General features: G+C 71.3%; 99 protein-coding genes (2 of these 99 running past the window's edge). 49 read left to right on the top strand and 50 right to left on the bottom strand.

What is annotated here, in order from left to right:
* The 8 genes from OG736_RS32835 to OG736_RS32870 all read left to right on the top strand — a co-directional run.
* On the top strand, positions 1-419 hold the 3' portion of the coding sequence (locus tag OG736_RS32835) for a carbohydrate ABC transporter permease (RefSeq protein ID WP_054243397.1). It extends 508 nt beyond the left edge of the window; the window shows 419 of its 927 coding nt (coding positions 509-927); the start codon falls outside the window, past its left edge; its stop codon occupies positions 417-419.
* A gap of 2 nt (positions 420-421) precedes the next feature.
* The gene (locus OG736_RS32840; RefSeq protein WP_327185581.1) at positions 422-1,354 is read left to right on the top strand and encodes a carbohydrate ABC transporter permease; all 933 of its coding nucleotides are present in this window, start codon (positions 422-424) and stop codon (positions 1,352-1,354) included.
* 832 nt (positions 1,355-2,186) lie between these two features.
* Entirely contained in the window at positions 2,187-3,386 is a 1,200-nt protein-coding gene (locus OG736_RS32845; protein WP_327185582.1) for an ROK family transcriptional regulator, read from the top strand.
* A gap of 134 nt (positions 3,387-3,520) precedes the next feature.
* Positions 3,521-4,612, top strand: a complete 1,092-nt coding sequence (locus tag OG736_RS32850) for a sugar ABC transporter substrate-binding protein (RefSeq protein WP_327185583.1) — start codon at positions 3,521-3,523, stop codon at positions 4,610-4,612.
* A 295-nt stretch (positions 4,613-4,907) separates the two neighbouring features.
* Positions 4,908-5,699 carry an ATP-binding cassette domain-containing protein gene (locus OG736_RS32855; RefSeq protein WP_327185584.1) on the top strand — a complete coding sequence of 264 codons (792 nt, stop codon included), beginning with the start codon at positions 4,908-4,910 and terminating at the stop codon, positions 5,697-5,699.
* The gene (locus tag OG736_RS32860; RefSeq protein WP_442817103.1) at positions 5,696-7,051 is read left to right on the top strand and encodes a sugar ABC transporter permease; all 1,356 of its coding nucleotides are present in this window, start codon (positions 5,696-5,698) and stop codon (positions 7,049-7,051) included. The genes OG736_RS32855 and OG736_RS32860 overlap by 4 nt, the downstream gene beginning before the upstream one ends.
* Before the next feature lie 193 nt (positions 7,052-7,244).
* Positions 7,245-9,170, top strand: a complete 1,926-nt coding sequence (gene dxs / locus OG736_RS32865) for a 1-deoxy-D-xylulose-5-phosphate synthase (RefSeq protein WP_327187768.1) — start codon at positions 7,245-7,247, stop codon at positions 9,168-9,170.
* 167 nt (positions 9,171-9,337) lie between these two features.
* Positions 9,338-10,861, top strand: coding sequence for an amino acid permease (locus tag OG736_RS32870; protein WP_327185585.1), 1,524 nt, complete (start codon positions 9,338-9,340; stop codon positions 10,859-10,861).
* Positions 10,862-10,917: 56 nt separating this feature from the next.
* On the opposite strand, the gene OG736_RS32875 is transcribed toward OG736_RS32870, so the two are convergent.
* Positions 10,918-11,289 (bottom strand): PIN domain-containing protein, encoded by a 372-nt coding sequence (locus OG736_RS32875; RefSeq protein ID WP_327185586.1) that lies wholly within the window; start codon positions 11,287-11,289, stop codon positions 10,918-10,920.
* A gap of 79 nt (positions 11,290-11,368) precedes the next feature.
* On the opposite strand from OG736_RS32875, the gene OG736_RS32880 reads away from it, so the two are divergent.
* On the top strand, positions 11,369-12,385 hold the full coding sequence (locus tag OG736_RS32880; protein ID WP_327185587.1) for a PLL family lectin: 1,017 nt from the start codon (positions 11,369-11,371) through the stop codon (positions 12,383-12,385).
* Between the two features lie 275 nt (positions 12,386-12,660).
* On the opposite strand, the gene OG736_RS32885 is transcribed toward OG736_RS32880, so the two are convergent.
* The 4 genes from OG736_RS32885 to OG736_RS32900 form a co-directional block, all read right to left on the bottom strand.
* The gene (locus OG736_RS32885; protein WP_327185588.1) at positions 12,661-14,787 is read right to left on the bottom strand and encodes a 3-hydroxyacyl-CoA dehydrogenase NAD-binding domain-containing protein; all 2,127 of its coding nucleotides are present in this window, start codon (positions 14,785-14,787) and stop codon (positions 12,661-12,663) included.
* Positions 14,784-16,010: a thiolase family protein gene (locus OG736_RS32890; protein ID WP_327185589.1), complete on the bottom strand. Its 1,227-nt coding sequence runs from the start codon at positions 16,008-16,010 to the stop codon at positions 14,784-14,786. The genes OG736_RS32885 and OG736_RS32890 overlap by 4 nt, the downstream gene beginning before the upstream one ends.
* A gap of 158 nt (positions 16,011-16,168) precedes the next feature.
* Complete coding sequence (locus OG736_RS32895) at positions 16,169-17,206, bottom strand: LacI family DNA-binding transcriptional regulator (protein WP_327185590.1); 1,038 nt, start codon at positions 17,204-17,206, stop codon at positions 16,169-16,171.
* Entirely contained in the window at positions 17,203-19,611 is a 2,409-nt protein-coding gene (locus OG736_RS32900) for a glycoside hydrolase family 2 protein (protein ID WP_327185591.1), read from the bottom strand. The genes OG736_RS32895 and OG736_RS32900 overlap by 4 nt, the downstream gene beginning before the upstream one ends.
* Positions 19,612-19,812: 201 nt before the next feature.
* On the opposite strand from OG736_RS32900, the gene OG736_RS32905 reads away from it, so the two are divergent.
* The 3 genes from OG736_RS32905 to OG736_RS32915 are packed head-to-tail and all read left to right on the top strand — an operon-like array spanning position 19,813 to position 22,933.
* Entirely contained in the window at positions 19,813-21,132 is a 1,320-nt protein-coding gene (locus tag OG736_RS32905) for an extracellular solute-binding protein (protein ID WP_327185592.1), read from the top strand.
* Positions 21,132-22,106, top strand: a complete 975-nt coding sequence (locus OG736_RS32910) for a carbohydrate ABC transporter permease (protein ID WP_327185593.1) — start codon at positions 21,132-21,134, stop codon at positions 22,104-22,106. Before OG736_RS32905 ends, OG736_RS32910 begins: the two co-directional genes overlap by 1 nt.
* A complete protein-coding gene (locus OG736_RS32915; RefSeq protein ID WP_327185594.1) occupies positions 22,103-22,933 on the top strand; it encodes a carbohydrate ABC transporter permease in 831 nt (276 codons plus the stop codon). Before OG736_RS32910 ends, OG736_RS32915 begins: the two co-directional genes overlap by 4 nt.
* 90 nt (positions 22,934-23,023) lie before the next feature.
* Here OG736_RS32915 and OG736_RS32920 read toward each other — a convergent pair whose 3' ends face one another.
* The 3 genes from OG736_RS32920 to OG736_RS32930 all read right to left on the bottom strand — a co-directional run bounded on the left by OG736_RS32920 (position 23,024) and on the right by OG736_RS32930 (position 26,073).
* Complete coding sequence (locus OG736_RS32920; protein ID WP_327185595.1) at positions 23,024-24,310, bottom strand: HRDC domain-containing protein; 1,287 nt, start codon at positions 24,308-24,310, stop codon at positions 23,024-23,026.
* A gap of 192 nt (positions 24,311-24,502) precedes the next feature.
* A complete protein-coding gene (locus OG736_RS32925; RefSeq protein WP_020125228.1) occupies positions 24,503-25,162 on the bottom strand; it encodes a helix-turn-helix transcriptional regulator in 660 nt (219 codons plus the stop codon).
* 242 nt (positions 25,163-25,404) lie between these two features.
* A complete protein-coding gene (locus OG736_RS32930) occupies positions 25,405-26,073 on the bottom strand; it encodes a DUF3000 domain-containing protein (protein WP_327185596.1) in 669 nt (222 codons plus the stop codon).
* A gap of 197 nt (positions 26,074-26,270) precedes the next feature.
* Between OG736_RS32930 and hemE the strand changes: the two genes are divergently transcribed.
* Positions 26,271-27,338, top strand: a complete 1,068-nt coding sequence (hemE, locus tag OG736_RS32935) for a uroporphyrinogen decarboxylase (RefSeq protein WP_327185597.1) — start codon at positions 26,271-26,273, stop codon at positions 27,336-27,338.
* Positions 27,339-27,344: 6 nt separating this feature from the next.
* On the opposite strand, the gene OG736_RS32940 is transcribed toward hemE, so the two are convergent.
* Positions 27,345-28,157 carry a rhomboid family intramembrane serine protease gene (locus OG736_RS32940; protein ID WP_142266634.1) on the bottom strand — a complete coding sequence of 271 codons (813 nt, stop codon included), beginning with the start codon at positions 28,155-28,157 and terminating at the stop codon, positions 27,345-27,347.
* A 125-nt stretch (positions 28,158-28,282) separates the two neighbouring features.
* Here OG736_RS32940 and OG736_RS32945 point away from each other — a divergent pair, with 125 nt between their 5' ends.
* Positions 28,283-28,552 (top strand): hypothetical protein, encoded by a 270-nt coding sequence (locus tag OG736_RS32945; protein ID WP_028806059.1) that lies wholly within the window; start codon positions 28,283-28,285, stop codon positions 28,550-28,552.
* Positions 28,553-28,674: 122 nt separating this feature from the next.
* On the opposite strand, the gene OG736_RS32950 is transcribed toward OG736_RS32945, so the two are convergent.
* Together OG736_RS32950 and OG736_RS32955 are read right to left on the bottom strand one after the other, a co-directional pair.
* Positions 28,675-30,057: an FAD-dependent oxidoreductase gene (locus tag OG736_RS32950; protein WP_327185598.1), complete on the bottom strand. Its 1,383-nt coding sequence runs from the start codon at positions 30,055-30,057 to the stop codon at positions 28,675-28,677.
* Positions 30,058-30,084: 27 nt separating this feature from the next.
* Positions 30,085-31,119, bottom strand: a complete 1,035-nt coding sequence (locus OG736_RS32955; protein ID WP_327185599.1) for a DUF4349 domain-containing protein — start codon at positions 31,117-31,119, stop codon at positions 30,085-30,087.
* Between the two features lie 159 nt (positions 31,120-31,278).
* Here OG736_RS32955 and hemG point away from each other — a divergent pair, with 159 nt between their 5' ends.
* Complete coding sequence (hemG, locus tag OG736_RS32960) at positions 31,279-32,742, top strand: protoporphyrinogen oxidase (RefSeq protein ID WP_327185600.1); 1,464 nt, start codon at positions 31,279-31,281, stop codon at positions 32,740-32,742.
* Between the two features lie 5 nt (positions 32,743-32,747).
* Positions 32,748-33,479 (top strand): hydrogen peroxide-dependent heme synthase, encoded by a 732-nt coding sequence (hemQ, locus tag OG736_RS32965; RefSeq protein ID WP_327185601.1) that lies wholly within the window; start codon positions 32,748-32,750, stop codon positions 33,477-33,479.
* Here hemQ and OG736_RS32970 read toward each other — a convergent pair whose 3' ends face one another.
* From OG736_RS32970 to OG736_RS32990, 5 genes are all read right to left on the bottom strand, one after another.
* Complete coding sequence (locus OG736_RS32970) at positions 33,480-35,090, bottom strand: alpha/beta hydrolase (RefSeq protein ID WP_327185602.1); 1,611 nt, start codon at positions 35,088-35,090, stop codon at positions 33,480-33,482. It abuts the gene before it with no gap.
* Positions 35,091-35,221: 131 nt separating this feature from the next.
* Positions 35,222-35,998, bottom strand: coding sequence for a TIGR04222 domain-containing membrane protein (locus OG736_RS32975; protein WP_327185603.1), 777 nt, complete (start codon positions 35,996-35,998; stop codon positions 35,222-35,224).
* Between the two features lie 164 nt (positions 35,999-36,162).
* Positions 36,163-36,939, bottom strand: a complete 777-nt coding sequence (locus OG736_RS32980) for a DUF4142 domain-containing protein (RefSeq protein ID WP_327185604.1) — start codon at positions 36,937-36,939, stop codon at positions 36,163-36,165.
* Positions 36,940-37,210: 271 nt separating this feature from the next.
* Complete coding sequence (locus OG736_RS32985) at positions 37,211-38,656, bottom strand: MbnB/TglH/ChrH family RiPP precursor modification enzyme (RefSeq protein WP_327185605.1); 1,446 nt, start codon at positions 38,654-38,656, stop codon at positions 37,211-37,213.
* A 197-nt stretch (positions 38,657-38,853) separates the two neighbouring features.
* Positions 38,854-39,576 carry a peptidyl-tRNA hydrolase gene (locus OG736_RS32990; protein WP_327185606.1) on the bottom strand — a complete coding sequence of 241 codons (723 nt, stop codon included), beginning with the start codon at positions 39,574-39,576 and terminating at the stop codon, positions 38,854-38,856.
* 57 nt (positions 39,577-39,633) lie between these two features.
* On the opposite strand from OG736_RS32990, the gene OG736_RS32995 reads away from it, so the two are divergent.
* Complete coding sequence (locus OG736_RS32995; protein WP_327185607.1) at positions 39,634-40,494, top strand: ABC transporter ATP-binding protein; 861 nt, start codon at positions 39,634-39,636, stop codon at positions 40,492-40,494.
* Positions 40,491-41,162, top strand: a complete 672-nt coding sequence (locus tag OG736_RS33000; protein ID WP_327185608.1) for an ABC transporter — start codon at positions 40,491-40,493, stop codon at positions 41,160-41,162. The genes OG736_RS32995 and OG736_RS33000 overlap by 4 nt, the downstream gene beginning before the upstream one ends.
* 245 nt (positions 41,163-41,407) lie before the next feature.
* On the opposite strand, the gene OG736_RS33005 is transcribed toward OG736_RS33000, so the two are convergent.
* The 8 genes from OG736_RS33005 to zapE all read right to left on the bottom strand — a co-directional run bounded on the left by OG736_RS33005 (position 41,408) and on the right by zapE (position 49,127).
* Positions 41,408-41,596: a hypothetical protein gene (locus OG736_RS33005; RefSeq protein WP_327185609.1), complete on the bottom strand. Its 189-nt coding sequence runs from the start codon at positions 41,594-41,596 to the stop codon at positions 41,408-41,410.
* A gap of 113 nt (positions 41,597-41,709) precedes the next feature.
* Positions 41,710-42,564, bottom strand: coding sequence for a polysaccharide deacetylase family protein (locus OG736_RS33010; protein WP_327185610.1), 855 nt, complete (start codon positions 42,562-42,564; stop codon positions 41,710-41,712).
* 260 nt (positions 42,565-42,824) lie between these two features.
* Positions 42,825-44,198 carry an alkaline phosphatase PhoX gene (locus tag OG736_RS33015; RefSeq protein ID WP_327185611.1) on the bottom strand — a complete coding sequence of 458 codons (1,374 nt, stop codon included), beginning with the start codon at positions 44,196-44,198 and terminating at the stop codon, positions 42,825-42,827.
* Positions 44,199-44,288: 90 nt separating this feature from the next.
* Positions 44,289-45,125 carry a slipin family protein gene (locus tag OG736_RS33020; protein WP_327185612.1) on the bottom strand — a complete coding sequence of 279 codons (837 nt, stop codon included), beginning with the start codon at positions 45,123-45,125 and terminating at the stop codon, positions 44,289-44,291.
* 127 nt (positions 45,126-45,252) lie between these two features.
* The gene (locus tag OG736_RS33025) at positions 45,253-46,743 is read right to left on the bottom strand and encodes a SulP family inorganic anion transporter (protein WP_327185613.1); all 1,491 of its coding nucleotides are present in this window, start codon (positions 46,741-46,743) and stop codon (positions 45,253-45,255) included.
* 8 nt (positions 46,744-46,751) lie between these two features.
* Positions 46,752-47,333: a carbonic anhydrase gene (locus OG736_RS33030; protein WP_171400094.1), complete on the bottom strand. Its 582-nt coding sequence runs from the start codon at positions 47,331-47,333 to the stop codon at positions 46,752-46,754.
* 90 nt (positions 47,334-47,423) lie between these two features.
* A complete protein-coding gene (locus OG736_RS33035; RefSeq protein WP_327185614.1) occupies positions 47,424-47,837 on the bottom strand; it encodes a hypothetical protein in 414 nt (137 codons plus the stop codon).
* Between the two features lie 183 nt (positions 47,838-48,020).
* Positions 48,021-49,127 carry a cell division protein ZapE gene (gene zapE, locus OG736_RS33040; RefSeq protein ID WP_327185615.1) on the bottom strand — a complete coding sequence of 369 codons (1,107 nt, stop codon included), beginning with the start codon at positions 49,125-49,127 and terminating at the stop codon, positions 48,021-48,023.
* A 37-nt stretch (positions 49,128-49,164) separates the two neighbouring features.
* Here zapE and OG736_RS33045 point away from each other — a divergent pair, with 37 nt between their 5' ends.
* The 4 genes from OG736_RS33045 to msrB all read left to right on the top strand — a co-directional run bounded on the left by OG736_RS33045 (position 49,165) and on the right by msrB (position 52,671).
* The gene (locus OG736_RS33045; protein ID WP_327185616.1) at positions 49,165-50,004 is read left to right on the top strand and encodes a pyrimidine reductase family protein; all 840 of its coding nucleotides are present in this window, start codon (positions 49,165-49,167) and stop codon (positions 50,002-50,004) included.
* A 190-nt stretch (positions 50,005-50,194) separates the two neighbouring features.
* Entirely contained in the window at positions 50,195-50,668 is a 474-nt protein-coding gene (locus OG736_RS33050; protein ID WP_327185617.1) for an indole-3-glycerol phosphate synthase, read from the top strand.
* A 193-nt stretch (positions 50,669-50,861) separates the two neighbouring features.
* Positions 50,862-52,247 carry a UDP-N-acetylmuramate--L-alanine ligase gene (gene murC / locus OG736_RS33055; protein WP_327185618.1) on the top strand — a complete coding sequence of 462 codons (1,386 nt, stop codon included), beginning with the start codon at positions 50,862-50,864 and terminating at the stop codon, positions 52,245-52,247.
* Positions 52,248-52,260: 13 nt separating this feature from the next.
* The gene (gene msrB / locus OG736_RS33060; protein ID WP_327185619.1) at positions 52,261-52,671 is read left to right on the top strand and encodes a peptide-methionine (R)-S-oxide reductase MsrB; all 411 of its coding nucleotides are present in this window, start codon (positions 52,261-52,263) and stop codon (positions 52,669-52,671) included.
* Positions 52,672-52,726: 55 nt separating this feature from the next.
* On the opposite strand, the gene OG736_RS33065 is transcribed toward msrB, so the two are convergent.
* The 3 genes from OG736_RS33065 to OG736_RS33075 all read right to left on the bottom strand — a co-directional run bounded on the left by OG736_RS33065 (position 52,727) and on the right by OG736_RS33075 (position 56,456).
* A complete protein-coding gene (locus OG736_RS33065) occupies positions 52,727-53,740 on the bottom strand; it encodes a lysylphosphatidylglycerol synthase transmembrane domain-containing protein (RefSeq protein ID WP_327185620.1) in 1,014 nt (337 codons plus the stop codon).
* 575 nt (positions 53,741-54,315) lie between these two features.
* Positions 54,316-55,767 carry a sensor histidine kinase gene (locus tag OG736_RS33070; RefSeq protein WP_327185621.1) on the bottom strand — a complete coding sequence of 484 codons (1,452 nt, stop codon included), beginning with the start codon at positions 55,765-55,767 and terminating at the stop codon, positions 54,316-54,318.
* Positions 55,764-56,456, bottom strand: a complete 693-nt coding sequence (locus OG736_RS33075; RefSeq protein ID WP_327185623.1) for a response regulator transcription factor — start codon at positions 56,454-56,456, stop codon at positions 55,764-55,766. Before OG736_RS33075 ends, OG736_RS33070 begins: the two co-directional genes overlap by 4 nt.
* Before the next feature lie 152 nt (positions 56,457-56,608).
* On the opposite strand from OG736_RS33075, the gene OG736_RS33080 reads away from it, so the two are divergent.
* From OG736_RS33080 to OG736_RS33090, 3 genes are read left to right on the top strand one after another with little or no spacing between them, the layout of a single operon-like run.
* Entirely contained in the window at positions 56,609-57,946 is a 1,338-nt protein-coding gene (locus OG736_RS33080) for a ferredoxin reductase family protein (RefSeq protein WP_327185624.1), read from the top strand.
* Between the two features lie 18 nt (positions 57,947-57,964).
* Positions 57,965-58,681 (top strand): FMN-binding protein, encoded by a 717-nt coding sequence (locus tag OG736_RS33085; RefSeq protein WP_327185625.1) that lies wholly within the window; start codon positions 57,965-57,967, stop codon positions 58,679-58,681.
* 22 nt (positions 58,682-58,703) lie between these two features.
* Positions 58,704-59,417: an FAD:protein FMN transferase gene (locus tag OG736_RS33090; protein WP_327187769.1), complete on the top strand. Its 714-nt coding sequence runs from the start codon at positions 58,704-58,706 to the stop codon at positions 59,415-59,417.
* Positions 59,418-59,703: 286 nt separating this feature from the next.
* On the opposite strand, the gene OG736_RS33095 is transcribed toward OG736_RS33090, so the two are convergent.
* Together OG736_RS33095 and OG736_RS33100 are read right to left on the bottom strand one after the other, a co-directional pair.
* Positions 59,704-61,869 (bottom strand): ArnT family glycosyltransferase, encoded by a 2,166-nt coding sequence (locus OG736_RS33095; protein WP_327185626.1) that lies wholly within the window; start codon positions 61,867-61,869, stop codon positions 59,704-59,706.
* A complete protein-coding gene (locus tag OG736_RS33100; protein ID WP_327185627.1) occupies positions 61,866-62,726 on the bottom strand; it encodes a dolichyl-phosphate beta-glucosyltransferase in 861 nt (286 codons plus the stop codon). Before OG736_RS33100 ends, OG736_RS33095 begins: the two co-directional genes overlap by 4 nt.
* A gap of 136 nt (positions 62,727-62,862) precedes the next feature.
* Here OG736_RS33100 and OG736_RS33105 point away from each other — a divergent pair, with 136 nt between their 5' ends.
* From OG736_RS33105 to OG736_RS33120, 4 genes are all read left to right on the top strand, one after another.
* Positions 62,863-63,252 carry a hypothetical protein gene (locus OG736_RS33105; protein WP_327185628.1) on the top strand — a complete coding sequence of 130 codons (390 nt, stop codon included), beginning with the start codon at positions 62,863-62,865 and terminating at the stop codon, positions 63,250-63,252.
* Positions 63,253-63,342: 90 nt separating this feature from the next.
* Complete coding sequence (locus OG736_RS33110; protein ID WP_327185629.1) at positions 63,343-64,497, top strand: ABC transporter ATP-binding protein; 1,155 nt, start codon at positions 63,343-63,345, stop codon at positions 64,495-64,497.
* Positions 64,494-65,210, top strand: coding sequence for an ABC transporter permease (locus OG736_RS33115; protein WP_327185630.1), 717 nt, complete (start codon positions 64,494-64,496; stop codon positions 65,208-65,210). Before OG736_RS33110 ends, OG736_RS33115 begins: the two co-directional genes overlap by 4 nt.
* Complete coding sequence (locus OG736_RS33120) at positions 65,207-65,875, top strand: ABC transporter permease (protein ID WP_327185631.1); 669 nt, start codon at positions 65,207-65,209, stop codon at positions 65,873-65,875. Before OG736_RS33115 ends, OG736_RS33120 begins: the two co-directional genes overlap by 4 nt.
* Here the strand turns inward: OG736_RS33120 and OG736_RS33125 are convergent.
* From OG736_RS33125 to OG736_RS33145, 5 genes are all read right to left on the bottom strand, one after another.
* Positions 65,872-66,315, bottom strand: a complete 444-nt coding sequence (locus tag OG736_RS33125) for a RidA family protein (protein ID WP_327185632.1) — start codon at positions 66,313-66,315, stop codon at positions 65,872-65,874. The genes OG736_RS33120 and OG736_RS33125 overlap by 4 nt on opposite strands.
* A 185-nt stretch (positions 66,316-66,500) precedes the next feature.
* Entirely contained in the window at positions 66,501-67,100 is a 600-nt protein-coding gene (locus OG736_RS33130; protein ID WP_020125271.1) for a GTP-binding protein, read from the bottom strand.
* Positions 67,087-67,530, bottom strand: a complete 444-nt coding sequence (locus OG736_RS33135) for a DUF742 domain-containing protein (RefSeq protein ID WP_020125272.1) — start codon at positions 67,528-67,530, stop codon at positions 67,087-67,089. The genes OG736_RS33130 and OG736_RS33135 overlap by 14 nt, the downstream gene beginning before the upstream one ends.
* A gap of 31 nt (positions 67,531-67,561) precedes the next feature.
* Complete coding sequence (locus OG736_RS33140; RefSeq protein ID WP_020125273.1) at positions 67,562-68,038, bottom strand: roadblock/LC7 domain-containing protein; 477 nt, start codon at positions 68,036-68,038, stop codon at positions 67,562-67,564.
* Complete coding sequence (locus tag OG736_RS33145) at positions 68,035-71,340, bottom strand: ATP-binding protein (RefSeq protein ID WP_327185633.1); 3,306 nt, start codon at positions 71,338-71,340, stop codon at positions 68,035-68,037. The genes OG736_RS33140 and OG736_RS33145 overlap by 4 nt, the downstream gene beginning before the upstream one ends.
* 402 nt (positions 71,341-71,742) lie before the next feature.
* Here OG736_RS33145 and OG736_RS33150 point away from each other — a divergent pair, with 402 nt between their 5' ends.
* Together OG736_RS33150 and OG736_RS33155 are read left to right on the top strand one after the other, a co-directional pair.
* Positions 71,743-72,699: an ABC transporter substrate-binding protein gene (locus OG736_RS33150; protein WP_327185634.1), complete on the top strand. Its 957-nt coding sequence runs from the start codon at positions 71,743-71,745 to the stop codon at positions 72,697-72,699.
* Positions 72,700-72,723: 24 nt separating this feature from the next.
* The gene (locus OG736_RS33155) at positions 72,724-74,469 is read left to right on the top strand and encodes an aromatic amino acid lyase (RefSeq protein WP_327185635.1); all 1,746 of its coding nucleotides are present in this window, start codon (positions 72,724-72,726) and stop codon (positions 74,467-74,469) included.
* Between the two features lie 43 nt (positions 74,470-74,512).
* Here the strand turns inward: OG736_RS33155 and OG736_RS33160 are convergent, their stop codons facing one another.
* Positions 74,513-75,883, bottom strand: a complete 1,371-nt coding sequence (locus tag OG736_RS33160) for a glycoside hydrolase family 43 protein (RefSeq protein WP_327185636.1) — start codon at positions 75,881-75,883, stop codon at positions 74,513-74,515.
* 206 nt (positions 75,884-76,089) lie between these two features.
* Between OG736_RS33160 and OG736_RS33165 the strand changes: the two genes are divergently transcribed.
* Positions 76,090-76,506 carry an ankyrin repeat domain-containing protein gene (locus OG736_RS33165; RefSeq protein WP_327185637.1) on the top strand — a complete coding sequence of 139 codons (417 nt, stop codon included), beginning with the start codon at positions 76,090-76,092 and terminating at the stop codon, positions 76,504-76,506.
* 118 nt (positions 76,507-76,624) lie between these two features.
* Here OG736_RS33165 and OG736_RS33170 read toward each other — a convergent pair whose 3' ends face one another.
* The 5 genes from OG736_RS33170 to OG736_RS33190 all read right to left on the bottom strand — a co-directional run bounded on the left by OG736_RS33170 (position 76,625) and on the right by OG736_RS33190 (position 81,812).
* On the bottom strand, positions 76,625-77,242 hold the full coding sequence (locus OG736_RS33170; protein WP_327185638.1) for a GTP-binding protein: 618 nt from the start codon (positions 77,240-77,242) through the stop codon (positions 76,625-76,627).
* On the bottom strand, positions 77,229-77,621 hold the full coding sequence (locus OG736_RS33175) for a DUF742 domain-containing protein (protein WP_442817104.1): 393 nt from the start codon (positions 77,619-77,621) through the stop codon (positions 77,229-77,231). The genes OG736_RS33170 and OG736_RS33175 overlap by 14 nt, the downstream gene beginning before the upstream one ends.
* Complete coding sequence (locus tag OG736_RS33180; protein WP_142266670.1) at positions 77,587-78,021, bottom strand: roadblock/LC7 domain-containing protein; 435 nt, start codon at positions 78,019-78,021, stop codon at positions 77,587-77,589. Before OG736_RS33180 ends, OG736_RS33175 begins: the two co-directional genes overlap by 35 nt.
* 11 nt (positions 78,022-78,032) lie before the next feature.
* A complete protein-coding gene (locus OG736_RS33185) occupies positions 78,033-80,726 on the bottom strand; it encodes a sensor histidine kinase (protein WP_327185640.1) in 2,694 nt (897 codons plus the stop codon).
* A gap of 69 nt (positions 80,727-80,795) precedes the next feature.
* A complete protein-coding gene (locus OG736_RS33190) occupies positions 80,796-81,812 on the bottom strand; it encodes a substrate-binding domain-containing protein (RefSeq protein WP_327185641.1) in 1,017 nt (338 codons plus the stop codon).
* Between the two features lie 534 nt (positions 81,813-82,346).
* On the opposite strand from OG736_RS33190, the gene OG736_RS33195 reads away from it, so the two are divergent.
* Both OG736_RS33195 and OG736_RS33200 read left to right on the top strand, forming a co-directional pair.
* A protein-coding gene (locus OG736_RS33195) for an IS5 family transposase (protein ID WP_327185642.1) occupies positions 82,347-83,206 on the top strand; the annotation gives its coding sequence in 2 pieces (ribosomal slippage) (positions 82,347-82,698 and positions 82,698-83,206; 861 coding nt in all).
* A 61-nt stretch (positions 83,207-83,267) separates the two neighbouring features.
* Positions 83,268-83,753: a hypothetical protein gene (locus OG736_RS33200; RefSeq protein WP_327185643.1), complete on the top strand. Its 486-nt coding sequence runs from the start codon at positions 83,268-83,270 to the stop codon at positions 83,751-83,753.
* Here OG736_RS33200 and OG736_RS33205 read toward each other — a convergent pair.
* The 3 genes from OG736_RS33205 to OG736_RS33215 all read right to left on the bottom strand — a co-directional run bounded on the left by OG736_RS33205 (position 83,750) and on the right by OG736_RS33215 (position 86,130).
* Positions 83,750-84,748, bottom strand: coding sequence for a sporulation protein (locus tag OG736_RS33205; RefSeq protein WP_327185644.1), 999 nt, complete (start codon positions 84,746-84,748; stop codon positions 83,750-83,752). The genes OG736_RS33200 and OG736_RS33205 overlap by 4 nt on opposite strands.
* Before the next feature lie 255 nt (positions 84,749-85,003).
* Positions 85,004-85,465 carry a DUF6114 domain-containing protein gene (locus tag OG736_RS33210; RefSeq protein WP_327185645.1) on the bottom strand — a complete coding sequence of 154 codons (462 nt, stop codon included), beginning with the start codon at positions 85,463-85,465 and terminating at the stop codon, positions 85,004-85,006.
* A complete protein-coding gene (locus OG736_RS33215) occupies positions 85,465-86,130 on the bottom strand; it encodes a DUF6230 family protein (RefSeq protein WP_327185646.1) in 666 nt (221 codons plus the stop codon). Before OG736_RS33215 ends, OG736_RS33210 begins: the two co-directional genes overlap by 1 nt.
* A 685-nt stretch (positions 86,131-86,815) precedes the next feature.
* Here OG736_RS33215 and OG736_RS33220 point away from each other — a divergent pair.
* Entirely contained in the window at positions 86,816-87,451 is a 636-nt protein-coding gene (locus OG736_RS33220) for a Tat pathway signal sequence domain protein (protein ID WP_327187770.1), read from the top strand.
* Between the two features lie 76 nt (positions 87,452-87,527).
* Here OG736_RS33220 and OG736_RS33225 read toward each other — a convergent pair whose 3' ends face one another.
* Positions 87,528-88,463, bottom strand: coding sequence for a lytic polysaccharide monooxygenase (locus OG736_RS33225; protein WP_327185647.1), 936 nt, complete (start codon positions 88,461-88,463; stop codon positions 87,528-87,530).
* Between the two features lie 366 nt (positions 88,464-88,829).
* On the opposite strand from OG736_RS33225, the gene OG736_RS33230 reads away from it, so the two are divergent.
* From OG736_RS33230 to cyc2, 4 genes are all read left to right on the top strand, one after another.
* Positions 88,830-90,638: a S8 family peptidase gene (locus OG736_RS33230; protein WP_327185648.1), complete on the top strand. Its 1,809-nt coding sequence runs from the start codon at positions 88,830-88,832 to the stop codon at positions 90,636-90,638.
* 574 nt (positions 90,639-91,212) lie between these two features.
* Positions 91,213-91,863, top strand: coding sequence for a ScbR family autoregulator-binding transcription factor (locus OG736_RS33235; protein WP_327185649.1), 651 nt, complete (start codon positions 91,213-91,215; stop codon positions 91,861-91,863).
* Between the two features lie 74 nt (positions 91,864-91,937).
* Positions 91,938-93,236 (top strand): damage-control phosphatase ARMT1 family protein, encoded by a 1,299-nt coding sequence (locus tag OG736_RS33240; RefSeq protein WP_327185650.1) that lies wholly within the window; start codon positions 91,938-91,940, stop codon positions 93,234-93,236.
* Positions 93,237-93,520: 284 nt separating this feature from the next.
* Entirely contained in the window at positions 93,521-95,707 is a 2,187-nt protein-coding gene (gene cyc2 / locus OG736_RS33245) for a germacradienol/geosmin synthase Cyc2 (protein WP_327185651.1), read from the top strand.
* Here cyc2 and OG736_RS33250 read toward each other — a convergent pair.
* A complete protein-coding gene (locus OG736_RS33250; protein ID WP_327185652.1) occupies positions 95,698-96,429 on the bottom strand; it encodes a CTP synthase C-terminal region-related (seleno)protein in 732 nt (243 codons plus the stop codon). The two genes, cyc2 and OG736_RS33250, sit on opposite strands and share 10 nt — an antisense overlap.
* 94 nt (positions 96,430-96,523) lie before the next feature.
* Between OG736_RS33250 and OG736_RS33255 the strand changes: the two genes are divergently transcribed.
* The 5 genes from OG736_RS33255 (at position 96,524) to OG736_RS33275 (ending at position 101,136) form a co-directional block, all read left to right on the top strand.
* A complete protein-coding gene (locus OG736_RS33255; RefSeq protein WP_327185653.1) occupies positions 96,524-97,390 on the top strand; it encodes a LysR family transcriptional regulator in 867 nt (288 codons plus the stop codon).
* Positions 97,391-97,497: 107 nt separating this feature from the next.
* Positions 97,498-98,106: a PDZ domain-containing protein gene (locus OG736_RS33260; protein WP_327185654.1), complete on the top strand. Its 609-nt coding sequence runs from the start codon at positions 97,498-97,500 to the stop codon at positions 98,104-98,106.
* Between the two features lie 109 nt (positions 98,107-98,215).
* The gene (locus OG736_RS33265; RefSeq protein ID WP_327185655.1) at positions 98,216-98,845 is read left to right on the top strand and encodes a LysE family translocator; all 630 of its coding nucleotides are present in this window, start codon (positions 98,216-98,218) and stop codon (positions 98,843-98,845) included.
* A 142-nt stretch (positions 98,846-98,987) separates the two neighbouring features.
* Entirely contained in the window at positions 98,988-100,115 is a 1,128-nt protein-coding gene (locus OG736_RS33270) for a M24 family metallopeptidase (protein WP_327185656.1), read from the top strand.
* A 49-nt stretch (positions 100,116-100,164) separates the two neighbouring features.
* The gene (locus OG736_RS33275) at positions 100,165-101,136 is read left to right on the top strand and encodes an aminoglycoside phosphotransferase family protein (RefSeq protein ID WP_327185657.1); all 972 of its coding nucleotides are present in this window, start codon (positions 100,165-100,167) and stop codon (positions 101,134-101,136) included.
* Between the two features lie 77 nt (positions 101,137-101,213).
* On the opposite strand, the gene treZ is transcribed toward OG736_RS33275, so the two are convergent.
* Complete coding sequence (treZ, locus tag OG736_RS33280; protein ID WP_327185658.1) at positions 101,214-102,959, bottom strand: malto-oligosyltrehalose trehalohydrolase; 1,746 nt, start codon at positions 102,957-102,959, stop codon at positions 101,214-101,216.
* A 165-nt stretch (positions 102,960-103,124) separates the two neighbouring features.
* Between treZ and OG736_RS33285 the strand changes: the two genes are divergently transcribed.
* The 3 genes from OG736_RS33285 (at position 103,125) to OG736_RS33295 (ending at position 105,882) form a co-directional block, all read left to right on the top strand.
* Positions 103,125-103,676 (top strand): FHA domain-containing protein, encoded by a 552-nt coding sequence (locus tag OG736_RS33285; RefSeq protein ID WP_327185659.1) that lies wholly within the window; start codon positions 103,125-103,127, stop codon positions 103,674-103,676.
* 425 nt (positions 103,677-104,101) lie between these two features.
* Positions 104,102-105,430: a M14 family zinc carboxypeptidase gene (locus tag OG736_RS33290; protein WP_327185660.1), complete on the top strand. Its 1,329-nt coding sequence runs from the start codon at positions 104,102-104,104 to the stop codon at positions 105,428-105,430.
* The gene (locus OG736_RS33295) at positions 105,427-105,882 is read left to right on the top strand and encodes a subtilase-type protease inhibitor (RefSeq protein WP_327185661.1); all 456 of its coding nucleotides are present in this window, start codon (positions 105,427-105,429) and stop codon (positions 105,880-105,882) included. The genes OG736_RS33290 and OG736_RS33295 overlap by 4 nt, the downstream gene beginning before the upstream one ends.
* 127 nt (positions 105,883-106,009) lie before the next feature.
* Here OG736_RS33295 and OG736_RS33300 read toward each other — a convergent pair whose 3' ends face one another.
* The 4 genes from OG736_RS33300 to glgX all read right to left on the bottom strand — a co-directional run bounded on the left by OG736_RS33300 (position 106,010) and on the right by glgX (position 113,275).
* A complete protein-coding gene (locus OG736_RS33300; RefSeq protein ID WP_327185662.1) occupies positions 106,010-107,260 on the bottom strand; it encodes a M14 family zinc carboxypeptidase in 1,251 nt (416 codons plus the stop codon).
* Between the two features lie 132 nt (positions 107,261-107,392).
* Complete coding sequence (locus OG736_RS33305) at positions 107,393-108,343, bottom strand: nitroreductase/quinone reductase family protein (RefSeq protein WP_327185663.1); 951 nt, start codon at positions 108,341-108,343, stop codon at positions 107,393-107,395.
* Positions 108,344-108,735: 392 nt separating this feature from the next.
* Entirely contained in the window at positions 108,736-111,087 is a 2,352-nt protein-coding gene (gene treY / locus OG736_RS33310) for a malto-oligosyltrehalose synthase (protein WP_327185664.1), read from the bottom strand.
* A 79-nt stretch (positions 111,088-111,166) separates the two neighbouring features.
* Complete coding sequence (gene glgX, locus OG736_RS33315; RefSeq protein ID WP_327185665.1) at positions 111,167-113,275, bottom strand: glycogen debranching protein GlgX; 2,109 nt, start codon at positions 113,273-113,275, stop codon at positions 111,167-111,169.
* Between the two features lie 197 nt (positions 113,276-113,472).
* Here glgX and OG736_RS33320 point away from each other — a divergent pair, with 197 nt between their 5' ends.
* Together OG736_RS33320 and OG736_RS33325 are read left to right on the top strand one after the other, a co-directional pair.
* On the top strand, positions 113,473-114,294 hold the full coding sequence (locus OG736_RS33320) for a Tat pathway signal sequence domain protein (protein ID WP_327185666.1): 822 nt from the start codon (positions 113,473-113,475) through the stop codon (positions 114,292-114,294).
* Between the two features lie 87 nt (positions 114,295-114,381).
* Positions 114,382-115,343: the 5' portion of a copper amine oxidase gene (locus OG736_RS33325; protein ID WP_327185667.1), read on the top strand. Its footprint extends 385 nt past the window's final position; only the first 962 of its 1,347 coding nucleotides appear in the window; its start codon is at positions 114,382-114,384; its stop codon lies beyond the right edge, outside the window.

A 115,343-nucleotide genomic window follows, 5' to 3' on the forward strand; every position in this document is an offset into this window, starting at 1 on the left:
GCGTGATGGCGGTGCTGGTCTGGTCCACGGTCGGCTTCTTCGTGGTCCTGTTCTCGGCGGGCATGGCCTCCATCCCGGCGGACCTGTACGAGGCCGCGCTGCTCGACGGCGCGGGCCGGGCCGCGACGTTCTTCCGCATCACCCTGCCGCTGCTCTGGGACACCGTGCAGTCGGGCTGGGTCTACATGGGGATCCTCGCGCTCGGCGCCGAGTCGTTCGCGGTCGTGCAGATCATGACGACCGGGCCCGGCGGCCCCGACTACTCGACCACCGTCATGGTCCTGTACGTGTACCAGAAGGCCTTCCGTGACGGTCAGGCCGCCTACGCCACCACCATCGGCGTCGCCCTGCTCATCGTGACGCTGGCGTTTGCCGCCGTCGTGATGCGGCTGGGACGGCGCGAGCGGCTGGAGTACTGACGATGAAGACGACCGAAACCCCCGCGCCTCCGCCGGCCGAGTCCGGCTCGGCTGTCCCCGTCATGAAGGTCGACCTGGCCACCAAGAAACGGCCCACGGGGAAGAAATCGGAAGGAAACGTTCTCAACGCCTTCTCCCACGGCATCCTGGTGATCTGGGCGATCATGGTCGTGCTGCCGTTGCTGTGGGCGGTGATGACCTCCTTCAAGGACGACAGCTCCATCTTCGGTTCACCCTGGTCGCTGCCGGACAAGCTGCACTTCGACAACTGGTCACGGGCCTGGACCGAGGCCAACATGAGCGACTACTTCCTCAACACCATCCTGGTGGTGGGCGGTTCACTCATCGGCACGCTGGTCCTCGGCTCCATGGCGGCCTACGTCCTCGCGCGTTTCGACTTCCCGGGCAACCGTTTCATCTACTACCTCTTCATCGGCGGCATGAGCTTCCCGATCATGCTGGCGCTGGTCCCGCTGTTCTACGTCGTGAACAACATGGGCCTGCTGAACTCCATCCACGGCCTGATCCTCGTCTACATCGCCTACTCGCTGCCGTTCACGGTGTTCTTCCTGACGGCCTTCTTCCGCACGCTGCCGACCTCGGTGGCGGAGGCGGCCTTCGTGGACGGCGCCTCGCACAGCCGTACGTTCTTCCAGATCATGGTGCCGATGGCCAAGCCGGGCCTGATCAGCGTCGGTATCTTCAACTTCCTGGGCCAGTGGAACCAGTACATGCTGCCCACGGTCCTCAACACCGATCCGGACAAACGCGTCCTCACCCAGGGCCTGGTCCAACTGGCCGTCAGCCAGGGCTACAAGGGTGACTGGTCGGGGCTCTTCGCGGGCCTCGTGATGGCGATGCTGCCGGTACTCGCCGCGTACATCGTCTTCCAGCGGCAGGTGGTGCAGGGGCTGACCGCGGGGGCGCTCAAGTAGGAGCGCTGAAGCAGGAGCGCGTCCGAGGCACGGCCGGCGCCCGCGTCGAGACACGCTTCAGGTCTGCGCGGGCGCCGGCTTCACGGAACCGCCCGCGCAGACCCGGCCAGGAGTTGGCCGCTACGGTTTGCTGTTGCTGTTGCTGTTGCTGTTGCTGTTGCCGACGCCCGCCGTTGGCGGCATGTATGCCCTCACGAGGCACGCCTTCGCTGCCGCTCACGCTCTCCGCCGGCCTTCCGACGCGGGCCTTCCGTCACCGGTCCTCCGCGGCCGGTCGCGCCTCCGTCGGCTTCCCTCGCCTTCCCGCCTTCGTCGGTGTCCCGCAGGTGTCCCGCCGCGATGTCGACGCAAGCCCGCGCCACCCTCACTCTTTGCTGGACGTCGACTTCCGCTCCGACTCCGGGTTCCGGCTCGGCGCGCGAGCCGATCTCGGCCGTGGCTGTGGGCCGCGCCGTCCGGGCCGGCAGCAAAAGATGAGACGAAACCGACTTCGCCTTCATTACCTGGCCCCTGACGCCCAACCCCACCTCCACCGCCCCGCACCTTCCCCGGGCGCTCGCCCGGAGCCCACCCAGCGCTCACCTCACCCCCGCCCCCTGTCACCACCTGTTCTCCCGCCACCCCCGCCCCGGTCGAGCCCCTGGCGGCAACGCCCCGCAGCCGCTCCGGCACGTCCCGCAACCCCGGCTCCGCCACCCTCCGTGTCTCTTCGCACGCATGCGGATACTGTTCAACCTCTTGACGGGAGGCGACCCGAACGGCTCAGCTTAGAGTTCACTAGTTGGACATAGACGGGGCCTCATCGAAGCGGTCCCGCGCGCAGGAGGTCGTCGTGGAGACTCCGGGGTCGCAGTCGTCGCTGCACCGAGCCAACCTGGAGCGAGTCGTACGCGCCGTGCGTCTGGCCGGGTCCCTCACACAAGCGGAGATCGCCCGGACCACGGGCCTGTCCGCCGCGACCGTCTCCAACATCGTGCGCGAGCTGAAGGACGGCGGAACCGTCGAGGTCACGCCGACCTCGGCCGGCGGACGCAGGGCGCGCAGCGTCAGTCTGAGCGGCGACGCGGGCATCGTCATCGGGGTGGATTTCGGGCATACCCACCTACGCGTCGCGGTGGGCAATCTGGCCCATCAGGTCCTGGCCGAGGAGTCCGAGCCACTGGATGTGGACGCCTCCTCGACGCAGGGCTTCGACCGGGCGGAACAGCTGGTCACCCGGCTGATCGAGGCCACCGGGGTGGACCGTACGAAGGTCGCGGGAGTCGGTCTCGGCGTGCCGGGGCCCATCGATCTGGAGTCCGGTTCGCTCGGTTCGTCCGCCATCCTGCCCGGATGGATCGGCACCAGACCCGCCGAGGAGATGAAGGACCGGCTCGGCGTACCCGTGCACGTGGACAACGACGCCAACCTGGGCGCCCTCGGCGAGATGGTCTGGGGCAGCGGCCGAGGCGTTCGTGATCTTGCTTACATCAAGGTCGCGAGCGGTGTCGGCGCCGGCCTGGTGATCGAGGGGAAGATCTACCGGGGCCCCGGCGGCACCGCTGGAGAAATCGGACATATTACACTTGACGAGTCCGGCCCCGTCTGCCGCTGCGGAAATCGCGGCTGCCTGGAGACCTTCGCGGCGGCGCGCTACGTGCTCCCGCTCCTCCAGTCCAGCCATGGCACGGATCTGACGATGGAAGGCGTCGTGCGGCTGGCGAGGGACGGTGATCCGGGCTGCCGTCGGGTGATCGCCGACGTCGGCCGACACATCGGCAGTGGAGTCGCCAATCTCTGCAACCTGCTGAACCCGAGCCGGGTGGTCCTGGGCGGTGATCTCGCCGAGGCCGGTGAGCTGGTGCTCGGTCCGATCAGGGAGTCCGTCGGCCGCTATGCGATCCCGAGTGCGGCGCGTCAACTTTCCGTTCTTCCAGGGGCACTTGGGGGTCGTGCGGAGGTGCTTGGAGCGCTCGCTCTCGCACTCAGCGAGATGGGCGATTCAACCCTTTTGGACGGCACGCTGACCGCAGCGACACCTGCCTTCACTTAGAGAACGAATGAGGCCGTTGCCATCTCGTTAAGTATTTACTTCTTGACGTCGAACTTGCGGCCGAGTTGACTTCGAGCCACCTCGGCCGCAGCGTTGCGGCCCTGTCAGGGAGGCACACCCCAATGAACGCAACGATGCGTAGAGTCGTGATCGGCGCCACCGCCGTGTCCATGGCGCTTTCGATTGCCGCGTGTGGCAAGGCGGGCGACGACAAGGACAGCGACTCCGGCAGCAGCAGCTCCTCGGGCAACAAGTCCATCGGCCTGCTGCTCCCCGACAGCGTCACCGCGCGGTACGAGAAGTTCGACAAGCCGTACTTCGACGCCAAGGTCAAGGCGCTCTGCTCGGACTGCAAGCTCGAGTACGCGAACGCCGCGGCCGACTCGGCCAAGCAGGCCCAGCAGGTCAGCAGCATGGTGACCAAGGGTGTCAAGGTCATCGTGATCTCCGCTCAGGACTCCGCCGCGATCAAGTCCTCGATCCAGTCCGCGGTGGACAAGGGCGTCAAGGTCGTCGCGTACGACCGCCTCGCCCAGGGCCCCGTCTCGGCCTACGTCTCCTTCGACAACGTCAAGGTCGGCGAGCTCCAGGGTCAGGCCCTGCTCGACTCCCTCGGCGCCAAGGCGACCCCCAAGGCGAAGGTCGTCATGATCAACGGTGACGACGCCGACCCGAACGCCGGCCAGTTCAAGGAAGGCGCGCACAAGGCCCTCGACGGCAAGGTCGACATCGCCTACGAGCAGTCCGGCCTCTGGAAGGACACGGTCGCCGCGCAGAAGATGTCCGCGGCCATCACCCAGCTGGGCGCCAAGAACATCGCGGGCGTCTACGCCGCCAACGACGGCATGGCCGGTGGCATCGCCAACACCCTCAAGGGTGCGAAGATCAGCGGCATCCCGCTGACCGGTCAGGACGCCGAGCTCGCGGGTATCCAGCGCATCGTCGCCGGCACCCAGTCCTCCACCGTCTACAAGGCCTTCAAGCCCGAGGCCGAGGCGGCCGCCCAGCTCGCGGTCGACCTGCTCGAGGGCAAGGACATCAAGTCCCTGGCCACCGAGACGCTGACCAGCGGCTCCGGTGACAAGGTCCCCTCGCAGCTGCTGACCCCGGTGTCGGTCACCAAGGCCAACATCAAGGACACGGTGATCAAGGACGGTCTGTACACCGTCGCGGACATCTGCACCGCCGAGTACGCCGCCGCCTGCAAGACCGCCGGTCTCCAGTAGCCCAGCCGGTCAACCGTAGGCACCCGGTCCCGAGGGCCCCTCTCGAGTCGCTTCTCGAGGCGGCCCTCGGGCCCCACCGACCGCTCAGCGGTCCCGTGAGACCTGTTCGACGCCCGCCCCACCTCACACCCCGCTGCCGGGGCGGGCGTCGAACGGAACCGTTGCCAAGCGCAGCGGATTCACGCATGTTCATCTTGTAAACCTCGTGCGTCGGCATCGCGTACCCCGGTGCCGCGCACATCCCTCCGCGCCTGTCTTTGAGCGCGGCATCCCCGCCGGTCAGGCGGCGAAGGAGATGGTTCACGTGTCCGCTACGCCCGTGCTGGCGTTGCGCGGAATCTCCAAGCGATTCGGTGCTGTGCAGGCACTCACCGACGTCGAGCTGGAGGTCCACGCCGGAGAAGTGGTCGCCCTGGTGGGCGACAACGGCGCAGGAAAGTCCACCCTGGTCAAGACGATCGCGGGTGTCCACCCCATCGATGAGGGCGTCATCGAGTGGGAGGGAAACCCGGTCAGCATCAACCGGCCGCACGACGCCCAGGGACTCGGCGTCGCGACCGTCTACCAGGACCTCGCCCTGTGCGACAACCTCGACGTGGTCGGCAATCTCTACCTCGGACGCGAGCTGCTGCACCGCGGCGTCATCGACGAGGTGACGATGGAGAAGAACGCGCGGGAGCTGCTGTCCACGCTCTCCATCCGCATCCCGAGCGTCCGCATCCCGATCGCCAGCCTCTCCGGCGGTCAGCGCCAGGTCGTCGCCATCGCGCGCGCCCTGATCGGTGACCCGAAGGTCGTCATCCTGGACGAGCCCACCGCCGCCCTCGGTGTCGAGCAGACCGCGCAGGTCCTCGACCTGGTCGAGCGGCTGCGCGAGCGCAACCTCGGCGTCATCCTCATCAGCCACAACATGGCCGACGTCAAGGCGGTCGCGGACACCGTCGCCGTCCTGCGTCTGGGCAAGAACAACGGCTCCTTCCCCGTGAAGGACACCAGCCATGAAGAGATCATCGCCGCGATCACCGGGGCCACGGACAACGCCGTGACCCGTCGTGCGGGGCGTCGCACCGCGGAGGCGGCAAAGTGAGCGACACGTCCAAGACCGTGAAGAGCGACTCCTCGGAGCCCGGGAAGGTCGAGAAGACCGGGGGCGTCATCGAGGACCAGACCACCGTCGCCCCCGCCGACGACCCGACCGCCGCGCCGGTATCCGTCGTCGACCCGCGCCTGCTGGTGCGGGAAGAGGGCTTCAAGGGCTACATCACCGAGTTCAAGCGCAAGGTCAAGGGTGGCGAACTCGGCCAGATCCCGGTCGTCATCGGCCTGATCGTCATCTGGACGATCTTCCAGGTGAAGAACGACCTGTTCCTGAGCGCCGACAACCTCTCGAACATCAGCTACTTCATGTCGGCCACCGGCATGCTGGCCATCGGCCTGGTGTTCGTCCTGCTGCTGGGCGAGATCGACCTGTCGGTCGGTTCCGTCAGCGGTCTGGCGTCCACGCTGTTCGCCGTGTTCGTGGTGGACCACACCATGAACCCGTGGCTGTCGCTGATCCTGACGGTCCTCACCGGTGCGGTCATCGGCGCACTGCAGGGCTGGTTCTTCGCGAAGATCGGCGTACCGGCCTTCGTGGTCACCCTGGCCGGCTTCCTCGGCTGGAACGGTCTGATGCTGTGGCTGCTGGGCTCCAGCGGCACGATCAACATCCCGTCGGACTCCGGTCCGGTGCACCTGCTCGGCCAGAACTCCTTCTTCATGGACCAGGCCATCATCGGCGCCTACCTGCTGGCCGGTCTCGCGGTCGTGCTGACCGCCGTCGGCAACTTCGGTGAGCAGCGTCGCCGCCGGGCCGCCGGTGTGCCGTTCCGGCCGACCACGGAGATCCTGCTGCGCGTCGGTGCGCTGGCCGTCGCGTCGTTCCTGGCGGCGAGCGTGCTGAACAATGCCTCCGGTGTCTCCAACGCGCTGGTGATCTTCCTGGCGGCGCTGGTGATCGTCGACTTCGTGCTCCGTCGCACCACGTACGGCCGTAAGGTCTTCGCGGTCGGTGGCGGCATCGAGGCGGCCCGTCGTGCCGGTATCAACGTGCCGATGGTCCGTATCACCGTGTTCGCCATCTCCGGTGGCTTCGCGGCGGTCGGCGGCATGTTCTTCGCGGGCCAGACGGCGTCCGCGACGCTGAACGCCGGTGGCGGCAACACCCTGATGCTCGCCATCGCGGCGGCCGTCATCGGTGGTACGAGCCTCTTCGGCGGCCGCGGCACGGTGTGGTCCGCGCTCCTGGGCATGCTGGTCATCCAGTCCATCCAGACCGGCCTCGACCTGCTGAACATGAACACCTCGATCCAGTACATGATCACCGGTGGTGTTCTGCTGGGCGCGGTCGTCATCGACTCCATCTCCCGCAAGAGCCAGAAGGCCGCCGGTCGCGGCTGACGCTCCAGGTGACCCACTGTGCCCGGCATCCGTATCGATGCCGGGCACAGTCGTGTCATAGGAAAGGCTCATTCTGGGTACGGCCGTTCGCGTGACCTATGACGCATGGGCCGGAGTCGATCCGCCCGGGCGGAACATTAGACTCGACAAGCCCGGCAACAGCTCGATCAGCTTTTACTGCAAGGAGGCACGGGTGCCGCTGCTGACCCGCATCAGGGGACCGCGTGATCTGGACCGGCTCAGCCTGGAGGAGCTGGACCAGCTGGCAGAGGAGATCCGGACCTTCCTCGTCGACGCCGTCTCCAAGACCGGTGGCCACCTCGGCCCCAACCTCGGCGTGGTCGAGCTCACCATCGCCCTGCACCGGGTCTTCGAGTCCCCGAAGGACAAGGTGCTCTGGGACACGGGCCACCAGTCCTATGTGCACAAGCTGCTCACGGGCCGGCAGGACTTCTCCCGGCTGAAGATGAAGGGCGGCCTGTCCGGCTACCCCTCGCAGGCCGAGTCCGAGCACGACGTCATCGAGAACAGCCACGCCTCCACGGTGCTCGGCTGGGCCGACGGCCTCGCGAAGGCCAACCAGATCCTCGACCGCGGCGACCACGTGGTCGCCGTCATCGGTGACGGCGCGCTCACCGGCGGCATGGCCTGGGAGGCGCTGAACAACATCGCCGACGGGGACCGCCCGCTGGTCATCGTCGTCAACGACAACGAGCGCTCGTACGCGCCGACCATCGGCGGCCTGGCCAACCACCTCGCCACCCTGCGCACGACGGACGGCTACGAGCGCTTCCTCGCCCGTACCAAGGAGGTGCTGGAGCGCACCCCCGTCGTCGGCAGACCCCTCTACGAGACGCTGCACGGCGCCAAGAAGGGCCTGAAGGACTTCATCGCCCCCCAGGGCATGTTCGAGGACCTCGGCCTGAAGTACGTCGGCCCGATCGACGGCCACGACATCGAGGCCCTGGAGTCCGCGCTGGCCCGCGCCAAGCGGTTCGGCGGCCCGGTCATCGTGCACTGCCTCACCGAGAAGGGCCGCGGCTACCAGCCCGCCCTCCAGGACGAGGCCGACCGCTTCCACGGCATCGGCCCCATCCACCCCGACACCGGTCTGCCGATCAAGGCCTCGGGGGCGGACTGGACCTCGGTCTTCGGCGACGAGATGGTCGAGCTCGGCAAGGAGCGCGAGGACATCGTCGCGATCACGGCGGCGATGCTTCAGCCGGTCGGACTGAAGAAGTTCGCGGACACCTTCCCCCACCGCATCTACGACGTCGGCATCGCCGAGCAGCACGCCGCCGTCTCCGCCGCGGGCCTGGCGGCGGGCGGGGTGCATCCGGTGTTCGCGGTGTACGCCACATTCCTCAATCGTGCCTTCGACCAAGTCCTGATGGACGTCGCCCTCCACAAGTGCGGTGTGACTTTCGTACTGGACCGGGCCGGGGTCACCGGCACCGACGGCGCCTCCCACAACGGCATGTGGGACATGTCGATCCTCCAGGTCGTCCCGGGGCTGCGACTCGCGGCCCCGCGCGACGCCGACCAGGTCCGCGCCCAGCTGCGCGAGGCCGTCGAGGTCGAGGACGCGCCGACCGTCGTCCGCTTCTCCAAGGGCGCCGTGGGCCCCGCCGTACCCGCTGTGGGACGCGTCGGCGGCATGGACGTGCTGCGCGAGAGCGGCACCGACACCCCGGACGTGCTGCTGGTCTCCGTCGGCGCCCTCGCGCCGATGTGCCTGGAGATCGCGACCCTCCTCGACCGGCAGGGCATCACCACCACCGTCGTCGACCCCCGCTGGGTCAAGCCCGTCGACGAGGCCATGGCCCCGCTCGCCGAGCGGCACCGCGTGGTCGTGACCGTCGAGGACAACTCCCGCGTCGGAGGCGTCGGCTCGGCGATCGCGCAGGCCCTGCGCGACGCGGGCGTCGACGTCCCGCTGCGCGACTTCGGCATCCCGCCCCGCTTCCTCGACCACGCCTCCCGTGCCGAGGTCATGGCCGAGATCGGGCTCACCGCCCCCGACATCGCCCGTCAGGTCACCGGCCTGGTCTCCAGGCTCGACGGAAAGTACGGCAGCACGGCCGCCGAGGTCGACTCCGTGGAGTCCGCGCGCGACTGACGCCGGACCGATGCCGTCCGCGGCACGCCGACACACCCGGATGGGCCGGTTTCACCACTGTGAAGAGTGGTGAAACCGGCCCATTCGCGTTAACCCGCCCGCGTCGGGGCATACGGTCTACGCCCCCTCTCGATCATGTCGAGGACGACACAGCGTGGGAGGTCCCCGTGAGCAGCACCCTCTTCCGGACGAAGAAGGTCGAGCAGTCCATCCTCGATACCGAGGAACCCGAGCACGCGCTCAAGAAATCCTTGTCCGCGCTGGATCTCACCGTCTTCGGCGTCGGCGTCATCATCGGCACCGGCATCTTCGTCCTGACCGGCACGGTGGCCAAGAACAACGCCGGTCCCGCCGTCGCCCTGGCCTTCGTCGCGGCCGGGGTGGCCTGCGCGCTCGCCGCGCTCTGCTACGCCGAGTTCGCCTCGACCGTTCCGGTGGCCGGCTCGGCGTACACCTTCTCGTACGCGTCCCTCGGGGAGCTGCCTGCCTGGATCATCGGCTGGGACCTGGTCCTGGAGTTCGCGCTCGGCACGGCGGTGGTGGCCGTCGGCTGGTCCGGGTACATCGCCTCGCTGCTCGACAACGCGGGCTGGCACCTGCCGGCGGCGCTCAGCGGCAGAGAGGGCGTCGACGGCTTCGGTTTCGACATCCTCGCCGCCGCCCTCGTCCTGGTGCTGACCGCCATTCTCGTGGTCGGCACGAAGCTCTCCGCGCGGGTCACCTCCGTCGTGGTCGCCATCAAGGTGACCGTCGTCCTGACCGTGATCATCGCGGGCGCCTTCTTCATCAGCGGCGACAACTACGACCCCTTCATCCCCAAGGCACAGACCGTGGACGCGGGCGGTGGCCTCGATGCCCCGCTCATCCAGCTGATGTTCGGCTGGGCGCCGTCCAACTTCGGCGTGATGGGCATCTTCACCGCCGCCTCCGTCGTCTTCTTCGCGTTCATCGGCTTCGACGTCGTCGCCACGGCCGCCGAGGAGACCAAGAACCCGCAGCGTGACATGCCCCGCGGCATCATCGGCTCCCTCATCATCTGCACCGTCCTGTACGTGGCCGTGTCGATCGTCGTCACCGGGATGCAGCACTACACCAAGCTGTCGGTGAGCGCCCCGCTCGCCGACGCCTTCAAGGCCACCGGGCACCCCTGGTTCGCGGGCTTCATCAGCTTCGGCGCCGCCGTCGGCCTGACGACCGTCTGCATGATCCTGCTCCTCGGCCAGACCCGGGTCTTCTTCGCGATGAGCCGCGACGGCCTGTTGCCGCGCTTCTTCTCCCACGTCCACCCGCGGTTCAAGACCCCGCACCGGCCGACCATCCTGCTCGGCGTCCTCATCGCGATCCTGGCCGGCTTCACCAGCCTCAGCGAACTCGCCGAGCTGGTGAACATCGGCACCCTCTTCGCCTTCGTGGTCGTCGCCATCGGCGTGATCATCCTGCGCAGGAACCGCCCCGACCTGCCCCGGTCCTTCCGGACCCCGTGGGTGCCGTTCCTCCCGATCTTGTCGGTGTGCGCCTCACTGTGGCTGATGCTCAACCTGCCCGCCGAGACCTGGCTGCGGTTCGGCATCTGGATGGTCGTCGGGTTCGTCGTGTACTTCCTCTACGGCCGCTCGCACAGTCTCCTGGGACGGCGCCAGACGGCATCCGCCGACGAGGCCCACCAGCCGGGCCGCGGCGACACGGCGTAGGGGCGCAACGGCCCGGCAGCCGGCCCCGCGCGGGGCCGGCTCCGGTGCCGTCCGCCTCAGTCCCGTACCGAGCGCGGGCCGGTCACGTCCGCGCCCAGCTCCGTCACCCGGCGGCGCAGCTCGCGGTCTGCCGTGACGACCAGGCGGGAGCGTCCCACCGCCCCGGCCACCAGCTCGACGATACGGTCGTCCCCGCTGCCGGGCGCCGCCTCCACCCGTACGCCGGGCACCGGCTCCACCCCGCGGGCCGCGCCCTCCACGACGAGGACGATCTCCTGGGCCCCCTGGTGCCCCGGCAGCCCGTCGGCGGCCAGCCGGTCGCGCAGCCGCTCCGCAGCCCCGCGCCGGTCCCGCCACCACCCGTCGGGCACCGACCCGACGACGTTCGCGGCGTCGACGATCACGAGCAGCGCGGCGTTGTCGTCCATGGGCCCAGAGTCGCACGGACGGCTCCGTGGGTGTGACCCTCGCGCAGGCGCCGTGAAGGGTCCGACATAAAGTGATCGGGTGAACGGCGACTGGCTCATACGCGGCCGCGACGGGCGGCTCGGTGTCTATCTGACGTCGGACGACGCCGTCCTGTGCCGGGCGGAACGTAGTCCGGGCGGGCCCTGGGAGGCCCCACGCAGGGTGGGCGGCGACCAGAAGGTGTATCCGGCTCCGGCCGTCGGCCAGGGCGCCGACGGTTACGCCCACCTGGCGTCCTGGCGGCCCACGGTGAAGGGGGAGGCGGGGCTGGTGCACTCCGCGCACTTCCGGCCGCACCTCGCCGCCCTGGACTGGACGCCCATCGGTCATCCCAACAAGAAGGGCGACCGCACCGGCACGCCCGCCGTCGCGGTGGACGCCCAGGGACGCGCGCACGTCTTCGCCCGCAACATCGGCACGGGACTGTGCATGGTCGCCCAGAAGGAGAAGGGCGGCTGGGACCCGTGGCGCGACCTGAAGGGGCAGGGCGTCGAGGGGCCGCCGATCGCGGTGACGGGGGAGTCCGGCTGCGTCCAGGCCTACGCGGCCGTCTCCGGTGGGATCCTGCACTGGCGCCAGGAGGCGCCGGGCACCCAGCCGGTGCTCCAGGAGCCCCTCAAGACACCGGTCAGGCCCCGTACCCTCCGGGCACTGGCCACCTCCCCGGAGCACACGACCCTCTTCTACACCGACGACTCCGGTGACGTGTGCGCGTGGCGTCCCGGCACCGATCCCGTCCCCGTGCTCGCCGCCGCCGGACCCGGTCCGGTCGCCGCGATCCGCACCGAGCTCGACGGTCACGACTGCACGTTGCTCGCCCAGCGCTCCGCGAGCGGCCGGGTCGCCTTCGCGGCGTATCCGACCGAACGGGAGTCGGCCGGCGCCTGGTGGGCCGAGTCGGGCCCCCAACTGCCCGCCGACGCCGTGGTGGCGCTCGCCAAGGACCACGAGGACCGGGTGGTAGCGGCGGCCCTGTCCCCGTCGACCGGCCTGCTCCAGCTCACCCGCCGCAAGGACGAGCCCGGCCTGGCCCTGATGGCCTGGCGGACGGTCTGACCCCCAGAAGAGCCGAACAGCCGAACAGCCGAACTGCCTAGCTGCCGAACGGTCGAACGGCGGGTAACGCGCTCGCCGTGGTCGGCGGTATGCCCACCCGTATCGCCGTGCCGCGGGCCGGGCACAGGCTGAGGGCGACCCCGGAAGGCGGCGAGCCGCGCCGAAACGGAAGGCGCGGCTCGGGGCCGGACAGAGCGACGGAAACGCAGGAAAGAGGGCCTCCGCCAGTGGCGGAGGCCCTCTTCACGTCCGTAGGTGCAGGACGGCTACAGCGGTTACGCCGGAACCGAGGCCACGCCCGGCGCCAGGAACTTCTTGCCGTTCACGCGCTCGGAGACACCCTCGCGGTCCAGGTACGGCGTGATGCCGCCCAGGTGGAAGGGCCAGCCGGCGCCCGTGATCAGGCAGAGGTCGATGTCCTGCGCCTCGGCGACGACACCCTCGTCGAGCATGAGCCCGATCTCCTGCGCCACCGCGTCCAGGACGCGCGCCCGCACCTGCTCCGCGGTCAGGACCGTGTCGCCCTGCTTCAGCAGCGCGGAGACCTCGGGGTCGAGCTCGGGCTTGCCGCTGTCGTAGACGTAGAAACCGCGCTTGCCCGCCTTGACGACGGCCGCGAGATTCGCGGAGACCGTGAAACGGTCCGGGAACGCCCGGTTGAGCGTTTCCGAGACGTGCAGACCGATCGCCGGACCGACCAGCTCGAGGAGCACCAGCGGGGACATCGGCAGGCCGAGCGGTTCCACCGCCTTTTCCGCCACCTCGACCGGGGTGCCCTCGTCGATGACGTTCTGCACCTCGCCCATGAAACGGGTGAGAATGCGGTTCACGACGAACGCCGGGGCGTCCTTCACCAGAACGGCCGTCTTCTTCAGCTTCTTGGCGACGGCGAACGCGGTGGCCAGCGAGGCGTCGTCGGTCTGCTCGCCCCGGACGATCTCGAGGAGCGGCAGGATCGCGACCGGGTTGAAGAAGTGGAAGCCCACGACCCGCTCGGGGTTCTTCAGCTTCGACGCCATCTCGGAGACCGACAGCGAGGAGGTGTTGGTGGCGAGGATCGCGTGCGCCGGGGCGACCGCCTCGACCTCCGCGAACACCTGCTGCTTGACGCCGATCTCCTCGAACACGGCCTCGATGATGAAGTCCGCGTCGGCGAAGCCCTCGGCCTTGTCCAGGACACCGGTCACCAGGGCCTTCAGGCGGTTGGCCTTGTCCTGGTTGATGCGGCCCTTGCCGAGCAGCTTCTCGATCTCGGCGTGGACGTAGCCCACACCCTTGTCGACGCGCTCCTGGTCGATGTCGGTCAGCACGACCGGCACCTCGAGACGGCGCAGGAACAGCAGCGCGAGCTGCGAGGCCATCAGGCCCGCGCCCACGACGCCGACCTTGGTGACCGGACGCGCCAGGGACTTGTCCGGGGCGCCGGCCGGGCGCTTGCCACGCTTCTGCACCAGGTTGAACGCGTAGATGCCGGCGCGCAGTTCGCCACCCATGATCAGGTCGGCGAGCGCGACGTCCTCGGCGTCGTAGCCCTGCTGAAGGTCGCCGTTCTTGGCGGCGGCGATGATGTCGAGGGCGCGGTAGGCGGCCGGGGCCGCGCCGTGCACCTTGCTGTCCGCGACGAACCGGCCGCGCGCGACGGCCTGGTCCCAGGCCTCACCGCGGTCGATCACCGGGCGGTCGACGACGATCTCGCCCTTGAGGACGGACGCCGTCCAGAGCAGCGACTGCTCCAGGAAGTCCGCACCCTCGAACAAGGCGTCGGCGATGCCCAGCTCGTAGACCTGCACGCCCTTGAGCTGCTTGTTCTGGTTGAGCGAGTTCTCGATGATCACCGAGACGGCCTTGTCGGCGCCGATCAGGTTCGGCAGCAGCGTGCAGCCGCCCCAGCCGGGGACCAGACCGAGGAAGACCTCGGGCAGCGAGAAGGCCGGCAGCGCCGCGGACACCGTGCGGTACTTGCAGTGCAGACCGACCTCGACGCCGCCGCCCATCGCCGCGCCGTTGTAGTACGCGAAGGTCGGGACCGCGAGGCCGGACAGGCGCTTGAAGACCTCGTGGCCGCCCTTGCCGATGGCGAGCGCGTCCTTGTGCTCCTTGAGGAGCTCGACGCCCTTGAGGTCCGCGCCGACGGCGAAGATGAACGGCTTGCCGGTGACGCCGACACCGACGATCTCGCCGGCCGCCGCCTCCTTCTCGACCTGGTCGATCGCGGAGTCGAGGTTCGCGAGGGACTGCGGGCCGAAGGTGGTCGGCTTGGTGTGGTCGAAACCGTTGTCCAGCGTGATCAGGGCGAAGCGCCCGGCGCCGAACGGCAGGTCCAGGTGACGGACGTGCGCCTGGGTGACGACCTCGTCCGGGAACAGCTCGGCCGCGCCCTTCAGGAGTTCGGTGGTGCTCACTTGTCGCCTCCGGCGGACTCGAAGTGCGGGTTCTCCCAGATGACGGTGGCGCCCATGCCGAAGCCGACACACATGGTGGTCAGGCCGTAGCGGACGTCCGGCTGCTCCTCGAACTGGCGGGCCAGCTGCGTCATCAGACGGACGCCGGAGGAGGCCAGCGGGTGACCGAAGGCGATCGCGCCGCCGTACTGGTTGACGCGCTCGTCGTCGTCCGCGATGCCGTAGTGGTCGAGGAAGGCCAGCACCTGGACGGCGAAGGCCTCGTTGATCTCGAAGAGACCGATGTCGGAGATGGACAGGCCGGCCTGCGCCAGAGCCTTCTCCGTTGCCGGGATCGGGCCGTAGCCCATGACCTCCGGCTCGACACCCGCGAAGGAGTACGAGACGAGGCGCATCTTGACCGGCAGGTCGTTCTCGCGGGCGAAGTCCTCGGACGCGATGAGGGAAGCGGTTGCGCCGTCGTTCAGACCGGCCGCGTTACCGGCCGTGACCCGGCCGTGGACACGGAACGGGGTCTTGAGGCCGGAAAGGTTTTCCAGCGTCGTTCCCGGGCGCATCGGCTCGTCGGCGGTGACCAGGCCCCAGCCCGTCTCACCGGCGTCCGGGTTCGTGCGGCGGACCGAGACCGGCACCAGGTCGGCCTGGATCTTGCCGTTCGCGTAGGCCTTGGCGGCCTTCTCCTGCGAGCGCACGGCGTACTCGTCGGCGCGCTGCTTGGTGATCTGCGGGTAGCGGTCGTGCAGGTTCTCGGCGGTCATGCCCATGAACAGGGCGGACTCGTCGACCAGCTTCTCGCTGACGAACCGCGGGTTGGGGTCCACGCCCTCGCCCATCGGGTGGCGGCCCATGTGCTCGACGCCGCCGGCGATGGCGATGTCGTAGGCACCGAAGGCGACGGAGCCGGCGACCGCGGTGACGGCCGTCAGAGCGCCCGCGCACATGCGGTCGATGGAGTAGCCGGGTACGGAGGTCGGCAGACCGGCCAGGATGCCGGCGGTACGGCCGAGGGTGAGGCCCTGGTCGCCGATCTGCGTGGTCGCGGCGATGGCGACCTCGTCGATCTTCTTCGGGTCGAGACCGGGGTTGCGGCGCAGCAGCTCCCGGATCGCCTTCACGACGAGGTCGTCGGCCCGGGTCTCGTGGTAGATGCCCTTCGGGCCCGCCTTGCCGAACGGGGTACGGACGCCGTCGACGAAGACGACGTCCCTGACGGTACGAGGCACGATGGCTCTCCTCCAGGTGCGGGATGGCACTGCTGCGACACGCAAGCGCTGAGCGCGCGCTCAGGACCCATGCTACTTGTGGGTAACGTAGCTGCCCAGTCCCGGAGGGCCAAGCGGCGAACGTCACACCCGGGACGGGGCCGAAGTCACCCTCGCGCTCAGCCCCGCGGCGGCGCCGTCGAGCCCCGCGGTGTGAGCACCGGCGTCGGCACCGGATGCGATCCGGGCCCCGACCCGGTGATCACCCCGAACAGCGTCCGCGCCGCCTCCGCGCCGAAACCGTGCACGTCATGGCTCATCGCGGAGAGCGTCGGATGGGTGAGCCGGCACAGCTGGGAGTCGTCCCAGGCGAGGAGCGATACATCGCCCGGCACACCGAGCCCCATCTCGGCCGCCACGGCCAGCCCGGCCACCGCCATGATGTCGTTGTCGTAAACGATTGCCGTCGGCCGGTCCGCCGGAGCGGCGGTCAGCATCGACCGGGTCGCCCGTGCCCCCGCCTCCCCGGAGTAGTCCGTGGCGACCTGCCACGCCCCGGCCAGCCCCAGCGTCCGCGCCGCCGCGTCGAAGGCCGCGGTCCGCATCACCGTGTGCCCGAGCGCCGCCGCGCCTCCCACCCGTGCGATCCGCCGGTGCCCGAGCGCCGCGAGATAGCGCACCGCCTCCGTCACCGCCGTCGCGTCATCGGTCCACACGGACGTCAGGCTCCCGGTCAGCGTGGGGTGCCCCACCGCGACCACGGGCATTCCGAGCCGCTCGGCCGCCGCCACCCGGGGATCGTCGGCCCGGAAGTCGACCAGGATCGAGCCGCCGATCTGCCGCCCCCGCCACCAGGACTCCAGGAGCCCCGTCTCCTCCTCGACGGTGCGCACCAGCCTCAGCAGCAGCGAACAGGAGTGCTCGGTCAGCACGCTCTCCACCCCGGAGACGAACTCCATGTAGAACGGCTCCAGGCCCAGCATCCGGGCCGGCCGGCAGATCGCGAGCCCCACCACGTCCACGCGCGAACTCGACAGCGAACGGGCCGTGAGGTTCGGTTCCCAGCCCAACTCCCTTGCCGCCGCGAAGATCCGGTCCCTGGTCGCCTCCGACAGCCCCGGCTTGCGGTTGAAGGCGAGCGACACGGCACCCTTGGACACGCCGGCGCGCGCCGCCACGTCCTTTATGGTGACGCGGGACGACGGGGAGGCTGTCATCGAGCGGGCTCCTGGCAGTACAGCGCGGCCCGGGCGGCGGCGGCATCCGGAGTCTCCCAGCCCTCGACCCCGATGGTCACCCGTTCACCGGGCAGCAGGGTCACGAGCCCCCGATCTGCCCGAGCCCCCGGTCCCAGCCGGTCGGCCTGGAGCAGCAGATCCCGTACGAGGGTGTGGGCCGTGACCGTGACGCTCCCCGGGGCCACGGTCACCTCGAACTGCGGTCGCGGGTACGGGATGTCACGGTCGGGCACCGGGAAGTGCGCGGCCCGCAGCCCTCCCTCGCTCGCGGCCTCGCCCGACCCCGGGGACCCCCACGCGTCGGCCACCAGGAACTCCTTCGCCCCGGCAGGCTCCAGCTCCACCGGCACCCGTACTTCGTCCACCACCCGGGCGCCCACCGCCAGTTCCACGCTCGCCGTGCCGAGCACCTCCCCCTCCACGGACATCCGCCGCAACGACACCGTGCCCGCCCACGGCTCACCCGACTGGTTCACGGCGGCCAACACCAGCCCCCTGCCGCGCGATTGGAAGGTGAGCAGCCGGTCCGCGTAGAGCCGCCGCAACTCGTGGTACAGCGGCTTCTCCCGGCCGTCCCCGTCGATCGCCGCCCAGGACGTCACCGGCCAGCAGTCGTTGAGCTGCCAGACGATCGTGCCAGCGCACACCGGCCAGTGCGACCGCCAGTGCTCGATCCCGGTCGCCACGGCGCGCGCCTGGTTGACCTGCGTGAGGTAGTGCCAGCGGTCGAAATCGTCTTCCGGTACGGCGAAGTGGCGAGCGAGGCCGCGCTCCAGCTTGCGATTTCCGTCCTCGGCCTTCTGGTGGTGCAGCATGCCGGGGGAGTCCGCCGCGAGCTCCTCGCCGGGGAGCGCCCGCAGCAGCGTCGCGTGGGCGGGCGGCGCCTGCCAGCCGAACTCCGCCACGAACCGGGGCACTTCCCTCCGGTACTCGGCGTAGTCCTGCCGGTTCCACACGTCCCACGAGTGGTGCGTCCCGTGCGCCGGGTGATTGGGATGGTGCTCCCACGAACCCGACCACGGGCTGCCCGCCGTGTACGGCCGCGTCGGGTCCGACTCGGCCACGACACGCGGAAGCACACCCAGGTAGTACCCCTCGCCCCAGGAGTCCCCGCCGAGCCGCTCCTCCCATCCCCAGTCCCTGAACCCCCACAGGTTCTCGTTGTTGCCGTTCCACAACACGAGCGACGGATGCGGCATCAGCCGGACGACGTTCTCGCGGGCCTCCGCCTCCACCTCGCCCCGCAACGGCTGCTCCTCGGGGTAGGCCGCGCACGCGAACGGGAAGTCCTGCCACACCAGAAGCCCCAGTTCGTCGCAGGCGTCGTAGAAGTCCTCGCTCTCGTAGATACCGCCGCCCCAGACCCGGACCAGGTCGACCCCGGCGTCGGCCGCCTGTCGCAACCGCTTCCGGTAACGCTCCCGGGTCACCCGGGACGGAAACACGTCGTCCGGGATCCAGTTCACGCCCCTGGCGAAGAGCCGCTCCCCGTTCACCACGAGGGTGAAACCGGTTCCGTGAGCGTCCGCGGAGGTGTCCAGCACGACGCTGCGGAACCCGACGCGCCGCCGCCAGGCATCGAGCGGCGCGCTCCCGTGATGCAGGGTCAACTCGACCTCGTACAACGGTTGCCCGCCGTATCCACGCGGCCACCACAGTTCCGCGTCCGGCACCTCGACGCGCACGACACCACTGCTGCCCGTCACCTCGGCGCGCGCCGACCGTCCCGCCACCCGGGCCTCCAGCGTGAGCCCGGCCTCCACCCGGGTCCGCTCCACCTCCACCCGCAGCTCGACGACCCCGACGCCCTCTTCGACGGTCACCAGCGGGCGCACCCGGGCGAGCCGCGCCGTCGACCAGCGCTCCACCCGCACCGGCCGCCAGATCCCGGCCGTCACCAGGGTGGGCCCCCAGTCCCAGCCGAACGAGCACGCCATCTTGCGGAGGTACTGGTACGGCTCGGTGTAGGGGGACGGACGGTCACCGACCTTGCCGCGCACGGCCTCCGCCTCGGCGTAGGCCGAGGCGAACCGGACCGCCAGCGGCCCCTCGAGCCCCGTCACGTCGAAACGGTACGAGCGGTGCATGTTCCGCACCCGGCCGAGAGGCTGACCGTTCAGGGTGATCTCCGCGACCGTGTCGAGTCCGTCGAAGACCAGGTCGGTCTGCTCGTGCCCGGACGGCCCGGCCGGCAGCTCCCGCTCGTACGTCCACTCGCGCCGCCCCACCCACGCGACCTCCTTCTCGCCCAGGCCGACGAACGGGTCCGGGATCACCCCGGCGGCGAGCAGATCGGTGTGCACACAGCCCGGCACCACGGCCGGGAACGGCTTTCCCTCGTGCCGCAGGTGCCATCCGTCGTCGAGCGGTGAGGCCTCCAGCATGCGCACTCCCTAAACCGGTCAAGCCCACAACTGAGCGCCACTTCTTCATCGTTGGCGGGAATCGGACTTTACCGGTTGAGGAAAGCGCTGCCAGAGTGCCGAATCAGCCAACCCGCTCGTGTTCGACCAACCCGCTCGTGTTCGACCAACCCGCACGTGCTCGTCCGTCCCGAGAACATCCCGAGAACGGAAGTGATGCACATGAACCGCCGTACAGTCACGGTCCTCGCCACGGTCGCCGCAGCCGCCCTGCTGCTCCCGGGCTGCACCGGCACCGGAGGCAGCGCGAAAGGCGCGGACGCCAAGGCGCCCGACGACCCAGCCGAGGTCAGCGGAACCATCACGGTCCTCACCGTGCGCACCGACCTCGTGCAGGACGGCACGATGAAGAAGTACGCCGCCGAGTTCAACAAGACCTATCCCAAGGTCAAGGTGGAGTTCCAGGCCCTCACCAACTACGAGGCCGAGATCAAGATCCGGATGAACACGGACGACTACGGCGATGTCCTGCTGATCCCCGCGGTCATCAAGAAGAACGACTACCCGAAGTTCTTCGCCTCCCTGGGCACCGCCGCCGAACGCGGCAAGAAGTACCGCTTCACCGACTTCACCACCGTCGGCGGCAAGGTCTACGGCCAGAGCCCGGTCGGTGTGATGCCCGGCTTCGTCTACAACAAGCGGGTCTGGAAGGAGGCGGGGGTCACCGAATGGCCCACCACCCCGGCCGAGTTCCTCGCCGGCCTGAAGGCGATCAAGGCGAAGACCGACGCGATCCCCTACTACACGAACTTCGCCGCGCAGTGGCCGCTGACCTCGTGGACGTACGTCGACGGCTCCGTCCACTGCGACCCGCAGGCGACCACGAAGCTCGCCGAGGACGACCCCTGGGCCGAGAACTCCGACCTGCGCGTCGGGGACACCCTGCTGTACGACATCGTCAAGCAGGGGCTCGCGGAGAAGGACCCGACGACCAGCAACTGGGAAGAGTCCAAACCCCGCACGGCCAAGGGCGAGATCGCCACCCAGTGGCTCGGCACCTGGGCGATCATCCAGTTCCAGGACGCCGCGAAGAAGGCCGGCGTGAACCCGGACGACATCGGTTTCATGCCGTTTCCCGCCCAGACGGACGGCACCTTCTGCGCGACGGTCGGCCCCGACTACAACCAGGCCGTGAACGTCCACTCCCCGCACAAGGAGGCGGCCCGCGCCTGGATCGACTGGTTCACCGACAAGTCCGGCTACGACAAGGACAACCTGGCGATCTCCCCGCTCAAGGACGCGGCCATGCCCGAGGTGCTGAAGCCGTACGAGGAGGCGGGCGTCAAGCTCATCGAGCTGGACGACGCGGCGGGCGCGAAGGTCAAGCTGATCGACGACGAGTCCGAGGTCGGCATCTACAAGCCCGAGTACCGCCAGGATCTGGTCGACCTGGCCCGCGGCGCCAAGAAGGGCAGTCTGGACGACTTCCTCGGCGGACTCGGCAAGAAGTGGACCGAGACGCAAGCGACCGTGAGCGACTGATGGCGCACGCGCACACGCACCTCCCGGAGCACCGTGCGGAGCAGACGAACTCCGAGGCAGCGAAACCGGTTTCGAAACGCGGCACTCCCGCCCCGGCCCCGCGCCGGGCGCGCACCTGGCGGCTGCTGACCCCCTGGCTGTTCCTGTTCGCCCCGCTCGTCCTGCTGATCACTTTCACCTACGCGCCGATCGCCAACATGGTCGCGTACAGCTTCACCGACTGGGACGGCGTGAGCCCCGAACTGCACTACACGGGCGCCGAGAACTACACGGAGATCTTCACCAGGGAGGACCTCTTCCAGGTCTTCTGGGTAAGCGGCTACTACCTGGTTGCCTCGGTGATCCAGATCGTCGCCGCGCTCTACTTCGCGACGATCCTGAGTTTCAGCATCCGTTTCCGGAACTTCTTCAAGGGCGTGCTCTTCTTCCCGTCCCTGGTGAACGGCGTGGCAATCGGTTTCGTCTTCCTCTACTTCTTCCAGGACGGCGGCACCTTCGACACGGTCCTCGGCCTCTTCGGCTATCACACCGACCACGCCTGGCTGGGCACCCCGGCCTCGGCGAACACCTCGCTGGCCGGCGTCTCGATCTGGCGCTACCTCGGTATGAACTTCGTCCTGTTCCTCGGCGCGATCCAGTCCATCCCGGGGGAGCTGTACGAGGCGGCCGAACTGGACGGCGCCGGCCGCTGGCACCAGTTCCGCTACATCATCCTGCCCGGCATCAAGCCGGTGCTGACCCTGACGGTGATCCTGTCCGTCTCCGGCTCCCTCTCGGCCTTCGAGATCCCGTACATCATGACCGGCGGGGCGACCGGCACCGAGACCTTCGTGATCCAGACCGTGAAACTGGCCTTCCAGTTCAACAAGACGGGGCTCGCCTCGGCGGCGGCGGTCGTGCTGCTGCTGATCATCCTGCTGGTGACCTGGGTGCAGCGACGTCTCGTCCCCGACGACAGGGTGGACCTCGTATGACACGCCGTGCCGTGGCCCGTGCCCTCGTGTACCTGTCGCTGATCGCCGCGACACTGGTCGTCCTGCTCCCGCTGGGCGTCGTACTGCTGACCTCGCTGAAGACGGAGAACGAGACGGCGAACGGCAGCGGGGCGCTCACACTGCCGCACGACCCGCTCAACTTCCACAACTACGTGACGGCGTTCCAGGACGGCGGAATGCTCACGGCGTTCGGCAACACCGCCTTCATTCTCGTCGTCTCGGTCGGCGGAACCGTTCTCATCGGGTCGATGACGGCGTACGCGATCGACCGGTTCACCTTCCGTTTCCGGAAACTGGTGATCGCTCTGTTCCTGATCGCCGCGCTGGTCCCCGGGGTGACCACCCAGGTGGCCACCTTCCAGATCGTCCACAGCCTCGGCATGTTCGACACCCGCTGGGCTCCGATCGCCCTCTACATGGGCACGGACATCGTCTCGATCTACATTTTCCTGCAGTTCGTGCGCTCGATCCCGATCTCCCTCGACGAGGCCGCCCGCCTCGACGGCGCCAACGCGTTCACGATCTACCGGAAAATCATCTTTCCGCTGCTGAAACCGGCGATCGCGACGGTTGTGATCGTGAAGGGGATCGCCGTGTACAACGACTTCTACATCCCCTTCCTCTACATGCCCTCACAAGATCTTGGCGTGATCTCGACGTCCCTGTTCCGCTTCAAGGGCCCCTACGCCGCCCACTGGGAAACGATCTCGGCAGGAGCGGTGCTGGTCATCCTGCCGACCCTGATCGTCTTCCTCGCACTCCAGAAATACATCTACAACGGTTTCATGAGAGGAGCGACGAGGTAACCGCTTGCGGCTCGCACCCCTCACACGCCTCGCACCCCTCACACGCCTCCTGCGGCTCGTACTCAGGCACCCCGGGCGGGTCCCCGGCGGTCAGGCACCCTGCCCGGCCAGTGCCGCTGCGAGCACCGGAGCGACCTGCTCCACCTGCCACGGCCGCGCCCCGTACGACGCGAGCGCGTCGGCAACCGCTTCCTCGTCGGCCGCCGGAGGCTCCCAGCAGACCCGGCGCACCGCGTCCGGGGCGATCAGGTTCTCCTGCGGCATGTTCAGCTCCTCGGCCAGCGCGGAGACAGCGGCCCGCGCCGCGGACAGCCGCGCCGCGGCCACGGGGTCCTTGTCGGCCCAGGCCCGCGGCGGCGGCGGTCCCGCCACCGGCTGCCCCGGCTGCGGCAGCTGCGCCTCGCTCAGCGCCTTCGCCCGGTCGACCGCCGCCTGCCACTGCTCCAGCTGCCGCCGGCCCATCCGGTGCCCGAATCCGTTCAGCGCGGCCAGCGCCTGCACGTCGACCGGGAGCGACAGCGCCGCCTCCACGATGGCCGCGTCCGACAGCACCTTGCCCGGGGACACGTCCCGCCGCTGCGCGATCCGGTCCCGCGTCTGCCACAGCTCCCGCACGACACCCAGCTGCCGCCGCCGGCGCACCTTGTGCATGCCGGACGTACGACGCCACGGGTCCTTGCGGGGCTCGGCCGGCGGGGCGGACGCGATGGCGTCGAACTCCTGGCGGGCCCAGTCCAGCTTGCCCTGCCGGTCCAGCTCCTTCTCCAGCGCGTCGCGCAGGTCGACCAGGAGCTCGACGTCGAGCGCCGCGTACCGCAGCCAGGGGTCGGGCAGCGGCCGGGTGGACCAGTCCACCGCGGAGTGGCCCTTCTCGAGGACGAAGCCCAGTACTCCCTCGACCATCGCGCCGAGGCCGACCCGCGGGAATCCGGCGAGCCGTCCGGCCAGCTCGGTGTCGAACAGCCGCGTCGGCACCATGCCTATCTCACGCAGACACGGCAGGTCCTGGGTGGCCGCGTGCAGCACCCATTCCACGCCGGACAGGGCCTCGCCGAGCGCGGAGAGGTCGGGGCAGCCCACGGGGTCGATCAGCGCGGTGCCTGCGCCCTCGCGACGCAGCTGCACCAGATAGGCGCGCTGTCCGTAGCGGTAGCCGGAGGCGCGCTCGGCGTCCACGGCGACGGGGCCGGTACCGGCGGCGAAGGCGGCGATCACCTCGGCGAGGGCTGCCTCGTCGGCGATCACGGGAGGGATGCCCTCGCGCGGTTCGAGCAAAGGTGTCGGCGCCCCGGAATCAGCTGATCCGCCGTCGTCCGGAGGGGCGCCTCCGGTGGTTCGCAGTGAACTGGCTGCTGCGGTTTCTTGGGCGTCGGTCACCTGTCAAGGGTATCTGTGTATCGACGGCGCCCGCCGACGGAACGTTCCGTCGGCGGGCGCCGGAGGGTCGTAAACCAGTCAGGACGGTGAACGAAGGGGAAGAGGTCGGGAAGAAACCGGGCAGAGAGGGGAGAAGCCGGGCCGGGGGTCACGGGCGTTCCCGGGGGAGGCCCCCGGGTGCAGGGTGGGGTCTCAGTGGATGATGCCGGTCCGCAGGGCCACCGCGACCATGCCGGCGCGGTCGCCCGTGCCGAGCTTGCGGGCGATGCGGGCGAGGTGGCTCTTGACGGTCAGCGCGGACAGTCCCATCGAGACGCCGATCGCCTTGTTGGACTGGCCTTCCGCGACCAGTCGCAGCACCTCGACCTCGCGGCCGGAGAGCTCGCGGTAGCCGCCCGGGTGACTCGGGGCACCCGGGGGGCGGCGGTGCAGACGGGCGGCGGAGCCCATGGGGGCGGCACCGGGTCGGCTGGGGAGGCCGAGGTTGGTGCGGGTGCCGGTGACGACGTAGCCCTTGACACCGCCCGCGAGGGCGTTGCGCACGGCGCCGATGTCGTCGGCGGCGGAGAGGGCGAGCCCGTTGGGCCAGCCCGCGGCGCGGGTCTCCGACAGCAGGGTGAGGCCGGAGCCGTCGGGCAGGTGGACGTCGGCGACGCAGATGTCGCGGGGGTTGCCGATGCGGGGACGAGCCTCCGCGATGGACGAGGCCTCGATGACGTCGCGCACACCGAGCGCCCACAGATGGCGGGTGACGGTGGAGCGGACGCGCGGGTCGGCCACGACCACCATGGCGGTGGGCTTGTTCGGGCGGTAGGCGACCAGGCTTGCGGGCTGCTCGAGGAGAACGGACACCAGGCCTCCTGGGTGGGGGACGGGAGCCGGCTCGCGGGGCTTGTGGGGAGGAAGCCGGGACGAACCGTGCTTTCAAGGTCACAGTCGTCTTCGGCAGCGAACCCGGGGTCCTTTAGAGAATGATCACGATCTAGTGAGTAACAATACGTGCAATTCGGACACGCGATCGATCATCCGAAGATCGAGTCGGTTTAAGTGGGTGTCTTACGGGATCGAAAATGGCCGTATCGACAAAGAGACGGTCAACGTGACTGGGGCCCCCTGCGCTGCGGCAGCGTCACCACCGACGCGTCCCCCGGCCCGGCCGGCGGCAGCCCCGCCACCTGCGCCAGCAGATCGCACCAGGCCGCCAGGTGCGCCCCCGCCTCCGGGACCCCGCCCAGCCCCTCGCGCGGTGTCCAGGAGGCCCTGATCTCGATCTGCGAGGTCGCCGGGCGCTCCGCCAGCCCGCCGAAGTAGTGCGAACTCGCGCGCGTGACGGTCCCGCTCGGCTCGCCGTACGTCAGCCCGCGCGCCTGGAGCGCGCCGGTCAGCCACGACCAGCACACCTCCGGCAGCAGCGGGTCCGCGGCCATCTCCGGCTCCAGTTCGGCCCGGACGAGGGTCACCAGCCGGAACGTTCCGCGCCAGGCGTCGTGCCCGGCGGGGTCGTGCAGCAGCACCAGCCGGCCGTCGGCCAGGTCCTGGTCGCCGTCCACGACCGTCGCCTCCAGCGCGTACGCGAACGGGGCGAGCCGCTTCGGGGCCGGTGTCGGTTCCGCCTCGATCTGCGGCCGCAGCCGGGCCGCCCTCAGCTGGTCGACGGCCGCCCGGAACGGCGGTGGAGCCGACCTGGTCCCATCCGGGTCCCCCTCGTTCGCGTCATCCATCCCGCCAGCGCCGTCCGACAGTCGTCCCTGAGCCGCAGCCATGCGGGGAAGATTAAGGGGAACGGGGCCTTCGCGCAGGGCAAGACACCCGTGCGGGGCTCGCGGACGGGTGCGCGCTGGGCGAACAGGCGCACGGGCCGCGCACGGCAGAGGCCCACGACGGAGGCGGGGTACGGGCAGGGCGTGGGCGCGGCAGGGGGCGGCCTCACGGCCTCCGGCGCCGTGCGAGACTTGCCGTCGTGAGTGCGAACGAGAGCCCGGCGGGCCGGAAGCCGACAGCGACCTACGACAGTGCCTTCCTGAAGGCGTGCAGGCGTGAACCGGTGCCGCACACGCCCGTGTGGTTCATGCGGCAGGCCGGGCGGTCCCTGCCGGAGTACCGCAAGGTCCGCGAGGGCGTTCCGATGCTCGAGTCCTGCATGCGGCCCGAGCTGGTCACCGAGATCACCCTCCAGCCGGTGCGTCGGCACGACGTGGACGCGGCGATCTACTTCAGCGACATCGTCGTCCCGCTCAAGGCCATCGGTATCGACCTCGACATCAAGCCGGGCGTCGGCCCGGTCGTCGAGCGCCCGATCCGCACCCGCGCCGACCTCGCCCAGCTGCGCGACCTCACCCCCGAGGACGTCTCCTACGTCACCGAGGCCATCGGCCTGCTGACCGCCGAACTCGGCGCCACCCCCCTCATCGGTTTCGCGGGCGCTCCTTTCACCCTCGCGAGCTACCTCGTCGAGGGCGGCCCGTCCCGCACGTACGAGAACGCCAAGGCGATGATGTACGGCGACCCCGAGCTCTGGGCCGACCTGCTCGACCGCCTCGCGGAGATCACCTCCGCCTTCCTGAAGGTGCAGATCGAGGCCGGCGCCAGCGCCGTCCAGCTCTTCGACTCCTGGGCAGGCGCGCTCGCCCCGACCGACTACCGCCGCTCGGTGCTGCCCGCCTCCGCGAAGGTCTTCCGCGCGGTCGAGGGGTACGGCGTCCCGCGCATCCACTTCGGAGTGGGCACCGGCGAGCTGCTCCGGCTGATGGGCGAGGCCGGGGCGGACGTCGTCGGCGTCGACTGGCGCGTCCCGCTCGACGAGGCCGCCCGCCGGGTCGGCCCCGGCAAGGCGCTCCAGGGCAACCTCGACCCGACCGTCCTGTTCGCCGGCACCGAGGCCGTCGAGGCCAAGACCCGCGAGGTCCTCGACACGGCCGCCGGGCTCGAGGGCCACGTCTTCAACCTCGGCCACGGCGTCATGCCGTCCACCGACCCGGACGCGCTCACCCGCCTCGTCGAGTACGTCCACACGCAGACCGCCCGCTGACCCCTCTCACCAGGTGTGCCGGGGGCGCGCCCGTCTGCCGAACAGCAGACCGCGCGGCTCCGGCGGCGGGGGCGTGCCCGGCTTGAGCGGCCAGGCGAGCACCATGCCGGCGAGGAAGCCGACGACGTGCGCCGCGTACGCCACGGTGCCCGCGCCGGAGACGCCCTCCCCGGAGGAGTACACCGCCTGGAGCACGAACCAGAAGCCCAGCACCAGCCAGGCCGGCAGCCGCAACGGCAGAAACACCAGGAACGGGACGAGCACCCACACCCTGGCCTTCGGGTACAGCACCAGATAGGCGCCCAGCACCCCCGCGATCGCCCCCGAAGCGCCGATCAGCGGATCGGTCGAGTCGGCGTTGAGCAGGGCGAAACCGTACGACGCCGCGTACCCGCAGGCGACGTAGAAGAGCGCGAAGCGGACGTGCCCCATGCGGTCCTCGATGTTGTTGCCGAAGATCAGCAGGAACAGCATGTTGCCCAACAGGTGCAGCCAGCCGCCGTGCAGGAACATCGCGCTCAGCACGCTCAGCGCGGGCGACTTCTCGTAGCCCGGTGGGGCCAGCACACAACCCGCGCCGCGCACGTCGCCGGTGGGGACGAGCTGGGGGAGCTGATGGTGGATCAACTCCCTCGGTACGGCCGCGTAGTGCTCCAGAAAGGCGTGCAGGTGACACGTCTGGGCCAGGCTGCTGTCGCCCGCCGTGGAGCCGGACAGGCCGGGCATGAACAGGAAGACGAAGACGTTCGCCGCGATGAGGGCGTACGTCACCACCGGCGTGCGGCGCACGGGATTCACGTCATGGACGGGGATGACCACAAGGAAGTTCTGCCCCCGATCCGTTCGGTGAACCGGTGAACGGGGATCCCCACGGGCGCGTATGAACCGTCAACTGCTCGCGGCACGAGGAAGGCGGGCCGCGGGGACGACGTGAGGAACAGGCGATGAACGACCGAGTTACTCCCCCCATGCACGCCACTCCCGACGGCGAGGCGGAGATCTCCCTGGTGATCCGGTTGCCCTGGGAGGACGTGGCACGTCTCGGCCAGGAGGCCGGGCGGCTCGCCGCGCAGATGCAGCGGCCGGTGACGCTGGACGAGGCCGTCAGCAGCCGTCTGCGGTCGCGGCCGGCACCCGCGGCGCACGCGAAGCCCGCGGAGCAGCCGGCCGCGGCGGCGGTCTCCGCGCTGCCGCGACTGAGCGGAACCGCTTGAGCAACATTGCGGGGTCCGGTTGAGCAACGTTGCGGGGTCCGGGCGCGCGAGGTCCGGTGCGCGGGGGCTGGTGGCGCGGCTCCCCGCGCCGCTCGGGCCGGTCGCCACGACGCCGGGCCCGGCTAGAAGCCGCGAACCTTCGCCGAGGCCTTCCTCGCCGCCACCAGGACGGGATCCCACACCGGTGAGAACGGAGGCGCGTACCCGAGGTCCAGGGCTGTCATCTGTTCCACCGTCATCCCGGCCGTCAACGCCACCGCCGCGATGTCGACGCGTTTGCCCGCGCCCTCCCGCCCGACGATCTGGAGGCCCAGCAGGCGGCCCGTCCTTCGCTCGGCGAGCATCTTGACCGTCATGGGGGAGGCACCGGGGTAGTAGCCGGCTCGGCTGGTCGACTCGATGGTGACCGCCTCGAACCGGAGGCCGACGCGACGGGCGTCCTTCTCACGGAGGCCCGTGCGGGCGATCTCCAGATCGCACACCTTGCTGACGGCCGTGCCGACCACGCCGGGGAACGTGGCGTACCCGCCCCCGACGTTGGTGCCGATGACCTGGCCGTGCTTGTTCGCATGGGTGCCCAGGGCGATATGGCGCTCCTGACCGGAGACCAGGTCCAGGACCTCGACGCAGTCACCGCCGGCCCAGACGGTCCCGTCGGCGAGGGGACCGCGCACCCGCATCGCCAGGTCCGTGAGGAGCCCGCCGTGCGTGCCCAGGGGCAGGCCCGCGGCCTTCGCGAGCCCGGTCTCCGGGCGGACCCCGATGCCCAGCACCACCACGTCCGCCGGATACTCGGCGTCCTCGGTGACCACCGCCCGTACATGACCGTCCTCGGCGGTGCGCAGCGCGGTGACCTCGGTGTCGTTCACCATGGTGATGCCCAGGCCCTCCATGGCCCGGCGCACCAGCCGCCCCATGTCCGGGTCGAGGGTCGACATCGGCTCGCTGCCCCGGTTGACGACCGTCACCTCGTAGCCGCGCTTGATGAGCGCCTCGGCCATCTCCACGCCGATGTAGCCCGCCCCCACGACCACGGCCCGCTTCCCCCGCGCGCGTGCCAGCGTGTCGATCAGCGCCTGCCCGTCGTCCAGGGTCTGCACCCCGTGCACGCCCTCCGCGTCCACGCCCGGCAGGTCCGGCCGGATCGGGCGGGCCCCGGTCGCGATGACGAGCTTGTCGTACGACGTCCAGGACTCCGCCCCGGAATCCACCGCACGCGCGCGTACCCGCCGTCCCGCGACGTCGATCTCCGTGACCTCCGTGCGCAGCCGCAGGTCGATCCCCCGCGCGCGGTGTTCCTCGGGCGTGCGGGCGATCAGATCGTCCCGCCCGGTGACGTCACCGCCCACCCAGTACGGGATGCCGCACGCCGAGAAGGACGTGAAGTGGCCGCGCTCGAAGGCCACGATCTCCAGTTCCCCGGGGCCCTTCAGACGGCGGGCCTGGGACGCCGCGGACATGCCCGCGGCGTCCCCGCCGATCACCACCAGTCGCTCGATGCTCATACGAACACGCTACGGGGGACTCGCAGTTCAGCGCTGCTCGGGCTCGCCGCCCGTCCCGGGCTCGGTCTGCCCGGCTCCGGTCTGCCCGGCCTCGGCCTGCACGGCTCCGGTCTGCCCGGGCACGCTCAACCGGGCCCAGCTCGCCTCCGCCGCCCTGCGGCGCGGTCGCACCAGCCGCAGCCACGCCAGCAGGAGCAGGACGCCCACCGCGAGGAACGGCAGCGCCGCACCGAACACGACGGCGATCCAGCGCAGCATCGTCACGAACGCGTCCCAGCCGCCCGCCAGCGCGTCCACGAACCCGGGATCGTCGTCCTCGGCGGCCGGGACGACCGGCTTCTCCGACAGGGTCAGCGTGACGGTCGCCAGGCTCGTGCGGTCCTTCAGGGACGCCTGCTGGGCGAGCAGCGCCTCCAGTTCGGACTCCCGGCTGCTCAACTCGCCCTCCAGGGTGACCACGTCGCTCAGCTTGGTGGCCCGGTCCATCAGCTCGCGGACCCGGGCGACGCTGGCGCGCTGCGAGGTGATGCGGCTCTCGACGTCGACGACCTGGTCGGTGACGTCCTGGGCCTTCGCCGTGCGCTCCAGGAGCTTGCCCGCGCCCTGCAGGGCGGCGAGGACGTCGTCGTACTTCTCGACGGGCACCCGCAGCACCACCCGGGTCCGCTCGGCGCCGTCCCCGTCCCGGACGGTCGACTCGTCGCCGATGTAGCCGCCCGCGTTCTCGGTGGTCGCGCGCGCCTCGTCCAGGGCCTTCGGCACGTCCTTGACCTGCACGGTCAGGGAGGCGGTACGGATGATGCGGTTGACGGTGAGGTCGGGTGCCGAGGTGGCCTTCGAGCCGCTCGAGCCCGCGCCCTCCTTCGCGTCCTGCGCGGCGTCCACGTCACCGGCGCCGGCCTCGCCGACGGCGGCCTTGTCGGCCGTGCTGTTCGCGCCCGAGTCGTCGGCGCCGCTGCATCCGGTGAGCGCGAGGGCCGCGGCCAGCAGGATCCCGGCCAGGGCGTGGGAGGGCCGTGCGGAACGCCGTACGGAGCGTCCTGCGGAACGTCGTGTGCGCATGTGGGTGTACCCCCGAGATGGTGACGACTCTGACGCTCCTTCGACGCCCGGGCGGCCCAGGACGTTGGCGCGGATCGGTTCCGAACAGGTCACGGTCGGGACGCGGGAAGGACACCGGGCCCCGACGGCGGTGTCAGTGAGGTCTGAGAGAGTGGACGCATGAGCTCAACGGGTACGGGCACGGGGCAGCACGTCGTCGTCGTCGGAGCCGGGATCGCCGGGCTGGCCGCCGCCCACCGGCTGCTGCAGCGCGGGGCGCGGGTGACCGTCCTCGAGGCCTCCGACCGGGTGGGAGGCAAGCTGCTGCCCGGCGAGATCGCGGGCGTGCGCGTGGACTTCGGCGCCGAGTCGATGCTGGCCCGCCGGCCCGAGGCGGTCGCCCTTGCGCGCGAGGTGGGCCTCTCCGACCGCCTCCGGCCGCCGGCCACCGCGACGGCCTCGATCTGGACCCGCGGCGCGCTGCGCCCCATGCCCAAGGGCCACGTCATGGGCGTGCCCGGCACGGCGACCGCCCTCGCCGGAGTCCTCTCCGACGAGGGGCTCGCCCGGATCGAGCGCGACGCCGACCTGCCCCGCACCGAGGTCGGGGACGACGTGGCCGTCGGGGAGTACGTGGCGGCGCGCCTGGGCCGCGAGGTCGTCGACCGCCTCGTCGAACCGCTCCTCGGCGGGGTGTACGCCGGTGACGCCTACCGGATCTCGATGCGCTCCGCCGTCCCGCAGCTCTACCAGGCGGCGCTCACCCACACCTCGCTGACCGAGGCCGTCCGCGAGATCCAGGCGAAGGCCGCCGCCAACCAGCAGACCGGCCCGGTGTTCATGGGCATCGAGGGGGGTGTGGGCTCCCTGCCGCTCGCGGTCGCCGAGTCCGTCCAGGCGCGCGGCGGCGAGATCCACACGCGCGTACCCGTGACCGGACTGCGCCACGCACCCGGCGGAGGCTGGCAGGTCACCGCGGGGGAGCGGGTGCTGCCCGCCGACGCCGTGGTCGTCGCCGTGCCCGCGCCGGCCGCCGCCGCGCTGCTGGCCGCCGAGTCCCCGGGGGCCGCCACCGCACTGCGCACGGTGGAGTACGCCTCCATGGCCCTGGTCACCCTCGCCTACCGGCGCGCCGACACCGCCGACGTCCTGCCCGACGGCAGCGGTTTCCTCGTCCCGCCGGTCGACGGACGCACCATCAAGGCGTCCACCTTCTCCTCCGGGAAGTGGGGCTGGATCGCCGACGAGGACCCGGACACGGTCGTGCTGCGCACCTCCGTGGGGCGGTACGGCGAGACGGAGATCCTGGGTCGCGAGGACGCCGGCCTCGTCGACGTCTCCCGGCACGACCTGCGCGCGGCCACGGGCCTGGACGCCACGCCCCTCGAAACCCGCGTCACCCGCTGGACGGACGGCCTGCCGCAGTACCCGGTCGGCCACCACGCGCGCGTGGCCCGCATCCGCGAGCACGTCGCCGAACTCCCCGGCCTCGCGGTCTGCGGCGCCCCGTACGACGGCGTGGGCATCCCGGCCTGCATCGCGAGCGCGTACGCGGCGGTCGACCAGCTCGGCGGCGACCTGAGCGCCGTACGGGAGCTCGCGGCCCACCCGGTGCAGAGTCTGCACGGCGGAGCGGGAGAATGAGAGCCATGAGTGACGACGCCCCCACCACCGAGTCCGGCAGGGTCCCGAACAAGGGCAAGCTGGCCAAGGACCTCAACGAGGTCATCCGCTACACGCTGTGGTCCGTCTTCAAGCTGAAGGACGTGCTGCCCGAGGACCGCGCGGGATACGCCGACGAGGTCCAGGAGCTGTTCGACCAGCTCGCCGCCAAGGACGTGACGATCCGCGGCACGTACGACGTGTCCGGCCTGCGCGCCGACGCCGACGTCATGATCTGGTGGCACGCCGAGACCGCCGACCAGCTCCAGGAGGCGTACAACCTCTTCCGCCGTACGAAGCTGGGCCGCGCTCTGGAGCCGGTCTGGTCGAACATGGCGCTGCACCGTCCCGCCGAGTTCAACCGCTCGCACATCCCGGCGTTCCTCGCCGACGAGACGCCCCGCAACTACGTGAGCGTCTACCCCTTCGTGCGCTCCTACGACTGGTACCTGCTGCCCGACGAGGACCGTCGCCGCATGCTCGCCGACCACGGCAAGATGGCCCGCGGCTACCCGGACGTCCGCGCCAACACCGTCGCCTCGTTCTCGCTGGGCGACTACGAGTGGATCCTGGCCTTCGAGGCCGACGAGCTGTACCGCATCGTCGACCTCATGCGTCACCTGCGCGCCTCGGAGGCCCGCATGCACGTCCGCGAGGAGGTCCCGTTCTACACGGGCCGTCGCAAGGACCTCACGGAGCTGGTCGCGGGCCTCGCCTGATCAGCGCCCCGGCCGGGCGGCGCGTTCCGCGGGAGCGACCGCCGGCTCGGGTTCCGGGTGCGGTGCGCAGGCCGCGCGCCGCACCGGGAGCCTGCCCTCCAGCAGGTACGCGTCCAGGTGGCCGTTGACGCACCGGTTCGGGCCGCCCGCGATGCCGTGCGTGCCGGCGTCCCGCTCGGTCACCAGCACCGAGCCCGTCAGCCGCCGGTGCATCTCCAGCGCCCCGGCATAGGGCGCCGCCGCGTCCCGCTCGGCGGCCAGGATCAGCGTCGGCGGCAGCTCGCCCGGACCGGTCCGCACGTCGACCGGCTGCTGCCGGGGCGCCGGCCAGTACGCGCACGGCAGGTTCGCCCACACGTTGTCCCACGTCTCGAACGGCGCGACGCGCGCCAGCCGCGTGTTGTCGCGGTCCCAGACCCTCCAGTCCGTCGGCCAGGGCGCGTCGTTGCACTCCACGGCCGTGTACACGGCATTGGCGTTCTCCGCCTCCGCGGCGGCCTCCCGCACCGGCCCGGCCTGCGCGATCAGCTGCTTGGGGTCACCCTTCAGGTACTCCGACAGCGCCTGCGCCCGGGCGGGCCAGTAGTCGTCGTAGTACCCGGCCTGGAGGAACGCGCCCTGCAGCTGTCCCGGCCCCACCTTCCCGCCGGCCGGCTCCGCGGCGAGCCGGGCGCGCGCCCGCTCGTAGCTGGTCAGTACCGCCTCCGCCGTGGCGCCCAGGCCGTACACGTCGTCGTGCCTCGCGATCCACTCCCGGAAGTCGGTCCAGCGGCTCTCGAACGCCGCCGACTGGTCGAGGTTGTTGCGGTACCAGATCTGCGCCGGGTCCGGGTTCACGGCCGCGTCGAACACCATCCGCCGCACGTGGGAGGGGAACAGCGTCGCGTAGACCGCACCGAAGTAGGTGCCGTACGACGCCCCCATGAACGTGAGCCGCTCCTCACCGAGCGCGGCGCGCAGCACGTCCAGGTCGCGGGCGTTGTTGAGCGAGTTGTAGTGCCGCAGGGCGCTGCCCGACCGCTTCGCACAGCCCTGTGCGTACGCCTTCGCCTGCGCGATGCGCTCCCGCTTGTACGACTCCGAGGGGTGGTCCGGGGCGGGCGCGGGGCCCTTGAAGAAGCGCTTGGGATCCTGGCAGGACAGCGGCGCCGAACGGCCGATCCCGCGCGGCTCGTAGCCGACGAGGTCGTAGGCCGCCCCGATGCGCTTCCACTCCGGCAGCAGCCCGATCAGCGGGAAGTACAGGCCCGAGCCGCCGGGACCGCCCGGGTTGAAGACCAGCGCGCCCTGCCGGGGCACCCGGCGCTTGCTGTTGTGCGGGTCCCGGTGGGTGGCCTGCACCCGGCTGACGGTGAGCTCGATCTGCTTGCCGTTCGGGGCCGCGTAGTCGAGCGGGACGGAGACCGTGCCGCACTGCATGCTGCCGGGCAGCTCCTGCGCCTCGGAGCACTTCCCGAAGTCGACGCCCTTCGCCGCGGCCCGCGCGGCGGTGAGCGCGACACCGGGTGAGCCGGACAGGCCGCCGGTGTTCGGGGCGCCGCCCGCCGGGACGGCGGAGAGGGCGGTCAGCAGGAGGGCTCCTGCGGCCGAGTGGAGGGCGGCGGCTCTCATCGGGTGTCCCTTCGGTGCGCGGCGGCGACAAAAGGGATGGTTGGTTCGACCGTGGGGGAAGGCAAGCACCATCGACGGGTGTCGGCGCCAATGCCCCTTGTGCGCCCCCCGGTGGTCGAGCGCGCCCTGCCTCAGTCCCGCCCGGGCTGCTCACGATGAGCGAAGGCCGCCCGCAGGTCCGGCTCGCCCACCGCGCGGATCCCGCGTACGGCGACGGAGGTCAGATAGGTACGGTCGTCCCCCGTGCCGCCGGTGCGCCGCGCCAGCGCGCCCAGCAGCCGCTGCCCGGCCGGGGAGGCCCAGCGCGAGTACGGATGCACCTCCACCCGGGCTATGGCGAGGCAGCTCAGCGTGAGCGCGAGGGGCAACGCGAACCAGAGCGCGACGAGATTGCGGGGCATGTCCGGGGTGGCGGGGACCAGCAGTGCGGTGGCGCCCAGCGCGAGGACGGCCACGGCGGCGACCCGTACCTGCCGCACCCCGGCCGCGACCGTCGTACGGGCCCCGTCGGGCACCGCGAGACCGACGCGGACCAGTCGGTCGGCGAGGCCGCCCACCGCGTCCGCGGCGGCCGCGGCCGCCCGCGCCGGGGCGATACGGGACTGCCCCTCGGGCCCGATGGCCCCTATGACCGACCGCTCCATCTCGTCCCGCCCGCGCGGGTCCACCACGGTCGCCCAGCCCGTGCGGGCGAGCACCAGCCGCCGCTGCCGCGCCATGGAGACCATGGTCAGGTCGGCGACCCTGCCCGGACCACCGGACAGGAAGGCCGCCTCGTAGAGCGTCAGATCATGTCCCCGGCCCGCGCTCTCGTCGACGGCCGCCGCCCGGACGGCGGCCAGGCACAGCCGTGTGCACGCCGCACCCGCGACGGCCCATGCCAGCAGCAGGAGAAGCACCCAGACCATGTGGCGTTTCTATGCCATGTGCACCGAGAAACACCATGCCCTGTTCACCATCCGGACCGAGCGTTGTGGGTATGTGACGTTCCGCTTGCCTCGCCCGGTCCCCGGAAGCTCGCCTGGTCCCCGGAAACTCGCCCGGTCCGCGGAAAACGGTCTCGCAACAGGTGTCAGTCGCCGGGCGGCGGGCTGGCCGCGGCCGGAGGGAGCGTGTAGGTGGGATACGCCGACGGGGCCACCGGCACCGCCGACCCGGGGTCGGCCGTCGGGCCCGGCGGCCCGGGGGAGCGGGTGATCGGCGGCGTGCTGCCGGCGGCCATGTCCCGGGCGAGGGCGTCGAAGTCGACGAACCCGGTGGCCTCCAGGATCTTGATGTGGTCCAGCACGGTGGTGTTGGCGTCGTCGGCGAGCTCGCGCACCAGCGAGTTGCGGGTACTGGCCCGCACCTGGGCGACGACGGAGAACACCCGTCCGTGCGCGAGACGCAGGATGTTGGCGAACTTCCAGTCGTACTGCCGGCCCTGCGCCGCGTCGAGCTCGCTCAGCCAGCCCTGCTGCTGCTCGTTGGGCTCGTTCGGCAGCGCCAGGCCCAGCTGTGAGGCGACGGTACGCACCCGCTCGTCCAGGAAGGTGTGCCCCTCGACCAGATGCCGGCCCGCCGTCCGTACGGCCTCGGTCGTGCCCTTCGTCTGAGCCTGCTGGCCGGCGGGCAGCTCCCACAGCCCCGCCAGCCGGACCTTCGTGACGAACTCCCGGTCCAGCGCGGACAACGGCCCGTACTGCGTCGACACCGTCTGCGCGTTCAGTACGTCCACTCCGGTGCCCGACCGGTCCGCGTACGACCAGATCGGGAAGACCAGCGCCGCCGGGGTCGCCGCCAGGCCCGTGATGATGAGCCCGGTTCCGCTGAAGATGCCTCTGCCCTGGATGGGGGGTCGCGGCCGCATGGGGTGCCTCCTGCTCGCGGCACTGCACGCTAGTGCGCTTCGGTTGCGGGACTGGCTGGCATATTACTGCGCCTGCGCTGCCAACTGCCGTACGGGGGCAAACGGTTACAACAGGAGCATGGCGGGCGAAACGGGAGGGCCGGACTGGGCTCCAAAACGGGAGAAACGCTGTGTAAACGGTTCAGGAGCGGTGCGGGAACGGTTGCGGTGTGTGGGGTGGGTTGTGGGTGTTAACCCCGGCACATCCGGGCTGCCCACGCCACCGGGTACCTCACCGTCGAATCAACGTCCGCCCCACTCGTCCCACCTGGCCCAACCGTGACATCGGCCTGGGTGCGGGGCCCGAGCGGTCCAGCCACCAGCGCCGCAGTTCGCGGCGGGCCCGGCCCTCCGTCAGCCGTCCACCGAGGAGCGTCTGCTCGGCGAAGTCGAGGGCGTCCTGCCGGTAGCCGCCGTGCATCGGGTGACCTTGGGCGTAGGAGATGAACGCGGTGCGGTAACCGCTTCCGAGAATCAGCGGCAGCTCCGGAGCCACCTTCGCCACCACGTCCGCCCGCTTCGCCGCCAGCGCCCGGGCCTGTACGCCGAGTCGCACCCGGTCGAAACCCTCGGGAACCGGCGTCCCGGCGACCAGCGCGGAGAGCAACGCCGCCTGCGCGAGGCCGAGGCGCTGACGAGTGGCCTCGCCGAGGGCGGTCGGGCCCGGCTCCGAGGTGGGCGGGGCGGATTCGTCCCCGGTCACGGCCCTGGTCTCGGCCCCGATCTCGACCCGGGTCTTTGCTCCGACCTCGGTTCCGACCTCGCCCCCTGTCCCGGCCCCGATCTCCGTTCCCGGCTTCGTGGCGCCGTGCTCCCCCGTGGTCGAAGAAGCTCGCGCGAGGGCACCCTCCCGCCCGCCGGCTTCGACGGCCGCCCTGATCGTGCCCAACTCCCGCTCCAGCTCAGCCGGTTCGGGGAAGTTCTCGTCCCGCTCCAGCAGTACCCCCGGCGGCGACACCCGGGACGCGAGGTCGGTGAGGATGTCGAGGACGGGCCGGGGCACCGGGTGCGCGTGACTGTCGTGCCAGACGCCGTCCCGCTCGAGACCGCCCGCTACATGGACGTAGGCGATGGCCTCCAGGGGCAGTTCGGCGAGCGCCTTGGCAGGGTCCTCGCCCCGGTTGACGTGGTTGGTGTGCAGGTTGGCCACGTCGATGAGCAGCCGTACGCCCGTGCGGTCGGCCAGCTCGTACAGGAACTGTCCCTCGGTCATCTCCTCGCCGGGCCACGCGATGAGCGCGGCGATGTTCTCGACGGCGAGCGGCACGGGCAGCGCGTCCTGCGCGATGCGCACGTTCTCGCACAACACGTCGAGGGCGTCGCGGGTGCGCGGCACCGGCAGCAGGTGCCCGGCCTCGAGCCGCGGGGACGCTGTCAGCGGGCCGCCCGCGCGGACGAACGCGATGTGCTCGGTGACCAGCGGCGAACCCAGGGCCTCGGCCCGCTCGGCGAGCGCGGCCAGCCGTCCCGCGTCGGGCCGCTCCGCATCGCCCAGCCCGAGCGAGACGCCGTGCGGGATCACGGTGACCCCGCGCTCGCGCAGCCGGAGCAGCGAGTCGGGCAGATGCCCGGGGCACACGTTCTCGGCGACGGCCTCGACCCAGTCGATGCCCGGCATGCGCTCGACGGCGTCCGCGATCTCCGGCCGCCAGCCGATCCCCGTCCCCAGTCGCCTCATGGTCCCCGCCTCCTTCGTGCCCCCTGCGTGGTGACGGTGGTATGGCCCCGCCACCGACTCCCGAACCGCCCGCCACCCTCCTTCAGAGCAACATTTGAGGTTCGGGCCGGAGGGCCGGGGAGCCGCGGGTGTGGCGGGGCGGTGGGCTGCGGTGAGCTCCGGGACCACTGGGGTACGGGGACTGCGGAGCTACCGGACTAGCGGGCCCGCAGGGCCGGGTGGTCGGCGACCACCGTGCAACTGCCCGGCGCGATCTCGGTGAACCCGGCGTCTCGCACCAGCGGCAGCCCACTCTCCGTCAGCTCACGCCACCGTCGCGGATCCGCGGTTCGCACGGCGAGCGGAAAACCCGCCTCGCGCCAGGCGGTCTGCTCCGCGTCCGACAGCTCCCACCAGGCGAGCTGCGCGCCGTGCCCCGCCTGCGCCATCGCCTTGCCCGCGGACATGCCGACCTCCGGGTTCTGCCAGATCACCGGAGCCGTCGGGTCGATGTCGACCGGCGGCTCCGGATCCTCGAGATCGGTTCCGGAAACCTGGAGCTTCGCCAGGTCCTTGGGCCAGCCGTCCAGCGGAACAGGCGGGAAAATCCTTACTTCCGCCGCCTTGCCCGTGACCGTGATGCCGGGCAGCGCCTCCGCCCGCCGCCACTCGGCGCCCCGCGCCCGCCGCACCACCTTGCGGATCCGGGCGTCCTGCCAGTCACGCACGTCCGCCGCCCACTCGCCCTCGCCCAGCGCCCGCTCGTCGGCGAGGAGCGTCAGTACGGCGCGCGCGGCGGTCTCGAGCGCGTCCGTGCGCGCCGGCGGGTCGGCACGCTCGATACGCACCACCAGGGGCAGGACGAACTGCGGAGCCTCGTCCCGTGTCGAACGCTCGGAACGGAAGGGGCTGTCGCCGGGAACGGCCGGATCACTGGTCACGTCCTCCAGTCTGCCAGGTGGAAGATCCGTGCAACCGCGAGTGAAAGGACGGTCCGCATGCCACGTGAGCTACGGCTGGAGGCCGTGGGCCGCCGCTACGGCGTGCGCGGACCCTGGGTGTTCCGCGACGTGCACCTGAACCCGGCGCCCGCCGCTCTCACCCGCATCGAGGGCCCCAACGGCACCGGGAAGTCCACCCTGCTCCGCCTGCTCGCCCGCATCGACGCCCCGACCGAGGGCAAGGTCACGGGCGCCCCTCGAACCGCGTACGTTCCCGAACGTTTCCCCGCCGCGCTCCCCTTCACCGCCCTCGGCTACCTCACCCACCTCGGCGCGGTCCACGGCCTGTCCCGTACGGCGGCCGAGCGTGCCGCGGGCGACTGGCTGGACCGCTTCGGCGCCACCGCACACGCCCACACCCCGATGAGCCGCCTCTCCAAGGGCAGCAGCCAGAAGGTCGCCGTGGCACAAGCGCTCCTCGCCGAACCGGAGTTGCTGATCCTGGACGAGGCCTGGACCGGACTCGACACCGACGCGCGCGCCGAACTCGAACGTGCCGTCGCCGAGCGGACCGCCGCCGGATCGGCCGTCGTCTTCGTGGACCACGACCCCCGCCGCCTCGCCGGCCGGGCGGACGCCGAGTACACGGTCCGCGACGGCACCCTGCACCGCCGTACCGCAGCGGAACCGACCGCCGCCCCCGACGGCCCGCACATGACCATCGAGGTGCACGGCCCGACCGCCCCGCTCCCACCGGAGGCGCTCCGCCTGGCCACGGCCACCGAGGAGACGGCCGACCGCACCCACCGGCTCACCGTCCCCGCCTCCCATTCCGACGTCCTGCTCCGCGCCCTGCTGACGGCCCGCCCGCCGTGGCACGTGGTGAGCGTCCGTCAGGACGGGAGCCGCCACCGATGACCGCCCTCCTGCGCTATCAGACCGCCCTGCTCCTGCGCTCGCAGCGCTGGCTGCCGCCGTTCCTCCTCTACGCCGTCTTCCTGGGCGTCGGCGTGCAGGGAGGTCAGCCGCTGCTGGACTCGCTCGGCTACACGGCAGCGTTCCTGCTGCCCGTCGCCGCCTGGCTGGTACGGATCTGCGTAAGCAACGAGCCCCCGGCCGCCCGCACCGTCGTCGCGGCGGCGGTCGGGCCCGGGCGGGCGCACCTGGCCTGTGTCCTGGTCGCGTTGACCACGGCCGTCGTGCTCGGCACGACAGCGACGGTGATGGTCACGTTCATCAGCGACCCGGTCGGCAGCGCCCACGACAAGCGCGTTCCGGTCCTGGCGGCCGCAGGCGCCGGACTGCTCGCCGTCCTGACCTGCGCCCTGCTCGGCGCGGCCGTCGGCGCGCTCACCGCCTGGCCCGTGCTGCGCTCGCCCGGCCGAGCGGTCCCCGCACTGCTGCTGGCGGCGCTGCTGGCGCTGGTGGTAAGCGGTTCCCCGGCGCAGGCGGCGGTGAGCGGCCTGGTCAGCGGCTCCCGGTCGGCGACCGTCCACGTGCCGCTCCTGCCCGTGGCCGCGGCAGCCCTGCTGAGCACGGTAGCGACGGCCGTGGCGTGCGCGCTCACGTCACGTCGATCGCCGTAGGAGGGGAGAATTGGGGAAGCGGTTACGCGGCTTACGCGGCAGCGAACGAACGGGCGGTCGGTGATGTGCTCTGGTAACCGATTGCGGGGGTGTCGAGCGAAAGGGGGCCGGTAACCGATTACGCGTCGATGAGACGATCACGCGTGCGGTAACCGATTACGCGTCCGTGAGGCGATCACACACCGGTAAGCGATTTCGAATAAGCGACCGGGCACCCCGAGCAACGGGCCACCCCGAGCAACCGGTTACCCCGAGCACGCAGTCCGCTGCGCCTCCTGCCACTCGCACACCGGGCACAGCGTGATCCCCTTGTAAGACTCCGGATACTCCGTCGGCTTCCGGCACAGCACGCACTCCGCGTACGGCGGCCCGTCGGCCCTGGGCGGCGTCGTCGCGTCGATCAGGCAGTACTCCCGGTCACTGTCGTCGCTCATCCCTCCAGCGTACGTAAGCGATGACGACGTACGAGTCGTGGGCCGACCGACGTGCGAGGCGCGCGGGGTCCAGGTGGCCTGCGGGGTCGGGTCGGTGGTTGGGCGTACGGGGTTCACCGTCGTCCGCTCGCCGCCCCGATCAGTTCGGACACCTTCACGAACCGGTACCCCTGACGGCGCAGCTCCGGGACGATCGTCCGCACCGCCCGCTCGGTCGTCGGGGCTGCGCTGCGCGTGCAGTGCATGACGACGACGGAGCCTGGCCGTACCCCCTCCAGCACCTGCCGGGCCACCGCGTCCGCGTCGGTCGCGAACGCGTCCCCGCTCACCACGTCCCACTGCACCGCGGTCACGCCCGTGCCGCTCACCGCGCGCAGCGCCCGCCGGTCGTAGCAGCCGCCGGGGAAACGGAAGTAGGGCATCGCGTCCGGCACCCCGGCCTTGCGGAAGGCCGTGAACGCCCGCTCCACGTCCGCGCGCATCCTGTCCTCGGGGACGGTCGGCAGGCCGTAGCAGTCGTCGGTGAAGGCGTAGTGGCTGTAGGAGTGGTTGGCGACCTCGAAGCCGGGGTCGTGGCCGAGGGAGCGGGCCTGGTCCGGGTACTCCTCGGCCCAGCGGCCGGTCATGAACACGGTGGCCGGCACCTTCAGCGCGCGCAGTGCCGCGATCAGCCCTGGGTTGTCGAAGTGCTCGCCGGCCGCCGCGCGGGCGCCCTGGTCGGCGGTCATGTCGGCGTCGAAGGTGAGGGCGACCCTCTTGTCGACGGTGCGGGGCGCGCTGCTGAACACGGGGGTGAGGCCGGCCGGGCCGGGGGCCAGCGTGGGCGGCCGGGTGGGGGCGAGGGAAGCGTGCGCGGGGGCGGCCGGACGTGCGGCGCGTGGTGCGTGGGGGGTGCCGCAGGCGGTGAGGGGGGCGAGCGCGGCCCCGAGAGCGCAGAGGGCGGCGAGGCGGCGTACGGGAAGGATCATCGTATGAAGTTATGAGGGTTGTGATGGCATTTGTTGCGATATCTGACCGCGCCTCTGGTCGTGTCACCCGCCCGGGCTCTCGGCCCCCCGGGGAAGAGCCCGGGCAGGCGGGAGCGCGGAATCTGCGCCTGGCCGGTGTTTCCCGTGACGGCACGTCGGGGTCGACCGGTCCGGGAGCTGCCCAGCCGGGAGCCGGGAGCCGGGGGCCGGGGGCCGGACGGGGGCCCCGCCGCGGCAGGGCCCCACCTCGTGGATCCGGACTAGCGCCGCCAGGGCCCCGTGACGGCGAAGGTCGTCCCCGGGGTGTAGCAGTTGACGTACATCGTGTCGCCGTCGGGGGAGAAGGTGACGCCGGCGAACTCGCCCCACTCGGGGGCCTGCGGCGTTCCGATGTTCTGGCGGCCCCGCGCCATCGCGTACACCTCCCCGCCCCTGGTCACGCCGAAGACGTGCTGGGCGCCGTTGCCGTCCTCGCAGACCATCAGGCCGCCGCTGGGCGCCAGGCAGATGTTGTCCGGGGACTCGCCCGGGAGCTGGATGTCCGTCTCCGGGCCGAAGACGATGACGAGCGTGAGGCGGCGGAGCTTGGGGTCGTACCGCCAGATCTGGCCGAAGTGGTCGGCGGCCGAGCCGTCCGCGCCGCGCGCGAACGACGACACGAAGTACACGCACCGCCCGCCCCAGTAACAGCCCTCGAGCTTCTGGGCGTGGGTGATGCCCTTCGGGCCGAAGTCCTGGAGGCGGACCGGGGTTTCGACGGCGAGGGGGTCCGGCACGTCGACCCACTCGATGCCGTCGAAGGTGGCGCCCGTCTCCTGGATCGAGGACAGGTCCGGCACGCCGGGAACGCGCATCGCCTGGAGGCGGCCGCCCGTGCGCAGCGAGCCCGCCCCGCCCAGCGGCTTCTTCGGGAGAAAGCGGTAGAAAAGGCCGAACGGCTCCAGAAACGCATCCTCGGTTTCGTAAACGATTCCGAGACGCGGGTCGACGGCGATCGCCTCGTGCTGGAAACGGCCCATCGCGGTCAGTGGGACGGCCCCGCTGCGGCGCGGGTCGGACGGATCGACCTCGAAGATGAAGCCGTGATCCTTTGTGTAACCGTTTGTGCCGGCTTTGTCCTCGGTCTCCTCGCAGGTCAGCCAGGTGTGCCACGGAGTGGGCCCACCCGCGCAGTTGACGGCCGTGCCGGCGATGGCCACCCGCTCGGCGAGCACGTTGTTCCGGGAGTCCAGCGTCAGGGCGGTACAGCCGCCCTTGCCCGCCGGGTCGTAGGTCAGACCTTCGACCGTGGGGACGGGGAACTTCGCCGTGGGGCGGTTCTCGTGGTTGCGGACCAGATGGACGCGACCGCCCCGGCCGGGCAGGGCCGTCATGCCGTCGTGGTTCGAGGGCACCGGGCCCTCGCCGGAGCGCAGCGGGTCGCCCTCGCGGGAGAGAACCCGGTAGCGGAAGTGCGCGGGAAGGTCGAGCAGGCCGTCCTTGTCGGGTACGAGAGGGCCGTAGCCGTCGTGGCCGAGACCCTGCGCGGCGGCGGTGCCCGCGAAGAGATCGGAGAGGGCGCCGGTGAACGCGATGCTCGCGCCCACTCCCAGGGCGCCGGTACCGGCGAGGATCTGACGTCGTGTCGCAGACATGGGGAAACCTTCCTGCTGGCGGACAGGAACTGTGATCCCGCTGTGTCTATCACCCGGAGTGCGCCCCGGGAACCACGCGCGTAGCTCGTGTCACTCCTCCACATCCTTCGGGGAGGGCGGCGGTGAAGGCGGCAGCGGCGGTTGTTGCAGTGGCTGTTGTGGGAGCGGTTGCTGGGCCTTTTCCAGGAAGCGCAGCAGCTCCACCGGGAACGGCAGGACGAGGGTGGAGTTCTTCTCCGCGGCGACCGCCACCACCGTCTGGAGCAGCCGCAGCTGGAGCGCGGCCGGCTGCTCGGACATCTCCTTCGCCGCCTCGGCGAGCTTCTTCGACGCCTGGAGCTCGGCGTCGGCGTTGATGATCCGGGCCCGCCGCTCACGGTCGGCCTCGGCCTGCCGGGCCATCGAGCGCTTCATCGTGTCCGGCAGGGAGACGTCCTTGATCTCCACCCGGTCGATCTGCACGCCCCAGCCGATGGCGGGACTGTCGATCATCAGCTCCAGGCCCTCGTTGAGCTTCTCCCGGTTCGACAGCAGGTCGTCCAGCTCGCTCTTGCCGATGATCGAACGCAACGAGGTCTGTGCCATCTGCGAGACGGCGAAGCGGTAGTCCTCGACGTTGATGATCGCGGCTGCGGCGTCCACCACCCGGAAGTACACCACCGCGTCGACCCGCACGGTCACGTTGTCGCGGGTGATGCCCTCCTGGGCGGGGATGGGCATCGTCACGATCTGCATGTTGACCTTGCGCAGCCGGTCCACGGCCGGGACGACCAGGGTGAACCCCGGCGGACGGACCTCGCCGCGCAGCCGCCCCAGCCGGAGGACGACCCCGCGTTCGTACTGCTTGACGACCCGCGCCGCCGCCCCGATGTACACGAGGCCTCCGGCGGCGACCGCCGCGGCCGCGCCCAGCAGCTCCTGGAGCATGGCGACCTCCTCGGCAAGAGGCCCGTAAGAGCGTTTCCGTCTGCTTCTGTCTGTCCTGTAACGATATGCCCGCTGTCCGGCCCGGGGCCACGCCCCGAGCCCCGGGCCGGACAGCGCGTGGGGCGGGCTACACGGTCGTCACCGGTTCCGTCACCTTCACCGGCTCCGTGCCGACCGCGCTGTGCCGTTCGGCCCAGGTCTCCAGCGCCGTACGGCAGGCGTGGTCGAGGTGGTGCAGACCGGAGAGGTCCAGCTCGACGGGACGGTCCTGCGGGAGGGCCTCCAGGCTGTCGAGGATCTTCGGCAGACGCAGGAACGTCGCGTTGCCCGACAGGTACGCCTGGACGGGGCCGGCACCCTTGTCGACGACCTCCAGCCTGATGTGCGAGGCCTCCCAGGCCGTCTTGGCGACGGCCAGCGCGAGACCGATCAGAACGCCCTCGAACATGCTGACCGCGACGATCGACACGGCCGTGACGACCAGGATCAGCGCCTCGCCGCGGTGCTCGCGCCACAGGCCCACGATCGCCCGCACGGGCACGAGCTTGGCGCCCGCGTGCACGAGGATGCCGGCCAGCGCCGGGATGGGTATGTACGCCAGCACGTTCGGCAGCAGGGCCGCGAACAGCAGCAGCCACACGCCGTGCAGGACGCGCGACGCCTTCGTCCGCGCGCCCGCCTGCACGTTGGCCGCGCTGCGCACGATCACCGCGGTCATCGGCAGCGCGCCGAGCGCCCCGCAGATCGCGTTGCCCGCGCCCTGTGCCATCAGTTCCTTGTCGTACTCGGTGCGCGGACCGTCGTGCAGCCGGTCCACCGCGGCCGCGCTGAACAGCGACTCGGCGGACGCGATCAGGGTGAACGCGACGATCGTGCCGAGCAGGCCGACATGTGCCAGCTCGCCGAAGGAGCTCAGCGACGGCGGCTGGACGGAGCCGAGCAGCCCCTGCACCTCGACCGTGGCCACGGGCAGGTTCAGCAGCAGGGCGGCGAGTGTGGCCAGGCCCACCGCGGCGAGCGGGCCGGGCACCGTACGCACCTTCGCCGGCAACCGCTTCCACAACACGAGCACCGCGATGGTGCCGACGCCGATCGCGAGCGAGGCCAGCGCGGCCGTACTGCCGACCGCGTCCACGACCGCCTCGGGCAGTCCGGCGATCTTTCCGAGGCCGGACGACGGCGCCTTGGCGCCCGCCATCGCGTACAGCTGACCGGCGATCAGCACCAGGCCGATTCCGGCCAGCATGCCCTCGACGACGGACACCGAGATGGCCCGGAAGTAGCGGCCCAGTTTCAGGGCGCCCATGGCGAGCTGGAGGACGCCCGTGGTGAGGACGGTGACTCCGAGGGCGGGCAGGCCGAACTCCTGCACCGCCTCGAAGACCAGCACGGTCAGTCCGGCCGCCGGACCGGACACCTGGAGGGAACTGCCCCGCAGCAGACCGGTGACGAGGCCGCCGACGATGCCGGTGACTAGCCCCAGCTCGGCCGGCACGCCGGAGGCCACGGCCACGCCCACACACAGCGGCAGCGCGACCAGGAAGACGACGAGAGAGGCGGCGAAGTCCTGCTTGAGATGGGGGAACCGGGATATCCGCCCGGCGGGCTTCTGGTCCATCGCGGCGCTCACAGGGCCTCGAAACCGTCGGTGTCCACACGGTGTTCGCGTACGGCACCGGTGTGCACCTCGTAGTACCAGCCGCGCACCCGCAGCCGGCCGTCGGCCAGCCGCTTCTCCACGCACGGGTAGGAGCGCAGTCGCAGCAACTGGGCGAGTACGTGGTTCTGCACCGCCCGCATGACCGTGGGGTCGTCCGGATCGGCGGTCCCCGGTTCGTCCGCGGCGTGCGCGAGCCAGTCGCGTACGGCGGGGACGCCGTCGAGGTCGTCGCCGCGCACCAGCGCGCCGACCGCACCGCAGTGCGAGTGGCCGCAGACGACGACGTCCTGGACGCCGAGCACCTCCACGGCGTACTCGATGGTGGCCGCCTCGCCGGTGGGGCGGTCGGAGCCGTAGGGGGGAACGATGTTGCCCGCGGTGCGCAGCTCGAAGAGCTCGCCGGGACGGGCGCCCGTGATCAGGGCGGGAACGACCCGCGAGTCGGAGCAGGTGATGAACAGGACCTGGGGGGACTGGCCGTCTGCGAGTTTGGCGAACTCCTCAGGGCGCTGTCCGAACGTACGGGCGTTGTCGATGAGGGGCTGCATGACGTGGTGACTCCTCCTGGCGCGCCGTGGGGGCGCGTCGGATGTGCAGGACACAGGACAGGTGGGGGACTGCTGTTCTGCTCTGCTCTCTCAGCAGCGGAAGACCTGGAGGGCCGCCGGAGAGTGGGTCGCCGAGGATCTCGACGAGCGGTGGTAGGGGTCGCCGGGCCGGGGCGGCTGATGCACGGCCGCGGGATCCTGCGCCAGCAGCGCGCGCTCGGGCTCCTGGGGTGTCGAGGCGGCCGGTGCGGAGGTGGTGGCGCGGTGGCGGTCGCGGGTGCGCAGCGGGTCGGCGGGGCCGCCGGAGCGATCGCAGTCGCGGAACGTGACGACCTCGTCGCGCATCGCATTGCCGGCGTGTTTGATTCCGGGCTGGGTCTTGGCCTCGACCTGACGCATCGTATGCGCGTGTGCGAAGGATGACGTGGGTGCGAAGAACGGGAGGGCGAGCAGGACGGCGGCGAGGACCGAGAGGACGGTCCGGGTCGTCGCACCTCGGAACATGCGCCCCCCTTCGGTCGGTTCGCGTTTCTAGTCCAGACCAACGGTTGGTCAACCACTGGTCAAGAAACACGTTAACCCTGCAAGGTTGTTTGCAGGGTTAACTCGACGTTGCGAGATGAAGTGCGCCTCAAAAGGGAGGGATTCTTGGCGCGAACCGACTCTTGACCGGACGGCGAAGATCGTTTATTGGGGCTCGACGAGTCGTCTGGCGTCGCGGGCCAGCGCGGTGAGCCGGGAGATCGCGCGGAAGTACTTCTTGCGGTAGCCGCCGTTCAGCATCTCCTCGCTGAACAACCGGTCGAAGGGGAGTCCGGAGGCCAGGACCGGGACCTCGCGGTCGTAGAGCCGGTCGGCCAGGACCACCAGCCGGAGAGCCGTGGACTGGTCGGGCACCGCCCCCACGTCCGTGAGGCAGACCGCCTTCAGGCCATCCGTCAGCGCGCCGTAGCGGCTCGGGTGGACCTTGGCGAGGTGCTCCAGCAGATGCGGGAAGTCGTCGAGCGAGGCGCCCTCGGTGGCGTAGGCCGCCTTCGTCACCTGCTCGTCGGAGTACGGCGCCGGCGCGTCGGGCAGACCGCGGTGGCGGTAGTCCTCGCCGTCGATGCGCAGCGCGCGGAAGTGCGCGGACAGGCCCTGGATCTCGCGCAGGAAGTCGGCGGACGCGAACCGGCCCTCGCCGAGCTTGCCCGGGAGCGTGTTGGAGGTGGCGGCGAGCGCGACGCCCGCCTCGACCAGCTTGCCGAGCAGCGTCGAGACGAGGACGGTGTCGCCCGGGTCGTCCAGCTCGAACTCGTCGATGCACAGCAGCCGGTGCCCGGAGAGGGTCCGTACCGTCTGCTGGAAGCCGAGGGCGCCGACCAGGTTGGTCAGCTCGACGAAGGTGCCGAACGCCTTGAGGGCGGGCTCCGCCGGGGTGGCGTGCCACAGGGACGCCAGCAGGTGCGTCTTGCCGACGCCGTAGCCGCCGTCCAGGTAGACGCCGCGCGGCCCGGCGGGGACCTTGGGCGCCTTGGACCTGCCGAAGCCGAGGAACCCCCGCCTGGCGCCGCCGGCGGCGTGCGCTCCGCCGAGTCCGGTCGCGAACCCCTCCAGGACGCCGACCGCCTCGGTCTGGCTGGGCTGGTTCGGATCCGGGATGTAGGTGCTGAAACGGACCGAGTCGAAGCGTGGCGGCGGCACCATCTCGGCGACCAGCCGGTCCGCGGGGACATGCGGCTGGCGGGTGCAGAGGGACACCGGGGCCGCGTCGGCTATCGGGCTGAGGCCGGGGGCGGAGGAGGAGGACGACACGGTTCCCCATGCTACGGGGCGTGCCAGACTGCCTGGCATGCGACGGCTGTTCCCTGTGACCGACCAGACAGTGACGACCGACTCCGGCGGCAGGCCGCTCGGGGCCCCCGGCGAGGGCGGTGGCGAAGGGGGTGGCGCGGCCCAGGGCCGCGAGTGGAGCCTCGACGAGCTCGCCGACGCCTACGCGTACCCCGAGCCCGGACCCGGCGAGCCGGGGCCCTGGCTGCGGGCCAACATGGTGTCCACGCTCGACGGCGCCGCCCAGCACGACGGGCGCTCCCAGCCCATCTCCACCGCCACCGACATGCGGATCTTCGGCACGCTGCGCGGGCTGGCGGACGTGGTGGTCGTGGGCGCGGAAACGGTACGTCTGGAGGGGTACCGTCCCGCACGCGCGCGTGCCGAGTTCGCCGCGCGGCGCGAGGCGGCCGGGCAGGGTTCCGCGCCGGCCGTCGCGGTGGTCACCGCGAGCCTCGACCTGGACTTCTCGCTCCCGCTCTTCACCTCGCCGTTGGTCCCCACCCTGATCCTGACCGGCGCCGCGGCGGCCCCCGACAGGGTCGCGGCCGCGGAGAAGGCGGGCGCGCGCGTGGTGATCGCCGGTGACGGCATGGGCGTCGAGCCGGACCGGGCCGTACGGGCGCTCGCCGAGCTCGGGCACACCCGGCTGCTGACGGAGGGCGGGCCCCGGCTGCTGGGTCAGTTCGTGGCCGCCGGGGTGCTCGACGAGCTCTGTCTGACCGTCTCCCCGATGCTCGCCGTCGGCGACGCGCAGCGGATCGCGGGCGGGCCGTCGGTCGCGGTGCCGCGGCGATTCGCACTGGTCTCCCTCCTGGAGGAGGGGGGTTTCCTGTTCGGTAGGTATCGACGGCCGTGATGCGGACAGGAGTTCGATCGTCACCGTCGGTCCCGAAAGGTCGGAATCAACCGTTCCGTTTGGCGCCCGGCGGGCACACTGAATCTCGCAGTCCCCGTGCGCACACGGGGAAGGATGGTTTCCGCAGGGCCGCCGACGGCCCACGGAGGAGAGAGGGCCACGGGGGTCCTCGAAGGAGAATGGGGCGCTGGTGTTCACAAGCGTTTTGATGATCGAGAAGGCCCTGACGTCCGCCGACGTGGAGTTCGTCAGCACCTTGCACGGAGACGAGCCGGTCACCTTCCAGGTGCTGCTCCAGCCGCGCGGCGACCAGGCGGACCGCTTGCTGCGGGCCATCGACGACGTGGCTCTCGGCGAACTGGACGAGGCCGCGCGGGAGGGCGAGACACCCGAGGGCGACGAGGCGAAGGGTTTCGGCGTACGGGCCCTGGAGGTGTCCTTGCAGGCTCTGCACGCGGCGGGCCACGACGCGGTCGGACGCCTCGTCGAGGACCATCCGCTGGACGCGCTGAAGTCCCTGGTGGCGGAGGCGGAGGCGGACGAGGTGATCGTGCTGACCGACCCCCACTACGTCGAGGAGTTCTTCCACCGGGACTGGGCCTCCCGCGCGCGGCACAAGGTGGGGGTCCCGGTGCTGAAGCTCTTCTCCCACAGCAAGGCCTGAGCGGACTCCTGTGATGGGACCTGGGATGGGTCGGTGCGGGTGCGGGTGCGGGTGCGGGTGCGCTGGGCCGCTCGTGCCCGCGCCGTGAGGTCGTACATCGATTCGGCCCCGCGCCCCTGGGTGGGTGCGGTGAGCCTCGCGCAATAGGGTGGGGGCGCACCGAACCGTCGTAGCGCACCCTGGGAGAACACGCATGGCACCCGGCCTTCCTACCGCCATGGACCGACCGCACTTCATCGGCATCGGTGGGGCGGGGATGTCGGGGATCGCGAAGATCCTGGCTCAGCGCGGCGCGAGGGTGGCCGGCAGCGACGCCAAGGAGTCCGAGACCGCGGCGGCGCTGCGGGCGCTCGGGGCGACCGTGCACATCGGCCATGCCGCCGACCACCTGGCCGACGACGCCAGCTGTGTCGTCGTGTCGTCGGCGATCCGCGCGGACAACCCGGAGCTGGCCCGCGCGGCCGAGCTGGGGATCCCGGTCGTCCACCGCTCGGACGCGCTCGCCCGGCTGATGGACGGGACACGCCCGATCGCCGTCGCGGGCACCCACGGCAAGACGACCACCACGTCCATGCTCGCGGTGTCGCTGTCCGAGCTGGGCCTCAACCCCTCGTACGCGATCGGCGGCGACCTGGACGCGCCCGGTTCCAACGCGCTGCACGGCGAGGGCGAGATCTTCGTCGCCGAGGCGGACGAATCGGACCGCAGCTTCCACAAGTACGCGCCCGAGGTCGCCATCGTCCTCAACGTCGAGCTGGACCACCACGCGAACTACGCCTCGATGGACGAGATCTACACGTCCTTCGAGACCTTCGCCCAGAAGATCGTGCCCGGCGGCACCCTGGTGATCGCCGCCGACCACGAGGGCGCGCGGGAGCTGACCCGGCGGGTCGAGGGCGTGCGGGTGGTCACGTACGGGGAGGCCGAGGACGCCGACGTGCGGGTGCTGTCCGTCGTCCCGCAGGGGCTGAAGAGCGAGGTGACCGTGCTGCTCGACGGGCAGCAGCTCACCTTCACGGTCTCCGTGCCCGGCCGCCACTACGCGCACAACGCCGTCGCCGCGCTGGCCGCGGGCGTCGCCCTGGGCGTCCCGGCCGCGGAACTGGCCCCCGCCCTGGCCGCGTACACGGGCGTCAAGCGCCGGCTCCAGCTCAAGGGCGAGGAGGCGGGCGTCCAGGTCATCGACTCCTACGCCCACCACCCGACGGAGATGACGGCCGACCTGGAGGCGATGCGCGCGGCGGTCGGCGAGGCCCGCATCCTCGTCCTCTTCCAGCCGCACCTGTTCTCCAGGACCCAGGAACTCGGCAAGGAGATGGGGCAGGCGCTGGCCCTCGCGGACGCCTCCGTCGTCCTCGACATCTATCCCGCCCGCGAGGACCCGATCCCGGGCGTGACCAGCGAGCTGATCATCGACGCGGCCCGGGCGGCGGGCGCGGACGTGACCGCGGTGCACGACAAGGACCTGGCACCGGAGGTCGTGGCGGGAATGGCGAAGGCCGGTGATCTCGTTCTCACCATGGGCGCGGGCGACGTGACGGACCTGGGCCCGCGCATTCTGGACCGTCTTTCCCAGTAAGGGGCTGAGGCTCATGTCGTACGACGTCGAAAAGCCGGACGAGCAGTGGCGGACGGAGCTGACCCCGGCCGAGTACGCCGTACTGCGGCAGGCCGCGACCGAGCCCGCGTTCACCGGTGAGTACACCGACACCAAGGCCGAGGGCGTCTACTCCTGTCGCGCCTGCGGTGCCGAACTGTTCACCTCGGAGACCAAGTTCGACTCCCACTGCGGCTGGCCGTCCTTCTTCGACCCGAAGGACACCGACGCCGTCGAGCTGATCGAGGACCGCTCGCACGGCATGCTGCGCACCGAGGTGCGCTGCGCCCGGTGCGGTTCGCACCTCGGACACGTGTTCGCGGGCGAGGGATACGCGACCCCCACCGACCAGCGGTACTGCATCAACAGCATCTCGCTGCGGCTGGCGGCGGACGGCGAGGGCTGACGGCAGGGGCTGACGGCGAGGGCCGACGGCGAGGCGGCCGGGGAGAGGTGACAGGTCACAGCTGCTTGCGCTGTACCAGCGCCGAGAGCACCAGCATCCCGGGCAGCAGCGGCAGCCACACCGTCAGCACCCGGTAACCGATGACCGTCGCCGTGGCGAGGGGCAGCGGGGTGCCGTAGCCGGCCAGGGTGAGGACCAGGGCCGCGTCGACCGGGCCGATACCGCCGGGTGCGGGGACGGCGCCGGCCGCGGTGCTCGCCGCGAGGAACGCGAAGAGCAGCTGCGGCCAGGACAGGGGCAGGCCCAGCGCCGTTCCCACCGAGGCCACCACGCTCGCCTGGATCAGCGGCGCCGCGACCGCTCCGCCCCACAGAGGGAGGAAGCGGGCGGGGCGGGTGTGCAGATGCCGGGCATCGGTGAGGGCCGTACGGACGAAGTTCAGGGCGGGGCCGCGCAGCGGCCGTACGAGAACGAGCAGGGCCGCGGTCGCCGCAGGGGCCAGCAGAAGGCCCGCGGCGGCCAGGAGCAGCGTCCGTCCCTCCGGGAGAAGCCTGGCGGGGGGTATGGCGCTGGGCGCGGCGAGCAGGAAAATCAGCACAACGGGTGTCTTGGCCACAGCTCTGACCAGGGAGTACAGGGCGATCGAGGCGGTGGCGCGGGGGAGGGCGACGCCCTGGCGTTGCAGGAAGCGGACCGTGACCGCGTGGGCGCCGATACTCGCGGGCAGTAGGTGGTTCGCGGCGCCCGCGGCGATCTGGGAGGCCACCAGCAGACCAGGTGGCAGCCGGTCCGGGATCGCCCCCTGGCGGACGCAGGCCGCGGCGACCGAGCCCAGATAGGTGAAGAGGAGCCCGACCAGCAGCCACCAGGGGTCGGCGGTGGCGAGCAGGGCGGTGCCGTCTCGCACGGCGTGCCAGTCGACCACCGCCCACACCGCGAGCAGCAGGATCGGGGACAGGGTGAGGGCCCGGCGGGTGGCGGTGGCGGCCAGGGGGCGGCGGCGGTCTTCCGCGAGCGGGGGCCGGGGCGGTGGCGGGGACGCGGGGTCGTCGAGGGGCAGCAGGGACACGGCGCACGTCGTCCTTCCGCGTCGTGACCGCGCGCGGCGGCGCGACGGATCGGGCCTGGGGAGGGGACGGGGAGGTCGTTCCCCTCCGGTGTGACGGTGCGGTGTCCGTAAGCCGACGGAGTGCGGGCCGAAGGGCGACCGCAGTGCGGTGAGGCGGGGTGCCGTGCGGCTGGTGCCGTGAGGCGAGGTGCTGTGAGGTGCCGTGAGGTGGGGGGAGGTGCGGTGAGACTGTGGGATTTCTGCCCGTACCCCCCGGGGTTCATCCCGGGCACGCCCCGAGGTTCACCGGCCCGCAGTACGGTCGGCCCCTTCGCGCATGCCGGTCGGTCGCCTACGGGTGCGACGGAAAGTTGTTCCCGCCGCATCGAAAGAGCAGCTCAGCTCTGCGGAAACCAGCTCGCTCCCGCGCCGGGCCGCTCCACAACGGGTGATCGTTGCGGTTGCGGTTGCGGTTGCGGTTGCGGCGGGCGCGGTGCCGTGCCGTGCCCTGCCGTGCGCAGAGCCTCCCGGATCACCGATCCTTCGCGTTACCGCGTTACCGCGTTACCGCGTTACCGCGTTACCGCGTTACCGCGTTACCGGTCTACGGCGCCCCGCCCGGCCGTGACCGGCAGCGTCACCGTGAACACCGTGACCCCCTCCACGTCGCCCAGCTCCAGCGTGCCCCCGTGTGCCCGCACCAGGGACCGGGCGACCGACAGGCCCAGGCCGCTGCCGCCGCGGTCACGGCTGCGCGCCTTGTCGACGCGGTAGAACCGGTCGAAGACGCGGTCGCGGTCGCCCGGCGGGATACCGGGGCCCTTGTCGGTGACGTGGACGCGTGCCGTGTCCGGCGAGACGGCGACCTCGACGCGGACCGCCGTGCCGGCCGGGGTGTGCACGGCCGCGTTGGTGAGGAGGTTGTCCAGGACCTGGCGGATGCGGTGCGGGTCCATCCGCAGCGGCACGGCGGCCGGGCCGGGCGACACCGTCAGCGGATGGCCGTGGTGGCTCGCGCGGAACGCGTCGGCCGCCTGCTCGACCAGCTCCACCAGGTCGGCGTTCTCCATCCGCAGGGGCGTCTCCACCTCGGCCGCGTCCAGGCGGGCGAGCAGCAGGAGATCGTCGAGGAGGAAGCCCATCCGGGCGGCCTCGGCACGCAGCCGGGCCAGGTGCTTGTCACGTTCCTCGGGCGCGTTGGCGGGCGCGTACTGGAAAAGGTCCGCGTAACCGCGTACCGACATCAGCGGCGTGCGCAGTTCGTGCGAGGCGTCGGCGACGAAGCGGCGCAGGCGCTGTTCGGCTTCCGCCCGCACGGCGAGGGAGTCGTCGATGTGCTGCAACATCGTGTTGAAGGCGGTGCGCAGTTCCTCGACCTCCGGACCGCCGCCGGGGGCGTCCGCGCGCAGATGGAGCCGGGACGCCGACTCGGTCAGGTCGTGCGAGGCGATGCCGTGCGCGGTGTGCGCCATGTCGCTCAACGGTTTCAGACCGTGTTTCAGCATCCGCCGGCCGAACACCACGAGCGCCAGCAGGGCGAGGCCGAAGGCGACCACCTGCATGGTGATCAGCTGGCGCACGGTGCCGTCGATGTCCTCGGTCGGCGCGGCGCTGACCAGCACGACACCGGGCGAGACCTCACAGGCGCGCAGCAGATAGGTGCCCTCGCCGTCGATCCGTACCGTGCGGGTGACGTCGGCGTCGACATCCTCCATCCGCCGGGCCAGGGCGGTGAGCGCCGTGGTGTCCGAGGGAACGTCCGCGGGCTTGCGCAGCACGGCCGACCCCGCCGAGACGTCGTACACGGCCGTGTACCAGCCGTAGTACGGTTTGCGTTCCACGATGCCGTGCGCCTTGGCGTCCTTGGACTGCACGACCTGGACCAGCTTGATCTGGTCGCGCAACTGATGATTCAGGTAGTCCTGCATGTACATGGTCAGCGTGGCGCCGACCACCGCGAACACGACCAGCGACAGCGCGCCCAGGCCGAGCGCCAGCCGGGTGCCGAGCCGCAGTCTGCGGTACGCGTGCCGGAAGCGGCCGATCACTCGGCCGCCTGCCGTATCACGTATCCGAAACCGCGTACCGTCTGGATCAGCGGGTCGTCGCCGGTCGTGTCGAGCTTGCGGCGCAGTCGGCTGACGACCAGTTCGACGACGTTGGAACGGCCGCCGAAACCGTATTCCCACACATGGTCGAGGATCTGCGCCTTGGTGAGCACGGTCGGCGACTTCCGCATCAGATAGCGCAGCACCTCGTACTCGGTGGGGGTGAGCGTCAGCAGTCTTCCGCCGCGCCGGACCTCCCGGGTGTCCTCGTCCATGGTGAGGTCCGACACCCGCAGCACGGAGCGTTGGACGCCGGGACCGGCGCTGCGCCGCAGCACGGTCCGCAGCCGGGCCATCAGCTCCTCCACGGCAAACGGTTTCACCAGATAGTCGTCCCCACCCCGGGTCAGCCCCGCGACCCGGTCGGCGACCCCGTCGCGTGCCGTCAGGAACACCACGGGCACCATCGTCCCGCTGTGCCGCAGCCGGTCGAGCACGCCGAAGCCGTCGATGTCGGGCAGCATCAGGTCGAGCACCACGATGTCGGGGTGGAAGTCGGCGGCGCGGCGCAGCGCCTCCGCACCCGAGTTCGCGGTGACCGCGTCCCAGCCTTCGTAGCGGGCGACCGTCGCCACGAGATCGGCGATCGGCGGGTCGTCGTCCACGACGAGGAGTCGTACTTTTTCCACCTGCTCATAGTGCGCCACACACCCCGCGGCGCCAGACCCGCGTCTCACGTGTGCGCGAATCGATAAGATCTTGAAAGTTGCACGACAGGAAATCGACAGCGAAGCACGGACAAGCTCTGTGTTCTGAGGACCCGATCTAGGAGTTTCCGTCCGTGACGACCGTCCAATCGCCTCCCGTACCCCCCACGGCGATACGTCCCAAAGTAGTGGCCCGCACCGGCCTGTACGCCGTGCTTGCCGCGAACGCGGCCGTCGTGACCCTCTTCGCCGTCCAGGCGGGCTTCGCCTCCAACGCGCTCGTCGTGATCGGCCGCTTCGCCGGCCTGTACAGCGCCCTGTTGATGGCGTTCCAACTGCTGCTGGTGGCCCGACTGCCCTGGCTGGACCGCCGCATCGGCATGGACCGGCTGACCAACTGGCACCGCTGGACCGGTTTCAACCTGTTGTGGACGCTGGTCGGCCATGTGGTGTTCATCACCTTCGGCTACGCCGAATCGTCGTCGATGAACCCGGTGAGCCAGCTCGTCGACCTGGCCGAGACCGTCGAAGGCGTGCTGCGCGCCGCCGTCGCGATGGTGCTGATCCTGGTCATCGGCGGTGCCTCCGCCCGCTGGGCCCGCCGGCGCCTCGCCTACGAGACCTGGCACTTCATCCACCTGTACACGTACGTCGCCGTGGTGCTGGCCTTCACGCACCAGGTCGCGGTCGGGACGACCTTCACCGCGTCGTCCGCCGCCACGGCGTACTGGTACGCGGTGTGGGGCGTCGCCCTCGGCTCGGTGTTGCTGGGCCGGCTGGTCCTGCCGCTGTGGCGGAACTGGCGCCACCAGCTGCGCGTCGAGGCCGTCGTCCCCGAGGCCGACAACGTCGTAAGCGTTTACATCACCGGTCGTGACCTGGACCGGCTGCCCGCCCGGGCCGGCCAGTTCTTCCTGTGGCGGTTCCTGACCAAGGACCGCTGGTGGCAGGCGAACCCCTTCTCCCTGTCGGCGGCGCCCGACGGCACCAGGCTGCGCCTCACCGCGAAGGCGGCCGGCGACGGCTCCGCCGGACTGCGCCACCTCGAGCCCGGCACCCGCGTCTTCGCCGAGGGCCCCTACGGCGCCTTCACCGCCATGCACCGCACCCGGCCCGAGGCCCTGCTCATCGCCGGCGGTGTCGGCGTCACCCCGATCCGGGCGCTCCTCGAGGAGATCGACGGGCACGCGGTGGTCATCTACCGGGTGGCCGGCGAACGGGACGCCGTGCTCTACGACGAGCTGCGCGAACTCGCCCTGACCAAGGGTGCCGAGCTGCACCTGGTCACCGGACCGCCGGTGCCGGACCGACTGGCGCCGCGTGAACTCGCCGCGCTCGTACCGGACATCGCGGAGCGGGACGTCTTCCTGTGCGGGCCGCCGCCGATGATGAACGCGGTCCTCGGCACCCTGCGCGAGCTGGACGTGCCCAAGCCGCAGATCCACTTCGAACGCTTCAGCCTGGCTGGCTGAGAGATACGAGAAGACATCGTGAAGCGAGTAATCCCTGTCCTGGTCCTGTCCGTGGCGGGTCTGATCCCGGTCTGGCGCTACGAGCCGTCGACCGGTACGACATCCACCACCGAGGCCGCCTCGACGCCCTCCGTGTCCTCCTCCACGTCGTCCTCGGGCTCCTCGGGATCGACCACGTTCACCGGTACGACCGTGGCCACGGAGAAGGGCGACGTCCAGGTCCGGATCACCTACGACGGCGACAAGATCACGGCTGTGGAGATGCTGAAGCAGCCGAACCATCCGCAGACGACCGCGGCGGTGCCGAAGCTGATTGCGGAAACGCTTTCCGCGCAGAGTGCGGACATCGACACCGTTTCCGGCGCGACCATCACGAGCGACGGTTACAAGGAGTCGCTCCAGGCCGCGATCGACGCCGAGGCGGCCGCCGCCTCCGCGTCCCCCTCGGCCTCGGCTTCGGCAGCGGCCTCGGCGCCGCAGACCGTGGCGGGTTCGACCGTGGCCACGGAGAAGGGTGACGTCCAGGTCCAGGTCACCTTCGAGGGCGACAAGATCACGGCTGTGGAGATGCTGAAGCAGCCGAACCATCCGCAGACGACCGCGGCGGTGCCGAAGCTGATTGCGGAAACGCTTTCCGCGCAGAGTGCGGACATCGACACCGTTTCCGGCGCGACCATCACGAGCGACGGTTACAAGGAGTCGCTCCAGGCCGCGATCGACGCGAAGGGCGCCTGACGTGCACCGCGTCGAACACGTCATGGGGTTCCCGGTCTCGCTGCGGGTCGACGACAGCGTCGTTCCCGACGGGACCGGGGACGCCGTGTTCGCGTGGCTGCGCGAGGTCGACGCACGGTTCAGCCCGTTCAAGGCCGACAGTGAGGTCTCCCGGTACGGCCGGGGCGAACTGTCGGCCGACGAGCTGAGCGCCGACCTCGTGGAGGTGCTCGACATCTGCGAGCGGTACCGGGTGGCCACCGGCGGCGCCTTCGACATCCGGCTGCCCGGCCGCGGCCTGGACCCCTGCGCGGTGGTCAAGGGCTGGTCCGTGCAGCGGGCGGCGGAGCTGCTGACCGGGGCCGGGCTCAGCCGGTTCTGCCTCAACGCCGGGGGTGACGTGGTCGTTTCCGGCGGGCCCTGGCGGGTCGGCGTACGGCATCCCGAGATCGCCGACCGGCTGTGCACCGTCCTCGACCTCACCGATGGAGCCGTCGCCACCTCCGCTCGCTACGAGCGCGGCGACCACATCCTCGACGGCCGCACCGGCCGTCCGGCCACCGGCCTCGACAGCCTCACCGTCGTGGCCCCGACCCTGACCGAGGCGGACACCGTCGCCACGGCCGCGTTCGCCCTGGGCGCGGACGGCGTCGAGTGGGCGGCCGCGCGGGACGGCTGCGAGGTGTACGCCGTACTGCCCGGCGGACGCGTGTTGCGCACCGGCGGGTTCCCGACGGCGGGGGCAGCGGCAGCGTGAGCGTCGAGGCGGCGGCCCTGGGAGCGGCTCTGTGGCTGCTCGGCTGGGGCGCGACGGTCCTCGCCTGGACGTCGGGGCGAGGTCGCCGGCCGCAGACGCGTCGTCAACGCCGGTGTCGCTGACCGGGCGGCAGCGGGTGGCCGTCGTCCGCGCGGTTGCTCCGGCTGCAGCGCGCCTCGGTTGCAGCTCGCTTTGAAGCGGTTTCACGAAGGTTTCAGGGCATGCGGAAGGCGGGCCGCCGGTGGAACCGGCGGCCCGCCTCTTCTGTTCCGTCGTTCCGTGGTTCTCAGCTGACGTCCGACGCGTCCAGGCGGTAGAGACCGCTGTAGTCGGACACGGCTGTTCCGTTCGCCTTGACCCAGGTGGAGATCTCGGAGTTCGAGGAGCCCTGGCCGCTGTCGCCGACGACGATGTAGTGCAGCTTGCCCGCCTTCACGAGGCTCTTCAGCTTGGCCAGCGTCATCGCGTTGTCGCTGCCGGACCAGCCGCCCATCGAGATGACCGGCTCACCGGACTCCAGAATGATCGAGGAGGCCGTCTGGTCGGTGGCCACCGCCACCAGCCAGGTGGCGCCGTCCTGGTTCTTCTGCAGATACGTGATCATCGCGGACGACACCTGGGTACCGCCGCCCATGCCCCCACCGGTGCGACCGTCGGCGCTGCCGGACTCCGCCGAACCCGACTCGGTGGTACCCGACTCGGCCGAGCCGGACTCCGCGGTGCCGGAGTCGGTCGTGCCCGACCCCGTCGAGCCGCCGTCGTCCGTGGAGTTGCCGCTGTTCGACGGAGGTTGGCCCATTTCCTGACCGTCGCCCGAACCGCTCGGCGCATCGCCGGAGTTGGTTCCCGGTCCGCCCTCGGTCCCGCTGGGCCGCTGGCCGCCGCCACCGCCCATGCCTCCCATACCGCCGGTGCTCGGCCCGGCCGTCGGGTTGGTGCCGTTGGTGCTGGAGGTCGCGGCCGAGGCCGAGTAGGCGGCCGGGCCGGCGAGCAGCGCCACCACCGCAGCCAGCGCCGCGACGCCCATCAGCCGCTGCCGCTTCGTGAACCGGGCGAGCAGCAGTCCGACCACCGAGGCCGCCCCCGCCACACCGGCCACGACCTCGGCGACCGCGTACAGCGTTCCGGAGCCGGAGACCCGCTGGAGCAGGACGACCGCCCACACCGAGCTCGCCGCCACCGCGGCCGGCAGCACCCAGCCCCACTTCGCCGCGGAGCCGTTGCGGAAGGCGTTGTAGAGCATGACGCCGCCCGCGCCGGTCAGGGCCGCGATACCGGGAGCCATGGCGGTGACGTAGTACGGGTGGAAGGTGCCCTCGGCGAGGGCGAAGGTCAGGTAGTGCAGGACGAACCAGCCGCCCCACAGCATCAGCGCGGCACGCCTGGCGTCCGTACGGGGCGCCCGGCCGCGCAGGACGAGGCCCGCCACCAGCGTGATCGCAGCGAAGGGGATCAGCCATGAGATCTGGCCGCCCATGGTGTCGTTGAACATCCGGTACAGGCCCGCCTCGCCGCCGAAGCTGGCGCCGTTGCCCTGCGAGCCCACCGAGGAACTCGCCCCGAAGATACGGCCGAAACCGTTGTAGCCGATGACGAGGTCCCAGACCGTGTTGTCCGTGGAGCCGCCGATGTAGGGGCGGGACGAGGCCGGGATCAGATCGACGACCACCATCCACCAGGCACTCGAGACGATCAGCGCGACCGTGCCGACGGCAAGGTTGCGTATGCGCTTGCCCAGCGAAGCGTTCGCGGCCCACAGGTACACCAGGAAGAACGCGGGCAGGACGACGTATGCCTGCATCATCTTCGTGTTGAACGCGAAACCGATGGCGACACCCGACCACACCAGGGGCATCAGCCGGCCGGTGCGCACGGACTTCAGCAGTGCGGCCGCGCCCAGCAGCATCAGGAAGACGAGGATCGGGTCGGGGTTGGTGTCCCGGGTGATGGCGACCGTGATCGGGGTGAGTGTCAGCGCCAGCGCGGAAATCGTCGCCGCCACCGCGCCGAAGTCCCGCTTGACGAGCCGGTGCAGAAGCGCGACGGAACCGGTTCCCACGACGACCATCGGCAGCATCAACTGCCAGGTGCCGTACCCGAAGGCACGGGCGGACAGGCCCATCACCCACAGGGCGAACGGCGGCTTGTCGACCGTGATGAAGCTCCCCGCGTCCAAGGCGCCGAAGAAGAACGCCTTCCAGCTCTTGGTGCCGCTGTAGACGGCCGCGTCGTAGAAGGTGTTGCCGGTGATCGAGGAGAGGTTCCAGGCGTAGAGGGCGGTGGCCAGGACGAGGATCGCCCAGAGGGCCGGGCGGGCCCAGCGCGGGTCATCGGGCGCGCCGGTGAACAGACGCCGGGCGCGGGAGGCGAGTCCGCCGTCGGCGGGCGGGCCCGACCGGTGGCGGGCGCCGTCCTCGCGGACGGGAGCGGGCGGCGGGGCGAGTGTCGTCATGACGCGTACTCCAGGTGGGTGTTCGCCCCGGTGGGCAGGACGGCGGTGGGGGTGGTCGTGCGCGCCGCCGGCACCTGGGGGGTGCTCGTGCGGCGCGGTACGGCGGGCACGCGGGTACGGCCGGCGAGGGTGGAGCGGAGCATCCGGGCCATGCCCTTGAGGTCGTCGACGGCCGTGCGGACGATGTCGACCCGGCTGTCGGGGTCGTCGGTCCAGTCGACCGGCACCTCGTGGACCCGGAGCCCGTTGCGCTGGGCCAGGACCAGCAGCTCGGTGTCGAAGAACCAGGCGGTGTCCTCGATGTGCGGGGCGAGCGCGCGGAAGACGTCGGCCCGGACCGCCTTGAAGCCGCACTGCGCGTCCGAGAACCGGGCGCCGAGGCCGGCCTTGAGCAGGAGGTTGTAGGAGCGGGAGACGAACTCCCGCTCGGCGCCCCGGACCACGGCCGCCTGGCGGTGCAGCCGGCTGCCGATGGCGAGGTCGCTGTGGCCGGACAGCAGCGGGGCGACCAGGGGGAGGAACGCCTCCAGGCCCGTCGACAGGTCCACGTCCATGTAGGCGACGACGTCCGCGCTGGAGCGGTTCCACACGTGTTTCAGGGCGCGGCCCCGGCCCTTCTCCTCCAGGCGCATGGCGTGCACGTGCGGGAGACGGAGCGTCAGGTCGGTCGCCGCGTACCAGGTGGCGTCCGTGCTGGCGTTGTCCGCGATCGTGATGCGGAACGGGAACGGGAAGGACTCTTCGAGGTGTGCGTGGAGACGGCCGATGCTGTCGGCGAGGACGTGTGCCTCGTTGTACACCGGCACCACGATCTCGACCGACCGCTGCCGGACGCCTCCCGCGTTCGTTTCGTTCATGGCCATGACGATCGGGGCCATGTCTGGGGGATCCCTGAGCCGGTCCTGAGGGAAGAGTGAGAATCAGCGGACTCACAGGTTGCGCACAGTGGAAACCCCTTTCACCCAGGTGCGGGTGACGTGATCCCCTGGCGGTATGAGCCTGACGAGCGAGGTCTTCCTGGTGGGGGACGACGGTGACCTCGACATCCTGACCGGGGAGCGGGACGGTCGGCCCGACGGCGTGGACCTGGCCGGGCCGGAGGTGTGGCGCGGGACGGTCCGGGGATCACGGGCCTTCCGCCGGATCGGCGCCCGGTCCCTGTCGGCGCCGGTGAGGGTGCACAACGGCGATGGCGTCGCTCCGGACGAGATCCCCGCCTTCCTGGCGGAAACTGCTCCGGAACGCGCTTGCTCGGAGCGTGTCGCCGCCGAGACCCGCCCGCCCGACCGGACGGTCGGGGTCGCCGTCACCACATCTCCGGCCACCTGGGCGGCATCGAGGCGAGCGCGCGGTGTGCGCAGGGGGCCGGTGGCGGACTGCTGATCTGGTAAGCGGTCTAGACTCTCCCCGCAACGGCCCGAACTCGTATCGAGAGCGGGCAGAAATTGCCAGACCCGAAGGGTATTCGGCGCTTTGATACGGATAGATTCAGTCACCAAGCGATACCCGGACGGCACGGTGGCGGTCGACCGGCTTTCCCTCGACATACCGGACCGTGCGATCACCGTCCTCGTCGGCCCCTCGGGCTGCGGCAAGACGACCACCCTGCGGATGATCAACCGGATGGTCGAGCCCAGCGAGGGCACGATCCTCATCGACGGCGTCGACAGCCGTCAGCAACCGGTCAACACCCTGCGCCGGTCCATGGGTTACGTCATCCAGAACGCCGGCCTCTTCCAGCACCGGACGATCGTCGACAACATCGCCACCGTGCCCCGGATGCTCGGCTGGAGCAAGGACAAGGCCCGTGCGAGGGCACGCGAGCTGATGGAACGGGTGGGGCTCGACGCCTCGTTCGCCAAGCGCTATCCCTACCAGCTCTCCGGCGGCCAGCAGCAGCGCGTCGGCGTGGCCCGCGCACTCGCCGCCGATCCGCCGGTACTGCTCATGGACGAGCCGTTCTCCGCCGTCGACCCCGTCGTCCGTAAGGGCCTTCAGGACGAACTGCTCCGCATCCAGGCGGAGTTGGGCAAGACCATCGTCTTCGTCACGCATGACATCGACGAGGCCGTGAAGCTCGGCACGATGGTCGCGGTGCTCCGTACCGGCGGCCGGCTCGCCCAGTTCGCGCCGCCGGCCGAGCTGCTGTCCGACCCCGCCGACGCGTTCGTCGAGGACTTCCTCGGCGCCGACCGGGGCATCCGGCGCCTGTCGTTCTTCTCCTCCGCCGGCCTGGAGCTGCTCACCACGCCGATCGTCGCGATCGACTCCACGGCCGAGCAGATCGCCGCACGGGGCGCGACCGACACCCCCTACCTCCTCGTCACCGGCCTGGACGGCCGTCCGCTCGGCTGGAGCGAGCCCGGCGCGCTGACGGCCGGACGGGTCGACGCCGACCGACTGCTGCCGTACGGGCGGCCGTTCGTCGCCGAGCGGGACTCGCTGCGCGCGGCCCTCGACTGTGCGGTCCTGTCGCCCACCGGCTGGGCGGTCGCCGTGGACGCCGAGGGGCGGGCCGCCGGAGTCGTTTCCCAGACCGCCATCGGCGAGGCCATCCGCGGCGCCCACGCGGCAGGCCGTGAGGAGCAGCCGTCGCCCGCGGAGACCGCCCAGAAGGTCATCCGGTGAACCGCTTCTTCGACATCCCCAGCGACCTCCAGCACGACTGGTTCGGCCTCATCGGGCTCCATCTGCGCGAGGCCCTGCTGCCGGTGCTGGGCGGGCTGCTGCTCGCGCTCCCGCTGGCCCAGCTGTGTGTGCGGCTGCGCTGGCTGTACCCGCCCGTGCTGTGGGTGACGACCGTGCTCTACGCCATCCCGTCCCTGGCCTTCTTCGTCGTCCTCATCGACTACACCGGGCAGACCGAACTGACGGTGATGATCCCGCTCACCATCTACAGCCTGGTGGTGCTCGTCCCGGCGATCGTCGACGGCGTCCGTTCGGTCCCGCAGGAGACCCTCGCCGCCGCGACCGCCATGGGCTTCGGACCCGTACGCCGTTACGTCCAGGTCCAGTTGCCGATCGCGGTGCCGGCCATCATCGCCGGCCTTCGGGTGGCCACCGTGTCCAGCATCAGCCTCGTCAGCGTCGGCATGCTGATCGGCAACCAGGGCGCGCTGGGCAACCTGCTGCACGACGCGCAGATCTACAACCGGCCCGAACTCGCCTGGAACTCCGTGATCACCAGTGCCGCTCTGGCGGTGCTCGCGGACGCCCTGCTGGTCGTCGTGCGCATCCTGCTCACCCCCTGGATGCCGAGCGGTGCGCGCGGCGGAAAGTCCAAGCCCGCCGGGGTCCGGCCCGATCCGGCCGTGCCCGCCCTGGAGGACGCAGCCCGGTGAACGTCATCAATTTCGTGAACGCCTTCTTCAGTGACAGCGCACACTGGCACGGTTACGACGGAATCCCCACCCGCGTGTGGGAACACGTCCAGTACTCCCTGGAAGCGCTGGCCCTCGCCGCCGCGATCGGGCTGCCGATCGGGCTGATAACCGGTCACTACGGGCGGGGCGGAAACGTCCTTTCTCTTGTTGCCACCGCCGGCCGGGCGCTGCCCACCTTCGGCCTGCTGGTGGTGACGACGATCGTGCTCGGGTTCGGCATGCTGCCCGTGATGATCCCGCTGGTCGTCCTCGCCGTCCCGCCGATCCTGGTCACCACCTACGAGGCGGTGCGCTCCGTCGATCCGTCCCCCGTGGACGCCGCGCGGGGCATGGGCATGGGGGAGTCCGGCATCCTGCTGCGCGTCGAACTGCCCGTCGCGCTCCCGCTGATCTTCGGCGGTCTGCGTTCGGCGGCCATCCAGATCGTCTCGACGGCCACCATCGCCGCGTACGTCAGCCTCGGCGGCCTCGGCCGCTACATCGTCGACGGCCTCTACCAGCACGACTACGAGAAGGTGGTGGGCGGCGCCACCCTGGTCGCCGGCATGGCACTCGCGACGCTCGCGGTGTTCTGGGCGGCGGCGAAGGTGACGGTCTCGCCGGGGGTGCGCAGGAGCAACTAGGACACGTCCTCGCCCCGGGGTGGCCGTACGGCCATCGCGTCGACCTCGAACAGCATGCCCGGCAGGGCGAGCGAGGCCACGCCGCTCAGGGTCTGCGCGGGCAGCCGCTCGCCGAAGCGGGCGTGCAGGGCCTTGCCCAGGATCTCGAGCCTGCCGGGGTCGTGGTCGACGATGAACGTGCCCAACCGCACCACGTGGTGGAGCCCGAGGCCGACCCCGGCCAGTGCCGCCTCCAGCCGGTCGAAGGCCAGTTCCACCTGAGCGGCGAAGTCGCCGGGGACGGGGGCGCCGGACGAGTCAGAGGCGTACTGGCCCGCGAGGAGAACCAGTTCGCCGGGCGCCGACACGGCATGGCTGTAGCCGAAGGGCGTGGGGTCGTGCAGGGCGGGCGGGTTGGTGATCGTACGGGCGTCGTGGCTGTTGCTGCCGCTGTGGCTCATGACGGAAACAACTGCGGTGCGGGGGAAGGGCATTCCCCCGCACCGCAGTTGATTCCCGGTCGCACTGCCTATGCTGTTTCCGACCGCTCCGGTTGTTTCTCACCGGTTCCAGCTGTTTGCCGCTGTTTCTAGCTGTTTCTGGCTGTTCCCATACGCTGCCGACGCTCCGGCTGCCCGGTGCGCCGTCAGCCGCCCGACCGCGCCAGCGCCTGTTCCAGCACGACCAGCAGGGCATCTCGTACCGAGCCGCGCTCGCGCGCGTCGAACACGAGCAGCGGGACGCCTTCGGACACGTCGAGGGCCCAGCGGACCTCGTCCAGTGTGTGCGCGATCTGGCCGTCGAAAGCGTTTACGGCAACGGCGAACGGGATCTGCTTGTGCTCGAAGTAGTCGACTGCGGCGTAACAGTCGTCGAGACGGCGGGTGTCCACGATGACGAGCCCGCCGACCGCGCCCTCCACGATGTCGTCCCACATGAACCCGAACCGCTCCTGACCGGGCGTGCCGAACAGATACAGCTTCAGCGTCGGGTCGATGGTGATGCAGCCGAAGTCCATCGCGACGGTGGTGGTGGTCTTGCGCGGGGTGTGGCTGAGGTCGTCCACACCTGCCGCGACCTCGGTGATGGCCGCCTCGGTGGTCAGCGGCTCGATCTCGGAGATCGAGCCGACGGCGGTGGTCTTGCCCACGCCGAAGCCGCCCGCGATCACCAGTTTCACCGGCAGCGGCGGCCGTACGGCGGCCTGGCCGGCCGAGGTGCGGACCAGCGGTTCAGTCGGTGTCACGGAGTACCCCCCGGGAGTCGGGGATGGCCCGCAGGCCATCGATAACCCTGCGCAGAACGGATGCGTCGTGGGTGACGCCGGAGTCGGGCACGTGCACCGACAACTGCCCCGCCGTCCGGAGGTCCTCGGCGAGGACCCGCACCACGTTCAGGTGCAGCCGCAGCCTGGCCGCGATCTCCGCGATGGACTGCGGGACGCGGCAGGCGGCGACGATGTCGTGCTGTTCGAAGGAGAGCCGGCCGAGCGCGTCGAGCCCGCCGGTGGTGGCCACCAGCTGGGTCTCCACGGGCATCGTCCGGCCGGACGACGCCTCGCCCGCGCCGCCCGCGACCCGGCCGGCGGTGACCAGGAAGGGCCGGACGGCGGGTGCGGGGCCGACAGGGGCGACGCCGTCCTCGCCGGCCCCGCGCGGTGTGCGGCCGTCCGCCATCGGTGTTCGCTCTCTCTACGGTGGCACGCGCTCAGCGCGTACGCGTGGCGCCGACGCTGTTCTTCAGTTCCAGGACGAGCTGCGGGCTGAGCGCCGTGCCGGCGCGGTTGGCGAACACCGTCATCTCGTAGGCGATGTTGCCCAGCTTGGCCTCCTTGTCGGTGACGACGCCGAGCACGGCGCCGCTGCCGATCGCGGAGACCAGGACGTGGCCGCCCTCCAGGTCGATGATGACCTTGTTCAGGCCGCCCAGGCCGTAGTTGCCGGAGGCGCCCGCGGCCAGGCTGGTGATGCCCGAGACGATCGCGGCCAGCCGTTCGGAGTCGGCGTGCTCGCGCAGCTCCGACACCGCGATCAGCAGTCCGTCGGAGGACACCGCGATGGCGTCCACGACCCCCGCGGTCTCGGTGGCGAAACGGTTGAGCAGCCAGGTGAAGTCGGCTGCGGCGGCCCGCAGGTCGGTCGGCTTGGCGTCTCCGGCGGGAGTCTCACCTGTCGACGTGCTCACTGCTCGGCTCCTTCCGGAAGGTGGTTCTGGTGGTGCGTGGCGTCCCGGCCGGTGATCGGGTCGGTGATCGGCTCGGTCCGGCCGGACGCGTCGGACGGCTCTGTCCGGTCGGTCGGGTCGGGCGAAACGTCGGGACGGTGGTCGTGCCGGCGGTCGTTCCGGCGGTCCATCGGGTCTTCGGTGGTGGGGGTGAGGGGGCGGGGTTCGGCGGGGCGAGGATGTTCGCCGGTGTCCCGGTGGGCGCGGGCCACGGCCGCCTCGAACTCCTCCAGTGAATCGCGCACGGCGTCCGCGTCGGCGGGGCGGGCGGCCTGCCGCGCGGCCTGTTGGGCTGCGGCGTCGGCGGTCGTCCGCAGCGTCGCCCCGCGCACCCGGCGACGCAGCGGACGGGAGCCGTCGGGACCGACGGCGAACGCGTCGGCGCCGGCCCGGGCGGAGGCGGAGAGGGGACCGGCAGGGCCGGTGGCACCGGTGGGACCGGAGGCACGGTCGAACGCGGACGGTTCGGCGCCACGGTCGGCGGCGGCGTGCTCCGCCCTGCGGACGGAGTCGCCGGGGCCGCCCGTGCCGCGGGCGGGGCCGCTCTCGGGGCCGGACGGGTGAGTGTGCGGCGCGGGCTCCGTCGTACCGGCGGCGGGCCGGGACTCGGCCGCGTGGACGTACGACGACTCCGCCGTGCCGGCAGGGGTCGTGCGCTCCGCCGTACGGGCGTGGTCCCCGGGTTCGTCCTCCGCGCGGGCGTGGAGCGTGGCCTCGGCCGTGCGGGGCGCCGGGATCCCGACGCCGGCCGGGTAGGCGCGGGTCGCGGGCCCGTCCGTGGTGTCCGGCTCGGCCCCGGTGGTGGCCGGAGCCTCGGACGGGGCGGGATCGGCGAGGGAGGCCGACTTCGCCGTACGGGCGGGGACACCGGTTTCGACGGCGCGGTCGGAGGAAGCGGTTACAGCGGCGTTCCCGGAGGAAGGGGAACCGGTTCCGGTCGTAAGGCTGGAGGAATCGGTTTCCGCCGGACGGGTCGAGACAGCGGTTTCGTCGGTTTCGGCCGAGGCGCCTGTCACCGCCGTGGCGGTGGCGTGCGACGGGTCGTCGGTGCCGGCCACCGGAGTGAGCGGGGCCTCGGCCTCTCGTTCGCCCGGGGACGGGTCGCGGCGGGGGACCCGGCGCGGGAGCGCGCTCGGATCGTCCTCGTTCGTGGCCCAGGACGGAACCGTGGACGGGATCGAGGACGACGGCGAGGGGCCGGCCGCGGGGGCCGACGGGGCGGCGAGCGCTGCCGTGGCCGGGGAGGCGCCGGTGTGGGCAGGCCTGCCCACCGGGCCCAGCTCGCTCATCGTCAGGAGCAGCGTCGACGGGATCATCACCTCGGCCGTCACGCCGCCGCCCGGGGTGCGGGAGAGGGTGACGTCGACGTCCCAGCGGCGGGCCAGCGCGCCGACCACGAACAGGCCGAGCACCTTCGTCGGGACGACGTCGAGGCGTTCGCGGCGCACGAGGCGGGAGTTCTCCTCGGCCAGGCGCTCGGCGCTCATGCCCAGACCGTGGTCGGCGACGGTGATCGAGGCGCCGTCGGCGTCGGAGCCGACCACCACCTCGACGGGGCTGCCCTCGGGCGAGAACGACACGGCGTTCTCCAGGAGTTCGGCGATCATCAGCGTGAGGTCACCGATGATGTCGGGCTCCACCAGGGCCTCGGTCGCGGCACGCAACTGAACCCGCTGGAAGCCCTCGATCTGGCCCAGTGCGGCGCGTACGACGTTGGTGAGCTCGGTCGGCCCGGCGTCCAGGACGGTCTCGCGGATGCCGGCCAGCAGCATCAGGCTGTCGGCGTTGCGGCGCAGGCGGACCGCGATGTGGTCGATGGAGTAGAGGCGTTCGAGTAGCGCCGGGTCGGTCTCGCCGCGTTCCACCGCGTCGATCAACGCAAGTTGACGAGTCGTCAGGTTGCTGACGCGACGCCCGACGTTGCCGAACATCTCGGCGACGTTGCGCCGGCTGAGCACCTGGCGTTCCAGCAGCGCCGCCGCGGTGGTCTGCACGTTGTTGAAGGCCTCGGCGAGTTCGCCGATCTCGTCGTCCGCGGTGACCGGCAGCTCACGCAGCCGCGGGGGCCCGGACTCCTCGGCGTCGTCGTCGGCGACGCGGGCGAGTTCGCGGCCCGCGACGTCGGCGACCTCCTGGGCGGCCCCCGTCAGCGCCAGCACCGGGCGGACCACGGAGCGGCGAACCAGGATGGAGAAGGCGATCCACAGGGCGAAGCTCAGCAGCGCCAGGTTCAGCAGCAGGCCCGCGCGCCACTGGGCGCTGGAGGCGGTGTCGTCGGCCCGGTCGGCGATCTGGTCGATCAGCGACGCGGTGATCTTCAGCCGGGTCCGCGCCTGGGCGCTGTAGTCGGGGTAGGAGGCGATGGCCGCCCGGAACGCCGTACGGATGTCGGCCTTGGACTCGGCCTGCAACGCGCTCGGGTCCACGGCCAGTTCGGCGTAGTGCTGGCCGATCGAAGCCTGCGAGGAGTTGTGCTCGATGCCGCTGAACTCTTCGTTCTGCGTCTCGCCGGCGAACCGCTCGAACCGCTCGGCCTGGTAGGTGAACAACTCGTAGGAGCCGACCGCGCCGGTGAACTCGATGAGCGCGTTGCTGTCACCGGTCCGGGCGGAGAACACGCCCGTCTCGAAGGCGCCGTGCGCGGCGTCGGCGCGCAGCAGCGAGTCGAGCAGGTTGCCGGTGAAGGTCGTCGCGAGGTCGGCGTTGCGGTCCAGGCCCAGGCCGTCGATGAGGCCGTCGGCCGCGCCCGAGTACGCCGGGTCGATGTTGTCGGCGGGCAGATAGCCCTGCTCGATGGTGGCCCGCAGGCCGGCCAGGCCCTGGACCTCCTTCAGCGCCTGCACCTCGGTGTCGGGCAGCCGGTCGCCGAAGGCGTCGACCACCTTCTGCACCTGGGCGTCCACGGCGGCCTGGGCCTGCCGGTATCCGTCGGTGGAGGGGGTGCCGCCGTCGAACGACGCCTCGTGCCGCACGGAGAGCAGGATCGCCTGCTGGTGCTCGTCCTGCAGTTCGGCGACGAGCTGGGCGACCTGGGCGCTGTCACGCACCAGTTGGGCGGCGTTCTCGGCGCGGTTGGACTCCTGCACCAGGTCGACGATGAGGTACGTCAGCAGCAGCGCGATCACCGTCAGCGGGATACCGACGAGTACGTTCAGCTTGCGCTGGAAGGGCCACCGGTCGGCGAATCCCCGCAGACCGCGGCGTGCGGACGTGGGCGCCGAGGATGCCGACCGGGCGGGCGCGTCCACCTCTTTCGTGGACACCGGGCCTCCTTCAAGAGGGTGCTGCTCGCGTGCTAGGGGCGTTTGCATGCATGCCGACTTTCTGCACGCACGTGTCCGAATATGAATGATACGGAAGCGGCCCCCGTACACCGCTGTGGCCGACGCCGACTGCTGTGGCGGACGCCAACTCCGGCGAGACTATCGCCTATTCGAACGGCCGAGCGCGTCGCCCTACGTCAAGAATCCATTACGAAGCGATGAACCGGAGCCGTTCAGGGGCCTTCAAAGGGGTACACAGGTGATCTACCGATCCGCTCGCAAGTGATCACGGATCGAAGCCAATCGGTAACCCGGCTCCTCTTGACTGATCAAGAAGCGGGTGGATTGGATCAGGCCAGAGTGTTTGAGTTCTCATCAACCCCCCAGCTCGGAACGGGAACCGTGACTACCAACGCCCACAGCAGCAGGTCCCTCAGGAACCACCCAGGTGCGGCGGCCGTCGCCCTCGCGGCGGCGACGGTCCTGCTGGCGGGATGCTCCTCGTCCGACGACACCTCCGACCCGCTCGCCGGCGACAAGGCGGCCGGCGACACCGTGGTCGTCGGCTCCAACAACTTCGCCGAGAGCATCCTGATCGCCGACATCTACGGCGAGGCCCTGAAGGCCAAGGGCATCAAGGTGTCCTACAAGCCCAACATCGGCAGCCGTGAGACCACGTACGGCCTGCTCAAGAACGGTTCCATCACCGTCCTGCCGGAGTACAACGGCTCGCTGCTGGCCTACCTGGACGCGAAGGCCGAGCAGACCTCGCTCGCGACCGTGAACGCCGCGGCGAAGGCCAAGCTCGACTCCAAGCTGACGCTGCTGGAGTCGTCGCCGGCCGAGGACAAGGACTCCGTCACGGTCAACGCGGCGACCGCGAAGAAGTACAACCTCACCGCGACGTCCACGCTGGCCGACCTCAAGGACATCGCGCCGGAGCTGGTCCTCGGCGGCTCGCCCGAGTTCCAGACCCGCCAGCAGGGCATCCTCGGCCTGGAGTCGGTGTACGGGCTGAAGTTCAAGTCCTTCAAGGCCCTCGACGCGGGCGGTCCGCTGACGCAGGCCGCGCTGAAGAAGAACACCGTGCAGGCCGCGGACATCTTCACCACGGACCCGACCATCACCCAGGAGAAGTTCGTCGTTCTCCAGGACCCGGAGAACCTCTTCGGATTCGCGAACGTGACCCCGCTGGTCTACAAGAGCGGGCTCTCCCAGGAGGGCATCGACGCGCTCAACGCCGTCTCCGCCAAGCTCGACACCAAGGCCCTGCTGGAACTGGACTTCCAGGTGCAGCTGGAGAGCAAGGACCCGCTGGACGTCGCCAAGGCCTGGCTGAAGTCGGCCGGCCTCGGCTGAGGTTCCACCGGATCACGTGAACCGTTGGAAACAACAGCGGACGGACCGACCCGGGTTCCTCCGCACCGCGGGGGCGCCCGGACCGTCCTGAACGGAACCACCCTCACCGTCGGCGAGCTGATCGCGCTCGTCGACGGTGAGGCCGTGCCCACGGTGGCTCCCGAGGCCCGTGGGCGTGCCGCCCTCTCCTGGCGCACGGCGCAGGCGCTCGCCGCCGCCGGACGGCTGTACGGCCGCGGCACCGGCGTCGGCGCACAGGGCTCGGTGCCGGTCGACGAGGGCGACGAGGCCGCGCACGGCCTGCGCCTGCTGCGCAGCCACGCGGGCGGAGCGGGCGCTCTGCTCCCCGCCCGCCAGGTCCGCGCCATGCTCGCGGTACGTGCCAACCAGCTCCTCGCCGGCGGCTCCGGCATCCAGCCCGCCCTCATCGACGCCCTCGTCGACGCCCTCCGTCTCGGCGTCCACCCGGCGGTCAACGAGTACGGCGCTGTCGGCACCGGTGACTTGACCGCGCTCGCCCAGACCGGCTTGACACTGATCGGCGAACGGCCGTGGCTGAGTGCTGAGTCGGCAGGGTCGGGGAGTCCTGTTGGGCAGGACGGCGAGCCGACCGGCGGCCGGGTTGAGGGCACTGACCGGGCAGCCGCCGGTGGCGAGTTCGCCGGCGCAGCTCAGGAGGTCGTCGCCCCCGCCGTTCAGCTCGTCACTCTGCCCGGACCCGCCGCCGAAACCGTCTACGTTCCCGTTTCCGCCCCAGTGACGGCAGTCGCCTCCGTCACTGGCGTCACCGCCGCCGCCCCCTCCACCGGGCTCCCGGCCCCCGTCGTCCTTCAGCCCGGTGACGCGCTGGCCCTGCTCAGCAGCAACGCCCTCGCGTTGGGGCAGGCCGCGCTCGCCCAGCGTGAGCTCGACGTGTTGCTGCGGGCCACGCACGCCGTCGCCGCCCTTTCCCTTGCCGCGGTGTCCGGCTCGCCGGAGGCCTACGCCGCGCCCGTGCACGCCCTGCGGCCCTATCTCGGGGCGGCCCGCGCGGCCGGTGAGGTGCGGCGGCTGCTCGGCCTGCCCGACCGGCCGCAGGGCCGCCAGGGCCGACGTATCCAGGACCCCTTCGGGTTCCGCGCCTTCCCGCAGGCGCACGGCTGCGCCCTGGACGCTTCCGAGCGACTTCGGGAAGTCGTCGAGGTGGAGGTCAACTGCCCTTCGGAGAACCCCCTCATGGATCCCGACGACACCGCGGCCTACCACCACGGTGGCTTCTTCGCCGCACCCCTGGGGCTCGCCCTGGACGCCGCCGGCCTCGCCCTGCTGCAGACCGCGCAGCTCTCCGCTGCACGCCTGACGGCGCTCGGCGACCCCGGGCTCACCGGTCTGCCCCCGTTTCTCGGCGGGGGACCCGCGACCAGTTCGGGCACGATGATCCTGGAGTACACCGCCAACTCCGCTCTGGCGGAACTGCGTTCGGCGGCGACTCCCGCCTCGGCCGGCCACGCCGTCCTGTCGCGAGGTCTGGAGGAGGCCGCCAGCTTCGCCGGACAGGCCGCCCGCCAGACCTCGCGGGCAACGGACGCCTACACCACCGTCCTCGCATGTGAACTCGTCGTCGCCGTACGTGCTTTGAGGATGCGCCCGGTCCAGGCGGAGTCACTGCCGGCGCCGGTCGCGGTTCTCGCCGCGGCGACGGCCGTTCTTCCCGCGGGCACGGAAGACCGTCCGCTGGCCGGGGATGTGACGGCGGCGGCCGAACTGCTGCCCCGGCTGGCCGAGTTGTGAGCCGGTCGACGCGGGGACGGCCGGCTCCGGTGACGGGTCTCGCTCAGTAGCCCACGTAGAACGTCGCGTCCTGCTTCTCGGTGGCCGTCGCGACCGGGTCGATGCGCAGTACGTAGTTCGCGTGCCGGATGTAGCGCGTCGGGTTGTTGTAGGAGCGGAACGACGCCCACCCGGAGTCCGCCAGGCCGGCCGTACGGTAGAAGGTCGCGTCACCGGCGAACGTCGATGTGCCGTCGTTGACGTCGAGTTGGAGCTGGTAGTTGTAGTGCCGCAGGTACCGGGTCGGGTAGTTCACCGACTGGAAGGAGACCCCGGTGCCGTCGGCCAGGCCGGGGACGAGCTTCCACTGCGAGTCGGTGTACAGGTCGAAGGGGTACGTGTCGATGCGGCCGACGTAGTTGGCGTGGCGGACGTAACGGTCCGGGAAGTTGTAGGACTTGAGCCGGTTCCAGGCCGGGGCGCCCCACTTGGCGACGAGGTTGCTGTACTGCGTGCTGGTGATCGTCGTGACACCGCAGTGCTTGGAGTTCACCGGCTGGGTGTACGTCTTCTGGTCGAGCGCGGTCCAGGTGCCCGCCGAGAGGTCGGTGGACTGCCAGGCGTAGAAGACGCCGTTGGGTGTGTAGGTGTCCCCCCAGAGCCACCAGGTGCTGGAGGTCAGCGACTTGACGAGGGTGGGCGCCTCGGTGCCCCCGTGGGCGACCCCGGTGTTGAAGACCGTGAAGCTGCCGGGGTCGAGGGAACCGGACCGTGCGCCCACCAGCGTCTGGTCCTTCTTGAAGTAGAGATAGTTGACGCCGTTCACCCCTACGGCCATGTCGCCGTCGATCACGTCGTAGCCGGGGTCGAAGAAGACCTGGGGGGCCGAGGCGGTGACGAAGTCGGTGGTGTAGTTGACCATGATCACGTTGTGCCCGCTGCTGTTCACGGCGGAGTAGATGAGCGCGTACTGTCCCCGGCCCGCGTCCCAGAACGCCTCCGGCGCCCAGCTGTGGGTGTTCATGTCGTGCAGCTTCAGCCGGTGGTAGCCGGTGAAGGTGCGCAGGTCGGTCGAGTTCCACACGTGCACGTACTGGCTGACGTAACTCCAGTCGGTGCCCTTGAGGTCGGTGGCGATCACCACGTAGGTGCCGTCCTGCTTGCGCAGGATGAACGGGTCGCGCAGCCCCAGCGCGCCCTCGGTGGGCGTGACCACGGGGTTGTTCTGGTTCAGCGGCATCCACTGCAACCCGTCCGTGCTGACGGCGAGGTGGAGGCCGTAGTCGGTGCCGGCGCCGAGGCTGGTCGACTCGGTGAAGTAGCCCATCACGTAGGCCGAGTCGGCCGCGTGGGCGGACGGGACGCCGAGGGTGAGGGCCAGGGGGACGGAGGCGGCCGCGCCCAGGACGAGGCGGCGGGAGGGGTTGGGGGTCATATGCGCTCCAGGGATGCGGGGTGCCCTTTGATGCCGACCATTGGTTCGAAATACCGAACCAGGTTCGGTGAGTCGGTCAGAAAGTAGGGGCGCGCGGGGAACAGGTCAATCACTGGGACACGCTTGGCGGTTTCCCGCCTTGCACCTGTGGGTCGCCTACGAAATTCCGGCGATCTTCTCGCCCGTCCGGGCTACTCTCGGCGACCGTGAACAGGAGACGGCAGAAGAAACTGACGAAGCGTCTGTTGTCGGCGGTGATGTTCGAGGGCGGTCCTCAGGTCGACCTGCTGTTGCGGGCAGGCGCCGACCCCTCGGCCCCCGATGTCGAAGGAACGACTCCGTTGTACGCGGCTTGTGTTCAGGGGTCCGCCGACGCCGCGCGCAGGTTGCTCGAGGCCGGTGCGCCGCCCGACGCCGAGAGCGCGGGCCTGGGCGCCGAGGGGACCCCGTTGTGCGCGGCGGCGTGTTGGGGCCACATCGACGCGGTCCGCACCCTGCTCGCCCACGGCGCCGACCCCAACCTGCGCGAGGACCACGGCACCGGGCTGACCCCACTCGAGTGGGCGACCGCGGGACCGCATCCGGAAACGGTTGCCGTACTGCGCGCCGCGGGAGCCCACTGACGGACGCAGTCCCGGATACTCGGGCGGTCGGGCGGTCGGGCGGTCGGGCGGTCGGGCGGTCGGGCGGTCGGGCGGTCGGGCGGTCGGGCGGTCGTGAATTGGCGGCTCGGGCGGTCGGTCAGTGTGCCGGGCTCGGCTGGAGTGTGACGTCCTCGATCAGCCGGTCGATCAGAGCGATCAGTACGTCCCGGCACGAGTCGCGTTCCCGCGCGTCGCACAGCAACACGGGAACATGTGTCGGCAGCGCCAGCGACTCCTTGATCTCCTCCGTGGGATACGGGTGCAACCCGTGGAAACCGTTTACCGCAACGACGAACGGGATGCCTCGGCGCTCGAAGAAGTCGATCGCGGCGAAGCTGGACTCCTGCCTGCGCACATCGATGAGCACCACCGCCCCCAGGGCGCCGATCGCCAGGTCGTTCCACATGAACCAGAACCGCTGCTGGCCGGGCGTGCCGAAGAGATACAGCACCAGATCGTCGCCGATGGTGATCCGCCCGAAGTCCAGGGCCACGGTGGTGGACCGCTTCTCCTCGATGCCCTTGAGGTCGTCCACCTCCAGCCCGGCGACCGTCAGCGGCTCCTCCGTGCGCAACGGCGCGATCTCGCTGACCGCCCCGACCATGGTGGTCTTACCGACGCCGAAGCCGCCGGCGATGAGGATCTTCACCGTGTCGGGTGGCGCGGCCGGCCCGGCGCCGAGGGCGGTGGAAGCGGTGGAATCAGATCCGGCCAAGGCCGTCCCTCACTTTCTCCAGCAGATCGAGATCCGGCGTGCCGGTGACGGAACGGGGCGGCCGGGCCGTGATCAGGCCCGCCTCCAGCAGGTCGCAGAGCATGATGACGACCACGCTCACCGGCAGGTCGAGATGGGCCGCGAGTTCCGCCACGGCGAGCGGCCGGGCGCACAGCCGCAGGATCCTGGTGTGCTCCGGCTGCGGCCGCGCGGCCCGCTCGGGCGGCGGGTCGACCGCGGTCACCGTCGTGATGAGCGTGAAGTCGGCACGGCTGGGCCGGGTCCGGCCACCGGTGAGGGTGAACGGCCTGACGAGTCTGCCCGCTTCGCCGCTTCCGCTCACCTCACCCGCCGTTGGTGCGGACGGCGGGACCGACATGGGCCCGCGGTGCCGCGCTGAGGTGCTCGCCGATCTTCTTCACCAGCATGTTCATCTGGTACGCCACCACGCCCACGTCCGCGTTCTTCCCCGCCAGTACGACGAGATGGGCCCCCGGGCCGGCCGAGGTGAGGATCAGGTAGCTGTTGGCCATCTCGATGAGCGCCTGGCGCACCGGACCGCCGCGGAAATCCATGCTGACGCCCTTGCTGAGACTCATCAGGCCGGACGCGGTCGCCGCGAGCCGTTCGGCGTCCTCGCGCGGGAAACCGGTGGACTTGCTCACCACCAGCCCGTCCTCGGAGAGTACGACGGCCTGGTTCACGTCGGCGACCCGATCCACGAGACCGGTGAGGAGCTGGTCGAGCTGGGTGTTCGTGCCGGGGATGGAGCGTGTCATCGCGAAGTCCTTCATGAGCGGTCGGCGGGCGGTGTCGGGGTCTGGGAGGTGCTCGCAGCGGTGACCGGCGGGCCCGGGGCCTCCTCGGTGGATGGTTCCTGCGGGTCGTCGGGCCACAGGTCGGCTTCGGCGTGTGCTCGCAGCGTGCCTCGCTGGAAACCGGCGAGGGAAGAGGCCGCGCGCTCCGCGGTGAAGTCGTCCGGGTAACCGTCTTCCTCGACGGCCCCGGCGGACGTGGAGTCCTCGCGCAACTCGGTGGCGAGGCTGGTCTGCGGGACCCTGCGGGGCAACGGGGTGAGACCTTCGGGCCGAGCGGCCGTACCCTGCGTCCGGTCCGTGGCGTTCGCCACCCCGCTCGCCCGGAGGCCCCCACGACCCGAGGTGTCCGGCGCACCGGGCCCGGAGGCGGACGCACCGGCCGCGGCCGCCACGGCGCCCGTCGCGAGGGGCGAGTCGCCTGTCGAGGACGCGCCGTCCGTCGAGGACGGCGTGTCGGCCGGGTCGGGCGAGGCCGGCGCGGGGTCCTCCGAGGCCGGTCGGCTCGGCGCCGGGTCCCCTCTACTGGCCGATGGGGCCGACGAGTCGGGCGCCGGAACGGAGGCGCCCCTTGCCGGCAGGGGCGACGCGGCCGGTTCGGCGCCCGACCGGCCGTGCTCCCGCGCCGCGTCCGGTGTGTCCCGCGCGGGTGACGGGAGGTCCGAGCCCGGGGAAGGGGATCCGGTCGTCGCCGGCTCGCTCGGGTCCTCGGCCGCCGGGGTCGACGGACCGGGGGCGTCGCGGACCACGATGTCGTGCGGGACCAGCACGATCGCCGTGGTCCCGCCGTACGGTGACGAGCGCAGGGTGACGGCGATCCCGTGCCGGGTCGCCAGCTGGGCGATCACGAACATGCCCAGCCGCAGGTCGTCGGCGAGCGCCACCACGTCGAACTGGGGCGGGACCGCCAACTGCGCGTTGAACGAGGCGTAGTCCTCCTCGGACAGGCCGAGGCCGCGGTCCTCGACCTCGATCGCCAAGCCCCTGGCCACCAGCGCGGCCCGTACGCCGACCGGGCTGGGCGCCGGCGAGTAGGACGTCGCGTTGTCGATGAGCTCGGCGAGCAGATGGATCACGTCCGCCACGGCGGGTGGCGCGATGTACACGTCCTCCTCGGTGTGCACCTCGGCCCGCCGGTACTCGGCGACCTCCCCGACGGCGCTGCGCAGGATGTCGATCAGCGCCACCGGCTCCGTCCAGCTGCGCCCCGGCCGGCCGCCGCTGATGATGACGAGGTTCTCCTCGTAGCGGCGCAACTGGCTTGCCGTGGAATCCAGTTCGTAGAGCCCGTTGAGGACGTCCGGGTCCTGGTGCCGCCGCTCCAGTGCGTCGAGCTTGCTGAGCTGGAGGTTGACCAGGTTCTGGCTCTGCCGGGCGATCCCCAGGATGACCTTCTGGAAACCGCGCCGGGTGTCGGCGAGTTCGACCGCGGTGTGCACGGCGGTGCGCTGCGCCGTGTTGAACGCCGCGGCCACCTGGCCGAGTTCGTCGCCGCCGTAGTCCAGCGGAGGGGTCGCCGAGTCCACGTCGACCGTCTCGCCCCGGTCCAGCCGGGCCACGACGTCCGGAAGCCGTTCGTGTGCCAGGCTCAGCGTGGCCATCCGCAGCCCGTGCAGCCGCCGGGACAGCGAACGGGTGATACGCCAGGACATGCCGACGCACAGCAGCAGGGCGGCGAGACCGCCGGCGCTGAGCGAGGCGGCCGTGATGAGCAGCTCGCGTGCCTCGTCCGCGCTGTGCTGGAGCAGTGCCGTGGTCTGCAGCCGGATCAGCCCCGAGTACTGGTCGGAGACCTCGATGAGCGCGGCACGCCACTGTTTCTGCACGTCCGGCAACGCGATGTCACCGTTTTCGCCCTGTTTCGTGCGGGCCGCGAGCACCTTGTCCTCTACGGACTCCAGGATCTGCCACTGGTAGCTCGTCAGGATCTTCTCGGTCTGCGTCTTCGCGGTGCCGGTGAGCGAGGGGACGATCTGGTCCTGCACGAGCCAGCGCCGGGTGTTCACCAGCTGGGCGAACTCCGCCCACGTCTTCTCGTCCATCCGCTGTCGGGGCCCGGCGAGCGTGAGCTGGAGGTCCTCCTCGGAGACCAGTTCGGCCGCGTGCTCCAGGGCGACGAGCGGTCCGGCCTGCGAGGTGAGGTCGCCGTCGTCGACCTGGGACAGCTCCTGGAAGGCGTGGATCTGGTCGTCGATGATCGACGTGTACTGGTCCAGAGCCTGGGCGGCGGTGATGTCGACGGGGTCGTCCACCTGGCCCCGGTAGTACTCCAGGCTGCCCACGGAGGCGACGACCGAGTACATCCGGTCCCTGACACGGTCGGACGCCTGCTGGATGTCGTCCGACCGGGCGACGAGCTTGGCGACCGCCGCGTCCGTCTTCTCGCGCTGTGCGTCCAGCGCGGCCCGGGAGCCGGCGGGCCGCGAGGCCAGCCACACGGCGGACAGGCTGCGCTCCTGCTGGAGCATGAGCGTCGCCTCGGTGCCCATGGCACCGGTCGACCGGCTCAGTTCGGTCTGCGCGCGCAGTCGCAGCCCCTCCGCGAACATCTGGGTCGTCGTCACACCCCACATGGCGGCGAGGGTGACGCTGGGCACCAGGGCCAGCAGGATCAGCGAGAGACGTATGGAGCCGAGACGTCGGCGCCGGGCACCTGTCCGTGGAGACATAGTCGTCCTAGAGCGAGCAGCGGGGGGGAGGGGGAGGAGAAGCGGGGGAGACGGGGGAAAACGGTCCGGTCAGCGGGTGCCGGCGGCGGCGAAGCGGGCGACTTCGGCGACGTTGGTCTTCGTGACGAAGGCCGGGCCCGTCAGCACGGGCGACACACCGCCGCCGCTGAGGTTGCCGTTGGTCTTGTAGAGCCAGAGCCCGTCGACTGCCAAGTAACCCTGTAGGTAAGGCTGTTGATCCACCGCGAACTGAACGCTGCCGTCACGGACTGCCGTGACCAGGTCCTTGTTGAGGTCGAAGGTGGCGACCTTGGCCTTGCTGCCGGCCTTCCCGGTCGCCTGCACCGCGGCGAGGGCGAACTGCGCCCCGTTGGCGATGACTTCGTCGATGTCGGGTTCCTGGCGCAGGCGTGCCGCCACGGCTGCGGTCATGGCGTCCATGTCCGTTCCGTCGACGTAGAGCATCTCGGTCTCGCCGGTGAACGTCTTCTTCACGCCCGCGCAGCGGGCCTCCAGGGCGATGTTGCCCCGTTCGTGGATGACGCACAGGGCGTGCTTGGCGCCGAGGCCGTCGAGTTTGTCGCCGACGGCGCGGCCCGCGACGCTCTCGTCCTGGCCGAAGTACTCCAGAAGTCCCGCCGAACGCCAGGCGTCGATGCCCGAGTTGAGTCCGACCACGGGTATGCCGGCCGCCTTGGCCCGGGCCACCGGACTCTTCATGGCCTGCGGTTTGGCGAGGGTCACCGCGATGCCGTCGACCCGGTCGCTGATCGCGTCCCGCACCAGCTCGGCCTGTCCGGCGGCGTCGGGGTCGCTGGCGTAGGTCAGGTCGACGCCGTCCTTGGCGGCCGCGGCTTCGGCGCCCTTGCGCACCAGCTCCCAGAAGTCGTCGCCCTCGGCGCCGTGGGTGACCAGGGTGATCTTGATGCGGTCGGCCGAGCCGCCGGCCGGGTCCGTGTCCGAACCGGACGACGCGGCGCCGGAGCAGCCGGTCAGCAGGAGGAGGCAGCAGGCCGCGGCCAGGGCGGTGAGGCGTACGGATCCGAGGGGAACGGGAGCGGAGGGAGCGGGGAGGGGAGGGTTCATGGGGGGCTGCACCTCGCTGTGCGGCAGAGCAGGGAGGACGGGGCGAGCACCGCCGGAGCGAGGGGGTGTGCACCGGCGAGAGGCATTCGTTGGCTCGGAGCCAACCGTGTGTGACCGCTGGTAGTCAAGTGAGCAGCCACACGGGGTGAGGCGCTGCTGCCGCATTGTGATCCGGAACGGTGCGGCGAGGACCGAAGGGAGCATATCCGCAGCTGAATTGACTGATCGTCAATCGACGGGCTCGGTTCAGGGCTTGCGGGCCACCGCCCCGTACATCGCGATGTACGCGTCGCGGACGACCTCCGTGCCGGCGCCAGGCATGCTGAGGACTCCGAAGGACCTGAAGCTGCCCGAGGCTCCGAAAGCAGCGTAGGCCCCGGAGGCCGAAAAGCAGGCCCAGCCCTCGTCCCCCGGTTCTCCTCCGGCCCTTCCCGCCCTTCTCGCGCTTCTCCCGCTCTCCCGGTCCCGGCTCTTCTGGTCGTCCTGGCTCCGCCTAGAGCGTGTCTCCTTGATCCGTTTGTCGGTTGATCGGACATGTCCGTCCGATCAGTGATCACTGATGCGATGTGGGACCGGATCAAGCCGTTGATGCCTGCCGATCCGGTCCGCGGTCGACGGTGGGCCGATCACCGTCGCACCCTGGAAGCCATCGTGTGGAAGTACCGCACCGGCTCGCCTTGGCGGGACCTGCCAAACGAGCTCGGGTCATTCCAGACCGCTCACAAACGGCTGCTCAGATGGGCCGTGGACGGCACCTGGGAACGCATCCTCGCCGCAGTTCTGGCAGCAGCAGACTCTGATGCCGACATCGGCTGGACCGTGTCAGTGGACTCCACCGTCTGCCGGGCCCACCAGCACGCCGCCGGAGCCAGAAAAAGGGGGCGCCCGGTCGGGCTGAGCCCGACGATCACGCGCTTGGTCGTTCCCGCGGCGGCCTGAGCACGAAAGTTCACCTCGCCAGCGACAGCCATGCACGCCCCTTGACCCTCCGCGTCACCGCGGGTCAGGCAGGTGACGCACCAGCCTTCGAGGCCGTCATGGCCGGTATCCGTGTTCCGCGAAGCGGGCCGGGAAGACCGAGAACCCGACCGGACACCGTTCTGGCGGACCGCGCGTATTCGTCACGCGCGATCCGGAAGCATCTCCGCCAACGCGGGATCCGCGCTGTCATTCGCCAGCCGTCCGACCAGGCCGGCCACCGTCGGCGCCGAGGCCGTTCAGGTGGCCGGCCGCCCGCCTTCGACGCCGAGGCGTACAAGCAGCGCAACGCGGTCGAGCGATGCATCAGCCGGCTCAAGCAGTGGCGGGGGCTGGCCATGCGAACGGACAAGCTCGCAATCGCCTACGGGGCAGCGCTCTACCTCGCTGCCATCCTCATCTGGGCCCGGGCGTAGGGGCGTCGGGCCGCATGATTTGGAGAGGCACGTCCTCGGCCCAGCGTGGCAGCATGCGGCAATGGCCTTTCGACACCCCGACGGCGACTACGCGATCACCGCGATGTACTCCGTGCCCGATGACGCCTGGTATCTGGAACTGGATCTCGTGGCCGGGCAACGGGCTCTCGTGACCGCAATCGTCCCCGACGAGGATCCGGCACGGGAACCCACGGTGTGCTTCAACCCGAACGCAGGACACACTGACGTCCCATACGAGGTCATGCGCTGGTTCATGCACCAGGTCGATGAAGAGATCAGTACCTCCCGTGCCTGGATGCGGCTGAGACCGGAGCTCGTCGAGATCATCTACCAACTCCGTCAGGAGCACATGGGCGCCATCGACGATGACGACTTTCCCCAGGTACTGGCGGACGTGCGCACCACGATTCCCGAGGAAGACCTCTCCGACGTTCTAGAAGCCGCCTTCGGGCGGAATCCTGACGGCACCACCATGAACCACCCGCAAACGCCCCAGCCTGTAGACGGTCAAGGAGACAGGGCCTAGTCCTCCTCGCTCCCCTCCGCTTCGTCCTCTTCCTCTTCCGTTTCCTCGAAGAAGTCGCCGATCTCGTCCACCACTTCGGCCGCCACCATGCCGCCGACGAACCCCGCGCCCAGTCCCGCCGCGCCCGCGGCGACCGCCGTGCCCACGCCGGGGCCGGAGCGGTGGACGGCGAGGTGGTCGGCGTGCGGTGCGGAGTGGACGTACGCCTGCGCGCCGTACGCCTCCCGGTGCTCGGTCAGCCGGCGGATCCAGCCGTCGACCTCGCTGTTCCAGTCGAGAACGGGCACGTCCTCGTGGCGCACGGTGAAGCGGGTCAGCGCGTCGTGGCCGGGGGTGAGCGGGCCGCCGCGCTTGTCGGCCTCCAGCACGACCTCCAGGCCGGACGCGGTGGTGAGGAAGGTCAGCTCGATCTCGGTCACCGCGTGCGCGTACCGCGGGGGCGGGGTGAGCTCGATCTCCTGGTAGAACGGCAGCCGTTGACCCGTGCCCCCGATGCGGCCGTGCTCCAGGTCGGCGGAGCGGAAGCCGAACCCGAGCTGTCCGAGAGCCTCGAGGACCGCCTCCTGCACGGGCAGGGGACGGACGACGAGCGGGTCGAGATCGCCCCGGTCGCGGGCGTCGGCCACCGCGAGCTCGGTGCGCACACCCAGGACGACGCCCAGCGGCTGCCCGTACAGCTCGGTGACCGGCGTCTCCCAGGGCACCGTGACCGAGAACGGCACACTGCGTTCCTCGTCCGCACCGAGCCGGAAGCCCCCACCGACGACATACCGCTCGAAGGCGACGGTGCCCACGCTCTCGCCCTCCTCGCCCTCCGCCTCGACGCGTGCCAGCAGCTCCAGGCCGATCTCCTCGATCTCCACGGCCGCGCCGCCGCCCCGCAGCCGGACCTGACCCGACAGTGCCCCACCGGGCAGCACGGCCTCGCCGTCGAGCACCGTGTCCACCGAGGGGCCGCCTACGCCGATCGCCCCGAGCAGCCGTTTGAACACCATGCCGCTGTCGCTCCTTCACGCCGAACCCATTGCCTCGAACCCATTGCGGTGATCTTCCGCTGAACTCGTCGCGACGGCAAAGAAGTTCCCAAGTCACCTGTTCGAATGACAGGCGGTGGCGGGGTGACGAAACCGGCGGGGCCGGGCGCGGCCCGCTGTGCGCAGGTCGTCCCGGCCCCGCCGGTGAAGTGACGTACGGCTGTGAGGCGCGACCGCGTGTCCCGTCCGCGCGTCAGGTCCGCGAAGGTCCGCGGGTCAGGCGGGCTTCCCCGCTCCGGGCAGCGGGCCGTCCTGCCGGACCGACTCGGCCGTCCGTTCGGTCCGCGTCTCCTTGCGCCGCTGTCGGCGGCTCTGACGCGGTTCCTGGTCGGGCAGCCAGCCGAAGGCCAGGCTGCTGCCCACGGCACCCATCAGAAGGCCTATGACGAAGCCGCCGATGTTGGAGGTGAGCCAGGTGCCCAGGGAGAGCAGGATGGCGATGATCGAGTAGAACAGCCGCTGGGTCGGGTTGAAGAGGATCAGCAGACCGCAGACCACCATCAGGGTGGGCAGGAGGTATCCCGCCAGGCCCTGCATACCCACATGAAGGATCACCGGGAGCGGCGCCTTCATGGTCACGAGTATCTCGGCGCCGCCCAGGACGAGCAGCACGCCGCCCGCGAAGGGCCGGTGGCCTCTCCACTCCCGGAAGCGGTCCCGCCACTGGGTGAAGGTCATTACTTGCAGCCCTCGCTGGAGAAGCTCATCTTCAGGCCGGGAAGCTTGAAGACGGCCGCGGTGGCCGCGTAGTTGTGCTGATACAGGTTCTTGATGACGACCGTGTCGGCCTGCTGGCCGTAGACGCCCGCGGGACCCTGGATCGGGACCTTGTCGAAGGTGCTGGAGTCGCGGCCGATCTCGATGTTGTTGAACTCGGCGTCGCCCGAGATCTCGTCGGAGTCGATGGCCAGGTTCTTCACGCTCACCGGGGTGGATCCGCCGCCGGCCCTGAGGATGAGCTGGATGCCGCCGAGGTCGACGCTCTGGCACATGTTGGTGATCTTGCCGTTCTTCACGACCGAGGTGACGACCAGGACCTGACCGCCGGTGTCGCCCTGGTTGGGGCTGTTCTCGATCATGTTGTCCAGGCCGCCGAACTGGGCGAAGCCCTCACCGTCGAGCCGGTCGGCGGTGACGACGAAGGGCATCCCGGAGATCGCGAACTGGACGCCCAGGGCGCCCTGCGCGGTGAGGACCGCGAGTCCCGCGGCGATGAAGGTGGCGGGCACCGCCATGACGGCGGCCCGGCGCAGCCGGACCCGGCCGTGTCTCGCTGCGGAACCGCTTTCGGGGTTCTCGGGGGTGTGGTCGGCGGACGAATTGACGTCCGGGGACGAGGCCATGTCTGCTCCCATGCACTTGGTCATGCGGGTTGGGCTTCAGTGGCACGTTGTCCTGGCGCGGACAGCGGCTGCCGCGCACGCCTCCTCGCGACTCCCGGAAACCGCAAGGGCTTTCTGGTTACGCAGCAGTAGCCGACGAGGAAGTTACCGATGGTTACACCAGCCGGTCAAGGGAGATGTGGAAAAAGAGTGTTCATTATGTGCCGCCTGCGGATCGCATGCCGGAAGGGACTTCTGCATATATCTGTCGGGCCATCAACTTTGTTTCAGAGCCTTGACGTTGACTGACCATCAGGTCTACAACTCTCCCTGGCTCAGCCGGGATCCGTGGCGCCGGATCCGCAGCGCGGCGACATCGCCGCGCTCCCGGACGCTTTCCAGCCAGTACGGGCCACTCGGTCCCGAGCTCGATCCCTCCACGGCACCGGCACGGCCGCTTCCCCCCGCGGGCCGCGACCGGTCGCCCCTCCCCGCCCGGCCCGGCCGGAGTCACTCGCCAGTGCCTCCGACCGGTCACCGGCCGGCCGCCGTTGCCGGTCCGTCACGTACGGAGAAGGCGTCACGGGCCGGCGGCGGCGGACGCCCGTCGGCGTCCCCCTTCTGTCGCGATCAGCGACGCGCCGGTTCACCCCCCACCAGCCGATCCCCCCAATGAAGCCCCACTTGAGAAAGAGGCACCCGCATGCTGCGCTCCCGCTCCCTCCTCGCCCTCGCAGGTACCGTCGCCGCCCTCTCGCTCACCGCCGTCACCCCGGCCTCCGCGGCCGGCGCGGTGCTGACGACGGCCAACGGCGACGTCGCCGTCGGTGACGTCCTCAACGCCTCCCTCGCCAGCGGCACGACCGCCACGCTGTACTCCAGCGCGACCGGCACCAGCGGCGTCTCCTGTGCCACGTCCGGGTTCAGCGCCACCGTCACCGACAACCCCACGGCGCCCGGCACCGCCACCGAGTCGCTCACCGCGCACACCTTCAGCAACTGCACCGCGAACGTCGTCGGTGTGCTCGGCGTCACCAGCATCACGGTCAACAACCTCTCCTACACCACGAGCGTCGCCTCCGACGGCACCGTCACCGTGACCCCGCCGAGCGGCTCCACCATCCAGACCACGGTCGTGCTGCGCACCCTGCTGGGCAGCATCAACTGCGTCTACCAGGCGCCCAGCCTGACCGGCGCGGCGAGCAACGCCGACAACAGCATCACCTTCACCAGCCAGCAGTTCACCAAGTCGTCCGGCTCGTCGCTCTGCTTCGCCAACGGTTTCTTCACCGCCAAGTACGCCCCGGTGACCGACGCGGGCGCGGCCGTCACCGTCAACTGAACACCGGCGCCGACAACTGAACACCGTCCGCGCGGCTGATCGGCCGACGCACAACCTGGCTCCGTGCGAACGGAGTTCAGCGTCGACGCAGACGCACGACGAGGGCGGCGCCGCCGGTGAGCACCAACACCGCCGCGGCGCCGCCCGCCAGCACGGGTGCGGACGGCCCGGAGCCGGCCCCGGTCGTGGACGCCACCGGCGTGCTCTCGGGACTGGCCGCCGGGGCCTGGGCGGGTGCGGCGCCGGAGGCGGTCGCCACCGACGGAGCGGCGGACGGTGAGCTCGGCGCCGTGCTCGCGGACGCCGAGGGCGTGGCCGAAGCGGGCGCCTTCGTCGTCGGGCTGCTCTCCGGCTTGCTTTGTGAGACCGCTTCCGGGAACACCACGTCCGAGCACGAGTAGTAGGTGTCCGGCGTGCTGCTGTTCTGCCAGATCGTGTAGAGCATCTGACGACCGGTCCGGTCGGCCGGCAGCTTCGCGGTCAGGTGGTAGGCGCCGTCCGTCAGCGCCGGATCCTTGACCTCGGCGAAGGGCCTCGTCGGCAGGTCGGACCAGGTGAGCGGCTTCGACGGGTCGTACCCCGGCTTTGTCAGATACAGCTTGAACGTGCCGGTGTGCGCGATCGTCGAGGCGTAGGTCATGCGCAGCGTCCCGCCCGGGGTGAGCCGGGTCGACGGCCAGTCGGCGCGGGCGAGGTCGAGTCCCTTGTACGCGGACAGGCCGCCGCTGCACAACTGCCCGTCGGGAATGGTCTGCCGGTCGCGGCCGTTCACGTTCGCCACCCGCAGGTTGTCCCACGCGGCGAAAGAGGTGCCGCCTGCGTCGACGGCCGCCCGGCAGGCCGCGGTCCTCGCGTCGGCTCCGCCTTCGGGGGAGCAGGCGAACACCCGGCTGACCGGATTCGTGGGGGCGCCGTGCGCCTGGGCCGGTCCGGCGGCCCACAGGCCCAGCAGGAGCGGGCTCACGGCGGCGGTCGCCAGGGCTGCGGTGCGGTGTGCGGTCGTGCGGGGCATCGGGGACGTCTCCTCGGCCGGCGCGGGAACGGTCTGCTGTCAGTACGGGAATCCGGTCCGGCGCGTTCAGTGCGTCCTGCGGTGGCTGTCGCGCCGTACGGAAACGATCAAATCGGGCGTTCGTTGACCGATCTGATTCGTCGAGGGTTCGTTTTTGGCCGGATCGAGGGTTTCCCCTGTATCCGGATGACTGATCCTTTGCCTATCGTTCCTGCACAGCCGACCCACAGGTAACCCCGACGGGGTCGGTTCCCGCGCCTGGCCGGCCTTTCGCGCTGCTCTTCGATGCACCCCCCGCCGCTTCCCCGCCGAAGCGAATCGACCGCCGCTCCGCCCTGCCCGGAGTCGGTTACGAAAGGCACGCCCTTGCGCACCTCACCCGCCCTGAGACGGAAGCTGATATCCGTCGCCGCGGCCTCCGCGGCCCTGCTCACCGCCGCGTCGACGGCCTCGGCCGTCGCCGCCCAGGAAACCGTTTCCCAGGGTTCCACCGTCCCGGCCGCCCAGACCGAGGCCGCGCCCGGCACCCCGGCCGAGCGCCTCATCGTCGGTTACAAGTCCGGTGCCGCCGAGGCCAGGTCGAACCCGGCCGCCGAGGCCGACGCCGCCGCCAAGGGTGAGAAGACCGGCGAGGACGTCGACTTCCAGCGCCGTCTCGGCACCGGCGCCGCCCTGGTCGACCTGGGTGACGACCTCACGAAGGCGGATGTCGCCGACGTGGTCGCCCAGTACCGGGCGGACCCGCAGGTCGCCTATGTCGTCCCGGACCGGCTGAACAAGCCGAAGGCCGACCCGAACGACACCGAGTACACCAAGCAGTGGGACCTCTTCGAGTCCACCGCCGGTATGAACGTGCCGGGCGCCTGGGCCACTTCGACGGGCACCGGTGTCACCGTCGCCGTCATCGACACCGGTTACGTCGCGCACACCGACCTCGCCGCGAACATCGTCGGCGGCTACGACTTCATCGCCGACACCGCGGTCTCCGTCGACGGCGACGGCCGCGACGGCAACCCGGCCGACCCGGGCGACTACTACGCCGCCGACGAGTGCGGCTCCGGCATCCCGGCGAGCAACTCCTCCTGGCACGGCACCCACGTGGCGGGCACCATCGCCGCCGTCACGAACAACAGCAAGGGTGTCGCGGGCATCGCGTACGGCGCGAAGATCTCGCCGGTCCGGGTGCTCGGCAAGTGCGGCGGCTACGACTCCGACATCATCGACGCGATCACCTGGGCGTCCGGCGGTACCGTTTCCGGTGTTCCCGCCAACTCCAACGTCGCCAAGGTCATCAACATGAGCCTGGGCGGCGACGGGGCCTGCACCTCGGCGACGCAGAGCGCCATCACCGCCGCCGTGAACCGGGGCACGACCGTCGTGGTGGCCGCCGGCAACGAGAGCGACAACGTCGCGAACCACTCGCCGGGCAACTGCAACAACGTCATCTCGGTCGCCGCGACCAACCGCACCGGCGCCAAGGCGTCCTACTCCAACTACGGCTCCCTCGTGGACATCTCGGCGCCCGGCGGCCAGACCAGCACCGGCACCGCGAACGGCATCCTGTCCACCCTGAACTCCGGGACCAAGACGCCGTCGAGCGAGTCGTACGCCTACTACCAGGGCACCAGCATGGCCACTCCGCACATCGCGGGCCTGGTCGCGCTGGTCAAGTCGGCGAACTCCGCGCTGACCCCCGCGCAGATCGAGACGGCCATCAAGAACAACGCCCGTGCCCTGCCCGGCGCCTGCTCCGGTGGCTGCGGCGCGGGTCTGGCGGACGCGGCCAGGACGGTGCAGGCGGTGAGCGGCTCCGGCGGCTCCACGGGGGGCACCACCTTCACCAACACGACCGCGCTGTCGATCCCGGACAACGGTTCCGCCGTCGAGTCCTCGATCGCCGTCAGCGGCCGCTCCGGCAATGCCCCGGCCGCCCTCAAGGTCGGTGTCGACATCACCCACACCTACCGCGGCGACCTGGTGATCGACCTCGTCGCGCCCGACGGCACCGCCTACCGGCTGAAGGCGGCCAGCTCCTCGGACTCCGCGGACGACGTCAGCACGACGTACTCGGTGAACGCTTCCGGCGAAACCGCCAACGGCACCTGGAAGCTGCGTGTCCAGGACACCGCGGCGCAGGACACCGGGAAGCTCAACAGCTGGCAGTTGACGTTCTGAGGCAACTCGCTTCTCGCCGCTTGCGACGACAGGGCGGGCCGGCCGGTGTGGATGGACACCGGCCGGCCCGCCCGCTGTCTGTTTCGACCTGTTTCCGGCGAAGCCTGTTTCGGCCTGTTTCCCCGCGGCGCCGTGGGCCGGCTCCGGTGCTCTCGGCAAGCTGCTCTCGGCGGCAACGAGTTGCCTGTGTATTTCCAGCCGTTTCTCCGGAAAACAAACCGGCCGCCTCGCACATGAATGCCGCCCGAGAGGTGTGCTCCACAGGGTGTCGTGGGAACCTCGGTATGCGGTGACACGTGTCGCTCGGGCGTTCCGGCACCCTGTCCGCAAGGCGCTCACAAGCGGAAACCGCGCACCCCGTCTCTTTTGAGTCGGGCTCGATTATGCCCCCGGTACGTTCTCTGTGGGAGGCTTCCGTGGAAGGTCAGCGGTGGCAGGCAAGTCGGGTGAGCGCAGGGGGCGTCGGCGGTCTGTACTCCCGTGGCCCCTACAGTCGTACCGTGAGCTATTGTGTACGGGGAGTAAGAAAAAACGGCATGACCCGTTCGTTACCGGCCCGGGAGAGTACCAGTCGATGGCGAGGCAGTTACGCGCCGAACAGACCCGCACGACGATCATCACGGCCGCCGCCGACCTGTTCGACCGGCACGGCTACGAGTCGACAAGCCTCAGTGACATCGTCGAGCACGCCCATGTCACCAAGGGCGCCCTCTATTTCCACTTCGCGGCGAAGGAGGATCTGGCGCACGCCATCATGGAGTTGCAGTCCTCGGCCTCACGCCGGATCGCCGGCGAGATCGACGACCGTGGCTACGCCTCGCTCGAAGCCCTGATGCGCCTGACGTTCGCCCTGACGCGGCTGTCGGTCGAAGGCCCGATCACCCGGGCCGGCCTGCGGCTCGCCACGGGGGGAGTGGCGGTCCGGCCGCCGTTGTCCCATCCCTTCGCGGAATTGCTGGACCTGATCTCCCGGCGGCTCGGCGGCGCGCTCGCGGAGTCCGACATCCATCCGGACGTCGACGTCGACGCCGTGGCGCACTCCCTGGTCTGCTTCTTCGTCGGCACCCGAGTCGTCGGCCGTTCCCGCGAACCCGCCGGCCGACTGCCCCGCCGGATGGCCGAGATGTGGCACGTCCTCATCCGCGGCCTGGTACCGGTACCGCGCCGACCGCGCTATCTCAGTCTCGCGGCACGGCTGGAGCGGGAGATCATGGCGGTGGTGTGACGGGCTCGGGGCGCGCGGCCGTGGTGCGGTGACGGTCGGCCCGAGCGGCGGACCCCCGGGATACGGTGAGCCGCATGTCCGACACCCCCGCGCCGCCCGTGATCCTCGGCGACGAACCCGGCTCGTTCCCCCACGGCGTCCTGGCCGAACGGCATCCGGCGATCATCCAGCAGGTGCGGGAGGCGTTCCCCTACGGTCCCGACATCCACCGGAGTCTGGACGCGCTGCTGGACAACTGCACCAAGGGCGTGATCGAACCGCTCTCCGACGGCGCGCCCGACCGTGACCGGTGGCGGACCTGGGGTCTCGACGCGTATGTCGGCCGATCCTGGTTCGACGTGCCCTGGCTGTGGTCGGAGAGTTACTTCTACCGCCAACTCCTTGACTCCGTCGGCTACTTCGGTCCCGGGCCCTGGCAGGGCATCGACCCGTTCCGCCCCTTCAAGCTCGCCGAGCTCGACGCGCCCGAGACCGACGAGGAACTGGCCGCGCTCGACACCCTCGAGGGCCGTCCGGCCGACGAACGGGCTCGCGCGCTCCTGCACGGCTCCCTCTGGGGCAACCGTGCCGACCTCGGCTTCCGGCTGTCCGACGTCGAGGCGGAGAAGCGGGCCGCGGTGGCGGGGTTGGTCGCCGACGACAGCGAGACGCTGTGGTCGCTGCTGCCGGCCGCGGATACGTATCCGGATGCAGGTACGGAAACCGGTTCCCGAGCCGGTACCGAAACCGGCACCGGTACCGAAACCGGCACCGGTGCCGATACCGAAACCCGAACCGGAGTCGATACCGGTACCGGAGCGGGCACCCTGTGCCTGGTCGCCGACAACGCGGGTCGGGAGCTGATCCCCGATCTCCTCCTGGCCGCCCACCTGCTCGCGAACGGGCGGTGCGGCCGCGTCGTCCTGCACGTCAAGCCGTACCCGTACTACGTCTCCGACGCCACCACGGCCGACGTCGTCGACGCGCTCAGGAAGCTGACGGCCGCGCGGGGAGCGGCCGCCGACTTCGGACGGCGGCTCTGGGCGGCCATGGCCGACGGCACCCTCACGGTGCGGGCCCATCCCTTCTCCGCCGCCCCGTTGCCCTACGCCGCGATGCCGGACGACCTGCGGGCCGAGTTCGCCGCGGCCTCCCTGACGATTGTGAAGGGCGACCTCAACTACCGTCGCCTGGTGGGGGACAGCCGGTGGCGCCCGACCACCCCGTTCGCCGATGTCACCGCCTACTTCCCCGGCCCGGTCGCGGCGCTGCGCACCCTGAAGTCCGACGTGATCACCGGTCTGGACGCCGGCACCGAGGCCGCCCTGGTCGCCGCCGAGGGGCAGCGCTGGCGCACCGGAGGAACGCACGCACTGATCCAGGTACGGGAGTGACACCCGCGGGGCAGCGGAGCGAAGAGGTCGTCGGGGTCGGCGAGCAAGGACCGGAGCGGGCACCGAACTGCCGGGCGAACGCGACCGGAGCGCCCGCCGTGGTCCGCCCGCGTCAACGGCGCTGATCGACGCCGATCGACGACGACCGGGCAGGTGGCGGGAGGGCCCAGGCGACGGATACGCCAAGTCCCGTACGGTTCACGGCTTCCCGCCCGATTCACGCGATGGTGTGATCATGTGTCGCCCCGCGGATGGCGGCGCGGACCCCCGGGTAGGGCCCGGCCATGACGCAACCGTTCGAACTCCCGCACTTCTACATGCCGCACCCCGCGCGCCTGAACCCGCACGTCGAGGAGGCGCGGGCCCACTCGACGCAGTGGGCGCGCGAGATGGGCATGCTGGAGGGGTCCGGGATCTGGGAGCAGGCCGACCTGGAGGCGCACGACTACGGCCTGCTCTGCGCCTACACCCACCCCGACTGCGACGGTCCCGCGCTGTCGCTGATCACCGACTGGTACGTGTGGGTGTTCTTCTTCGACGACCACTTCCTCGACATGTTCAAGCGCACCCCGGACCGGGCCGCCGGCAAGGCGCACCTGGACCGGCTGCCGCTGTTCATGCCGCTGGACCTGTCGACGCCCGTGCCCGAGCCGCGCAACCCGGTCGAGGCGGGCCTCGCCGACCTGTGGACGCGCACGGTGCCGGACATGTCGCAGGACTGGCGTCGCCGTTTCGCCGTGGCGACGGAGCACCTGCTCAACGAGTCGATGTGGGAGCTGTCCAACATCAACGAGGGGCGGATCGCCAACCCCGTCGAGTACATCGAGATGCGGCGCAAGGTGGGCGGCGCGCCCTGGTCGGCGGGGCTCGTGGAGTACGCGACCGCCGAAGTCCCGTCCGCCGTCGCCGGGTCGAGGCCGCTCAGGGTGCTGATGGAGACCTTCTCCGACGCCGTGCACCTGCGCAACGACCTGTTCTCCTACCAGCGAGAGGTGGAGGACGAGGGCGAGAACAGCAACGGCGTGCTCGTCCTGGAGACGTTCTTCGGGTGCACCACCCAGGAGGCCGCCGACACCGTCAACGACATCCTCACCTCCCGCCTCCACCAGTTCGAGCACACCGCGTTCACCGAAGTGCCCGCGGTGGCCATGGAGAAGGGCCTCACGCCCGACGAGGTCCTCGCGGTCGCCGCGTACACCAAGGGTCTGCAGGACTGGCAGTCCGGCGGCCACGAGTGGCACATGCGCTCCAGCCGCTACATGAACAAGGGCGTCACCTCCGACGCGCCCTGGCAGCGGCTGACCGGTCCCGGCACCTCCGCCGCCGACGTCGGCGCGCTGCTCGCCTCGGCCGCCGCCGAACGCCTGCGGGCGTACGCGCACGTGCCGCACCAGAAGGTCGGCCCGTCGCTGCTGCCCGACTTCCACATGCCCTTCCAGGTGGAGCTGAGCCCGCACCTGGAGGCGTGCCGCCCGCGTCTGACGGCCTGGTCGCACCGGATGGGCATCCTGGAGGAGGGCGTCTGGGACGAGGACAAACTCGCCGCCTACGACCTCCCGCTGTGTGCGGCCGGCCTCGACCCGGACGCCACCGCGGAGGAACTCGACCTCAGCGCCCAGTGGCTCGCCTGGGGCACCTACGGCGACGACTACTACCCGCTCGTCTTCGGCAATCGTCGCGACCTGGCCGCCGCCCGCCTGACCACGGCCCGGCTGTCCGCCTGCATGCCCGTCGACGGCGAGGCGGTGCCCGTCGTCCCCGCCGACGCCATGGAGCGCGGCCTGATCGACCTGTGGGTGCGCACCACCGCGGGCATGACCCCCGACCAGCGGCGCACCCTGCGCGACGCGGTCGACGTCATGACCGAGAGCTGGGTGTGGGAGCTGTCCAACCAGCTCCAGAACCGTGTCCCCGACCCGGTCGACTACCTGGAGATGCGCCGCGCCACCTTCGGCTCCGACCTCACGCTGAGCCTGTGCCGTATGGGCCAGGGCCCGGCCGTGCCACCGGAGGTCTACCGCAGCGGTGTCGTCCGCTCGCTGGAGAACGCCGCCGTCGACTACGCGTGCCTCACCAACGACGTCTTCTCGTACCAGAAGGAGATCGAGTACGAGGGCGAGATGCACAACGCGATCCTCGTCGTGCAGAACTTCTTCGGCTGCGACTACCCGACCGCGCTCGGCATCGTCCATGACCTCATGACCCAGCGCATGCAGCAGTTCGAGCATGTCGTCGCGCACGAACTGCCGATCCTCTACGACGACTTCGACCTCTCGCCCGAGGCGCGCGAGGCGATGGGGCACTACGTCGCCGACCTGCAGAACTGGCTGGCCGGCATCCTGAACTGGCACCGCGAGGTCGACCGCTACAAGTCCGCGTACCTGGCCCGCCGCACCCACGGCTTCCTGCCGGACCTCGCGCCGCCGGTGCCCGTCCCGCACCTGTCGGCCTCGGCGCTCTCCTACAGCTGACGCTCCTTGAGGGAGGCGTGCTCGACCGCGGCTCGCGCCAGTGCCCGGACGATCGGGTGCGGGCGCGAGCCGTCGCCGGACAGCTCCGGCTGGAAGAGGGAGGCCAGGAAGAAGGGGTGGCCCGGCAGTTCGGCGATCCGCACCTGGCCGCTCTCGTCGTGGCCGGAGAAACGCAGGCCCCGGGCGCGCAGGGTGTCGAGGTGGCGGGAGGGGCCGTACGCGCAGAAGTAGCGCTCGACCGTGCGCTCCGAGCCGATCACGGACTGGGCGAGCGACCCCGGCTCGATCGTCACGACGCCCTCGTGGCCGACGAGCGAACAGGCCAGGGGCTCGATGAGCAGATCGTCCGCGTCGGGGTCGTTCTCGGCGTGCGCGGCCCGCGACAGTCCGCAGACGTTGCGGGCGTACTCCAGGAGCGCGTGCTGGAAGCCGCCACAGGTGCCGAGGAACGGGATGCCCTCCTCGCGCGCCGTGCGGATCGCGGACAGGACGCCCGCCTCGCTGCGGTAGGGGCTGCCGGGCACCACCCAGACCGCGTCGAAGCCGCGCACCGCGCCCTCGGCCTCCGCCTCCTCGGACGGGATCCAGTAGGCGTCCAGGAGCAGCCGGTCCCGGGCGGCGAGAGCGTCCACCAGAAGCGGGACGCGCGTGTGCGAGACGACGTTCGGGGAGCGGTCGCCGACCAGGGCGACCCTGGCGATCTGAGCGGTGGTGTCGGTCATGCCGTTCATCCTGGTGGCGGCACGGACTTCACGTCCAACGATGATTCCTGCACCCTCGATAAGCAGAACTGATGCGGCCTGCGACCCTGGGCGCATGGACCCGCATCTGCTGCGCACCTACGTCACCGTCGCGCGCCTCGCCTCCTTCTCCGAAGCCGCCCGGGAACTCGGTTACACCCAGTCCGCCGTCTCCCAGCACATCGCGGCCCTCGAACAGGACCTCGGTGCGCCGCTGCTCACCCGCCGGCCCGTTCTTCCCACCACGGCCGGCGAGCGGCTGCTCGAGCACGCGGGACCGCTGCTGCTGCGCCTGGACGCGGCCCGCGCGGACGTCGTCCGGATCGCCTCGGCGCCCTCGCACGGGCTGACCCTGGCCGGCTCGCCGACCGCCCTCGGCCCGGCGGCCCTCGCCGCGCTCCCGTCCGCCGGGGTGACACTGCGGGTGCTCGGCCGTGACGACGTCTCCGCCGCCGTCGCCGACGGCACGGCCGACGTGGGCCTCGTCGACGGTCTGGCCGCGCCCAGTGACCCGCTCCGGCTGCCCGACGTCGCGCCGCTGACCACGTACGGCGTCGGCGAGGAGCCGGTCCGGGTCCTGCTGCCCGCAGGCCACCCGCTGGCCCGGCGCAGCGGCCTGCGCCTCGGCGACCTCGCCGACGCGCGCTGGCTGGACGCCCCCGACGCCGGGCTGCCGCTGCCCCAGCTGCGGGCCGCGAACGGCGGCCACGGTTTCCGCCCCGCCCTGCGCTACGACGGCACCGACCTCCGCGTCCTGACCGCCCTGGTGGCCGCCGGCCACGGCCTCGCTCTGCTGCCCCGCTCGGTGGCGGCCGACGTGCCGGGCACGGCCGCCGTCCCGGTCACCGGGCCTCGGGTCGTCCACCGGATCGAACTCGTGTATGCGGGTACGCCGTCGGGTGCGGCGCGGACGCTGGTGGAGGCGCTGTCCACCCGTACGTGACCTGCGGTGCGGCCGACTCGTACCGCTCCTGCCCCTGGGTCAGTCTCACTCGTTCGTGGCTCGTGGTGCGCCGATGCGCCGGGTAGAGCACCAGCCGGAGGCGATCCATGGAACAGACAGCGTTGCGTCCCAAGCCCATGCCCGGATCCGAGACCGGCGGCGGTGCCGGGCCGGGCGGCCAGGGTCGACGCCCGCACGCCGCGCGCCGCCGCGGCCGACGGCTGACGACCCTGCTGTTCGGCCTGTTCGCCGGCACCGTCCTGGTCCTGTCCGGCGTCGGACTCGGCACCGTGGGGGCGACCGTGATCGGCATGAGCAGACTGGCCGAGCTTCAGCGGCAGACCGGGCCGGGCGCACCGGACGCCGCGTCCACGCCGGGCCGAGCGGGCCCGGGCGACCCGGACGGTTCGCCCGGGTCGCCCGGGGCGGCCACCGCGTCCTCGCGCCCGCCGGACGCCACCCTGGGCCTGGAGGCCGTGGACGCGGAGAAGACGGGCGCCGAGATCGTCGCCGTCCACATCCCCGGCCCCGGCTACACGGCGGGCCTGGTCCGCGGCGACGTCCTGCTGAAGTTCGGCGGTACCAGGATCGACTCGGCGACGGACCTCGCCCGGGCGGTCGACGAGGCCCGACCCGGCAAGGAGGTAAAGCTGACGGTCCGTCACCGCGGCGGTGGATACGGGAGGTTGACGGTGCTGCCGGGCGTCGTCACGTGAGCGGGTGCCGACCCGGTCGCCCGCACCAAAGCGCCGCCGGCACCCGCCCCTCGGCACCGCAGGGCAAACCACTGGCCAGGACGGCCCCCGCCGCGTCACCATGAGCGCCATGCTGACCTCCCTGTTGGCCTTCCTGGGCGCCTGCACCCTCGTCGCCGCCTCACCCGGGCCGAGCACCGTGCTCATCGTCAAGCAGTCGCTGCGCAGCCGCCGCGCCGGCTTTCTGACGGTGCTCGGCAACGAGACCGGCGTGTTCGTCTGGGGCCTGGTCGCCGCGTTCGGCCTGACGGCCCTGCTGACCGCGTCCCAGGTGGCGTACGACGTGCTGCGCGTCGTCGGCGCCGTCGTGCTGGTGTGGTTCGGCGTCCAGGCACTGCGGCAGGCGCGCAGGACCGAGGAGGACGGCGCGTCGGTCGACGGCGGCCGGGAGGGCGTAGAGCAGAGCGGCCGGGCCTCCTACCGCAGCGGGCTGCTGCTGAACCTCGCCAACCCGAAGGCGGCCGTCTTCGCCCTGTCCTTCCTGCCGCAGTTCGTGCCGGAGGGCGCCCCGCACCTGTCGGCCATGGTGGGGCTCGCCGCGCTCTGGGCGCTCTACGAGGTCGGCTACTACGGTCTGTACGTGTGGTTCGTGGGCCGGATGAAGGCCGTCCTGTCCCGGGCCGGGGCACGTCGCCGCCTGGAGCAGGTCTCCGGCGGCGTCCTGCTGCTCCTCGGCCTGCGGATGGCCCTGGACGGCTGACCCGGGCCGGTCACCGCCCGAAACCCGTGTCGACCGGCTCGCGCGACCCCCGCCGTACGGGCAGGATGCTGCCCGTGGCCATCACGTCAGCGTCACCACGTCCGTCACACGTCAGTCGCCACGTCCTGTCTGGGAGGCCCGGATGACCGGCACCGCCAGCGCGCCCTTCACCGCCGACGACTACCGGGCCCGCATGGAGCGGGCCGCGCGCGAGGCCGCCGACGCCGGCCTCTCCGGACTCCTCGTGGCGCCCGGACCCGACCTCGTATGGCTCACCGGCTACGCGCCCACCGCCGCCACCGAACGGCTCACCCTGCTCGCCCTCGCCCCCGGCCGGGACCCCGTCCTCGTCGTGCCGACGCTGGAGGCCCCCGACGCCGCGAAGGCGGCCGGCGCCCCGGCGCTCACCCTGCGGGACTGGACCGACGGCAAGGACCCCTACGCGGTCACCGCCGCCCTCCTCGACACGGGCGGCCGTTTCGGGATCAGCGACAACGCCTGGGCGATGCACCTGCTGGGCCTCCAGAAGACCCTGCCCGCCACCTCCTGGGCCTCGCTCACCGAGGCCCTGCCGATGCTGCGCGCCGTCAAGGACGCGGCGGAGCTGGAGCTGATGGCGGCCGCGGGAGCCGCCGCGGACCGGGCGTTCGAGGAGATCCGGAAGGTTCCCTTCGCCGGGCGCAGGGAGTCGGAGGTCGGCGCCGACCTCGCCGGGCTGCTGCGCCGGTTCGGGCACTCCCAGGTCGACTTCACCATCGTCGCCTCCGGGCCGAACGGTGCCAACCCGCACCACGAGGTCGGCGACCGGGTCATCGAACGCGGCGACATGGTCGTCCTGGACTTCGGCGGCCTGAAGGACGGCTACGGCTCCGACACCTCCCGCACCGTGCACGTCGGTGAACCCACCGAGGAGGAGCGCCGGGTCCACGACCTCGTGAGAGAGGCCCAGGAGGCGGGCTTCCGGGCGGTCCGGCCGGGCGTCGCCTGCCAGGAGGTCGACCGGGCCGCACGCGCGGTCATCGCGGGCGCAGGCTACGGCGAGTACTTCATCCACCGCACCGGTCACGGCATCGGCGTCACCACCCACGAGCCGCCGTACATGATCGAGGGCGAGGAGCGGCCGCTCGTGCCCGGCATGTGCTTCTCCGTGGAGCCCGGGGTGTATCTGCCGGGCCGGTTCGGCGTGCGCATCGAGGACATCGTCACCGTCACCGAGGACGGCGGCCGCCGTCTCAACGACACCACCCGCGAGCTGGTCATAGTGGACTGACCCGCCTCCAGGAGTCCCCGGCACCCATCCGAACGGCAACGGCGCGACCATGACCCAGGCACCGACTCCCACCGCGGACACCGTCCGCCGACTGGTCCGCGCGCTCCTCGACGAGGGCGGCGCGGGCGGCTCCGGGCCCGAGGTCCGGCCCGTCGTCGAGGGCGGCTCGCCCTCCACCTGGTGGGTGGGCACCCGCCACGTGCTGCGTCTCGCGACCGACCGTGAGACGACCCTGCGGCGCCGCCGCGAACTGCGGCTGCGTGACCTCGTCCGCCCGCACGTCCCGGTCGCCGTACCCACCAGCGTCGCGCACGGTGAGTGGTCGCCCGGACTGATGTACACCCTCGACACCAAGCTGCCCGGCGGCACCGCCGAGGAGCACGACGTGTCGGCCGTCGGCGAGGCCGACCTCGCCGGACTGCTCCGGGGGCTGCGCGAGGTGCCGCCCCGGCAGGCCGAGGCGCTCGGGGTGCCGCGCACCGCCCCGCGCTCGCTGGAGGCGCTTCGGCGGATGGCGGTGGCCGCCGCCGGACGCCTCGCCCGCGCCGACGAGTTCGACCCGGCCCGCCTCCACCAGCTCACCTCGCCCGGCGCGGCCCAGCTCGCCGCCCAGCCCGGCACCGCCGTCCTCGTCCACCACGCCCTGCGGGGCGAGCACCTCGTGGTGAGCGCCGACGGCCGGGTGCGCGGTGTCCTCGACTGGACCGGCGCGGTCCTCGGGGATCCCGCCGAGGACATCGCCGGGCTCGCCCTCGCCGTCGGCTCCGGCGCCGCCGTCCGCGCCGCCACGCTCGCCGGCTACGGAGCCCGCCCCTGCCTGCGTGGCCTGTGGCTCGCCCGCTGCGACACCGTCGTCCGCCTCGCGGAACGCCTCGACCGCCGCACCACCGGCCCGCACGACGCCGAAGCGCTCACCCTCCCACGGGTCCGGCTGGGACGCGCCTGGGAGGCGATCCTGCTGGAGCGGGTGACGGAGTTCCGCGAGGAGGGCGAGGACGGCGGGGCCGACGAGGAGCGATGAGCGGACGCTGGGGGGCGGGGGACGGCCCTGCGGAGGAGGTGGCGGCCCCTCCGCCGGGCTGCCCCGCCGGATCTGCCTCAGTCCTGCTCCAGCACCACGCACGACTCGCCGGGCACGTGCAGCAGCCCGTCCCGGCCCGGCACGTCCACCGGATCCCAGGTGACGAGGACGCGGGCCGGACGCGGGCCCAGGGGGATCGCGGCCGGCTCCTTGCCGAGGTTGACGGCCACCCGGACATCACCGCGCCGGAACGCCAGCCAGCGGGCCTGCGCGTCGTGGGCGACCTTGATGTCGGCCAGATCCGGATCGGTGAGGTCCGCGGTCGCGTGCCGCAGCGCGATCAGCTCGCGGTACCAGGCCAGCACGCGCGCGTGGGGCTCGCGTTCCGGCTCGGACCAGTCCAGGCACGAGCGCTCGCGCGTCGCCGGGTCCTGCGGGTCGGGCACGTCCTCCTCGGCCCAGCCGTGCGCCGCGAACTCCCGCCGCCTGCCCCGCCGTACGGCCTCGGCGAGCTCCGGGTCGGTGTGGTCGGTGAAGTACTGCCAGGGCGTGCCCGCCGCCCACTCCTCGCCCATGAAGAGCATCGGCGTGAACGGCGAGGTCAGCGTCAACGCGGCCGCGCAGGCCAGCAGGCCGGGGGAGAGGGACGCCGAGAGGCGGTCGCCCTGGGCGCGGTTGCCGACCTGGTCGTGGGTCTGGCCGTACCCGAGGAGCCGGTGCGCGGGCACGCGGCTGCGGTCCAGCGGGCGGCCGTGGTGCCGGCCGCGGAAGCCGGAGTAGGTGCCGTCGTGGAAGAAGCCGCCGGTGAGGGTCTTGGCGAGCGCGGCGAACGGGGCGCGCGCGAAGTCGGCGTAGTACCCCTGGGACTCGCCGGTGAGCGCGGTGTGCAGGGCGTGGTGGAAGTCGTCGTTCCACTGCGCGTGCAGGCCCAGGCCGCCCGTCCGGCGGGGTGTGATCAGCCGCGGGTCGTTCAGGTCGGACTCGGCGATCAGGAACAGCGGCCGGCCGGTCTCCGCCGCGAGGGCGTCCACCGCCGTCGACAGCTCCTCCAGGAAGTGGCACGCGCGCGTGTCCGCCAGCGCGTGCACCGCGTCCAGCCGCAGCCCGTCGAGCCGGTAGTCGCGCAGCCAGGCCAGCGCGCTGCCCAGCAGATAGGCGCGCACCTCGTCCGAGCCGGGCGCGTCCAGGTTGATGGCGGCGCCCCACGGCGTGTGGTGCGTCTCGGTGAAGTACGGGCCGAACACCGGCAGGTAATTGCCGGACGGGCCGAGGTGGTTGTGCACCACGTCCAGGACGACGCCCAGGCCGAGCGCGTGGGCCCGGTCGACGAACCGCTTCAACGCCTCGGGACCGCCGTACGGCTCGTGGACCGCCCAGGGCGACACCCCGTCGTACCCCCAGCCGTGCCGACCGGGAAACGCACACAGCGGCATCAACTCGACGTGTGTGACACCGAGTTCGGCGAGATGGCCCAGACGCTCCGCGGCCGCGTCCAGCGTGCCCTCGGGGGTGTACGTGCCCACGTGCAGCTCGTACAGGACCGCGCCCGGCAGCGGTCGGCCTGACCACTCCGTACGCCACTCGTGGCGGGTCTGGTCGACGACCGCGCTCAGCCCGTCCGGGCCGTCCGGCTGACGGCGCGAGCGGGGGTCCGGGCGGACGGGCCCGTCGTCCACCGCGAACCCGTACCGCGTGCCGTCCGCGGCCTCCGCCTCACCGGTCCACCACCCCGCCCGCTCCGGATCGCGCTCCAACGCTCGGGTGACGCCGTCGCACTGGAGCGTCACACGTTCGGCCTGCGGTGCCCACACCTCGAACTGCACGAACGGTTCCCCTTCGTCTGCTCACCGTGATGTAGCCCGTCGCCTCCATCGTGCTCCACCCGAGATCAATCCGCTTTTGGAACACTCCCATTGGCGGCAGGCGGGCGGGCCGGGCGTTTTCGCGTCTTCTGGACACCCGGGGCCCGCTGACCGAGAATCAGCACCGTGACGTCGTCTTTCGAGTTCAACACGTACCCCGCGCGGTTGTCCGACGTGGAGCGCGACCGGGCGCTGAAGGTGCTGCGTGACGGCGTCGCCATGGGGCGACTGTCGCACGACACGTTCATCCGGCGCATGGAGCTGGCTCTCGTCGCCCGCCGCTCCGACGAGCTCGCCGTCCTCACCGCCGACCTGCCCCGGGAGAACCGCTTCTCGCGGGCCGTCTTCGGCACCGTCGAGGCGGTCTCCGGTTTCTCGGTCCGGCTGCGCAGGGCCTGGCAGGCCGAGCGGCTGCCCAAGCTGCTGCTGCCGCACCCCGGCACCGAGAGCGCGCTGCGCATCGGCCGCGACCCCGCGAGCGGCCTCAGGCTGACCCACGAGAGCGTCTCGCGGGTGCACGCCGAACTCAGCCGCCAGGGCGGGATGTGGGTCCTGCGCGACCTCGGCTCCACCAACGGCACCACGGTCAACGGACGTCGTGTCATCGGCGCGGCCGTGGTCCGCGAGGGCGACCAGGTCGCCTTCGGCCGCATGGCGTTCCGCCTCTCGGTGAACTGACCCACCGAACCGACCCACCGACCGGCTTGCCTCGCCGAGGTCTGTTGCGCCGACGGGCCGGACCGACCCGGACCGGCGCGCTGCCGGACCGGCTCGGCCTGCCGTGCGTCCGCTGGATCGGCCCGGCCCGCCGGCCTCCGGGACACGTGGGCCGTCCGCCGACCGCACCGGACTGCCACCGCCCTGCCCGGGCGCCGTCGACCCGTCGGCCGGGATGCGGCCCGTCGAACCATCGTGTCCCGGCTAGCCGACAGGACCCTCCAGCCCGCCCGAGTCGTCACGGTCCGCTCAAGTCCCCACGCTTACCGTGGTGTTGACGTACCCCCGGCCCATGACTCACTGTGCGTACACCAGACACACCAGGTGAACCGACGGCGCCGCCCTGTGGGAGGTGTGCCCTGCCGCCCCTCCTTCGCTACCCGACCGTGGACGAACTCGCCGCCCGTGCGGCCGCGCTCGCCGTCCGTGGTTCCGGGGACGTCCGGCTGCGCCGCGTCGGGGTCTCGCGCGCGGGCTCGCCGCTGTGGCTGCTCTCCGTCGGCCGGGGCGCCCGCCAGGTCCTCGTCGTCGCCGGACCGCACGCCAACGAGCCCGTCGGCGGCGCCACCGTCCTGCGGCTGGCCGAACGGGTCCTCGCCGACCCGCGGCTCACCGTCGGCGCCGACGCCACCTGGAACCTGCTGCTCTGCCTCGACCCCGACGGTCTGCGCCGCAACGAGGGCTGGCTGACCGGCCCCTACAGCCTCGGCCGCTACTTCCGTAACTTCTTCCGGCCCGGCTTCCTGGAGCAGCCCGAGTGGCTGCCCGACGGCGCGGCCGCGGCCGCGCTGCCGGAGACCCGTGCGCTGCTCCGGCTCCAGGACGAACTGAAACCCTTCTTCCAGTGCTCGCTGCACGGCGTCGACGTCGGCGGCGCCTTCGTGGAACTCACCCGCGACCTGCCCGGACTCTCCCGGCGGGTCGCCCATGCCGCCGCCCGGCTCGGCATCCCCCGCGAACTCGGTCCCTACGACACCCTGTACTGGCCGCGCCTGGGACCCGCCGTCTACCGGATCCCGCCACCGCGGCCGCGTGATCTGGCCGCCGCCATCACCGAGGCCGCCGTCGAGTCGACCTGGTACCACCCGCACCGGCACGGCACGGTCACCGCGGTCGTCGAGGCGCCCATGTGGGGCGTCGCCGCCGTCGAGGACGGCTCCCCGCCCGCCGACCGGGACGCGGTACTGCGTACGGTGAGCTCTGCCCTGCGCCATGACGCACAGTTGCTGGAACGTATCCTCGCGCGGGTACGGCCCCACCTCGCCGGCGCGCCCGACGCGGCCCGTCTGCTCGCCCCGGTCGACGACTATTTACTGGTCTGCCCCGGTCTCGCGGACGCCTGGGACCCCGCGACCGCCGACTCCGCCCGCCCGCTCCCCTCGCTCAGCACCGCCCATCTGACCGCCCTGCGCATCGCAGGCCGCCGGATCGCCGTCCGGACGGCGGGCCTGCTGCACCAGCTCGTCACCGGCGCCGGAAGGGACCCCGCCGGCGCGCTGCCGGAGCTGGACGCGCTCATCGACGCGTGGTGCGCCGGCTACCAGGAGGAGTGCGGGGCGCGCTGGATTCCCGTCGCACGCCAGGCGGAGTACCAGGCGCGGGTCGTGTTCGCCGCGTTCGAGCTGGCCGGCCGCCGCGCCGCCGAGCCCGCCGGTGCCCGTTCGGGTGAGTCGGACTGGGGTACACAGCGGGCCGTGCCGATGCATCGGGAATGACGTACTTCCTCACCTGTCTCCGGTCGGCGAAAGCCGTCCGACGCGCGCTCCCGGCCGCGGCCGCCCTCCTGCTCGCCGTCGGCGCCGCCCCGGCCCTCGCGGCCTCCCACGACGCCCTTCCCGGCAACTGGCTCCAGCTCACCGTCACCCGCGGCGACTCCCGCTCCAGCGACACCCGAGGCACCCTGCTGCTGTGCGACCCGCCCCAGGGTCACTCCCGTGCCGCGGAGGCCTGCGACGTCCTGGCGCGGGCCGACGGCGACGTCGACGCCCTCGCCGCGGAAGGCAACCGCATCTGCCCGCTCATGTACGCGCCGGTGACGGTCCGCGCGCAGGGGCAGTGGAACGGGCGCCCGGTCGACTACGAGCGGACCTTCGGCAACGACTGCGAGCGGGAGGCGCTGACGGGGGCGGTGTTCGCCCTGGACGACCAGGAGGTGCCCGAGGTCTGACCCGGCCAGGACGGCCGCGGGCACCCGGGCGTGCCCGCGGCCACCGCCCTGTCCGTCGTCCCGCCCGCCGGGCCGCCCGGCACGGCGGGCGGCATGGAGCCCGGCACGGCGCCTGTCGTCCCGCCCGTCAGGCCGCCTGGTCGCGCGCGTGCAGGGCCGCCGCGACGACCGTGCGGGACTGGTGCTCGACCTGGTGCTCCAAGGGCACCCAGCGGGCACGGAAGCGACAGGCGAAGGCGTCGCTCCAGGTCTCGACGAGCTGTTCCAGACGCGGGGCGGCGTGGTCGTCGCTCTCCTGGAGTACCCGCCACAGCATCGCGGCCGCCCGCAGGGGCAGCCGGCGGGCGAAGGCGTCCACGCTGCCGACGTACGCCATCGTCGTGTCGGCGGGCGGGGTGTCCGTCCAGTCCGCGGCCAGCCCGGGCACCAGCTCCAGCGCCCACTTCGCCGCCCGCAGCAGGGGCCCGTCGACGCCCTCCAGACGCGGCAGCGCCTCGACCAGCACCCGCTCCACCTCCGTGGTGTCCCGCAGCAGCCGCCGGGCCAGCCGCCGTATCGCCGCGGCCGGGGCGGGATGCGGGGCGGGGTCGTCCACCATGTCGCTCGCCCACATCGGCACCTCCACCACCGCGGTCAGACCGCCGTAGCGATGGGCGTGGTACCAGGTGCTGTGCCGTGCGTCGTCGGGCATGCTCGGGTACGCCGCCTCGGTCCCCGCGGCCGGCATCACGTGCACGCCGGGACCGGACGCGGGCCAGCCCGCCGCGTCGGACGCGCCCGTCTCCACCGGGATGTGCAACTGGGCCGCGGACTTGACGAACGGCTCGGCGAGACCGGGGATGTCCTTGGTCAGCTGCACCCAGCTGCCGCCCAGATCGGTGCCGTGCAGCGTCACCTGGAGGTAGGGCCGCAGCTCGTCGATGACCCGGGTCAGCGCGCGGGTCTCGGGAGGCAGCCGGTCCGGCGGCAGCACGGCGGGGGACCACTCCGGCTGCTCCGGACCGGCGGGCCGGAAGAAGCCGAGGTGGTACTCCAGCAGGCTGCGCGGCGCCGGGGTCACATGCAGGCTCGCCCCGTCGGGGTCCGCGCACAGCAGGAAGTGCCAGGACGTTCCGTCCCGCAACTCCCGCTCCTGTACGACCCGTTCGGCGAGTGCCAGCAGCGTCGAGCCCCCGGTCGGCTCGTTGGCGTGGGCGCCGGCGACGACGAGCACGGCCCGCCGGGCGTGTCCCACGGACAGCAGGTGCAGGGGTCGGCCCGCACGGGAGACCCCCACCTGCCGCAGCGCGCACATTCCGGGCTGGAACGCGGCCAACGCCCGGACAGAAAAAGTCAGTTCGGTCACAGTGGGGTAGCGCAGCTCCGGCAGGAGACTCACCCCCGTATTGGTCCGCCCGGCCTTCGCATCCGCAGTACCCCATGGTCTCTGTGAACTGTCAAGAACGCCTGGGGGGAGGCTCCAGGGGGCGCTCGGGTGCGTGCTCCGGCGGAGGGTACGACCGTCCGGCTTTCACTCCTCGTGCGCCCTCCCGGCTTCGGCGGGCCGGGCGGGCGGGGCCGGCGGGGCCGGTGGCCAGGGGACCTCGGCCAGGAGAGGGACGATCGTCTCCTCCTCGAAATCGAGGTGGGCGTTCAACTCCCGTGTCATGGCGTCCAGTTCGGTACGGAAGCGCTCGGGGTCGGCGATCGCGACGCCCGCCGTCAGGGTCACCAGTTCGTCCTGGATGCGCGCGACGGTGCGGTGTTCCTCGGTGAGCCGGGCGAAGGTGTCGGCCAGGTCGGGGTGGTGGCGGGCCATCGTGGGGAACACATGCGCGTCCTCGCTGACGTGGTGGAACCGCAGCGCCTGGCAGAACGCCAGACAGCGCTGCCGGATCTGCAGCCCGAGGCCCGGAGCGGGCGGCTCACCGGGCCCCTCGTGGGCCGCGCGGGCGGCGAAGTGGGCATCGGCCTGCGCCGCCACCTGACGCAACTGCCCGCGCAGCCAGGTGTGCACCTCCATGATCTTGTCGGCGAGGGTGCGGACCTCGCGGGGTCCTTCCCAGCCGTCGGGCTCGGCGGGCTCCAGCACGACGACGGGCAGGGAGTGGGCGGTGCGGGTCTGACGGTCGCCGTATCCGGGCGCTGTCCGCACGGCGTGTTCGAGGAGTTCCTCGCGCCGGGCCCCCTCGGCGGGGACCGCGAGCGCCTGGAAGGTCTCGGTGCCGAGTTCCACCCGCACCACGGGGTGGGCGAGCAGGTCGCGGTACCAGTCGGGATGGTTCGGGGCCCCGAGGTCGGACCCGACGACCAGGAGCGAGGCGCCGTGGCGGACGTAGCCGAGCGCAGTGGTCCGCTCGGTTCCCGACTCGGCGCCGGTGGTCGTCAGCAGGAGCAGGTTCCCCCCTTCGAAGGGGCCGGCGACCTTCCCGCCGTTGGCGCGGAACTGCTCGATGACGGATTCATTGAACGAGGTGGGCATACGGGTGGGTCTCTCCGGAGGTCACGGTGAGCGCGCGCACGGCACTCGGCGCATGGCACGCGGCACGCGGCACGCAGGAAGGTGCCGGGAAAGGTGAGGGGAAGGCGCGAAAGAGGAGACGCGCAGAGGCATCGCGCAGCCGATGTGCGTCAGCGCCGGGTCAGCTGCGGGGCGCGGAGTGTGAACTCATGGCGTGTCCCTCGAAGAAGGGTGCTCGCCCGACCGCCGGCCGGCCCACTGCTCTTTGACCGGCGTCACGCGACACCGCCTCCATTACATGCACCCGACCGTCACCTGTCAACGCCGGAGATCACCAACGGAAGTCAGCACCGGAGAACTACGCCGTAGACCAACGACGAAGCCCAACGCCGTGGACCAACCACCCCGCGGCCTCACTCCGCTCGCTCCAGCAACGCCACCGGCAGCTGCTCGAACAGTTCCGCCACGCGCGCGTGGCCCGTGAACTCCCGCTCGGGAGCCAGGACGTCGACCCACGTCCCCGGGGGCAGCGCCAGCCGGGTCTCGCGCCAGCCGCCCGCCTCCGCCAGCCGCAGCGACAGCCGCGTCACGGCCGTGACGACCCGGCCGGAGCGCGCGAACGCCAGACAGTGCGCCGCGGCCGCTCCCTCGGCGGGCAACGGCTCGTACCCCGCGGCGTCCCCGAAGACCTCCGGCCGCCGCCGGCGCAGCCGCAGCGCGGCCGCGGTCACCGTGCCCTTGACGCCGGGATCCTCCGGCGGGAACCGCACCGGGCGCCGGTTGTCCGGGTCCACCAGTGCCCGGTACTCGCTCTCCGTGCCCTGGTAGACGTCCGGTACCCCGGGCATCGTGAGGTGCACCAGTGCCGTACCGAGCACGTTCGCACGGATGTACGGCTCCAGTGCGCCGCGCAGCGCGGCCACCCGCTCGCCCGGCACCCCGCACGGTCCCGCCGCCACGAACGCGGCCACCGCCTCCTCGTACGCCGGCTCCTGCTCGGTCCAGCTGGTGTACAGGCCCGCCTCGCGCACGTGCTTGAGCAGCGCCTCCTGGACGCGCTCCGGGGCCGCCGGGCCGAGTCCGAAGACCGTCTGCCAGGCCGCCCACGCCAGCTGTCCGTCCGGTACGCCCTCCTCCGCGCGGGTGGCCTCCTCCAGGACGTCCGCCCAGCGCCCCGGGCACTCGGTGAGCACGGCGAGCGCGGCGCGCACGTCGGCGCTGCGCTTGGTGTCGTGCGTCGACACGACCGTCCCGGTGGCCGGCCAGTCGCGCTGCACGCGCGTGCAATAGGCGTGGAAGCCGGCCGGGGACATCCCCGGGTCGCCCGGGTCGCCGCCCACCTCGTTCGCCGCCGACAGCGGCACGTACCGGTAGAACGCCGTGTCCTCCACCGACTTGGCGCGCAGAGCGGACGCCGTCTGAGCGAACCGCGCCCGGAAGTCCGCCCCCGACTCCCCCTCCCCGCCGAGCACCAGCGCCCGCACCACGTCCACGGCGCCCGCCTCCTCCGGCACGACGAACGCCTGCCGCGCCTCGGCGGCCGCCTCCTCGGTGACGACGGCGGCCGGGTCGCCCGAGGTGTACGGCCGGTAGACCTCCAGCCGCACGAGCAGCTCCTCCAACGCCGTCCGCAGCGCCCACGGCGCCCGGTCGCGCAGGCCGAGGTCGTCCGACGCGGCGCACACCCGGGCCGCCGTCCGCGTCAGCCGCTCCGTCTCGGCCGCCAGCTCGTGCGTGACCACCTTGTACGCCGCCCGTCGCACCGTCGCCGCCCAGTCGCCGCCCCGGTCCGTCTGCGGGGCCGCGAAGCGCCGGTAGCGCTCCAGCAGCTCCCCGGCGCCCCGGGGGTCCGTGAAGAGGCCGTCGACGTGGCGCAGGGCGTCGTAGCCGGTCGTCCCGGCCACCGGCCAGGAGTCCGGCAGGTGTTCCCCGTCGGCCAGGATCTTCTCGACGACCGTCCAGCGGCCGCCGCTCGCCGTGTGCAGCCGCTCCAGGTAGGCGTCGGGGTCGGCGAGGCCGTCGGGGTGGTCCACCCGCAGCCCGTCGACGACGCCCTCGTGCAGCAGCCGCAGGATCGTGCCGTGGGTGGCCTCGAACACCTCCGGATCCTCCACCCGCACCCCGATCAGCTCGGAGATGCTGAAGAAGCGCCGGTAGTTCAGCTCGGTGCGGGCCAGCCGCCACCACACCGGCCGGTACCACTGGGCGTCCAGCAGCCGGGGCAGCGGCAGCCCCTCGGTGCCCTCGCGCAGCGGGAGGACGTGGTCGTGGTAGCGCAGGACGTCGCCGTCCACCCGCAGGTGTGCCAGCTCCGTCCCGACGGGGCCGCCGAGCACCGGGACCAGCACCTGGCCGCCCTGCGCCTCCCAGTCGATGTCGAACCAGCGCGCGTACGGCGACTTCGGCCCCTCGCGCAGCACCTCCCACAGGGCGCGGTTGTGACGCGGGGCCATCGCCATGTGGTTCGGCACGATGTCCACCACCAGCCCGAGCCCGTGCTCCCGCGCGGTGCCCGCCAGCGCCCGCAGCCCCTCCTCCCCGCCGAGCTCCGCACGCACGCGCGTGGGGTCCACGACGTCGTAGCCGTGCGGGGAGCCCGGCACGGCCTCCAGGACGGGGGACAGGTGCAGATGCGAGACGCCGAGCGAGGCCAGGTACGGCACGGCCGCCGTCGCCGCCTCGAACGGGAACTCGGGCTGGAGCTGCAACCGGTAGGTCGCCGTGGGCGGCACGGGAACGGAGGCGTCACGTCGCTCAGGGGTCATGACAACCTACGTACCCGTCCCACCGCGTTTCGTGTCACATCCCCCCTCCGGGCGGGTCGTTCCCGTGCCCACGGATCGGCTAGGTCGGCCGCTGGAGCACCGTCATGCTCCGGTCGACCAGTGTCAGCCGGGCCCCGGCCTGCACCTTCGGGCCCGCGCCCGGCGCCGGCGCCTCCGGGTTCCCGGTGTCCACGACCACCTGCCACTGCCGCCCGTGGTCGACCGGCACCACGAACTCCAGCGGCTTGGCGGAGGCGTTGAACATCAGCAGGAAGGAGTCGTCGGTGATCCGTTCGCCGCGCGCGCCCGGCTCGGAGATCGCGTTGCCGTTGAGGAACACCGACAGCGCGGACGCCTGTGCCCGGTCCCAGTCCCGCGGCGCCATCTCCTTGCCCTCGGGGGTGAACCAGGCGATGTCCGACAGCTCGTCGTGCGTGCCCTCCACCGGCCGGCCGTGGAAGAAGCGGCGCCGCCGGAAGACGGGATGCTCCTTGCGCAGCCACACCAGCGCGCGCGTGAAGTCCAGCAGCTCGCTGCCCTCCTCGGGCCACTGGACCCAGGCCAGCTCGCTGTCCTGGCAGTAGGCGTTGTTGTTGCCCTTCTGGGTGCGCCCGAACTCGTCCCCGTGGCTGATCATCGGAACGCCCTGGGACAGCATCAGCGTGGCGAGGAAGTTGCGCATCTGCCGGGCCCGCAGCTCCAGGACCCCGGGATCCTCGGTCGCGCCCTCCGCGCCGCAGTTCCAGGACCGGTTGTGGCTCTCGCCGTCCCGGTTGTCCTCCCCGTTGGCCTGGTTGTGCTTGTTGTTGTAGGACACCAGGTCGTGCAGGGTGAACCCGTCGTGGCAGGTCACGAAGTTGATGGAGGCCAGCGGGCGCCGGCCGTCGTCCTGGTAGAGGTCGGAGGAGCCGGTCAGCCGGGAGGCGAACTCGCCGACCGCGCGTGGCTCGCCCCGCCAGACGTCCCGCACGGTGTCGCGGTACTTGCCGTTCCACTCGGTCCACAGCGGGGGGAAGTTCCCCACCTGGTAGCCGCCCTCGCCCACGTCCCACGGCTCCGCGATCAGCTTCACCTGGGACACCACCGGGTCCTGCTGGACCAGGTCGAAGAACGACGACAGCCGGTCCACCTCGTGGAACTGCCGGGCCAGCGTCGCCGCGAGGTCGAAACGGAACCCGTCGACGTGCATCTCCAGCACCCAGTACCGCAACGAGTCCATGATCATCTGAAGCACGTGCGGGGACCGCATGAGCAGTGAGTTGCCGGTGCCCGTGGTGTCCATGTAGTAGCGGGGGTCGTCCGTCAGCCGGTAGTACGACTGGTTGTCGATGCCCCGGAAGGACAGCGTCGGGCCCAGGTGGTTGCCCTCGGCGGTGTGGTTGTAGACCACGTCGAGGATGACCTCGATCCCCGCCTCGTGCAGCGCCCGCACCGCCGACTTGAACTCCAGGACCTGCTGACCGCGGTCGCCCCAGGAGGCGTACGCGTTGTGCGGGGCGAAGAAGCCGATCGTGTTGTAGCCCCAGTAGTTGTTCAGGCCCATGTCGACCAGTCGGTGGTCGTTGACGAACTGGTGCACCGGCATCAGCTCCAGGGCCGTCACGCCGAGCTCCGTCAGGTGCTCGATGATCGCCGGGTGCGCGAGGGCCGCGTAGGTCCCGCGCAGCTCCTCCGGCAGCCCCGGGTGGCGCATCGTGAGGCCCTTCACATGGGCCTCGTAGATCACCGTGTGGTGGTACTCGGTACGCGGCCTGCGGTCGTCGCCCCAGTCGAAGTAGGGGTTGACCACGACCGACGACATGGTGTGGGGCGCCGAGTCGAGGTCGTTGCGCCGCTCGGGGGCGTCGAAGTGGTAGCCGTACACCTCCTCGCCCCACCGGACCGAACCGCTGATCGCCTTCGCGTAGGGGTCGAGCAGCAGCTTCGCCGAGTTGCAGCGCTGCCCGCGCGCGGGTTCGTAGGGGCCGTGCATCCGGAATCCGTACCGCTGTCCGGGCATGACACCCGGCAGGTACGCGTGCCGGACGAACGCGTCGCTCTCGCGCAGTTCCACCGCCGTCTCCGAGCCGTCGTCGTGCAGCAGACACAGCTCTACTCGGTCCGCGGCCTCCGTGAAGACCGCGAAGTTCGTGCCGGCGCCGTCGTACGTGGCACCGAGGGGATACGCCTCTCCAGGCCAGACCTGCATGGACACGACTCTTTCAGGTGTCTCGCCCCGTCGGGGGCGCCTTGACGTCGAGTCTCCAGGAAAGTGAGGGAACCACCTGTGACTTACGCCCCTCTTACCGAACGACCAGTGCACAGGACGACAGGTGACCCACGTCCTGTGCCGAACCAGTGGGGCAGAAACGTACTCCCGGGCAACAGGGGGAGTAGGGGGATTTTGTGCGCACGACAGTGCGCCGCCACCTGGGCAAGGTGGTGGCGGGTACGGCCATTGCGGTGGCCGCGACGGCCGTGATGGTGGGGATCACCCTGCCGGGTACGGCGGGGGCGGACGACACAGGAGGCGGCAAGGACGGGCGGAGCACCCGGCAGGCGGCCGGGCAGCAGCAGGGCGACGCGGCGGCGGCGGTACAGCCCGGTGTCGTCGAGGAGGCGCCCGCCGAGGGCACGAAGGGCGAGGGCCGCGACCCGCTCACCGACGACGAGATCACGCGGGTCGAGAAGATCGCGCTCAGCCGGCAGCAGTTCAACGCGAGTGAGGACGTGGACGGCGACCGCGGTCCGCAGCGCCTCGGCGTGGACCTCGCCGAGCCCGCGGCCGACGAGGTGGACGACCCGGACGCGCCCCGGCGCGCGGTGGTGTCGTTCTACGACTACAAGGGCGACGCGCTCGTCACCAAGACCGTCAACCTCGACACCGGCAAGGTCGAGGGCACCGGGACGCAGCACGGCGTCCAGCCGCCGCTCAGCGACGCCGAGCAGACCGAGGCCGCGAGCCTGCTGATCGCCGACCCGCTCGGCGCGGGCCTGAAGGCCGACTTCAAGGACGCCACCGGCAAGCAGCTCACCTCCCCGGACCAGCTGCAGCTCGCGTCCATGATCTACCGCGCGGTGCCGGGCGCCGAGCCCGCCGTCCTCGACAAGTGCGGGGAACACCGCTGCGTCCGGCTGCTGCCGAAGGTCAAGAACGGCCCGTGGATCGACGCCCGGTCCCTGGTGATCGACCTCAGCACCCGCAAGGTCGCCCGGCTCACCGGCTGATCACCGACTGCATCCGTAGCAGGCCCACCTCCACGTCCGTTTTCCGACCTGCTTCCCGGAGCGGGAGGCAAAGGGAGTCATGTCCTCATGCGTGTTCCGAATCTGATCGACGGCCTCCGGCCGCAGGGCACCGGCCGTGCCCGCAGGGGCGCGGCCGTCGGCCTCTGTGTGGCCGCGCTGGCCGCCGGCGCGGCCGCCGGAGCCGGTCCGGCCGCCGCCCAGCCGAAGGCGGCCCCCGCGGCGGCCGCCGACTGCAGCGCCGCCTACCGCATCGAACAGAAGCTCGCCACCGGCACGACCTGGCGCATGTGCTGGCGCTTCGAGGCCAAGTCCGGCCTGGTGCTGGAGAAGGTCTCCTACCAGCCGCCCGGCGAGGCCAAGCCGATCAGGGTCCTCAACAGCGCCAAGATCGCCCAGATCCACGTGCCGTACGACGACGGCAAGAACGAGTACAACGACATCACCGACTACAACTTCGGCTCGGGCCTGGTCAACATGGCTCCCGCCGAGTGCCCCGGCGGCACCATCAGGACGGTGAAGGTCCCGGAGTCCTTCTCCGACAACCCGAACGTCAAGGGCCTGTGCACCACGACCCGTTCGCGCGGCCACGCCTACCGCATGCAGTCCGACACCGGCAACAAGGTCTTCCAGGCCCAGGGCAAGGACCTGCTGATCTACACCGTCAACAAGGTCGGCTGGTACGAGTACATCACCGAGTGGCGCTTCTCCGACGACGGCGCCGTCAACATGAACGTCGGCGCCACCGGCAGCCTCTCGCCCTTCGACTACGACGCCGGGGACGGCCGCGGCTGGCCGATAGGCAAGGGCGCCAAGTCCTATGCCACCAGCCACAGCCACAACGTCTTCTGGCGGCTGGACTTCGGCCTCGACGGCTCCTCGGCCACCAAGGTCGAGCAGTACGACTCGGTGGTCAGCCCGCCCGCGGGCGGACAGCAGGGCCCGACCGCCAAGACCACCCGGACGCCCGTCACCAAGGAACTCGCGGGCGACGCCCAGAACATGCGCTGGTGGCGGGTGGTCAGCGCGAC

It is taken from the genome of Streptomyces sp. NBC_01334 (assembly GCF_035983595.1).
Classification (GTDB): Bacteria; Actinomycetota; Actinomycetes; order Streptomycetales; family Streptomycetaceae; genus Streptomyces; species Streptomyces coriariae.

Coding starts and splice junctions, on each gene's coding strand:
- OG736_RS32875 (WP_327185586.1), bottom strand. CDS start 11,289: ATGGACGACAACGCCGCGCTGCTCGTGATCGTCGACGCCGCGAACGTC.
- OG736_RS33255 (WP_327185653.1), top strand. CDS start 96,524: ATGGACCCGCATCTGCTGCGCACCTACGTCACCGTCGCGCGCCTCGCC.
- OG736_RS33270 (WP_327185656.1), top strand. CDS start 98,988: ATGACCGGCACCGCCAGCGCGCCCTTCACCGCCGACGACTACCGGGCC.
- OG736_RS32915 (WP_327185594.1), top strand. CDS start 22,103: ATGACACGCCGTGCCGTGGCCCGTGCCCTCGTGTACCTGTCGCTGATC.
- OG736_RS32900 (WP_327185591.1), bottom strand. CDS start 19,611: ATGCTGGAGGCCTCACCGCTCGACGACGGATGGCACCTGCGGCACGAG.
- OG736_RS33160 (WP_327185636.1), bottom strand. CDS start 75,883: ATGACCCCCAACCCCTCCCGCCGCCTCGTCCTGGGCGCGGCCGCCTCC.
- OG736_RS33015 (WP_327185611.1), bottom strand. CDS start 44,198: ATGTCTGCGACACGACGTCAGATCCTCGCCGGTACCGGCGCCCTGGGA.
- OG736_RS32980 (WP_327185604.1), bottom strand. CDS start 36,939: ATGCGGCCGCGACCCCCCATCCAGGGCAGAGGCATCTTCAGCGGAACC.
- OG736_RS33045 (WP_327185616.1), top strand. CDS start 49,165: ATGCGACGGCTGTTCCCTGTGACCGACCAGACAGTGACGACCGACTCC.
- OG736_RS33265 (WP_327185655.1), top strand. CDS start 98,216: ATGCTGACCTCCCTGTTGGCCTTCCTGGGCGCCTGCACCCTCGTCGCC.
- cyc2 (WP_327185651.1), top strand. CDS start 93,521: ATGACGCAACCGTTCGAACTCCCGCACTTCTACATGCCGCACCCCGCG.
- OG736_RS32905 (WP_327185592.1), top strand. CDS start 19,813: ATGAACCGCCGTACAGTCACGGTCCTCGCCACGGTCGCCGCAGCCGCC.
- OG736_RS33215 (WP_327185646.1), bottom strand. CDS start 86,130: ATGGCCTCGTCCCCGGACGTCAATTCGTCCGCCGACCACACCCCCGAG.
- msrB (WP_327185619.1), top strand. CDS start 52,261: ATGTCGTACGACGTCGAAAAGCCGGACGAGCAGTGGCGGACGGAGCTG.
- OG736_RS33090 (WP_327187769.1), top strand. CDS start 58,704: ATGGGGTTCCCGGTCTCGCTGCGGGTCGACGACAGCGTCGTTCCCGAC.
- OG736_RS32910 (WP_327185593.1), top strand. CDS start 21,132: ATGGCGCACGCGCACACGCACCTCCCGGAGCACCGTGCGGAGCAGACG.
- OG736_RS32945 (WP_028806059.1), top strand. CDS start 28,283: ATGAACGACCGAGTTACTCCCCCCATGCACGCCACTCCCGACGGCGAG.
- OG736_RS33210 (WP_327185645.1), bottom strand. CDS start 85,465: ATGACCTTCACCCAGTGGCGGGACCGCTTCCGGGAGTGGAGAGGCCAC.
- OG736_RS33185 (WP_327185640.1), bottom strand. CDS start 80,726: ATGTCTCCACGGACAGGTGCCCGGCGCCGACGTCTCGGCTCCATACGT.
- OG736_RS32995 (WP_327185607.1), top strand. CDS start 39,634: ATGCCACGTGAGCTACGGCTGGAGGCCGTGGGCCGCCGCTACGGCGTG.
- OG736_RS32855 (WP_327185584.1), top strand. CDS start 4,908: ATGGTTCACGTGTCCGCTACGCCCGTGCTGGCGTTGCGCGGAATCTCC.
- OG736_RS32970 (WP_327185602.1), bottom strand. CDS start 35,090: ATGAGAGCCGCCGCCCTCCACTCGGCCGCAGGAGCCCTCCTGCTGACC.
- OG736_RS33010 (WP_327185610.1), bottom strand. CDS start 42,564: ATGATCCTTCCCGTACGCCGCCTCGCCGCCCTCTGCGCTCTCGGGGCC.
- OG736_RS33225 (WP_327185647.1), bottom strand. CDS start 88,463: ATGCCCCGCACGACCGCACACCGCACCGCAGCCCTGGCGACCGCCGCC.
- OG736_RS33275 (WP_327185657.1), top strand. CDS start 100,165: ATGACCCAGGCACCGACTCCCACCGCGGACACCGTCCGCCGACTGGTC.
- OG736_RS32955 (WP_327185599.1), bottom strand. CDS start 31,119: ATGCGCACACGACGTTCCGCAGGACGCTCCGTACGGCGTTCCGCACGG.
- OG736_RS32930 (WP_327185596.1), bottom strand. CDS start 26,073: ATGGCTGCGGCTCAGGGACGACTGTCGGACGGCGCTGGCGGGATGGAT.
- OG736_RS33250 (WP_327185652.1), bottom strand. CDS start 96,429: ATGACCGACACCACCGCTCAGATCGCCAGGGTCGCCCTGGTCGGCGAC.
- OG736_RS33030 (WP_171400094.1), bottom strand. CDS start 47,333: ATGCAGCCCCTCATCGACAACGCCCGTACGTTCGGACAGCGCCCTGAG.
- OG736_RS33105 (WP_327185628.1), top strand. CDS start 62,863: ATGAGCCTGACGAGCGAGGTCTTCCTGGTGGGGGACGACGGTGACCTC.
- hemG (WP_327185600.1), top strand. CDS start 31,279: ATGAGCTCAACGGGTACGGGCACGGGGCAGCACGTCGTCGTCGTCGGA.
- OG736_RS33200 (WP_327185643.1), top strand. CDS start 83,268: ATGGCCTTTCGACACCCCGACGGCGACTACGCGATCACCGCGATGTAC.
- OG736_RS33005 (WP_327185609.1), bottom strand. CDS start 41,596: ATGAGCGACGACAGTGACCGGGAGTACTGCCTGATCGACGCGACGACG.
- treY (WP_327185664.1), bottom strand. CDS start 111,087: ATGACCCCTGAGCGACGTGACGCCTCCGTTCCCGTGCCGCCCACGGCG.
- OG736_RS33260 (WP_327185654.1), top strand. CDS start 97,498: ATGGAACAGACAGCGTTGCGTCCCAAGCCCATGCCCGGATCCGAGACC.
- murC (WP_327185618.1), top strand. CDS start 50,862: ATGGCACCCGGCCTTCCTACCGCCATGGACCGACCGCACTTCATCGGC.
- OG736_RS32975 (WP_327185603.1), bottom strand. CDS start 35,998: ATGGTCTGGGTGCTTCTCCTGCTGCTGGCATGGGCCGTCGCGGGTGCG.
- OG736_RS33190 (WP_327185641.1), bottom strand. CDS start 81,812: ATGAACCCTCCCCTCCCCGCTCCCTCCGCTCCCGTTCCCCTCGGATCC.
- OG736_RS33020 (WP_327185612.1), bottom strand. CDS start 45,125: ATGCTCCAGGAGCTGCTGGGCGCGGCCGCGGCGGTCGCCGCCGGAGGC.
- OG736_RS33305 (WP_327185663.1), bottom strand. CDS start 108,343: ATGCCCACCTCGTTCAATGAATCCGTCATCGAGCAGTTCCGCGCCAAC.
- OG736_RS33035 (WP_327185614.1), bottom strand. CDS start 47,837: ATGTTCCGAGGTGCGACGACCCGGACCGTCCTCTCGGTCCTCGCCGCC.
- OG736_RS33135 (WP_020125272.1), bottom strand. CDS start 67,530: ATGGCGGACGGCCGCACACCGCGCGGGGCCGGCGAGGACGGCGTCGCC.
- OG736_RS33000 (WP_327185608.1), top strand. CDS start 40,491: ATGACCGCCCTCCTGCGCTATCAGACCGCCCTGCTCCTGCGCTCGCAG.
- OG736_RS33095 (WP_327185626.1), bottom strand. CDS start 61,869: ATGACGACACTCGCCCCGCCGCCCGCTCCCGTCCGCGAGGACGGCGCC.
- OG736_RS33180 (WP_142266670.1), bottom strand. CDS start 78,021: ATGACACGCTCCATCCCCGGCACGAACACCCAGCTCGACCAGCTCCTC.
- OG736_RS33175 (WP_442817104.1), bottom strand. CDS start 77,621: ATGTCGGTCCCGCCGTCCGCACCAACGGCGGGTGAGGTGAGCGGAAGC.
- OG736_RS32950 (WP_327185598.1), bottom strand. CDS start 30,057: ATGAGCATCGAGCGACTGGTGGTGATCGGCGGGGACGCCGCGGGCATG.
- OG736_RS32850 (WP_327185583.1), top strand. CDS start 3,521: ATGCGTAGAGTCGTGATCGGCGCCACCGCCGTGTCCATGGCGCTTTCG.
- OG736_RS32895 (WP_327185590.1), bottom strand. CDS start 17,206: ATGACAGCCTCCCCGTCGTCCCGCGTCACCATAAAGGACGTGGCGGCG.
- OG736_RS32985 (WP_327185605.1), bottom strand. CDS start 38,656: ATGAGGCGACTGGGGACGGGGATCGGCTGGCGGCCGGAGATCGCGGAC.
- OG736_RS33205 (WP_327185644.1), bottom strand. CDS start 84,748: ATGGTGTTCAAACGGCTGCTCGGGGCGATCGGCGTAGGCGGCCCCTCG.
- OG736_RS33240 (WP_327185650.1), top strand. CDS start 91,938: ATGTCCGACACCCCCGCGCCGCCCGTGATCCTCGGCGACGAACCCGGC.
- OG736_RS33125 (WP_327185632.1), bottom strand. CDS start 66,315: ATGAGCCACAGCGGCAGCAACAGCCACGACGCCCGTACGATCACCAAC.
- OG736_RS33295 (WP_327185661.1), top strand. CDS start 105,427: ATGACGTACTTCCTCACCTGTCTCCGGTCGGCGAAAGCCGTCCGACGC.
- hemQ (WP_327185601.1), top strand. CDS start 32,748: ATGAGTGACGACGCCCCCACCACCGAGTCCGGCAGGGTCCCGAACAAG.
- glgX (WP_327185665.1), bottom strand. CDS start 113,275: ATGCAGGTCTGGCCTGGAGAGGCGTATCCCCTCGGTGCCACGTACGAC.
- OG736_RS33235 (WP_327185649.1), top strand. CDS start 91,213: ATGGCGAGGCAGTTACGCGCCGAACAGACCCGCACGACGATCATCACG.
- OG736_RS32840 (WP_327185581.1), top strand. CDS start 422: ATGAAGACGACCGAAACCCCCGCGCCTCCGCCGGCCGAGTCCGGCTCG.
- OG736_RS33025 (WP_327185613.1), bottom strand. CDS start 46,743: ATGGACCAGAAGCCCGCCGGGCGGATATCCCGGTTCCCCCATCTCAAG.
- OG736_RS33100 (WP_327185627.1), bottom strand. CDS start 62,726: ATGAACGAAACGAACGCGGGAGGCGTCCGGCAGCGGTCGGTCGAGATC.